At 69.3% G+C, this 115,343-nt stretch carries 101 protein-coding genes, 2 tRNA genes and 1 pseudogene (2 of these 104 running past the window's edge); 39 read left to right on the forward strand and 65 right to left on the reverse strand.

Going from position 1 to position 115,343, the window contains the following annotated elements:
- The 7 genes from cysT to ACQ5DX_RS13915 all read right to left on the reverse strand — a co-directional run.
- On the reverse strand, positions 1 to 369 hold the 5' portion of the coding sequence (gene cysT, locus ACQ5DX_RS13885) for a sulfate ABC transporter permease subunit CysT (protein WP_430333173.1). Its footprint begins 519 nt before the window's first position; the window shows 369 of its 888 coding nt (coding positions 1–369); the start codon lies at positions 367 to 369; the stop codon falls past the left edge of the window.
- Complete coding sequence (locus tag ACQ5DX_RS13890; protein ID WP_430333174.1) at positions 369 to 1,400, reverse strand: sulfate ABC transporter substrate-binding protein; 1,032 nt, start codon at positions 1,398 to 1,400, stop codon at positions 369 to 371. The genes cysT and ACQ5DX_RS13890 overlap by 1 nt, the downstream gene beginning before the upstream one ends.
- A gap of 198 nt (positions 1,401 to 1,598) precedes the next feature.
- Positions 1,599 to 1,688: an Ms4533A family Cys-rich leader peptide gene (locus ACQ5DX_RS13895; RefSeq protein WP_430333175.1), complete on the reverse strand. Its 90-nt coding sequence runs from the start codon at positions 1,686 to 1,688 to the stop codon at positions 1,599 to 1,601.
- 154 nt (positions 1,689 to 1,842) lie between these two features.
- Entirely contained in the window at positions 1,843 to 2,067 is a 225-nt protein-coding gene (locus ACQ5DX_RS13900; RefSeq protein ID WP_430333176.1) for a hypothetical protein, read from the reverse strand.
- 93 nt (positions 2,068 to 2,160) lie between these two features.
- On the reverse strand, positions 2,161 to 3,192 hold the full coding sequence (locus ACQ5DX_RS13905; protein ID WP_430333177.1) for a sulfate ABC transporter substrate-binding protein: 1,032 nt from the start codon (positions 3,190 to 3,192) through the stop codon (positions 2,161 to 2,163).
- 247 nt (positions 3,193 to 3,439) lie between these two features.
- Positions 3,440 to 3,529 carry an Ms4533A family Cys-rich leader peptide gene (locus tag ACQ5DX_RS13910; protein WP_430333178.1) on the reverse strand — a complete coding sequence of 30 codons (90 nt, stop codon included), beginning with the start codon at positions 3,527 to 3,529 and terminating at the stop codon, positions 3,440 to 3,442.
- A 141-nt stretch (positions 3,530 to 3,670) separates the two neighbouring features.
- Positions 3,671 to 4,825: an RNA-guided endonuclease InsQ/TnpB family protein gene (locus tag ACQ5DX_RS13915; protein WP_430333179.1), complete on the reverse strand. Its 1,155-nt coding sequence runs from the start codon at positions 4,823 to 4,825 to the stop codon at positions 3,671 to 3,673.
- Positions 4,826 to 4,914: 89 nt separating this feature from the next.
- On the opposite strand from ACQ5DX_RS13915, the gene ACQ5DX_RS13920 reads away from it, so the two are divergent.
- Together ACQ5DX_RS13920 and ACQ5DX_RS13925 are read left to right on the forward strand one after the other, a co-directional pair.
- Positions 4,915 to 6,885, forward strand: a complete 1,971-nt coding sequence (locus ACQ5DX_RS13920) for a glycoside hydrolase family 15 protein (protein WP_430335657.1) — start codon at positions 4,915 to 4,917, stop codon at positions 6,883 to 6,885.
- Positions 6,886 to 6,936: 51 nt separating this feature from the next.
- Entirely contained in the window at positions 6,937 to 7,311 is a 375-nt protein-coding gene (locus ACQ5DX_RS13925; RefSeq protein WP_430333180.1) for a VOC family protein, read from the forward strand.
- Position 7,312: 1 nt separating this feature from the next.
- Here the strand turns inward: ACQ5DX_RS13925 and ACQ5DX_RS13930 are convergent.
- Positions 7,313 to 8,253: pseudogene (locus ACQ5DX_RS13930) on the reverse strand (NAD(P)H-dependent flavin oxidoreductase).
- Positions 8,254 to 8,264: 11 nt separating this feature from the next.
- On the reverse strand, positions 8,265 to 10,241 hold the full coding sequence (gene lepA / locus ACQ5DX_RS13935; protein WP_430335658.1) for a translation elongation factor 4: 1,977 nt from the start codon (positions 10,239 to 10,241) through the stop codon (positions 8,265 to 8,267).
- A gap of 784 nt (positions 10,242 to 11,025) precedes the next feature.
- Between lepA and ACQ5DX_RS13940 the strand changes: the two genes are divergently transcribed.
- Entirely contained in the window at positions 11,026 to 11,583 is a 558-nt protein-coding gene (locus ACQ5DX_RS13940; protein ID WP_430333181.1) for a type II toxin-antitoxin system PemK/MazF family toxin, read from the forward strand.
- A gap of 74 nt (positions 11,584 to 11,657) precedes the next feature.
- Here the strand turns inward: ACQ5DX_RS13940 and ACQ5DX_RS13945 are convergent, their stop codons facing one another.
- Entirely contained in the window at positions 11,658 to 12,428 is a 771-nt protein-coding gene (locus ACQ5DX_RS13945; RefSeq protein ID WP_430333182.1) for an aquaporin, read from the reverse strand.
- A gap of 334 nt (positions 12,429 to 12,762) precedes the next feature.
- Between ACQ5DX_RS13945 and rpsT the strand changes: the two genes are divergently transcribed.
- Positions 12,763 to 13,023 (forward strand): 30S ribosomal protein S20, encoded by a 261-nt coding sequence (gene rpsT / locus ACQ5DX_RS13950; protein WP_430333183.1) that lies wholly within the window; start codon positions 12,763 to 12,765, stop codon positions 13,021 to 13,023.
- Between the two features lie 158 nt (positions 13,024 to 13,181).
- Here the strand turns inward: rpsT and holA are convergent, their stop codons facing one another.
- From holA to ACQ5DX_RS14005, 11 genes are all read right to left on the reverse strand, one after another.
- A complete protein-coding gene (gene holA, locus ACQ5DX_RS13955; RefSeq protein WP_430333184.1) occupies positions 13,182 to 14,159 on the reverse strand; it encodes a DNA polymerase III subunit delta in 978 nt (325 codons plus the stop codon).
- Positions 14,156 to 16,537: a ComEC/Rec2 family competence protein gene (locus ACQ5DX_RS13960; protein WP_430333185.1), complete on the reverse strand. Its 2,382-nt coding sequence runs from the start codon at positions 16,535 to 16,537 to the stop codon at positions 14,156 to 14,158. Before ACQ5DX_RS13960 ends, holA begins: the two co-directional genes overlap by 4 nt.
- Before the next feature lie 16 nt (positions 16,538 to 16,553).
- Positions 16,554 to 17,438: a helix-hairpin-helix domain-containing protein gene (locus tag ACQ5DX_RS13965; RefSeq protein WP_430333186.1), complete on the reverse strand. Its 885-nt coding sequence runs from the start codon at positions 17,436 to 17,438 to the stop codon at positions 16,554 to 16,556.
- Positions 17,439 to 17,507: 69 nt separating this feature from the next.
- Complete coding sequence (locus ACQ5DX_RS13970; protein WP_430333187.1) at positions 17,508 to 18,365, reverse strand: DegV family protein; 858 nt, start codon at positions 18,363 to 18,365, stop codon at positions 17,508 to 17,510.
- Between the two features lie 4 nt (positions 18,366 to 18,369).
- The gene (gene octT / locus ACQ5DX_RS13975; RefSeq protein WP_430333188.1) at positions 18,370 to 19,230 is read right to left on the reverse strand and encodes a diglucosylglycerate octanoyltransferase; all 861 of its coding nucleotides are present in this window, start codon (positions 19,228 to 19,230) and stop codon (positions 18,370 to 18,372) included.
- Positions 19,220 to 19,801 (reverse strand): histidine phosphatase family protein, encoded by a 582-nt coding sequence (locus tag ACQ5DX_RS13980; RefSeq protein ID WP_430335659.1) that lies wholly within the window; start codon positions 19,799 to 19,801, stop codon positions 19,220 to 19,222. The genes octT and ACQ5DX_RS13980 overlap by 11 nt, the downstream gene beginning before the upstream one ends.
- Before the next feature lie 80 nt (positions 19,802 to 19,881).
- Positions 19,882 to 20,301, reverse strand: a complete 420-nt coding sequence (rsfS, locus tag ACQ5DX_RS13985; RefSeq protein WP_430333189.1) for a ribosome silencing factor — start codon at positions 20,299 to 20,301, stop codon at positions 19,882 to 19,884.
- On the reverse strand, positions 20,302 to 21,042 hold the full coding sequence (gene nadD / locus ACQ5DX_RS13990) for a nicotinate-nucleotide adenylyltransferase (protein WP_430333190.1): 741 nt from the start codon (positions 21,040 to 21,042) through the stop codon (positions 20,302 to 20,304). It abuts the gene before it with no gap.
- A gap of 36 nt (positions 21,043 to 21,078) precedes the next feature.
- Positions 21,079 to 22,527, reverse strand: a complete 1,449-nt coding sequence (locus ACQ5DX_RS13995) for a vWA domain-containing protein (protein ID WP_430333191.1) — start codon at positions 22,525 to 22,527, stop codon at positions 21,079 to 21,081.
- 13 nt (positions 22,528 to 22,540) lie between these two features.
- Positions 22,541 to 23,452 carry an AAA family ATPase gene (locus ACQ5DX_RS14000; protein WP_430333192.1) on the reverse strand — a complete coding sequence of 304 codons (912 nt, stop codon included), beginning with the start codon at positions 23,450 to 23,452 and terminating at the stop codon, positions 22,541 to 22,543.
- 20 nt (positions 23,453 to 23,472) lie between these two features.
- Positions 23,473 to 24,756: a glutamate-5-semialdehyde dehydrogenase gene (locus ACQ5DX_RS14005; RefSeq protein ID WP_430333193.1), complete on the reverse strand. Its 1,284-nt coding sequence runs from the start codon at positions 24,754 to 24,756 to the stop codon at positions 23,473 to 23,475.
- Positions 24,757 to 24,827: 71 nt separating this feature from the next.
- Here ACQ5DX_RS14005 and ACQ5DX_RS14010 point away from each other — a divergent pair, with 71 nt between their 5' ends.
- The 8 genes from ACQ5DX_RS14010 to ACQ5DX_RS14045 all read left to right on the forward strand — a co-directional run bounded on the left by ACQ5DX_RS14010 (position 24,828) and on the right by ACQ5DX_RS14045 (position 33,858).
- Positions 24,828 to 26,213, forward strand: coding sequence for an amino acid permease (locus tag ACQ5DX_RS14010; RefSeq protein ID WP_430333194.1), 1,386 nt, complete (start codon positions 24,828 to 24,830; stop codon positions 26,211 to 26,213).
- A 246-nt stretch (positions 26,214 to 26,459) separates the two neighbouring features.
- Positions 26,460 to 27,896, forward strand: coding sequence for an MFS transporter (locus tag ACQ5DX_RS14015; RefSeq protein ID WP_430333195.1), 1,437 nt, complete (start codon positions 26,460 to 26,462; stop codon positions 27,894 to 27,896).
- Positions 27,897 to 27,935: 39 nt separating this feature from the next.
- Positions 27,936 to 28,808 carry a ribokinase gene (locus tag ACQ5DX_RS14020; protein WP_430333196.1) on the forward strand — a complete coding sequence of 291 codons (873 nt, stop codon included), beginning with the start codon at positions 27,936 to 27,938 and terminating at the stop codon, positions 28,806 to 28,808.
- A gap of 49 nt (positions 28,809 to 28,857) precedes the next feature.
- Positions 28,858 to 29,316, forward strand: coding sequence for a GNAT family N-acetyltransferase (locus ACQ5DX_RS14025; RefSeq protein WP_430333197.1), 459 nt, complete (start codon positions 28,858 to 28,860; stop codon positions 29,314 to 29,316).
- A 51-nt stretch (positions 29,317 to 29,367) separates the two neighbouring features.
- Positions 29,368 to 31,464 (forward strand): RecQ family ATP-dependent DNA helicase, encoded by a 2,097-nt coding sequence (locus tag ACQ5DX_RS14030; RefSeq protein WP_430333198.1) that lies wholly within the window; start codon positions 29,368 to 29,370, stop codon positions 31,462 to 31,464.
- Positions 31,465 to 31,597: 133 nt separating this feature from the next.
- A complete protein-coding gene (gene ectA, locus ACQ5DX_RS14035) occupies positions 31,598 to 32,125 on the forward strand; it encodes a diaminobutyrate acetyltransferase (protein ID WP_430333199.1) in 528 nt (175 codons plus the stop codon).
- A gap of 13 nt (positions 32,126 to 32,138) precedes the next feature.
- Complete coding sequence (gene ectB, locus ACQ5DX_RS14040) at positions 32,139 to 33,398, forward strand: diaminobutyrate--2-oxoglutarate transaminase (RefSeq protein ID WP_430333200.1); 1,260 nt, start codon at positions 32,139 to 32,141, stop codon at positions 33,396 to 33,398.
- Between the two features lie 43 nt (positions 33,399 to 33,441).
- Positions 33,442 to 33,858: an ectoine synthase gene (locus ACQ5DX_RS14045; protein ID WP_430333201.1), complete on the forward strand. Its 417-nt coding sequence runs from the start codon at positions 33,442 to 33,444 to the stop codon at positions 33,856 to 33,858.
- 58 nt (positions 33,859 to 33,916) lie between these two features.
- Here the strand turns inward: ACQ5DX_RS14045 and ACQ5DX_RS14050 are convergent, their stop codons facing one another.
- Both ACQ5DX_RS14050 and ACQ5DX_RS14055 read right to left on the reverse strand, forming a co-directional pair.
- Positions 33,917 to 35,827: a YhgE/Pip family protein gene (locus tag ACQ5DX_RS14050; protein ID WP_430333202.1), complete on the reverse strand. Its 1,911-nt coding sequence runs from the start codon at positions 35,825 to 35,827 to the stop codon at positions 33,917 to 33,919.
- 158 nt (positions 35,828 to 35,985) lie between these two features.
- Positions 35,986 to 36,459, reverse strand: coding sequence for a VOC family protein (locus ACQ5DX_RS14055; protein ID WP_430333203.1), 474 nt, complete (start codon positions 36,457 to 36,459; stop codon positions 35,986 to 35,988).
- A gap of 70 nt (positions 36,460 to 36,529) precedes the next feature.
- On the opposite strand from ACQ5DX_RS14055, the gene ACQ5DX_RS14060 reads away from it, so the two are divergent.
- Positions 36,530 to 37,348 carry an NAD-dependent protein deacetylase gene (locus tag ACQ5DX_RS14060; protein WP_430333204.1) on the forward strand — a complete coding sequence of 273 codons (819 nt, stop codon included), beginning with the start codon at positions 36,530 to 36,532 and terminating at the stop codon, positions 37,346 to 37,348.
- A 15-nt stretch (positions 37,349 to 37,363) separates the two neighbouring features.
- Here the strand turns inward: ACQ5DX_RS14060 and ACQ5DX_RS14065 are convergent, their stop codons facing one another.
- Positions 37,364 to 38,605, reverse strand: a complete 1,242-nt coding sequence (locus ACQ5DX_RS14065; RefSeq protein ID WP_430333205.1) for an NAD(P)/FAD-dependent oxidoreductase — start codon at positions 38,603 to 38,605, stop codon at positions 37,364 to 37,366.
- Between the two features lie 124 nt (positions 38,606 to 38,729).
- Positions 38,730 to 40,346 (reverse strand): PucR family transcriptional regulator, encoded by a 1,617-nt coding sequence (locus ACQ5DX_RS14070; RefSeq protein WP_430333206.1) that lies wholly within the window; start codon positions 40,344 to 40,346, stop codon positions 38,730 to 38,732.
- A 142-nt stretch (positions 40,347 to 40,488) separates the two neighbouring features.
- Between ACQ5DX_RS14070 and ACQ5DX_RS14075 the strand changes: the two genes are divergently transcribed.
- From ACQ5DX_RS14075 to ACQ5DX_RS14085, 3 genes are all read left to right on the forward strand, one after another.
- Positions 40,489 to 40,887 (forward strand): RidA family protein, encoded by a 399-nt coding sequence (locus ACQ5DX_RS14075; protein ID WP_430333207.1) that lies wholly within the window; start codon positions 40,489 to 40,491, stop codon positions 40,885 to 40,887.
- A gap of 159 nt (positions 40,888 to 41,046) precedes the next feature.
- Positions 41,047 to 42,420 carry an MFS transporter gene (locus tag ACQ5DX_RS14080; RefSeq protein WP_430333208.1) on the forward strand — a complete coding sequence of 458 codons (1,374 nt, stop codon included), beginning with the start codon at positions 41,047 to 41,049 and terminating at the stop codon, positions 42,418 to 42,420.
- A 59-nt stretch (positions 42,421 to 42,479) separates the two neighbouring features.
- Complete coding sequence (locus ACQ5DX_RS14085) at positions 42,480 to 43,955, forward strand: amidohydrolase family protein (protein WP_430333209.1); 1,476 nt, start codon at positions 42,480 to 42,482, stop codon at positions 43,953 to 43,955.
- A 47-nt stretch (positions 43,956 to 44,002) separates the two neighbouring features.
- Here ACQ5DX_RS14085 and proB read toward each other — a convergent pair whose 3' ends face one another.
- The 12 genes from proB to ACQ5DX_RS14145 form a co-directional block, all read right to left on the reverse strand.
- Positions 44,003 to 45,103 (reverse strand): glutamate 5-kinase, encoded by a 1,101-nt coding sequence (gene proB, locus ACQ5DX_RS14090; RefSeq protein WP_430333210.1) that lies wholly within the window; start codon positions 45,101 to 45,103, stop codon positions 44,003 to 44,005.
- The gene (gene obgE, locus ACQ5DX_RS14095; RefSeq protein WP_430333211.1) at positions 45,100 to 46,560 is read right to left on the reverse strand and encodes a GTPase ObgE; all 1,461 of its coding nucleotides are present in this window, start codon (positions 46,558 to 46,560) and stop codon (positions 45,100 to 45,102) included. Before obgE ends, proB begins: the two co-directional genes overlap by 4 nt.
- 203 nt (positions 46,561 to 46,763) lie before the next feature.
- Positions 46,764 to 47,027, reverse strand: coding sequence for a 50S ribosomal protein L27 (rpmA, locus tag ACQ5DX_RS14100; RefSeq protein WP_013416501.1), 264 nt, complete (start codon positions 47,025 to 47,027; stop codon positions 46,764 to 46,766).
- A gap of 34 nt (positions 47,028 to 47,061) precedes the next feature.
- A complete protein-coding gene (gene rplU / locus ACQ5DX_RS14105) occupies positions 47,062 to 47,373 on the reverse strand; it encodes a 50S ribosomal protein L21 (protein ID WP_005512259.1) in 312 nt (103 codons plus the stop codon).
- A 263-nt stretch (positions 47,374 to 47,636) separates the two neighbouring features.
- On the reverse strand, positions 47,637 to 50,825 hold the full coding sequence (locus tag ACQ5DX_RS14110; RefSeq protein WP_430333213.1) for a translation initiation factor IF-2 N-terminal domain-containing protein: 3,189 nt from the start codon (positions 50,823 to 50,825) through the stop codon (positions 47,637 to 47,639).
- Between the two features lie 454 nt (positions 50,826 to 51,279).
- The gene (ndk, locus tag ACQ5DX_RS14115; RefSeq protein ID WP_430333214.1) at positions 51,280 to 51,699 is read right to left on the reverse strand and encodes a nucleoside-diphosphate kinase; all 420 of its coding nucleotides are present in this window, start codon (positions 51,697 to 51,699) and stop codon (positions 51,280 to 51,282) included.
- 17 nt (positions 51,700 to 51,716) lie between these two features.
- On the reverse strand, positions 51,717 to 52,049 hold the full coding sequence (locus ACQ5DX_RS14120; RefSeq protein WP_430335660.1) for a DUF4233 domain-containing protein: 333 nt from the start codon (positions 52,047 to 52,049) through the stop codon (positions 51,717 to 51,719).
- Between the two features lie 83 nt (positions 52,050 to 52,132).
- Positions 52,133 to 53,563, reverse strand: a complete 1,431-nt coding sequence (gene folC / locus ACQ5DX_RS14125; RefSeq protein ID WP_430333215.1) for a bifunctional tetrahydrofolate synthase/dihydrofolate synthase — start codon at positions 53,561 to 53,563, stop codon at positions 52,133 to 52,135.
- Entirely contained in the window at positions 53,560 to 56,220 is a 2,661-nt protein-coding gene (locus ACQ5DX_RS14130) for a valine--tRNA ligase (protein ID WP_430333216.1), read from the reverse strand. Before ACQ5DX_RS14130 ends, folC begins: the two co-directional genes overlap by 4 nt.
- 153 nt (positions 56,221 to 56,373) lie before the next feature.
- Positions 56,374 to 58,413 (reverse strand): alpha/beta fold hydrolase, encoded by a 2,040-nt coding sequence (locus ACQ5DX_RS14135; protein WP_430333217.1) that lies wholly within the window; start codon positions 58,411 to 58,413, stop codon positions 56,374 to 56,376.
- A gap of 63 nt (positions 58,414 to 58,476) precedes the next feature.
- On the reverse strand, positions 58,477 to 59,085 hold the full coding sequence (locus tag ACQ5DX_RS14140; RefSeq protein WP_430333218.1) for a GNAT family N-acetyltransferase: 609 nt from the start codon (positions 59,083 to 59,085) through the stop codon (positions 58,477 to 58,479).
- A 21-nt stretch (positions 59,086 to 59,106) separates the two neighbouring features.
- Positions 59,107 to 60,129, reverse strand: coding sequence for an iron-siderophore ABC transporter substrate-binding protein (locus tag ACQ5DX_RS14145; RefSeq protein WP_430333219.1), 1,023 nt, complete (start codon positions 60,127 to 60,129; stop codon positions 59,107 to 59,109).
- 120 nt (positions 60,130 to 60,249) lie between these two features.
- Here ACQ5DX_RS14145 and ACQ5DX_RS14150 point away from each other — a divergent pair, with 120 nt between their 5' ends.
- Together ACQ5DX_RS14150 and fdhD are read left to right on the forward strand one after the other, a co-directional pair.
- Positions 60,250 to 62,562, forward strand: coding sequence for an FdhF/YdeP family oxidoreductase (locus ACQ5DX_RS14150; RefSeq protein ID WP_430333220.1), 2,313 nt, complete (start codon positions 60,250 to 60,252; stop codon positions 62,560 to 62,562).
- Positions 62,562 to 63,386 carry a formate dehydrogenase accessory sulfurtransferase FdhD gene (fdhD, locus tag ACQ5DX_RS14155; protein WP_430333221.1) on the forward strand — a complete coding sequence of 275 codons (825 nt, stop codon included), beginning with the start codon at positions 62,562 to 62,564 and terminating at the stop codon, positions 63,384 to 63,386. The genes ACQ5DX_RS14150 and fdhD overlap by 1 nt, the downstream gene beginning before the upstream one ends.
- A 54-nt stretch (positions 63,387 to 63,440) precedes the next feature.
- On the opposite strand, the gene ACQ5DX_RS14160 is transcribed toward fdhD, so the two are convergent.
- Entirely contained in the window at positions 63,441 to 64,634 is a 1,194-nt protein-coding gene (locus ACQ5DX_RS14160; protein ID WP_430335661.1) for an alpha/beta hydrolase family protein, read from the reverse strand.
- An 80-nt stretch (positions 64,635 to 64,714) separates the two neighbouring features.
- On the opposite strand from ACQ5DX_RS14160, the gene ACQ5DX_RS14165 reads away from it, so the two are divergent.
- From ACQ5DX_RS14165 to dmpG, 5 genes are all read left to right on the forward strand, one after another.
- Entirely contained in the window at positions 64,715 to 65,353 is a 639-nt protein-coding gene (locus ACQ5DX_RS14165) for a TetR family transcriptional regulator (protein WP_430333222.1), read from the forward strand.
- Positions 65,354 to 65,357: 4 nt separating this feature from the next.
- Positions 65,358 to 66,140, forward strand: a complete 783-nt coding sequence (locus tag ACQ5DX_RS14170; protein ID WP_430333223.1) for an IclR family transcriptional regulator — start codon at positions 65,358 to 65,360, stop codon at positions 66,138 to 66,140.
- A gap of 100 nt (positions 66,141 to 66,240) precedes the next feature.
- Positions 66,241 to 67,056: a 2-keto-4-pentenoate hydratase gene (locus tag ACQ5DX_RS14175; RefSeq protein WP_430333224.1), complete on the forward strand. Its 816-nt coding sequence runs from the start codon at positions 66,241 to 66,243 to the stop codon at positions 67,054 to 67,056.
- Positions 67,053 to 68,045 (forward strand): acetaldehyde dehydrogenase (acetylating), encoded by a 993-nt coding sequence (locus ACQ5DX_RS14180; protein WP_430333225.1) that lies wholly within the window; start codon positions 67,053 to 67,055, stop codon positions 68,043 to 68,045. Before ACQ5DX_RS14175 ends, ACQ5DX_RS14180 begins: the two co-directional genes overlap by 4 nt.
- A gap of 2 nt (positions 68,046 to 68,047) precedes the next feature.
- Positions 68,048 to 69,076: a 4-hydroxy-2-oxovalerate aldolase gene (gene dmpG, locus ACQ5DX_RS14185; RefSeq protein WP_430333226.1), complete on the forward strand. Its 1,029-nt coding sequence runs from the start codon at positions 68,048 to 68,050 to the stop codon at positions 69,074 to 69,076.
- Positions 69,077 to 69,261: 185 nt separating this feature from the next.
- On the opposite strand, the gene clpX is transcribed toward dmpG, so the two are convergent.
- From clpX to ACQ5DX_RS14210, 5 genes are all read right to left on the reverse strand, one after another.
- Positions 69,262 to 70,539, reverse strand: coding sequence for an ATP-dependent Clp protease ATP-binding subunit ClpX (clpX, locus tag ACQ5DX_RS14190; RefSeq protein ID WP_127914189.1), 1,278 nt, complete (start codon positions 70,537 to 70,539; stop codon positions 69,262 to 69,264).
- A 290-nt stretch (positions 70,540 to 70,829) separates the two neighbouring features.
- Positions 70,830 to 71,492: an ATP-dependent Clp protease proteolytic subunit gene (locus ACQ5DX_RS14195; protein WP_127914190.1), complete on the reverse strand. Its 663-nt coding sequence runs from the start codon at positions 71,490 to 71,492 to the stop codon at positions 70,830 to 70,832.
- Between the two features lie 48 nt (positions 71,493 to 71,540).
- Positions 71,541 to 72,149 (reverse strand): ATP-dependent Clp protease proteolytic subunit, encoded by a 609-nt coding sequence (locus ACQ5DX_RS14200; protein ID WP_430333227.1) that lies wholly within the window; start codon positions 72,147 to 72,149, stop codon positions 71,541 to 71,543.
- Between the two features lie 139 nt (positions 72,150 to 72,288).
- Positions 72,289 to 73,650: a trigger factor gene (gene tig / locus ACQ5DX_RS14205; protein WP_430333228.1), complete on the reverse strand. Its 1,362-nt coding sequence runs from the start codon at positions 73,648 to 73,650 to the stop codon at positions 72,289 to 72,291.
- A 90-nt stretch (positions 73,651 to 73,740) separates the two neighbouring features.
- A tRNA-Pro gene (locus tag ACQ5DX_RS14210) sits at positions 73,741 to 73,817 on the reverse strand.
- Between the two features lie 139 nt (positions 73,818 to 73,956).
- On the opposite strand from ACQ5DX_RS14210, the gene ACQ5DX_RS14215 reads away from it, so the two are divergent.
- Both ACQ5DX_RS14215 and ACQ5DX_RS14220 read left to right on the forward strand, forming a co-directional pair.
- Positions 73,957 to 74,027, forward strand: a tRNA-Gly gene (locus tag ACQ5DX_RS14215).
- A gap of 356 nt (positions 74,028 to 74,383) precedes the next feature.
- Complete coding sequence (locus ACQ5DX_RS14220) at positions 74,384 to 75,517, forward strand: nitronate monooxygenase (protein ID WP_430333229.1); 1,134 nt, start codon at positions 74,384 to 74,386, stop codon at positions 75,515 to 75,517.
- 18 nt (positions 75,518 to 75,535) lie between these two features.
- Here the strand turns inward: ACQ5DX_RS14220 and dinB are convergent, their stop codons facing one another.
- Positions 75,536 to 76,804: a DNA polymerase IV gene (dinB, locus tag ACQ5DX_RS14225; protein WP_430333230.1), complete on the reverse strand. Its 1,269-nt coding sequence runs from the start codon at positions 76,802 to 76,804 to the stop codon at positions 75,536 to 75,538.
- Positions 76,805 to 76,907: 103 nt separating this feature from the next.
- On the opposite strand from dinB, the gene ACQ5DX_RS14230 reads away from it, so the two are divergent.
- Positions 76,908 to 77,795, forward strand: a complete 888-nt coding sequence (locus ACQ5DX_RS14230) for a DUF1542 domain-containing protein (RefSeq protein WP_430333231.1) — start codon at positions 76,908 to 76,910, stop codon at positions 77,793 to 77,795.
- Here the strand turns inward: ACQ5DX_RS14230 and ACQ5DX_RS14235 are convergent.
- The 3 genes from ACQ5DX_RS14235 to ACQ5DX_RS14245 all read right to left on the reverse strand — a co-directional run bounded on the left by ACQ5DX_RS14235 (position 77,792) and on the right by ACQ5DX_RS14245 (position 79,797).
- Positions 77,792 to 78,589: an Fpg/Nei family DNA glycosylase gene (locus ACQ5DX_RS14235; RefSeq protein ID WP_430333232.1), complete on the reverse strand. Its 798-nt coding sequence runs from the start codon at positions 78,587 to 78,589 to the stop codon at positions 77,792 to 77,794. The genes ACQ5DX_RS14230 and ACQ5DX_RS14235 overlap by 4 nt on opposite strands.
- Positions 78,590 to 78,599: 10 nt before the next feature.
- Positions 78,600 to 79,082, reverse strand: a complete 483-nt coding sequence (locus tag ACQ5DX_RS14240; RefSeq protein ID WP_430333233.1) for a ribose-5-phosphate isomerase — start codon at positions 79,080 to 79,082, stop codon at positions 78,600 to 78,602.
- Positions 79,083 to 79,161: 79 nt separating this feature from the next.
- Complete coding sequence (locus ACQ5DX_RS14245) at positions 79,162 to 79,797, reverse strand: DsbA family protein (protein WP_430333234.1); 636 nt, start codon at positions 79,795 to 79,797, stop codon at positions 79,162 to 79,164.
- Between the two features lie 188 nt (positions 79,798 to 79,985).
- On the opposite strand from ACQ5DX_RS14245, the gene ACQ5DX_RS14250 reads away from it, so the two are divergent.
- Together ACQ5DX_RS14250 and pepN are read left to right on the forward strand one after the other, a co-directional pair.
- The gene (locus ACQ5DX_RS14250) at positions 79,986 to 81,227 is read left to right on the forward strand and encodes an NAD(P)/FAD-dependent oxidoreductase (RefSeq protein ID WP_430333235.1); all 1,242 of its coding nucleotides are present in this window, start codon (positions 79,986 to 79,988) and stop codon (positions 81,225 to 81,227) included.
- A gap of 130 nt (positions 81,228 to 81,357) precedes the next feature.
- On the forward strand, positions 81,358 to 83,943 hold the full coding sequence (gene pepN, locus ACQ5DX_RS14255) for an aminopeptidase N (protein WP_430333236.1): 2,586 nt from the start codon (positions 81,358 to 81,360) through the stop codon (positions 83,941 to 83,943).
- Positions 83,944 to 84,012: 69 nt separating this feature from the next.
- Here pepN and ACQ5DX_RS14260 read toward each other — a convergent pair whose 3' ends face one another.
- The 3 genes from ACQ5DX_RS14260 to ACQ5DX_RS14270 are packed head-to-tail and all read right to left on the reverse strand — an operon-like array spanning position 84,013 to position 85,442.
- On the reverse strand, positions 84,013 to 84,489 hold the full coding sequence (locus ACQ5DX_RS14260; RefSeq protein ID WP_430333237.1) for a DUF5130 domain-containing protein: 477 nt from the start codon (positions 84,487 to 84,489) through the stop codon (positions 84,013 to 84,015).
- Positions 84,476 to 84,727: an aa3-type cytochrome oxidase subunit CtaJ gene (gene ctaJ / locus ACQ5DX_RS14265; RefSeq protein WP_430333238.1), complete on the reverse strand. Its 252-nt coding sequence runs from the start codon at positions 84,725 to 84,727 to the stop codon at positions 84,476 to 84,478. Before ctaJ ends, ACQ5DX_RS14260 begins: the two co-directional genes overlap by 14 nt.
- 49 nt (positions 84,728 to 84,776) lie before the next feature.
- Complete coding sequence (locus tag ACQ5DX_RS14270; RefSeq protein WP_430333239.1) at positions 84,777 to 85,442, reverse strand: HNH endonuclease; 666 nt, start codon at positions 85,440 to 85,442, stop codon at positions 84,777 to 84,779.
- Between the two features lie 159 nt (positions 85,443 to 85,601).
- Here ACQ5DX_RS14270 and ACQ5DX_RS14275 point away from each other — a divergent pair, with 159 nt between their 5' ends.
- The 8 genes from ACQ5DX_RS14275 (at position 85,602) to ACQ5DX_RS14310 (ending at position 93,732) form a co-directional block, all read left to right on the forward strand.
- Positions 85,602 to 86,009, forward strand: coding sequence for a globin (locus tag ACQ5DX_RS14275; RefSeq protein ID WP_430333240.1), 408 nt, complete (start codon positions 85,602 to 85,604; stop codon positions 86,007 to 86,009).
- A 54-nt stretch (positions 86,010 to 86,063) separates the two neighbouring features.
- Positions 86,064 to 87,668: a glycoside hydrolase family 13 protein gene (locus tag ACQ5DX_RS14280; RefSeq protein ID WP_430335662.1), complete on the forward strand. Its 1,605-nt coding sequence runs from the start codon at positions 86,064 to 86,066 to the stop codon at positions 87,666 to 87,668.
- 132 nt (positions 87,669 to 87,800) lie between these two features.
- Positions 87,801 to 89,492, forward strand: coding sequence for an FAD-binding protein (locus ACQ5DX_RS14285; RefSeq protein ID WP_430333241.1), 1,692 nt, complete (start codon positions 87,801 to 87,803; stop codon positions 89,490 to 89,492).
- A gap of 28 nt (positions 89,493 to 89,520) precedes the next feature.
- Positions 89,521 to 90,294, forward strand: coding sequence for a glucose 1-dehydrogenase (locus ACQ5DX_RS14290; RefSeq protein WP_430333242.1), 774 nt, complete (start codon positions 89,521 to 89,523; stop codon positions 90,292 to 90,294).
- Positions 90,295 to 90,300: 6 nt separating this feature from the next.
- On the forward strand, positions 90,301 to 91,437 hold the full coding sequence (locus tag ACQ5DX_RS14295; RefSeq protein WP_430333243.1) for an esterase-like activity of phytase family protein: 1,137 nt from the start codon (positions 90,301 to 90,303) through the stop codon (positions 91,435 to 91,437).
- A gap of 72 nt (positions 91,438 to 91,509) precedes the next feature.
- The gene (locus ACQ5DX_RS14300; protein ID WP_430335663.1) at positions 91,510 to 92,730 is read left to right on the forward strand and encodes a cytochrome P450; all 1,221 of its coding nucleotides are present in this window, start codon (positions 91,510 to 91,512) and stop codon (positions 92,728 to 92,730) included.
- A gap of 2 nt (positions 92,731 to 92,732) precedes the next feature.
- On the forward strand, positions 92,733 to 93,317 hold the full coding sequence (locus tag ACQ5DX_RS14305; RefSeq protein WP_430333244.1) for a TetR/AcrR family transcriptional regulator: 585 nt from the start codon (positions 92,733 to 92,735) through the stop codon (positions 93,315 to 93,317).
- Between the two features lie 79 nt (positions 93,318 to 93,396).
- On the forward strand, positions 93,397 to 93,732 hold the full coding sequence (locus ACQ5DX_RS14310; RefSeq protein ID WP_430333245.1) for an FAS1-like dehydratase domain-containing protein: 336 nt from the start codon (positions 93,397 to 93,399) through the stop codon (positions 93,730 to 93,732).
- 63 nt (positions 93,733 to 93,795) lie between these two features.
- On the opposite strand, the gene ACQ5DX_RS14315 is transcribed toward ACQ5DX_RS14310, so the two are convergent.
- The 5 genes from ACQ5DX_RS14315 to ettA all read right to left on the reverse strand — a co-directional run bounded on the left by ACQ5DX_RS14315 (position 93,796) and on the right by ettA (position 102,054).
- On the reverse strand, positions 93,796 to 94,482 hold the full coding sequence (locus tag ACQ5DX_RS14315; protein ID WP_430333246.1) for a hypothetical protein: 687 nt from the start codon (positions 94,480 to 94,482) through the stop codon (positions 93,796 to 93,798).
- Positions 94,475 to 94,906 carry an acyl-CoA thioesterase gene (locus ACQ5DX_RS14320; protein WP_430335664.1) on the reverse strand — a complete coding sequence of 144 codons (432 nt, stop codon included), beginning with the start codon at positions 94,904 to 94,906 and terminating at the stop codon, positions 94,475 to 94,477. Before ACQ5DX_RS14320 ends, ACQ5DX_RS14315 begins: the two co-directional genes overlap by 8 nt.
- A 44-nt stretch (positions 94,907 to 94,950) precedes the next feature.
- Positions 94,951 to 99,822: an NAD-glutamate dehydrogenase gene (locus ACQ5DX_RS14325; protein ID WP_430333247.1), complete on the reverse strand. Its 4,872-nt coding sequence runs from the start codon at positions 99,820 to 99,822 to the stop codon at positions 94,951 to 94,953.
- 107 nt (positions 99,823 to 99,929) lie between these two features.
- A complete protein-coding gene (locus ACQ5DX_RS14330) occupies positions 99,930 to 100,361 on the reverse strand; it encodes an acyl-CoA thioesterase (RefSeq protein WP_430333248.1) in 432 nt (143 codons plus the stop codon).
- Between the two features lie 13 nt (positions 100,362 to 100,374).
- Positions 100,375 to 102,054: an energy-dependent translational throttle protein EttA gene (gene ettA, locus ACQ5DX_RS14335; protein WP_430333249.1), complete on the reverse strand. Its 1,680-nt coding sequence runs from the start codon at positions 102,052 to 102,054 to the stop codon at positions 100,375 to 100,377.
- Positions 102,055 to 102,182: 128 nt separating this feature from the next.
- Here ettA and ACQ5DX_RS14340 point away from each other — a divergent pair, with 128 nt between their 5' ends.
- From ACQ5DX_RS14340 to ACQ5DX_RS14350, 3 genes are all read left to right on the forward strand, one after another.
- On the forward strand, positions 102,183 to 102,734 hold the full coding sequence (locus tag ACQ5DX_RS14340) for a TetR/AcrR family transcriptional regulator (RefSeq protein ID WP_430333250.1): 552 nt from the start codon (positions 102,183 to 102,185) through the stop codon (positions 102,732 to 102,734).
- A 189-nt stretch (positions 102,735 to 102,923) separates the two neighbouring features.
- Positions 102,924 to 104,519, forward strand: coding sequence for a GMC oxidoreductase (locus tag ACQ5DX_RS14345; RefSeq protein ID WP_430333251.1), 1,596 nt, complete (start codon positions 102,924 to 102,926; stop codon positions 104,517 to 104,519).
- Positions 104,520 to 104,568: 49 nt separating this feature from the next.
- Positions 104,569 to 105,894: a lipase family protein gene (locus ACQ5DX_RS14350; protein WP_430333252.1), complete on the forward strand. Its 1,326-nt coding sequence runs from the start codon at positions 104,569 to 104,571 to the stop codon at positions 105,892 to 105,894.
- A 4-nt stretch (positions 105,895 to 105,898) separates the two neighbouring features.
- Here ACQ5DX_RS14350 and ACQ5DX_RS14355 read toward each other — a convergent pair whose 3' ends face one another.
- The 10 genes from ACQ5DX_RS14355 to ACQ5DX_RS14400 all read right to left on the reverse strand — a co-directional run.
- On the reverse strand, positions 105,899 to 107,032 hold the full coding sequence (locus ACQ5DX_RS14355; RefSeq protein ID WP_430333253.1) for an alpha/beta hydrolase family protein: 1,134 nt from the start codon (positions 107,030 to 107,032) through the stop codon (positions 105,899 to 105,901).
- An 88-nt stretch (positions 107,033 to 107,120) separates the two neighbouring features.
- On the reverse strand, positions 107,121 to 107,606 hold the full coding sequence (gene ssb / locus ACQ5DX_RS14360) for a single-stranded DNA-binding protein (RefSeq protein WP_430333254.1): 486 nt from the start codon (positions 107,604 to 107,606) through the stop codon (positions 107,121 to 107,123).
- A 222-nt stretch (positions 107,607 to 107,828) separates the two neighbouring features.
- Positions 107,829 to 108,182 (reverse strand): hypothetical protein, encoded by a 354-nt coding sequence (locus tag ACQ5DX_RS14365; protein WP_430333255.1) that lies wholly within the window; start codon positions 108,180 to 108,182, stop codon positions 107,829 to 107,831.
- Between the two features lie 17 nt (positions 108,183 to 108,199).
- A complete protein-coding gene (locus ACQ5DX_RS14370; protein ID WP_430333256.1) occupies positions 108,200 to 110,230 on the reverse strand; it encodes a cytochrome c oxidase assembly protein in 2,031 nt (676 codons plus the stop codon).
- Between the two features lie 17 nt (positions 110,231 to 110,247).
- On the reverse strand, positions 110,248 to 111,516 hold the full coding sequence (locus ACQ5DX_RS14375) for a vWA domain-containing protein (RefSeq protein WP_430333257.1): 1,269 nt from the start codon (positions 111,514 to 111,516) through the stop codon (positions 110,248 to 110,250).
- Positions 111,513 to 112,181 (reverse strand): SRPBCC family protein, encoded by a 669-nt coding sequence (locus ACQ5DX_RS14380; protein WP_430333258.1) that lies wholly within the window; start codon positions 112,179 to 112,181, stop codon positions 111,513 to 111,515. Before ACQ5DX_RS14380 ends, ACQ5DX_RS14375 begins: the two co-directional genes overlap by 4 nt.
- A 10-nt stretch (positions 112,182 to 112,191) precedes the next feature.
- Positions 112,192 to 113,079, reverse strand: a complete 888-nt coding sequence (locus ACQ5DX_RS14385) for an AAA family ATPase (RefSeq protein ID WP_430335665.1) — start codon at positions 113,077 to 113,079, stop codon at positions 112,192 to 112,194.
- An 11-nt stretch (positions 113,080 to 113,090) separates the two neighbouring features.
- Positions 113,091 to 113,681 carry a nucleotidyltransferase family protein gene (locus ACQ5DX_RS14390; RefSeq protein WP_430333259.1) on the reverse strand — a complete coding sequence of 197 codons (591 nt, stop codon included), beginning with the start codon at positions 113,679 to 113,681 and terminating at the stop codon, positions 113,091 to 113,093.
- On the reverse strand, positions 113,672 to 114,565 hold the full coding sequence (locus ACQ5DX_RS14395; protein ID WP_430333260.1) for an XdhC family protein: 894 nt from the start codon (positions 114,563 to 114,565) through the stop codon (positions 113,672 to 113,674). Before ACQ5DX_RS14395 ends, ACQ5DX_RS14390 begins: the two co-directional genes overlap by 10 nt.
- Positions 114,566 to 114,577: 12 nt before the next feature.
- Positions 114,578 to 115,343, reverse strand: the 3' end of a protein-coding gene (locus ACQ5DX_RS14400) for an aerobic carbon-monoxide dehydrogenase large subunit (protein WP_430333261.1). It continues 1,658 nt past the right edge of the window; only the last 766 of its 2,424 coding nucleotides appear in the window; its start codon lies beyond the right edge, outside the window; its stop codon occupies positions 114,578 to 114,580.

Raw genomic sequence — 115,343 nt, forward strand, 5'->3', positions numbered from 1 at the left:
GAACGCGTTGATGATTCGCTTGCCGGGGAACTCGTCGCGCACCAGCACCCAGGCGATCAGCGTGCCCATCACGACGTTGACGAGCGCGACGATCACCGAGACCACCACTGTCACCCGCAGCGCGGCGAGCGCGCCGGGTGCGATGATCGCGTCCCAAAATCCGGCCCACCCGTCCTCGAACGACGTGACGGTGAGCGCCGCCAGCGGCAGCAGCACGATGACGCTGAGCCACAACGCGGCGATCCCGATTCCCAACGGGCCGACCGCCCCGGTGACGGCGAGTTTGCGTCGGAAGCGCCCCTGCGGTCGTGGTGGCGGTGGTGCAGTCTGCGTCGACGGTTCCGTCGGCTGTGTCGTCACTGTCGTCATCACTTCGTCGCGTTCTCGTAGATGGCGGCGATCCGGCCCGAGTCCTGCTCGAACAGATCCTGGTCGACGGTGTCCCAGCCACCGAGATCGGCGACGGTCCACAGCTTCTGCGGCTCCGGGAACCCGGCCGCGTACTCGGTCATGACGGCGGCGTCGACGGGCCGGAACCCGGCCTCAGCCCACTGTCGTTGTGCCTGCGGGGTGTACAGGTAGTCGCGGAACGTGATCGCGGTGGACGCGTTCCGGCCGGTGGAGACCACTGCGACCGGGTTTTCCACCTTGAACGTCACCGGCGGGGTGACATGCTCCACCGGATCGCCCTTGCGTTCGGTGAACAACGCCTCGTTCTCGTAGCTGAGCAGCACGTCGCCGGTGCCCTGCAGGAACATCTCGGTGGCCTCACGACCCGACTTCGGCTGCACCTTCACGTGCTCGCCCACCAGCTTCTGCAGGTAGTCGAGACCGGCCTGCGGGTTCTTCCCGCCGTCGCTGGCGGCGGCGTAGGGCGCCAACAGGTTCCACTTGGCCGAGCCGGAACTGAACGGGTTCGGGGTCACGACCTCGATCCCGGGACGCAGCAGGTCGTTCCAGTCCCGGATGTTCTCGGGATTGCCCTTGCGGACGACGAGGGTGACCACCGACCCGAACGGGACTCCGCCGTAATCGTTCTCGTTCCAGCTCTTGTCGACCAGTCCCGCCTCGACGAGGCGGGTGATCTCGGGCTCGACCGAAAAGCTCACCAGATCGGCCTGCGCGCCGTCCTTCACCTTCCGCGACTGGTCACCGGAGGCGCCGTACGACGGATTGAACCGCACGCCCCTGCCGCCGTCGGTCTCGGCGAACGCCGCGGTGACCTTGTCATAGCCGGGCTTCGGGACGCCGTACGCGAACAGGTTGATCGTCCCGCCGCTGCCGTCGGCCCCCACGTCGGCACCGCCCATGACGTCACTCGACCCACCGCTACACCCGGTGAGAGCGACGGTTCCGGCCGCGACGAACGCGGCCAGGAACGAACGGGACCGATGGTTCATAGGGATTTACCTTCCTACAGTGCCGGCAAATGCAGAAGAGCTCGCGCGAGATCGACCCGACCGTACGGTCGGGTAGCCAGAGGCCCTGAGATGGGGAGGTGTTCGCAGCGCACGCACCGCTGAGCGGAGGGTCTACAGAAAGGCGACGCGTTCGGACCGAACGCACGTGTCACCGCAGAGCGAACACCGGGGCCGGAATCAACAACAGTCGATGTCGGCGACTGCGAGTCGGCCCACAGCGATCAACGCCAATTCATGGCGGACCTGGTGAGCGACTACTTCAGACACGCGGCCGACTTTAGCAGAGCCATCGACAGCGCCCGAACTGAGCGGTCTGCGGCGTGCGACTCAGGTGGTGTGCCGGGTCAGCGGGTGAAGTACCAGGCGATGACGACCAGGATGATCAGCGCGATCAGCGCCAAGGTCACGCGTGAGCGTGGCATCAAGAACCCTCCACCGTAGTGTGCGCGTCCGCGCCGCCATCGGAACCGACCGATTCGGCACGACCGACCGCGGCGAACACCGCGGACAGCACGCGGTCGAGCAACCAGGCGATACCGAAGCAGGCTGGGATCATCACCGCGAGCACCAGGACGACCTGGGGGATGAACGGCAGGCCGGCGACCCACAGTTCAGCGCCGTCCCACCAGCTCGCGAATTGATCCACCCGACCACCCTAGCCGCTGCGCACGCGGCGACCGAACACGGTGCAACTGCCACCTCGTTCGGTCGCCGACACCGCACGTCGGCGGTTGCGGTCCTACTTCGTCGCGTTCTCGTAGATGACGGCGATGCTGCCGGTCCCCTGCTTGAACAGTTCCGCATCGACGGTGGACCAGCCACCGAGGTCGGCGATGGTCCACAACTTCTGCGGCTCCGGGAAGTCCGCCGCGAACTCCTTCGCGACGGCCGGATCGACGGGGCGGAAGCCAGCCTCCGCCCACAGCCTCTGCGCCTCGGGGGTATACAGGTAGTCGCGGAACGCGGTCGCCTGGGCAATGTTCCGGCTGTTCGAGATGACCGCGGCAGGGTTCTCGATCTTGAACGTCACGGGCGGGGTGACGTGCTCCACCGGGTCCCCGTTCCGCTCGGTGAACAGCGCTTCGTTCTCGTAGCTGAGAAGCACGTCGCCGGTGCCCTGCAGGAACGTCTCGGTGGCCTCACGACCCGACTTCGGCTGCACCTTCACGTGCTCGCCCACCAGCTTGTCGAGGTAGTCGAGACCGGCCTGCGGATTCTTGCCGCCGTCACTCTTGGCGGCATACGGCGCCAACAGGTTCCACTTCGCCGACCCGGAGCTGAACGGGTTCGGGGTCACGACCTCGATGCCGGGACGAAGCAGGTCGTCCCAGTCCCGGATGTTCTCGGGATTGCCCTTGCGGACGACGATCGTCACGACAGAGCCGAACGGAATTCCCTTGTACGCGTCGCTGTTCCAGTCCTTGTCGACCAGTCCCGCGTCGACCAGACGGGTGATGTCGGGCTCGACCGAGAAATTGACGAAGTCGGCCTGCGCGCCGTCCTTCACCTTCCGCGACTGGTCACCGGAGGCACCGTACGACGGATTGAACCGCACACCCTTGCCCTCCTCGGTCTCGGCGAAGGCCGCGGTGACCTTGTCGTAGCCGGGCTTGGGGACCGCGTACGCGAACAGGTTGATCGTGCCGCCGCTGCCGTCGGCGACGGTCTCGCCACCGCCGACGACATCACTCGAGCCGCCACTGCACGCGGTCAGAGCGACGGCTCCGATCGCGACGAGGGCGGTCAGGAACGAACGGGAACGATGCCTCATGGGGATTGCCTTCCTACCAGGCTGACGGGTGGAGTCGATGACGTATGCGAAAGCGGCCCGGCGCATGCCGGGCTACCGAACGCATGGAAAAGCGTGGGAACGCACGATGCGGACACATGTCCTGGAGTATGACGGCGTTCGAACGATCCGTACACACGGGACACAACCCGTGGTGAGCGGAGATGCGCGACGAATCAGTCTGCGGCGCAGACCAGTACCTGCGCGAGGGCGAACGCCTGGACTCGCGTCAGCAACAGTGAATGTCCGCGACTGCCAGATCACCGACGGCAATCAACGCCAACTGGTGGCGGACGCGGTGGGCGATGGCAGCAGACACGCCGCAGAGAGTAACAGACGTTCGTCCGGGTGCCGAGCGATGGGAATCGCGCCGCGCCGGCGAACGGTGGACGCGGACGGACGGACGGGTCGATGATGAGGTGTTAAAGCTTCCCCTTCCTGAAGGCAGGAGATTCCAAGCTCAGACCGCAACCGGACCATCCACCCGGAGGAGGTGATCCGATTGTCCGACGTCGTCGACACCTGTGTGGCCGCGTTCTGCCACAGCCAGGATCACCCCGGCAGCGTTCCGATCCCGCCCCGCGGAATACCGGCAGGCCGTACATCGGAAAGTTCGTTCCCCGAGTCCGAGTCGCTGCTTGGCTCTCGCGAAACAACCCGAACACGTCATCGTCGTATAGGCGGGCCGCACCAACACCACCCTCCGGCCGGCCCGCACACCACGCTCGATCAACTCCCGTTTCGCCGCACCGATCGCAGCATCCGCGGCCTTACGCGCCATCGTCGACTTGGCGAGGAACTTCGGCGTGAAGTCCTCGATCGCAATCAACTCATGGGTCTCGACGACCTTCTTCGCCCACACCCGGCTGTCATGCTGGGTTTGGCGGGCCGCCTTCTTATGCAGCCTGGCCGCCTTCCTTTTCGCACGCTGGTAGCCCTTGGATTGGGGTCCGCGTTTGCCGGTGTGGCGGCTGGCCATCTTTCGCTGCGCTTTGGCGAGTTCCGCGGCGCACCGTTTGCGGTGCCCGAGATACCGCAGATCGAACTCACTGTCCGTCATCGTGGCGGTGGTAGCCACACCCCAATCGACACCGATCCCGGCGGTAGCCTCCGGAGCGGCGGGTACGTCGCGGCGAACCACGAACGAGGCGTACCAGTGCCCGAGCGAATCCCTGGTGATGCGGACACTGGTCGGCTCGGACGGCAGCTCCCGCGACCACACCACCGGCATGCTGACGCCCTTCGGGAGTACCAGTCGGCCGTCGCGGACCTTGAACCCCCGGCGCGTGTACTCCAACGACAACAACGACTTCTTGCGGGACTTGAACGCCGGCCGACCACGACCCTTCACCGCGAACGACTGTTCCAACGCCTGCGCATACGTCCGCAACATCTGCTGCTGCGCCACCTGAGAACCGTCGCGCAGCCACGGATTGCGGGACCGCGCCGCCGTCAACAGCTTCGACAACTTCCCGAACGTCGGCCGCCCGCCCGACTTCTGCTGGTGGACAGCCTCGTTCCACAGGAACCGGCACCGATGCCACTCCTCGCTCAGCGCACGCTCCGCCTGCGCACCCGGGCGCAACCGGAACGTGTACCGCACGACCTCCCCCATACACGGCAACCTAGCCAACACCACCGACAGTAAGGAGAATGGCGCTTCCTCTCCCCCGTGAACGAGGGAGCTTCGGCGCCCAAAATCTGATGACGACTCAGGCCGACCAGCCCGTCACGACTCCGACGGCGGACTCCGACGAGGTGGCACCGAAGCGTCGCAGCGCCTTCCCCCCGATCGACGACTACGCATTCCTCTCGGATTGCGAGACGAACTGCCTGGTCGCACGCAACGGCGCCGTCGAGTGGATGTGCCTCCCGCGCCCCGACTCCCCCAGCGTGTTCGGCGCGATACTCGACCGCAGCGCCGGGCACTTCCGGATCGGACCGTACGGCCAGAACGTACCGTCGGCGCGGCGCTACCTACCGGGTGGGCTGATCCTGGAGACCACGTGGCAGACCCAGACCGGCTGGCTGATCGTGCGCGACGCCCTCGTGATGGGCCCGTGGCACGCCAACGAACAGCGCTCCCCCACGCGCCGTCGCACACCGTCGGACTGGGACGCCGAACACATCCTGTTGCGGACCGTGAAGTGTGTGAGCGGCACCGTCGAGTTGGAGATGAGCTGCGAGCCCGCGTTCGACTACCACCGCGCCCCGGCTTACTGGGAGTACACCGGCAAGGTCTACGAGGAGGCCAGCGCAACCAGCCGCGCCGGCGGCGACGGCGAGTATCCGACGCTCCGATTGACGTCGAACCTGCGTCTCGGGCTCGAGGGCCGCGAGGCTCGCGCCCGCACTCGCATGGTGGAGGGCGACGACGCGTTCGTGGCACTGTCGTGGTCGGAGTTGACGGCCCCGCAGACGTTCGCCGAAGCCGCCGACAAGATGTGGCAGACCACCGAGTGCTGGCGGCAATGGGTGACGATCGGGCGATTCCCCGACCACCCGTGGCGGAGCCACCTGCAGAGCAGTGCGCTGACCCTCAAGGGTCTGACCTACGCACCGACCGGAGCCCTGCTCGCCGCACCCACCACGTCGCTGCCGGAAACCCCCGGCGGCGAACGTAACTGGGACTATCGGTACGCGTGGGTGCGGGATTCGACGTTCGCGCTCTGGGGGCTCTACACCCTCGGGCTCGATCGTGAGGCCAACGACTTCTTCTCCTTCATCTTCGACTCCGCACAGTCGGACAACGGCGACCCGGCCCCATTGCAGGTGATGTACGGCGTCGGCGGCGAGCACACCCTCGTCGAAGAGGAGCTCAGCCACCTCAAGGGGTACGACGGGGCCCTGCCCGTGCGGATCGGCAACGGCGCCTACAACCAGAACCAGCACGACATCTGGGGCACCCTGCTCGACTCGGTGTACCTGCATGTCCGGTCGCGCGACCAGGTCCCCGAGACGCTGTGGCCGCTGCTCCAACGGCAGATCGAGGAGGTCGTCGAGCATTGGCGCGAGCCCGACCGTGGGATCTGGGAGGTGCGCGGCGAGCCGCAGCACTTCACGTCGTCGAAGATCATGTGCTGGGTGGCACTCGACCGCGGCGCCAAGCTCGCCACACTGCACGGCGAGAAGGCCTATGCGACGCAGTGGAGCGAGATCGCCGACGACGTCAAGGCCGACGTCCTCGAGCACGGCGTCGACGAGCGCGGGGTGTTGACGCAGCGCTACGGGCACCCGTCCCTCGATGCCTCGCTGCTGTTGGCGCCGCTGCTGCGGTTCCTGCCCGCCGACGATCCCCGCGTCCGGGCCACGGTCCTGGCGATCGCCGACGAGCTCACCGAGGACGGCCTGGTGCTCCGCTACCGGGTCGAGTCCACCGACGACGGCCTGTCCGGCAAGGAGGGCACGTTCACGATCTGCTCGTTCTGGCTGGTGTCGGCGCTCGTCGAGATCGGCGAGGTGAAGCGGGCCAAGGACTTGTGCGAGCGGCTCCTCGCGTTCGCGAGCCCTCTCAAGCTCTACGGCGAGGAGATCGACCCCAAGACGGGCCGACACCTGGGCAACTTCCCGCAGGCGTTCACCCACCTGGCGCTCATCAACGCCGTCGTGCACGTCATCCGCGCCGAGGAGTCCGGCCACACCGGGACCTTCCAGCCCGCGCACGGACCGTCCTGACATCAGTCGTCGAACTGCACGACTGTCGGTGACCTGTGTCACCATCGGCGCATGCTTGATCATCTGGGAGTCCAATGCGCCGACACCGCAGCGAGCGCGGCGTTCTACGACAAGGTGCTCGAACCGCTCGGCGCGGTTCGAATCAAGGAGTACGGCCCGGTCATCGGGTACGGCGTGCCGCCGGAGCCCGACTTCTGGATCAGCCCGCTGGTCCCCGCCGATGCCGGCTTCCGCGAGAACCACATCGCGTTCCGAACCGACACCCGGGCCGCGGTGGACGCGTTCTTCGCCGCCGCTGTCGAGGCCGGGGCCGAGGTGCTGCACGAACCGCGCGAGTGGCCGGAGTACCACCCCGGCTACTACGGCGCGTTCGTCCGCGACCCCGACGGAAACAACGTCGAGGCGGTCTGTCACCGACCCGAGTAGCTCACGGGGTGGTGAAGGCGCGGCGCAGCAGTTCCTCGGCGTCCGCCGCGATCGACCGCACCACGTCACCGGCCGGGCGCATCTCGGTCACCAGTCCCGCGGCCTCGCCCGCGTACACGACCCCCTGGTCACTGTCTGCGGGATTGTAAGCGGCAGCGAGGGTTTGATTGTCGGCGCCCTTGCCGTCCCACTGCGCGGTGTAGTCGTTTGCCAGCGCCCGGCCGCCCCAGCGCGTCGGCCACGGCTGGTCGCGCGCCTGGTCGAAGATCGACGTATAGACAGTGTCGGCGCTGCCGGCCTCGATCAGTTTCCGCTGCGCGTACTCCGGGCCGATCGTCTCGGGGCTGGCGAGCAGCGCGGTGCCGATCATCGCGCCCTCGGCGCCGGCGGCGATCACCGCGGCCAACCCGCGACCCGTTCCGATCCCGCCGGCGGCGAGCACCGGCAGCGTCGTCGCGTCGAGCACCTCCTGCAGCAGCGGCAACGTGCCGATGCGTCCGGTGTGACCGCCCGCCTCACCGCCCTGCGCGATGACGAAGTCGACGCCCGCCCGCTCGACCACCCGCAGGTCGTCGATCGTGTTCACCTGTGAGACGGCCAGCGCACCGGCCGCGTGGACCCGCGCGACTACGGGGCCGGATCGCCGAACGACAGCGACACCACGCGCGGCTTCTCGGCCAACGCCGCGTCCAGCAGGGTGTCGTCGACGTCGAGGGACCACGTCATCAGCCCGATGCCGAGCAGACCGAGGCCGATCTCCCGCGCGATCGCGGACTCCTCCGCGATCCAGTCCGGAGTGGCGTACCGGGCGGCGCCGAGCAGACCGAGGCCGCCGGCCCGGGTCACCTCACCGGCCAGTCGACCGCCGGCGCGTCCGCCCATAGGGGCACCGAAGATCGGCACCTCCAACCCGAGCTCACGGGTCAACCAGGTGCCGATCATCGAGTGTCCTCCTACTTGCCCTTGGGCTTGTCCGCCACCGACTCGTTCGACAGCGCCGCCACGAAGGCCTCCTGCGGGACCTCGACGCGACCGATGGTCTTCATCCGCTTCTTGCCCTCCTTCTGCTTCTCGAGCAGCTTGCGCTTACGGCTGATGTCGCCGCCGTAGCACTTGGCGAGCACGTCCTTGCGGATCGCGCGAATGTTCTCGCGCGCAATGATCTTCGAGCCGATCGCGGCCTGGATCGGCACCTCGAACTGCTGACGCGGGATCAGCTCGCGCAGCTTGGTGGTCATCTTGTTGCCGTAGGCGAACGCGGCGTCCTTGTGCACGATCGCACTGAACGCGTCGACGGTCTCGCCCTGCAGCAGGATGTCCACCTTCACCAGCGCGGACTGCTGCTCACCCGACTCCTCGTAGTCGAGGCTGGCGTAGCCCTTGGTCCGCGACTTGAGAGCGTCGAAGAAGTCGAACATGATCTCGCCCATCGGCAGCGTGTAGCGCAGCTCGACGCGGGTCTCCGAGAGATAGTCCATGCCCCCGAGCTCACCGCGTCGGGACTGACACAGCTCCATGATCGCGCCGGTGTACTCACTCGGCGCGATGACGGTGCACTTGGCCATCGGCTCGTACACCTCGCGCACCTTGCCCTCCGGCCAGTACGACGGGTTGGTCACCTCGTGCTCGGAGCCGTCCTCCATCACCACTCGGTACACCACGTTCGGTGCGGTGGAGATGAGGTCGAGGCCGAACTCGCGCTCGAGTCGGTCCCGGGTGATCTCCATGTGCAGCAGGCCGAGGAAGCCACAGCGGAAGCCGAAACCGAGGGCCACCGAGGTTTCCGGCTCGTAGGCCAGCGCCGCGTCGTTGAGCCGCAGCTTGTCCAGCGCGTCGCGCAGCACCGGGTAGTCGGAGCCGTCCATCGGGTACAGGCCGGAGTAGACCATCGGCTTGGGGTCGCGGTAACCGGTCAACGGCTCGGACGCGCCGTTGCGGAAGGTGGTGACCGTGTCGCCGACCCGCGACTGCCGCACGTCCTTGACACCGGTGATCAGATAGCCGACCTCGCCGACGCCGAGGCCGGTGGTGGGCTTGGGCTCGGGCGAGATGATGCCCACCTCGAGCAGTTCGTGCGTGGTTCCCGTCGACATCATCGTGATCTTCTCGCGGGGACGGATCTTGCCGTCCACCACACGCACGTAGGTGACGACGCCGCGGTACGCGTCGTACACGGAGTCGAAGATCATCGCGCGCGCCGGACCGTCCGCGTCGCCCACCGGGGCGGGCACCTGCTTGACGACCTCGTCGAGCAGCTCCTTCACACCGACACCGGTCTTGCCGGAGACCTTCAGCACGTCCTCGGGTTCGCAACCGACGATGTGCGCGATCTCGGCGGCGTATCGCTCGGGGTCGGCGGCGGGCAGGTCGATCTTGTTGAGCACCGGGATGATGGTGAGGTCCTTCTCCATCGCCAGGTACAGGTTGGCCAGGGTCTGCGCCTCGATGCCCTGGGCGGCGTCGACGAGCAGCACCGCGCCCTCACAGGCCTCGAGCGCGCGAGAGACCTCGTACGTGAAGTCGACATGGCCGGGCGTGTCGATCAGGTGCAGCACGATCTGTTCGGTCGTACCGTCCTCGTTCTCGACCGTCCACGGCAGACGCACGTTCTGCGCCTTGATGGTGATGCCGCGCTCTCGCTCGATGTCCATGCGGTCGAGGTACTGCGCGCGCATCGCGCGCTCCTCGACGACACCGGTGAGCTGCAGCATCCGGTCGGCGAGCGTCGACTTGCCGTGGTCGATGTGCGCGATGATGCAGAAGTTCCGGATCTTCGACGGATCCGTGAACGTCTTCTCCGCAAAGTTGCTGCTCAAGCCCAATTCCCTCGTCTCACTCGCGCACCGACATCGGCCCGGTCCGGCATCCACCGCGTCCCGTGCCCACCCATCATCCCCTGGCCACAGGTGCGCGTACACATCCAGGGTCATGGCGGTCGACTCGAGAACACGGTACCGAGCCACGATCGGACGGCCGCCTCCTCGAGAATCGGTGGCGAGGCGAAGGAACTTGCGCATCGAGCAGCGGCCCTGTTCACCACCTAGCATGTCCTGCCGTGAGACGAACGGTCACCGCAGCGATCCTCGTAGTGCTCTGTTGGATTGCCGGCGCCGTCGTCGTCCGGCTCGGCCTCGATGCCGTGGACCGCACACCCTACTCGCAGACGTCGGAGACCCTGTATCTCGTGGTCGCGGGCGTTGCCCTCCTGATCGCGATCGGGGGAAGCGCCGCAGTGATCGGTCGCTTCCTGAGAACGAGGAGAAGCGACCCGCGGCGCCACCACAGAAGCACTGGGCGCACCGAAGACGGTGCGTGAGCCGACCAGACCACCGTTCACGCACTGGACGCCCACCCGTCGGCCGAATCGTCGAGCACCCGACACAGCTCGCACAACGAGTGCGGGCGATACGACGGCCCTCGCCCCGGCGCGCGATCGAATCCGCGGATGCGACTCCCCCGCGGACAGTCAGCGAATACGTGGAAGACCCTCCGGTCCAGCTGAGTTGTCGAGAAGTACGGCAACGCCTTCATCATGAAACATTTCGGTCCATCCTCCCCGATGTTCGAAAACCTCCACGACGAATCGGTCGAACCGAATCCGTCACCGGTTCATCGCCACAACCTTCCGTCCGAGTTACATCGGTGCACTTTCGAACATGCCCGGCACCGCGACGTGCACCTGACCGGGACCGAGACGCAACTAAGCTCGGCCCCATGGCGAGCACGTGGGGCAGCATCGGCAGGAAGCTCGGCGACTACGCCGTCCGGCAGGGCCCGAAACTGCTTCGGCAGCTTCAGAACACCGGGCCGGTCAAACGCGCGACCGAGGCGATCGCCGGGGCGCCGAACCCCTCGGTCACACCGGGGCGTCCGGTATCACGCAACTCCGCGCCCACCGCGCACCGTGCGCGTCGGATCGAATACGCCCCGAGCCTCGACGGCCGGGCCGACCCGGGCGAGATCGTGTGGACGTGGGTCGCCTACGAGGAGGACCCGACCCAGGGGAAGGACCGCCCCGTCCTCGTCGTCGGCCGCGACGGGGACACGCTCCTCGGGCTGATGTTGTCGTCGAACAGCGGCCGGGACGACGACCGCAACTGGCTCCCGCTGGGCGCCGGATCGTGGGACGCCGAGAACCGGCCCAGCTGGGTACGGCTGGACCGGGTGCTCGACGTTCCCGAGGCCGGCATCCGACGCGAGGGCGCCATCCTCGACCGTGACCGCTTCGACGTCGTCGCCACGCGCCTGCGCTCCGATTACAGCTGGACCTGATCGAACCGAAAAACCGAAACACGAGAGAGGCCCGGCACACCGTCGGCGGCGTGCCGGGCCCCTCACTGTCCGTGTCAGTCGTTGAGGCGGTTGAACCGTCCGAAGATGGCGCGGTAGATGACCGCACCCAGCGCGCCACCGATCAGCGGGAACACGATGAACAGCCACACCTGCGCCATCGCCCCGTCCTGGAACGGCGCGACCGCGAAGCTGCGGGCCGGGTTGACCGACGTGTTGTCGATCGGGATCGAGATCAAGTGGATCACCGCAAGCGTGAATCCGATCGAGACACCTGCGAGCGGAACGTCCGAAAGCTGGTCGGTGGACGCCAGCACCACGAAGACGAGCAGCGCCGTCAGAAGGATCTCCACCGTCATCGCGGCACCGATGCCGTAGCCCGGCAGCACGAGCTGGCCCAGCGGACCGGTCTCGGCCGAGGGGCTGTGCACACCCCAACCGTTGGCAGCGAGGCCGTCCGCGGCACGGTTGTAGGTGGGCAGGCTCTGGGCGATCGTGTAGACCGCCAACGCGGCCGCGAGACCGCCGACCACCTGAGCGGCCATGTAGATGCCCGCCTTCGCACCGCTGATGCGGCCGAGGATGAGGTGACCGAGCGTCACCGCCGGGTTCACGTGGCAGCCCGAGATCGGGCCGATCGAGTAGACCAGGAACATCAGCGTCAGACCGAACGCGAGCGCGATCCCGAGCTGACCGACCTTGGCCCCGGCGAATACCGCCGTTCCGATCGCAGAGAAGACCAGGACGAAAGTGCCGATACCTTCCGCCAAGTACTTCTTGAGATCCGAAATCTCTTCCTTTTCCGCAATTTCCTGTGCTGTTGACATACACCCACCTCTCGAACCCGCAGTTGATAGAGCTGTCGATCGGGACCTTACGTACAAGTTGGTCTGCTTTGCGTGATCTGGCGTGCGCAGGAGCGTGTCCGAGTCCGAATCGGTATGCCGGAGCACCGGATCCGTCGACCCGATTCGGGCGGCGCCCGAACGCCTCGAGTCCCGTTCTCGGCCGCTTCCACCGCAGGTGCGGGCACCTCTTCCCCGGCAGCGCACACCCACCGGTTTGAGTTCGCGGAGTGGGTGCTGGTAGTGTCGTCGGTCGGTACATACGTGTGCCCAGAGCTTTTCGACAGAAACCCGCAAAGACGACAGGATTTTACGCGTGGCCAACATCAAGTCCCAGGTGAAGCGGATCCGCACCAACGAGCGCAACCGACTCCGCAACCAGTCGGTCAAGTCCTCGCTGCGTACGGCGATCCGTTCCTTCCGCGAGGCCGCGGCAGCCGGTGACAAGGACAAGGCCGGCGAGCTCCTCGTCGCCACCAGCCGCAAGCTCGACAAGGCAGCCGGCAAGGGCGTCATCCACGCCAACCAGGCCGCCAACAAGAAGTCGGCGCTCGCGAAGGTCGCCAACTCTCTCTGACAAGTTTCTGACGGTTCCACCGTCGCAAGCTCTGTAGAACTAGCCCCCCGATCATCGATCGGGGGGCTAGTTCTTGTTCTGGGCGCCATGTTCCGGTCGAACGGACACACCGTCGCCGACCGGGTACGGCCCGTGCGAGGGAGAGATGCGTCGTGCGGTCAGCGACCGCTGTGCAAGGACGCGACGCGCTGCACAGCCCACTCGACGGCGTAATCGGCGTCGGCGGCCTGGCCCTTCACATCGGCGTTGAGCTTGGCGACCACCTGGAGCGCCTCGCCGATCGACGCGGGATCCCAGCCTCGCGCCTGGCCCTGAGCCTTCTTGATCTTCCACGGCGGCATGCCAAGCTCGGACGCCATCCGGAACGGATCGCCACGTCCCGCCGAGCCGACCCGCGCGATCGTGTGCACGGCGTCGGCGAGCGCATCGGCGAGCAGGACGTGCGCCACTCCGCGGTGCATCGCCCACCGCAACGCCTCCATCGCGCCGCGCCGGTCGCCGGTCACCGCCTTGTCCGCGACGTCGAACCCCGACACCTCAGCCTTGCCCGAGTAGTAGCGCTGGACGGCTCCGGCGTCGATCTTCCCGCCGGTGTCGGCGACCAACTGCGAACAGGCCGCGGCGAGCTCGCGCAGGTCGGAGCCGACGGCCTCGACGACGAGTTCGATCACCTCCGGCGACACCCGGACGCCGGCGGTGCGGAACTCGCCGCGCACGAAGTCCACGCGTTCGCCCGCCTTCAGCTTGGCGCACTGGTGGACGGTGGCACCGGACTTCTGCAGCACCCCCGCCATCGCCTTCGCGCGACCGGCGCCGGAGTGCAGCACGACCAGCACCACGCCCTCGGGCAGGTCCGCGGCGGCGTCCTGGACCAGCGCGACCGCGTCCTTACCTGCTTCCGCAGCGGCCTCGAGCACCACGACGCGGTCCTCCGCGAACAGCGACGGGCTGAGCAGTTCGGCCAACTCCGGGGCGCTCGCGTCACCGGCACGCAGGCGCGACACCGGGATGTCGTCCCCGGCCGGGCCCGCCGCCGCGCGCACCGCGCCGATCACCGACGCGACCGCACGCTCGACCAACAACTCCTCGTCGCCGAGAACGAGCTGGAGCGGATCGGGGCGGGTAGAGGTGCTCACCGGACGATGGTCCCATGGGAACGCCCCACCACCGCAAGTGCCCCGGACCCGGATCGCACCACCGCGACGTCGCCGTCCACATCGGTGCGCATCGTCACCGCCCCCGATGCGGTGAGCCGGTCGACGATGCCGGGATTAGGGTGCCCGAACGGGTTGCCGGCGCCGACGCTGATCACGGCCAGGCGGGGGCGCACCGCGGCAATGAATTCCGGTGCCGTCGTGCGTGATCCGTGGTGCGGCAGCTTGAGCACGTCGGCACGCAGCGACACCCCGGACCGCAGCAGCGCACGCTGGCCCGCTGCCTCCACGTCACCGGTCAGCAGGACGGTGCCGGCCGGCGTGGACGCCCTGACGACCAGCGAGGTGTCGTTGGCGGCGTCGTCCGCAGCCTCCTCGGTGCGCGGCGTCGGCACCAACGGACCGAGCACCTGCAGGCGCAGTTGGCCCAGCACCAGATCGCGTCCCGGCTCGAGGCGCACCAGCGAGACGCCGGCGCGCGCCGCGGCCCCCGACACGAAGCGGAACCCGCCGCCGGGCAGATTCGACGGACCGATCGCGATCGCGCCCACGGCGCGCCCGTCGAGCACACCGTCGAGTCCCCCGTAGTGATCCGCATGGAGGTGGGTGACGATCACCAGCGCGATCTCGTCGATGCCGAGGCGTCGCAGGCATCGGTCCATCGGGCCCGGATCCGGACCGGCGTCGACGACCACCGCGCGACCGTCGCCCGTCGACAGCACCAGTCCGTCGCCCTGCCCGACATCGCAGGCGACGAACGCCCAACCGTCGGCAGGCCAGCCCGGCGAGTACACCCGCGTCGGCACCCACACCGCGGCGACGCCGACCGTGAGCGCCAACAGGATTCGGCGCGACCACGGGTGGCGCGCGACCAACGCTGCGACGGCCAGCACGACAGCGACCACCACCGCCCCTGTCAGCCCACCCGCCACGGCGATCGTTCCGCCGGGGACCGCGGCCGCCCTGTCGGCGACCTGGAGCAGCCACCACAGCGGCGGGCTCGCGATTCGTACGAGGAGCACGGCTGCGGGCACCCACGCCACGGCCACGATCGCGGCCACGGCGCCGACCACGGTGATCGGAGCCACGACGGGCGCGACGAGGATGTTCGCGACGATCGACACGACGCTGACCGTGCCCGACATCGCCGCCACGACCGGCGCCGTGACCGCGAAGGCCGCGACCGCGACCGCACACATCTCGGCGAGCCACCGCGGCCAACCTCGTTTCCGCAGCCAGTCCACCAGGACGGGCGCGACGATCACCAACCCGGCCGTCGCGACCACCGACAGCGCGAATCCGAAGTCGACTGCGAGCGAGGGGAACAACGCGAGCAACACGATGACGGAGGCGGCGAGGGCGGGGATCGCCTGCTTGCCGCGCCCGGTCACCAACGCCAGCAACGCGACGCAGCCCATCGCGGCGGCACGGAGCACGCTCGGCGAAGGGCGCGCGATGACGACGAACGCGGCGAGGGCCACACCCGCCAGTACCGCCCCGGCGCGCGGGCCGATCCCGATCCCTCGCACCACCAGCAGTACGGCACCCAGCACGATGCTGACGTTCGCGCCGGACACGGCGGTGAGGTGCGAGAGCCCGGCCGCGGTGAACGCGTCCTTCGTCTGCTGCGGCAGCGCGGACGTGTCGCCGACGACCAGGCCGGGCAGCAGGCCGGCCTGGTCGGACGGCAGGGCGGCCGTGGCCGCGGCCGCGAGCCGGGCCCGGACGCCTCCGGCCCAGCGTTCGATCGTCGACGGCGGGTCCACGCTCACCGGTGGGCCCGTCGCTCGCACCACGGCGACCGTGAGGTCGCTGCGCTCGGGCACGGCGAGACGTCCGCGCAGCGTCACCCGCTGTCCGGGCAGCAGGTCCTCCCACTGCGGCGCCTCGGCGAACACCAGCACCGCGCCGCCCACGCGCGTCGTGGCCCGCCCGTCGGCCACGGACTGCAGCGACCCCCGGATCATCAGCTGACGACTCCCGCCGAACCCTTTACTGCGCAACGGCTTCGGATCGTCGGCGAGGACGACGGTGAGGGTGGCGGAAGCGCCGGTGGCAGCCTTGTGGACGAGCGGGTGGACCGCCACCGCGTGGGCGCGCACAGCGATAGCGGCGGCGAAGCCCGCACCGAGCAGTGCCGCGGCCACGACCACCACGCCGACGTCGATCAGCACTGGCCGTGTGGCACGACCACGCCGCCACACCAGCAGGGCCGCCGCGAGCGTGCCCACCCCGGCCAGCGCGATCGCGACGACCATCGCCGGCCGCCACCCGGCGAGCAGCCCGACGAGGGTCACCGCCCAGCACGCCGCCGCCGACGGCACCAGCCGCAGATCGAGCGGACGCTCCCGGTCCGTCATGGGTATGCCCGACGCGTCACAGCGTCACGAGGTCGCGGAGTTTCGCGAGCCGGGCCGGTCCGATGCCGTCCACCTCGCCCAACTGCTCGACGTCGGTGAACTTGCCGTTGGCCGCCCGCCACGCCACGATGGCCGTCGCCGTCACCGGCCCGACGCCGGGCAGCGCATCCAGATCCGACTCGGAGGCCGTGTTGAGGTTGACCTTCCCGGCGGCCTTCGCCGCCCCACCGCCCGGGGCACCCGGCGTCGTGGCCCCGGGCCCGATGCGCGCGCTGCCGACGGTGGTGGGCCCGCCGTCCGGCGGTGCGACGCCGACGAGGATCTGGTCGCCGTCGTCGACCTTCTCGGCCATGTTGAGCCCCAGCACGTCTGCGCCGGGACGTGGACCTCCCGCCGCCGCGAGCGCGTCGGCGATCCGGGAGCCCGGCGGCAGGCGCACCAGTCCGGCCTGGTTGACGAGGCCGACGACGCTGACCACCAGTTGGGTGTCGGGCGGCGCCGACGTCGGCTGCGGTCCCGGGCCTCCCGACGGCTCCGGTGCGACGGCGTCGGCAGCGCGGACCTCCACGACCGGCAGCGGCGGCACCGCTCGAGCCGTCGGGCGATCCCGCCACACGGACACCGCGGCGACGGCCGCCGCGACCACGCCGACGACGACGAGAGCGATCGCGCCGCGCCGTCCCAGGGTCAGTCGCGTGCCGCGCCACCGCGGCGACTCTCGCACGTCGTCGAACTCGTCCGGTGAATCATCCTGTGCGGAAAGCCATCCCGGTGCCCACGTCGGGGCGTCGGCGTCATCGACGTCCGTCGTGTCGCGATCGTCCGGGCGCATCGACGCCGGCATGGTGGACGCCGCCGCCAGCCGACTGCGTACCCTCGCGCGATCCTGATCGGTACCCATGCCGCCGACCGTAGAGTCCGACGACGCCGTCAGGTCCCCCGGAAGCGCGCCGGGAAAGAAGTCTGTGGATCAGTCGGAGGCTGTGGATGAATCCTCGGCGTCGGCCCCACCGGGGCACACCACGACACCGACCGCACCCGGTCCGACGTGCACGCCGAGCACATTGCCGATCCCGGTCACCACCATTTCGGTGACCGTCGGGATCCGTTCCTTCAGTTGCGCCGCAACCTCTTCCGCACGTTCCGGCGTGTCCGCGTGATGCACCGCGACGGCGGCCGGTTGCGAGCCGGCCTGCTCGACGGCGGCGTCGACGAGCTTGGCGAGCGCCCTCGTGGACGTGCGGGTCTTCTCCCGCAGCACCAGCTTGCCGTCGACCAGGTGCAGTACCGGCTTCATCGCCAGCGCGGTGCCGAGCAGGGCGGCGGCCGTGCCGATCCGTCCCCCGCGTCGCAGATGGTCCAGGCGGTCGACGACGACGAGTGTGCGCCCGCGCGCGGCCACCTCGACGGCGCGCTGGTACACCGCCTCGAGGCTGCGTCCGGCGCGCGCGACCCGGGCCGCGGCCAGCGCCGGGTACCCGAGCCCCATGCCGGTGGACGCCGAGTCGACGACACGGACCTTCTCCCCCAGCGCCTGCGCCGCCTGTCGGGCGGCTTCCCACGTCCCCGACAACTGCCGGGAGATGTGCACGGCGACCACGCCGTCTCCGCCGCTGTCGGCCAGCGCCGCTGCGTAGGCGTCGCCGAGTTCACCCGGCGACGCCCCCGACGTCGTCACCCCGGACAGGCCGCGCGGGATCTCGTCGACACTGTCGCGATAGTCGTCACCGTCGTGGAGCAGGTGGAGCGGGACTACGCGGATGCCGAGCCTGTCGACCAGTTCGGGTGACAGGCAGGCCGAGGAGTCGGTGACGACGACGACAGACACGTCCCTACCCTATTTCGATCTCGGCGGGCGCTGCAGCACGACGAACGTTCTTGATCGCGTCGATCATCGCCGCCGCGACCTCCTCGTGGGCGTCCCAGCCCCAGTGGATGCCGTCCGGGTTGGCACGGTCAGAGAAGACGTTCTCGCGCACCGCGGCGGCGAGATCGACCATCGGGACGCCCTTCGCGGCCGACCACGCCTCGAGCGCCTTCACCGCCGGGGCCCGACCGGTGTGCACCTGCGCGTACGCGTCGCAGCGGTGCACCGACGGGTAGGTGCCGATCACCGGCAGGTCCGGCCGGATCGCGGCGAGCGCGTCCCGGCAGCTCTCCAGGTATTCGACCGACAGCTTCGGTGGCAGCGCCACCGGACGCCCGAGCTTCGACAACCGCGGCTGCAGCCACTGGTAACCGGAGCGGGCGACGCGCCGCAGCGCCGGCGGGCGGATGTAGCGAAGCTGCTCACGCAGCGCCGTCGGCAGCGGCGACGGCAGCGAGTCCATGCCGCCGATCGCGAACACCACGGCACCGGCCTGCGGCACCGCCGCCCACACGCGCGGGTCCTGCGTGATGGCCCACCACGCGTCCCGGCTGGTCCAGCCGATGCGCGCGACGAGTTCGACGCGCCACCCCAGTTCCTTCGCGACCAGGCTCGGCCAGATCCGCGGATGGTCCGCGGGTAGGCCGCCCTTGGGCCCGTAGTACGCCAACGAATCCGCGATCACCAGCAGGACGGGCTGCTGTGCCTCGGCGGGCGGCACGACGGCCGAGCTGTCTGACGACGTCGTGACGGCCGAGCCGTCAGAGGGCGTCGTGACGGCCGAGCCGTCAGAGGGCGTCGTGACGGCCGAGCCGTCAGAGGACATCACTGGCCACGCTCGACGACGCGTTCCACACATCCAATCGCCATACCGGTTCTGGTCCCTCCCCATGTCCGCTGAGCTGCACCCAGCTGGTGTTTCCGAGTCCTCCGAGCACCGGCCACCGATCCACCGGCAGGTCGAGCAGCCGCGCGGTGAGCGCGGCGATGAGGCCGCCGTGTGCGACGAGCACCAGCGGGTCCGATCCCCAGTTCTCGTGCCGCGCGAGCATGTCCTGCACGACCGGCAGGCTGCGCGCGGCGACGTCGATCCGGCTCTCCCCGGCCGGCGGCGCCCACGCGGCGTCGGTGCGCCAGCGGACCCGGGCGCCGGGCGAGATCTCGTCGACGTCGCCGTGGGTGAGCCCCTGCCAGTCCCCCAGGTGCGTCTCGCGGAGCCGGCTGTCCGTCTCGACCGGCAGACCGATGTGGTCACCGAGCGCGAGCGCAGTGTCGTGGGCGCGACGCAGGTCGGACGAGACGATCGCGAACGGGCGCTTGTCGGCGAGGGCCTGCGCCACCGACTTGGCCTGCGCGCGACCCAGCTCGGACAGATCGGTGTCGAGCTGGCCCTGCATCCGATCGGTCGCGTTGTACTCGGTCTGACCGTGGCGCAGCAGGATCAGTCGCCGGACCGCGGGCAGCCCCGCGGCCGCTGTCACAGCTCCGGCTCCCCCGCGTCGTCGACCGAATCGGTGTGGATCGGCAGCTGCCGCGGCTCGATGCCCTCCACCGGGATCTCCGGGCAGTCCTTCCACAGCCGGTCGAGCGCGTAGAAGTTGCGCTCGTCGGTGTGCTGGACGTGGACGACGATGTCGACGTAGTCGAGCAGCGCCCAGCGTCCCTCACGGGTGCCCTCGCGGCGCACCGGCTTGTGCCCGGCCTCGCGCAGCTTGTCCTCGATGTTCTCGACGATCGCGTTGACCTGACGCTCGTTGGGGGCAGACGCGATGACGAAGCAGTCCGTGATCACGAGCTGCTCCGAGACGTCCAGCACCACCACGTCGGAGGCCAACTTCTCGTCGGCCGCCAATGCGGCGATGCGTGCCATGGCGATGGCCTCGTTCGTTGCGCTCACTCAGTGTTCTCCCGGTTCTGCTGTTATCGAAGATTGTGATGGTTGTGCCGGCGCCTGTCGCGCCGGCACGGGCTCGGACATCGTCACCGCGCCGTCGAGCCGCTCCGACCCGTGCGGCCGGTACAGGTTGCGCTTGCTGATGTACTGCACCACGCCGTCCGGCACGAGGTACCAGACCGGCCGGTGTTCGGCGGCCCGCAGGCGGCACTCGGTCGACGAGATCGCCAGCGCGGGGATCTCGATCAACGTCACCGCGTCGAGCGGCAGGCGGTCGAGGTGGGACGAGAGGTGCTCGGTGTGCAGCTCGTACCCAGGGCGGGAGACGCCGACGAACTTCGCGAGCGCGAACAGCTCCTCCCAGTCCTGCCACGACAGGATGCTCTCGAGCGCGTCCGCGCCCGTGATGAAGTACAGCTCCGCGTCGGGGTGCTGTGACCGCAGGTCGCGCAGCGTGTCCACCGTGTAGGTGACCTTGCCGCGGTCGATGTCGACGCGGCTCACCGAGAACCGTGGGTTCGACGCGGTCGCGATCACCGTCATCAGATAGCGATCCTCGGCCGGACTGACCTCACGGTCGTCCTTCTGCCACGGCTGACCCGTGGGGACGAAGATCACCTCGTCGAGGCCGAACCGATCCGCGACCTCACTGGCCGCAACGAGGTGGCCGTGGTGGATCGGATCGAAGGTGCCACCCATCACGCCCAGGCGGCGTCGCGGGGTGATCGCTGTCGGCTGCTGCACGAGAGTCCAGCTTACGGGCTGCCGCGATCCACCCGGTCACACAGGCAGCAAACCGGACACTACGGCCGCGAGTTGCTGGGCGGATCGGCACTCGTGCATGTCGATGACCTCGTTGTAGACCAGCGCGGCCGAATCGCCGGTTCCCCACTGCCCTCGCGGCTCGGGGTTGAGCCAGTGCGCGTGCTTGGCCACCGAGACCAGATGCTCGAGCGCCGCCAGCCCGGGGTCGCGGTAGTTGTTGCGCCCGTCGCCCAGCACCAGTAGCGAACTGCGGCTGGTGATGCTGTGCGCGTACCGTTCCGCGAACACCCCCAGCGCGTGCCCGTAGTCCGAGTGCCCGTCGTAGGTGATCAGCTCGGCCTCCCGGATCATCCGCGACATCGCCACGCCGAGATCCGATCCGGTCTCGAAGAACCGGGTCACCTCGTCGGTGGTGTCGATGAACGCGAACACCCGCACCCGCGAGAACTGCTCCCGCAGCGCGTGCACCAGCAGCAGCGTGAAGTGGGAGAACCCGGCCACCGAACCGGAGACGTCGCACAGCAGCACCAGCTCGGGGCGCGCCGGCCGCGGCTTGCGCTGCACCAGATCGATCGGCACCCCGCCGGTGGACATGGACTTGCGCAGCGTCCGGCGCAGATCGATCGCGCCCGCGCGGGCGCGGCTGCGGCGCACCGCCAGCCGGCTCGCGAGCAGTCGGGCCAGCGGGGTGACGCTGCGTCGCAGCGCGACGAGTTCGGAGTCGGACGCCCGCAGGAAGTCGACCTCCTCGGCGAGCTTGGGCACCCCGTAGCTCGCGACGCGTTCCTTGCCGACCTGTTCCGCCGACCGGCGCCGCGTCTCGGACTCGACCATCTTCCGGAAGTCCGCGATCCGCTGCACCGCGGCGCGCTTGGCAACCTCGGACGTGTAGTCGCCGCCCGGCTTGTCCTCGCGTGGCTGATTCCCGAGCAGGCCGGAGAGGATCTTGTCGAGCAGCTTGTCCGGCGCCACGTTGCGCAGCGCCTGGTAGGCGGAGAACGACGGCCCGTTGGCCGAGTCGTACCGGCCGATCTCGTCGACCATCAGCGCGACGATCGCCTCGAGCTGTTCGAGCGCCTCCGGCGAGTCGTCGGCGAGCAGTTCGGCAAGCAGCTCCTGCAGCGCCTCGAAGTCGATCTCACCGTCCGGGGTGCGCGGCAGCGAGGGGTCGGCGTCGGCGTCCGCGCTCCGGACCCCGATGCCCGCCGGGAACCACAGGTCGAAGAGCGCATCGAACGTGGCGCGGTGGGTGGGACGACGCAGCAACGCGCAGGCCAGCCCCTCGCGCAGCGCCTCCCGGTCGAGCAGGTCGAGGACGGACATCACCTGTCCGGCGTCGACGGTCTCGGACGGGCCGACCGAGATGCCGCGCCGACGCAGCGCCTCGACGAAGTCGACGAGGTGGCCGGGGATGCCGTGCGGCGCGGGCGGTCCACCACGGCGCCCAGCAGGCGAGGTGACCATCGGCTGGGTCCTCTCAGTTGAGGCGCAGCTCGGCGGCGGCGCGCTGCTGATCGGCCCGATGCTTGAGCACCACCCCCATTGTGGCGCGGACCGCGTCGTCGTCGAGCGTGTCGAGTCCCAGCGCGAGGAGCGTGCGTCCCCAGTCGATGGTCTCCGACACCGACGGCACCTTCTTCAGCTGCATGGCGCGCAGCACGTTCACGGTGCGGACGAGCTGTTCGGCGATCGCCTGGGGCAGATCCGGCACCCGGCTCGCGAGGATCCGACGCTCGAGTTCGGCGTCCGGGAAGTCGAGGTGCAGGAACAGACAGCGCCGCTTGAGCGCCTCGGACAGCTCCCGGGTCGCGTTCGAGGTGAGCACCGCGAACGGCTTGCGGGTGGCGGTGATGGTGCCCAGCTCCGGGATCGTCACCGCGAAGTCGCTGAGCACCTCGAGCAGCAGGCCCTCGATCTCGACGTCGGCCTTGTCGACCTCGTCGATCAGCAGCACCGTCGGATCCTCGCGGCGGATCGCGGTGAGCAGCGGACGCGAGAGCAGGAACTCCTCGGAGAACACGTCCTGCTTGGTCGCGTCCCAGCTGTGGTCGCTGCCGTCACCGTTCCCCGTCGCGCCGCTCGCCCCGGTCTGGATGCGCAGGATCTGCTTCGCGTGGTTCCACTCGTAGAGCGCGCGGGACTCGTCGACGCCCTCGTAGCACTGCAGCCGCACCAGTTCGGCATCCGCCGTCTGCGCGACGGCGCGCGCCAACTCGGTCTTGCCGACACCGGCCGGACCCTCGATGAGCAGCGGCTTACCGAGCCGGTCGGCGAGGAACACCGCGGTCGCGGTCGCCTTGTCGGCGAGGTATCCGGTCTCGGCGAGACGCTCGACGACGTCGTCGACGCTCGCGAACAGCGGCGGTGCGATCGGCAGTGCCCGGTCCACGCTCGCTCCTTTCGGGCCGTCTAGGCCGGTCGGGTATGGCCGTCTCCCCAGACAGTCCACTTGGTCGACGTGAGCTCGCCCAGTCCCATCGGGCCGCGGGCGTGCAGCTTCTGTGTGGAGATCCCGATCTCCGCACCGAACCCGAACTGCTCACCGTCGGTGAAGGCAGTCGAGGCGTTGACCATAACCGCGGCCGCGTCGACCCGCGCGGTGAACTCGCGCGCAGCGGACAGATCGGACGTCACGATCGCCTCGGTGTGCCCGGTGCCGTACTGGTCGATGTGCGCGACGGCCTCGTCCAGTCCGTCGACCACCTTCAGGGCGATGTCGAGGGTCAGGTACTCCTCCGACCAGTCCTCCTCGGTGGCCGGGACCAGGCCCGGCAGGTCGCCGTGGACGGTGACGCTGTGCATCTGCAGCGCCTGCACGAACTTCGGGACCGCGGTCTCGGCGATCGCCGCGTCGATCAGCAGCGTCTCGGCGGTGTTGCACACGCTGGGGCGGCGGGTCTTGGCGTTGAGGACGATCTTCTCGGCCATCTCGAGGTCGGCGGCGGCGTGCACGTAGACGTGGCAGTTGCCGACACCGGTCTCGATCGTCGGCACCGTCGCGTCGCGGACGACCGCGTTGATCAGGCCGGCGCCGCCGCGCGGGATGACGACGTCGACCAGGCCGCGGGCCTGGATCAGGTGGGTGACGCTGGAGCGGTCCGCGCTCGGGAGCAGCTGGACCGCGTCCTCGGGCAGCCCCTGCGCGGCGAGCGCGGTGCGGAGCACCTTCACCAGCGCGGCGTTGGACCGGGCGGCCGACGACGATCCGCGCAGCAGCGCCGCGTTGCCGGACTTGAGGGCCAGGCCGAAGGCGTCGACCGTGACGTTGGGGCGCGCCTCGTAGACCATGCCGACCACGCCGAGCGGGACGCGGACCTGGCGGATCTCGAGGCCGTTCGGCAGCGTCGAGCCGCGGATGATCTCCCCGACCGGGTCGGCGAGTCCGGCGACCTGGCGCAGCCCGGATGCGATGCCCTCGACCCGCGCGGCCGTCAGGCGCAGGCGGTCGAGCAGGGACTCCTCGGTGCCGGTCGCGCGAGCCGCCTCGATGTCCTCGGCGTTTGCGGCCAGGATCGCGTCGGTGGCGGCCAGCACCGCGTCCGCGGCGGCGTGCAGGGCCGCGTCCTTCTGCGCGGTGGTCAGCAGCGCCAGCACACGCGACGCGACGCGTGCGCGACGGGCGGCATCGTGGACCTCCTGACGGATGTCTCCGGAGTCGCTGGCGGCCGGTGTGGTGTGCGTCGCGGCAGTCATGCCTACAGATTAGCGATCGGTCGAGGCGCATAATCGTTCTGCCCACGCGCCGTCTGCGTAAGGAAAAGTCAGTGTCGCAACGCGAGACGATCCCCCAAGCCCCCTCGGAGGGGTACAGCCGCGGACTCAATGCCCGCACCGTGCAGATGATCGCGCTCGGTGGCGCGATCGGGACCGGTCTGTTCTACGGAGCCGGCGGGGCCATCGAGGACGCCGGACCGTCGCTGATCCTGGCCTATCTGGCGGCCGGCCTGGCGATCTTCGTCATCATGCGGGCCCTCGGCGAACTGCTCACCTACCGGCCGATCTCGGGCAGCTTCGCCGAGTACGCCGAGGAGTTCCTGGGCAGGTTCTTCGGCTTCGCCACCGGTTGGGCGTACTGGGCGGTGTGGGCGGCCACGTGCATGGCGGAGATCACGGTGGCGGGCAAGTACATCGAGTACTGGTGGCCGAGCGTCCCGGCCTGGCTGACCGCGCTCGTCGTCCTGCTGGTTCTCTTCGCCGCGAACCTCATCTCGGTGAAACTCTTCGGCGAGGCGGAGTTCTGGTTCTCCACGATCAAGATCACCGCGATTCTCGGCATGATCCTGATCGGCATCGGCGTGCTCACCCTCGGCTTCGGCCACGCGACCAATCCCACCGTGACGAACCTGTGGGCCGATGGCGGCGTGTTCCCGAACGGCTTCGGCAGCGCGCTCATGAGCCTGCAGGTGGTGATGTTCGCGTACGTGGGCGTCGAGCTGGTCGGTGTCACCGCCGGTGAAGCGAAGGATCCCAAGCAGACGCTCCGCAAGGCGATCAACACCCTGCCGTTCCGGATCGGGCTGTTCTACATCGGCTCGCTCATCGTGATCATGTCGGTCGTGAGCTGGCAGGACTTCCATGCCGGCAAGAGCCCCTTCGTCGAGGTGCTCGAGCAGATCGGCATCCCCGCCGCGGCCGGCATCATGAACTTCGTCCTCCTCACCGCGGCGCTGTCGTCGTGCAACTCCGGCATCTATTCGACGGGCCGGATGCTGCGCAGCCTGTCGCAGCGCCGCCAGGCCCCCGAGGTGCTGGGCAGGCTGAGCAGCCGGCACGTGCCGTACGCCGGCATCACGATGTCGGCCGCGGCGATGGTGATCGGCGTGATCGTCAACGTGTTGTCCCCAGACCGCGCGTTCGTCTACATCACCTCGGTGTCCACGATCGGGATCATCTTCGTGTGGGGCGTCATCCTGCTCTGCCACCTCCGCTACCGGCGGTTCGTCAACCGCGGCGCACTGCCGGCGTCCGACTACCGACTGCCCGGCGCGCCGTACACCAACTGGATCGCGCTCGGGTTCCTGGCGTTCGTCGTCGTGCTGCTCTTCCTCACCGACGCGGGCCGCATCGCCCTCGCGGTCGGCGCGGTGTTCGGCGTCATGGTCGGCTTCGGGTACTACGCCCTCCTGGGGCGTGCGTCGTCGCGCTACTGACGTTCGTTGCCCGGCGCCGCCGTCGGAGCTTTGTTACGTTGGCGAAGCTATCGCTGGTTGCCCGGGACCGTCCTCGATCGGATGTCCCGAGCGCGCCGTGAGCCAGAGCCGTTCGGCGGGGGTCGGACAGAGCCACAGGGCCGCGCGCGGTGTTCCCGCCAGCATGCCCTGACGGACGGGCGACGAGAAGATGCGTGCATCCGGTACGCGCCCCGTCCGCGGGCACCGCGCTGGAGAGCGCCCGACATGACGACAACAGATCCCTCGTCGACCACCACGACCGATCCGGTCCTGACGTCCTCCGAGGTCACCGTGACCGACGACGCCGCCGTGAAGCGGGCAGTGAAGGCCACGATGCTCGGAAATGCCATGGAATGGTTCGACTTCGGTGTGTACGCCTACCTGGCCACCACGATCGGGAAGGTCTTCTTCCCCGACGCGAGCGGCACCGCGCAGCTGCTCTCGACCTTCGCGATCTTCGCCGCCGCCTTCGTCGTCCGGCCGCTCGGCGGGCTGTTCTTCGGCCCACTCGGTGATCGGATCGGCCGTAAGAAGGTCCTGGCGACGACGATGATCATGATGGCCGGCAGCACCTTCGCGATCGGCCTGATCCCCAGCTACGGTTCCATCGGCATCGTCGCGCCGATCCTGCTCGTGATCTTCCGTCTGCTGCAAGGCTTCTCGACCGGTGGCGAGTACGGCGGCGCGAGCACGTTCGTCGCCGAGTACGCGCCCGACAAGCGTCGCGGCTTCCTGTCGAGCTTCCTCGAGTTCGGCACCCTCGCCGGGTACGTGGCCGCGGCCGGACTCGTCACCGTCATCACCGCCACGGTCAGCGACGACGCGCTCGTCGACTGGGCGTGGCGCATTCCGTTCCTCATCGCCGGCCCACTCGGCCTGATCGGCCTCTACCTGCGGGTCCGCCTCGAGGAGACGCCCGCCTTCCGGCAGCTCACGGCCGACGACGATCCGGTCGAGTCCACCGAGTCGGTCACCGGGCGCCTGCGCGAGACGCTGGTGACCAACTGGCGTCCGCTGATGCTGTGCATCCTGCTGGTCGCGACGTACAACATCGCGCACTACGGCCTGCTGAGCTATATGCCGACCTACCTGTCGACGACCCTCGGCTACGACGAGAGCCACGGCCTGCTGCTGATGATCGTCGTGATGCTCCTCATGATGGTCGGCATCACGTTCGTCGGACGACTCTCCGACCGCGTCGGCCGGAAGCCGTTGCTGCTCAGCGGATTCGTCGGATTCTTCCTGCTGTCGCTGCCGGCCTACCTGCTGATCGGCATCGGCGCCTACGTCACGATCTTCCTGGGCCTGGCGATTCTCGGAAGCCTGCTGTTGCTGTTCGTGGGTGTGTTCCCGTCGGTGTTGCCGGCGCTGTTCCCCACCGGCGTCCGCTACGGCGGTCTCGCGGTCGGCTACAACATCGCGGTGTCGGTGTTCGGCGGGACGACACCGCTCGTCCTCACGGCCTTGCAGGACGCCACCGGCAGCAACCTCGTCGCCCCGATGTACATGATGGTCGCCGCGGTCGTCGGCGGGATCACGGTGCTGTTCATCCCGGAGACCGCGCGCAAACCTCTCGCCGGCAGCCCACCGTCCGTGTCGACCCGCGCGGAGGCCGTGGCCGTGCTGCGACGGCCGAACGTCACACCCGTTCAGTCGGACTGACCCACTGCGACATTCGGCCACAGCGACTAGCCTCGGCACATGGCGGAGAACAAGGTTGTCGTCGTCGGCAGCATCAACATGGATCTGGTGGCCTCCTCCCCGCGCCTGCCCGCCCCGGGCGAGACGATCCTCGGGACGTCGTTCACCACGACGCCGGGAGGCAAGGGCGCCAATCAGGCGATCGCCGCCGCGAAGGCCGGCGCCGACGTCGCGTTCGTCGGCGCGGTGGGCGACGACACGTTCGCGTTGGACCTGCGGCAGGCCCTCGTCGAGGCGGAGGTGGATGCCGAGGGCCTGCGAGAAGTGAGCGGAGCCAGCGGTATCGCCGTGATCACGGTCGACGGGGACGGGCAGAACTCGATCGTCGTGGTCGCGGGCGCCAACGACCGCGTGACGGCCCTCACCGACGACGAACTGCGGGCGGTCGCCGACGCCGACGTCCTGCTGTGTCAGTTGGAGATTCCCCTCGACACCGTCACCGCCGCGGCCCACCACGCGGCCCGGTCCGACACGACCGTCGTCCTCAATCCGTCACCGGCACAGACGCTTCCGCCCGAGCTGCTCGAGTCGGTCGACGTCCTGATCGTCAACGAGACCGAGGAAGGGCAACTCGGCGCGGACGCCCTCGCGGCGGTGCCGCACGTCGTCACGACGCTCGGTGCGGCGGGCGCGCGCTACCGCGGACCGGACGGCGACCGCCTCACCGTCGACTCCCCCATCGTGGACGCGGTCGACACCACCGGCGCGGGCGACGCCTTCGCGGGGGCGCTGGCGTCCGCGTGGAGCCGCGGCCCCCGGGATGCGCTGACCTTCGCGTGCGCGGCCGGCGCCCTCACCGCGACCCGGCCCGGTGCCAGTGCGGCATCGCCCACCCGTCGCGAGATCGACGCCCTGCTGGCCGCGAACCACTGAGGCCGAAAAGCGGTTGGCTCCCGCCGGCACCGCCCGTACCGTCCACGATATGAGCTCATCGAACAGTCCGGTCCTGCGCCCGTGCCGCGGCGCGGCCGAGTGGCCTGCGCTCGTCCGCATCTGGCGCAGCGCGGTCGAGGCGACCCACCACTTCCTGTCCCCCAAGGACGTCGAATTCTACGAGTCCCGGATGCTCAGCGACTACCTCCCGGCCGTCGACCTGACCGTCGCGGAGATCGACGGCACACCGGCAGGATTCTCGGGGCTCGCGGGCAACTCCCTCGAGATGCTGTTCGTCACCGACGCACACCGTGGTCGCGGCGTCGGGTCCGCGCTGCTGCGGCGCGCGGTCGCCGACCACCCCGATCTGCACCTGGACGTCAACGAGCAGAACCCGCAGGCCGTCGGGTTCTACGAGCACCACGGCTTCGTCACGTCGAGCCGATCGGCGACGGACGCCGACGGACGACCGTTCCCGATCCTGCACATGGCCCGTTCGACCCCCTGAGCCGAACCACCGCCGCGCGACCTGTCGGCCACCTCGGGCACGATGGACCCCATGACGACCGCGACCACAGCAGATCTCCGTGACGAGGCCGAACGGTTGCTCCGGGAACTCGCGGGGCCGGACGCCCGGCTGCGCGAGGACCAGTGGACCGCGATCGAGGCGCTGGTCGTCGGCCGCCGCCGCGCGCTCGTCGTGCAGCGCACCGGCTGGGGCAAGTCGGCGGTGTACTTCATCGCCGCGAAGCTGCTGCGGGCGCACGGGCACGGGCCCACCGTGATCGTGTCGCCGCTGCTGGCGTTGATGCGCAACCAGGTGGCCTCGGCCGAGCGTGCGGGCGTCCGAGCAGCGACCATCAACTCGGGCAACGTCACCGAGTGGGACGAGATCCACGCGCGCGTCGCCGCCCGTGAACTCGACGTGCTGCTGGTGAGCCCGGAACGACTCAACAACCCCGACTTCCGCGACCAGGTGCTGCCGTCGCTCGCGGCGGACGCCGGCCTCGTCGTGGTCGACGAGGCGCACTGCGTGTCCGACTGGGGGCACGACTTCCGTCCCGACTACCGCCGGATCCGTACCCTCGTCGAGGACCTCGGCGACGGCATCCCGGTCCTCGCGACGACCGCGACCGCCAACGACCGTGTCGTGTCGGACGTCGCGACCCAGCTCGGCGTCGGCGGCGCCGAGACGCTGGTGCTGCGCGGCACCCTCGAACGGGACTCACTGAGCATGTCCGTCGTCCGGATCGCCGAGGCCACGCAACGCGCGGCATGGCTGGCCGAGCACCTCGACGAGCTCCCCGGCTCCGGCATCATCTACACGCTCACCGTGTCAGCTGCACGGGACCTGGCGAGCCTCCTGGCCGACCGCGGACACGGTGTGGCGGCCTACACCGGTCAGACCGACGCCGCCGAACGCGAGGTACTCGAGAGCGACCTGCTGCACAACCGCGTCAAGGCGCTGGTCGCGACGTCCGCTCTGGGCATGGGCTTCGACAAGCCGGACCTCGGCTTCGTCGTCCATCTCGGCGCCCCGTCGTCACCGATCTGCTACTACCAGCAGGTGGGCCGCGCCGGCCGAGCGACCGACAGCGCCGAGGTGGTCCTGCTGCCCGGGTACGAGGACCAGCAGATCTGGAGTTACTTCGCGTCGGTGTCGTTCCCGCGGGAGCATATCGTCCGCAAGGTGATCGACGTCCTCGACACCGAACGCCCCCAGTCGACGATGGCGCTCGAACCGCTGGTCGAACTGAACCGGACCCGTCTCGAGCTGGTCCTGAAGGTTCTCGACGTCGACGGCGCGGTGCGGCGCGTGCGGGGCGGCTGGGTGGCAACCGGACAGCCGTGGAGCTACGACGCGGACCGGTACGGCCGGCTCGACGCCGCCCGCCAGGCCGAGCAGCAGGCGATGCTCGAGTACGAGCGCACCGACGAGTGCCGGATGACCTTCCTGCGCCGCCAGCTCGACGACCCCGGCCTCGACGGCGACAGCCGCTGCGGCCGCTGCGACAACTGCGCCGGGCCCAAGTACAGCGCGGAGGTTGCCGCCGACACCGTCGCCGACACCCGCCGACGGCTCGAGCGCCCCGGCATCGACCTGCCGCCGCGCAAGCAGTGGCCGACGGGAATGGCGAAGCTGGGAATCAGCCTGTCCGGCAAGATCACCGACGGACCGGAGGCCGGCCGCGTGCTGGGACGACTGTCGGACCTGGGCTGGGGACAGCGGCTGCGCACCCTGCTCGACGGCCCCGACGCCCCCGTTCCGGACGCCGTCGTCGACGCCTGCATCAAGGTGCTCGCGGCATGGGACTGGGCGGAGCGACCGGGCGCGGTGATGTGCGTCGACTCCCCCGACCGTCCGATCCTGATGCGTTCGCTCACCACACGCCTCGCGCAGGTGGGGCGACTGTCGGACTTGGGCGTCCTGCACGAGCGCCCGGGCCACCCGCCGGTGTCCGCCGCGAACTCGGCATACCGCGTGGCGGGCCTGGCCGACGCGTGGGAGACGCCGGATCTGTCCGGGCTCGACCGCCCGGTGCTGCTGCTGGACGCGGTCACCGACAGCGGATGGACGCTGACGATGGCGGCCCGCGCCCTGCTTCGGGCAGGGGCACCCTCCGTCCTGCCATTCGCTCTCGCCACCCCCAAGTGATACACGATGTGACCAGCATCACATTCACCGTCTCACCTGCAACGCTGCCGGGTCTCGTCTGTCCGGTTCACAGCGATCCGTGAAATCGGGCGACACGGTTGTTACGTTCGAGTCACGAAGAACGGCAACAACAATGACGCCAACAGAAACTAGAGCTACCCCGACCACCGTGCCGGACGCGGTGGAGTTACGTAAGCCCCAGATCTCAGACGGAGTCCGGCTCTGGGAGATCGCCAAGGATTCACAGGTGCTCGACCTCAATTCGAGCTACTCATACCTGCTGTGGTGCAGAGATTTTCAGGACACGTCGATCGTCGCCACGACCGCCGGCCGAGTCGCCGGATTCGTGACCGGATACGTCCGCCCGGAGGCCCCGAACACGTTGTTCGTGTGGCAGGTCGCGGTCGACGCCGACCAGCGAGGCCAGGGACTGGCCGGGAGAATGCTCAACACCCTCCTCGACCGCCTTGCACTACAAGGTGTTTGGAACCTCGAGACCACGATCAGCCCGGACAACACCGCTTCCATCGCCCTGTTCACTTCGGTGGCGGGTCGCCGAGGATGCACCATCACTCAGCGAACCCTGTTCGCTCCGAACGACTTTCCCGACGGGCATGCGGCCGAGGACCTCTACACGATCTCGCCGCTGCACGCTTCCTGAGGAAGGACCACGCATGACCACTGTCGAGACCAGCATCTTCGAATCCCTCGAATCCGGGGTTCGCAGCTACTGCCGGAACTGGCCGACTGTCTTCGAAACGGCGTCGGGCGCCTGGATGCGGGACGAGTCCGGACGCGAATACCTGGACTTCTTCGCCGGCGCCGGCGCACTCAACTACGGGCACAACAATCCGGTGATGAAGACCGCCCTCGTCGACTACCTCGTCGGCGACGGGATCACCCACGGCCTGGACATGTCCACCGTCGCCAAACGCGATTTCCTGAAGACCTTCCAGCGCACGATTCTCGAGCCCCGCGGGCTCGACTACAAAGTGCAATTCCCCGGACCCACCGGCACCAACGCCGTCGAATCCGCACTCAAGTTGGCCCGCAAGGTCACCGGCCGCGAATCGATCATCAACTTCACCAACGCATTTCACGGAATGACGCTGGGTTCGCTGTCGGTCACCGGCAACTCGCTCAAGCGCGCCGGGGCCGGGGTGCCGCTCGTGCACGCCACCCCCATGCCGTTCGACAACTACTTCGGTGGCGCGACCGACGACTTCCACTGGTTCGAGCGGGTGCTCGAGGACTCCGGTAGCGGACTCAACCGCCCCGCGGCCGTGATCGTGGAGACCGTGCAGGGCGAGGGCGGGGTCAACGTGGCCCGGCCGGAATGGCTGCGCGCGCTGTCCGAACTGTGCACCCGCCACGACATCCTGCTGATCGTCGACGACGTCCAGATGGGCTGCGGCCGTACCGGACCGTTCTTCTCGTTCGAGGTCGCCGGCATCACCCCCGACATCGTGACCCTGTCGAAGTCGATCGGCGGCTACGGCCTGCCGATGGCGCTGACGCTGTTCAAGCCGGAACTCGATCTCTGGTCGCCGGGCGAGCACAACGGCACCTTCCGCGGCAACAACCCGGCCTTCGTCACCGCCACGGCGGCGCTCGACCACTACTGGTCCGACGACAGCCTGCACCGGTCCACACTCGCGAAGGGTGAGCGGATCAGCCAGATCTTCGCCAATCTCGCCGACACGTTCGACGGCATCAGCACCCGCGGCCGCGGCATGGTGCAGGGCCTGGTGTTCGACGAACCGGGCAACGCCGTCAAGGTGTGCGGACTGGCGTTCGACGAGGGCCTGCTCGCGGAGACGGCGGGCCCGTCCGACGAGGTGGTCAAACTGCTTCCGCCCCTGACGATCACCGACGCCGAACTGGACCACGGCCTGAGCATCCTGGCCGAGGCCACGGCCAAGGTCCTCGCCTGACCATCGCACCCCCGAACCTGCTTCAGCCACGAGAGGAACGGCCATGATCGTTCGCACCACCGACGAGATCACCGATACCGACCGCGACATCACCAGCGAGGACGGCAACTGGCGCAGCAAGCGCATCGTCCTGGCCGGCGACGGCGTCGGATTCTCGTTCCACGAGACCACCATCCGTGCCGGATCGGTCAACGAGTTCCACTACGCCAACCACGTCGAGGCAGTGTGGCTGGTCGAGGGTGACGGCATTCTCACCGACCTCGACAACGGCGAGGTGCACCAACTGCGACCGGGGACGATGTACCTGCTCGACGGGCACGAACGGCACCGCGTCGAACCGGTCACCCAGATGCGCATGCTGTGTGTGTTCAATCCCCCGGTGACCGGCCGCGAGGTCCATGACGAGAACGGGGTGTACCCGCTGATCGCCCTCGGCGACGAGGAGCGTGCCGCCTCCTAGGACTGCCGGAAGGCCGGGGCCCGGTGATCGACCGGGCCCCGGCCTTTTGTGGGCGCGATCAGCCGACGGGCTGCATCACGACGGTCGGCTGGTCGTCCAGCGGCGGCGGGACGTCGGCGGCAGGTTCGAGCCGGCGGCGCCAGAAGATGGTGAAGGCGACCGAAACGACCACCAGCCCGGCCAGCGCCGCGACGGCCGTCCAGAAGCTCGGTCCGTAGTAGCCGACGAGGACCATCCGCATCGCGTCGCGGGCCCACGTCAACGGCATGAGGTCGTGGATCCACCGCAGCGGCGCCGGCATCTGCTCGATCGGGTACACGGCGCCGAACGCGAAGATCTGGATCATCAACGCGCCCAACGCGATGAAGGTTCCGTTGACCGGGCCGAAGACGACCGTGAAGAGGCGACCGAGGGCCACCGCCGCGGCGCCGACGAGGATCATGACGGCGGTCATGGCCAGGGCGCTCGGCGGATCGACGTCGGCCACGAGAAGCGACACCGCAGCGGCCACCAGCGCGGCGACCAGTGTCACCAGCGCGGGAATCCGGTAGCGGCGCAGGCCCTCACGAATGACACTCTGATGAATGCGACGGGGTCGGCCACGACGCGGACGAACGACGAACCACGTCAGGATGCCGCACAGGAACAGCAGCACCGACATGACCGCCGGGACGGCACCGGGACCGAAGCCGGCGGCCGGGTAGTCGTACTTCTCGTCGGCGGTGACCGGCGAGGACAGCAGGCCCGCGGTCTTGACCCGCTGGTTCTCGTCGAACTGCGGAACCTGCGCGGCACCCTCGGTCAGCCCGGTCGCGAGTTCGGTACTGCCCGAATCGAGCTGGACCATGCCGGTCGAGAGTTCGCCGAGTCCGTCACGGAGCTGGACGCCACCGGCATCGAGCTGGCCGAGACCGGAGGACAGCTCGTTCGCACCCGAGCTCAGCTGATGCGCACCGGTGGACAGCTGCCCCAGGCCCGTGTTCAGTTCGGCTGCACCCGCGGTCGCGGCCAGCAGCCCGCCCCGGTAGTCGCTGGTCGGGTCGGTGAGCTGGCGGGCGAGCTCACGGGCTCCGTCGCGCAGCTGGACCAACTGGGCCGCGATGTCGCCCTGCTCACCGAGAACGCTCAGCACCGGACCGGTCACCATGTCGACGACCTCGCTGATCTGCCGGGCACCGTCGCCGAGCTGGTCCGTGCCGCCGACGAGCTGGTTCAGACCGTTGCTCAGCTCGCCGGAGCCGGCCGCGGCTTCGTCCGCCCCGGCGGCCAGCTCACCGGCGCCCGCGGCCAGCTCCTTGCCGCCCCGGTTCGCGTCGCCCAGCCCGGACGAGAGTTCCCGGCTGCCCGCGTAGAGCTGGTCGGTGCCGGTCTTGGCTTCCTTCGTGCCGTCCGAGAGCTGCTGAGCACCGGCGGCGGCCTCACCGAAGCCCTTGCCGAGGTCACCGAGCCCGATGAGGACCTGGTCGACGGACTGCTCGCCGATGGACTCCGAGACCGCCGAACGCACCTGCGCGACAACACTCTCCCCGACCGGCGTCGCGACCAGGCTGTTGTAGTCGTTGTAGACGACGTCGAGCTGGGCCCGGCGCCCGTCACCGCTCGCGGCGCTGGCGACGTCGGCACTGAACGTCTCCGGAATCACCACCGAGAAGTAGTACGTACCGTCGTCGACTCCCCTTCTGGCCTCGTCGGCGGTGACCACCTTCCAGTTCACGTCGCCGCCGTCGACGAGCGCCGCGACCACGTCGTCACCGGCCACGAGTCGCTGGCCGTCGAGGTCCGCGCCGGCGTCGGAGTTCACGATCGCCACGGGAAGCCGGTTCACCGTGTCGCCCGGGTTCCAGAGCGCCCACATGTAGAAGGCGGCAATCGCGAGCGGTGCGATGACGACGACGGCGAGGATCGTTCGAACGACGTGAGCCCGGCGCTCGGAAGCGCCGGGCTCAACGGAAGCGGAAGTAGGCACCATGAAGAGCTCTCTCGTCGGGAACCGGAGCGCAGATGGCCGGTGGAAAACCACCGCCAGCGGATGGACGTGCGTCCAATTCGGTCACGATAGAGTACTGCACGCGCGCGAGGTGGGCGTTTCCGCCGAAATCGCCTCGCCCGCCCCGCTGGTGCCGAACGTCAGGAAACCGGATCGGGATAGAACAGCTCACGTGCCCGACGCGCCACCTCTGCGGGCGGGACGTCCTCGATCTTGGTACAGATCGCCCACCGGTGACCGAACGGATCGAGGAACACCCCGTGCCGGTCCCCGGAGAAGGTGTCCGCCACCGGCGTGATCAGGTTCGCCCCCGCCCGCACCGCGGTGTCGACGAACGCGTCGGTGTCCTCGACGTAGACGACGAGCGAGGAGTGCACCCAGCCGGGCTCCGGTGCCTTCAGCCCGAAGTCGGGCATCTCGGTCGACAACTGCAGCATCGAGTCGCCGATCCGGATCTCGGCGTGCATCAGGGCGCCGTCCGGCGCGTCCATCCGGTCGACGATCACCGCGCCGAGACCGCGGACGTAGAAGTCCAGGGCCGCGGCGCCGTCCGGGACCGCCAAGTAGGGCGTGAGGGTTCGGTAGCCGTCGGGAATCGGGTTCACTGTGGTCATGCCGACCAGTCTCGGCCGTCACACGGCACCGCGGATTGAACGGATCGGACACGCGCCTACCCTGGAACGGGTGATCGACCGGATACGCGAACTGCTCGGCGGCCGGCGCGTGTGCGTGCTGACCGGTGCCGGAATCTCGACCGACTCGGGCATCCCCGACTATCGCGGCCCCGACTCCCCGCCCCGCAATCCGATGACCTACCAGCAGTTCGTCGGCGACGCCGCGTTCCGCCGACACTATTGGGCCCGCAACCACCTCGGCTGGCGGTACATGGACGCCGCCCGGCCCAATGCCGGGCACCGCGCCCTGTCCAGGCTCGAACGCGCGGGCGTCGTGCACGGAGTGATCACCCAGAACGTGGACCTGCTGCACACCAAGGCCGGCAGCCGCCGCGTCATCGACCTGCACGGCAGCTACGCCCAGGTGCGCTGCCTCGACTGCGGACACCGGATCTCGCGGATGACGCTCGCCGAGCGCCTCGACGCCGCGAACCCCGGATTCGCGGACTCCGTCGCCGCGGCCACGGGCGTCGAGATCGCGCCGGATGCCGACGCCGTCGTCGAGAGCACCGAGCACTTCCACATGGTCGACTGCGACCGCTGCGGCGGCATGCTCAAACCGGACATCGTCTACTTCGGCGAGAGCGTCCCGAAGCCGCGGGTCGCCGCAGCGTTCGAGATGGTCACCGGCTGCGACGCACTGCTGGTCGTCGGCTCGTCGCTCACCGTCATGTCCGGCCTCCGGTTCGTCCGCCGCGCCGCGCGCGACGGGATGCCGATCGTCATCGTCAATCGCGGCGCCACCCGCGGCGACGAGTTGGCCACCGTCAAGGCCGAACTGGGCAGCTCCGAGGTCCTCGAGGAACTCGTCGCCGCACTGCCCGGCTGAGATCTGCGCCGTGCGCTATCGGACCGGGGAGAACACCGCCAACTCGGGGCGAGTGACACCGGTCGCGATGCTCTCGGCGAGCAGCTGTCCGGTCACCGGCCCCTGCAGGACTCCCCACATGCCGTGTCCCCCGGCGACGAAGACGCCGGGTGACCGGGTCGCGCCGATCAACGGCAGATTGTCGTGGCTCATCGGCCGTGACCCCACCCAGGCGTCCTGGACGCTCCAATCCCGGACCCGCAGAAACGGATTCGCAGCACGGATCATGGCGTCGATGCGGGCCGGGTTCATGGGCGCGTCCGGGTGCCGGAACTCCATCGTCCCGGCCACCCGCAGTCTGCCCTGGTACGGCGTGCATGCGATCCGGGTCGCAGGCAGGTAGAGCGGCGCTGTCGCGGGCTGATCCGTTTCGACGGAGAACGAGTAGCCGCGCCCGGCCTGCACACGCACCCGCACGCCCAGCGGCTTGGCGAAGCGGGTGATCCACGCTCCCGTCGCCAACACCACCGCGTCCGCGCGCACCGGCGCGGTCGAGTAGGTGTCGACGAAGACCGGACCGGATCCGTGTCGCACGTCGCGGACGGTGACGCCGTCGAGGATCTCACCGCCGCGCGCCCGAATCGAGGCGGCAAGCGAGGTGAGGAAGGGTTCCGGCTCGATGAACCGCTGGTCACGCAACTCCCACACCGAGGTGACGGCATCCGTGAACTGAGCAGGCCGACGGTCCGACTCGACACGGACCGCATCGACCGCAACCCCCGCCGCCGCGACCGCGCGGATCTCGGTCAGCAGGTGGGTGCTCTGCTCGTCACGTTCGAATCCGACGAACATCGAGGAGGTGGTCTGCGCCCCTTCCACGCCGCCTGCGCTGAGGTCGTCGTAGGCCGACAGCGCTCGAGTGTTCAAGAACCCCAGGTCCGCCAGACCGCGCCTCCAGGCCCTGGTGGTGCAGCGGGCCGCGAATCGGGCCAGGAATCCGGCGGTCCGCATGTCCGGAACGAGGGGAACGCTCAGTGCCGCATCCGGCCGTCCGAGACTACTGAGCCCATAGCGGAGGGCGCCCGGCTCGGCCAGGGGCGCCGCCAGGCCGGGTGTGAGCAATCCAGCGTTCCCCCACGACGATCCGCCGGCCACCCCGGCCCGATCGACCACCGTCACTCGTACCCCGTGCTCCTGCAGGAACCAGGCCGTGGACAACCCGACCATGCCGGCACCGACGACGACGACGTGCTCTGGGGTTCCGTTGATCGATCGCATTCCAAGCCTGCTTTCCTACACGATGACGGTGTGCAGGGGTAAGTCTCGGCCGAAGACCCCCTCACCTGCTTGTCGGTTGGAGAGAAACCAGGACCGGAATCGTTGTGCGAACCGACAACTGCACCTAATCGGCGGCGGGCCCGCTCGACTTGGCCAGTCGCAGGTGCACCATCAGCCGGAATCGCACGTCGGGGTCATCGAGATCGAGTCCCAGGAGCGAGCGCACCCGCCGTAGCCGATAGCGGAACGTGTTGGGATGCACATGCTGTGCCGCAGCCGCAGTCCCGACGTCACCGAAAGCATCGAGCCAGGCCTCGAGCGTGTCGACGAAAGATGGGCCATGCTCGGCGAGTTCGCCGATCGGCCCGAGCGGGTCGAGCCCCTCCGCGGCAGCGTCCGCGGCGACAGCCGACAGCACCACATCGACGTACACGTCGCTGTAGGTGGCGACTGCTTCTGCTACCCGGCCGGTCTGCAACACCCCTAGCGCCCGCGCCGCGTCGTGCCGCGAACGAGTGATATCGATCGGACGGGACACGATGCGGCCCACACCGATCACCGCATCGGTGCCGATGCCGATCCGGTCCAGGAAGCCGGCGGCGACCGCGCGTGCATACCGCTCCGGGTCCGGCTCGGACGGGCGTGATGCGAGCACGGCGTAGCCGATACCGTTGACCAGGGCGACGGCCGAGCTCCCATGCATCGCACCGAGATGCACGGCCAGCGCGTCCGTCAGGCGTTCGAGTCGCGCGGCGCGACCGGCGCTGCGGACGTCGCGTGTGCTGCGCAGGCCCAACGCCAGCACCAGCGCCGGCCCGGCACCGAGCCCCAACCGGGCGAGCGCGTCACGCACCCCGGCCCCACCCTCGAGTACGGTGGCGACGAGGTCCGCACGGACGCGCCGCTCCTCGTCGGACCCCGCACGCTGCCGAAGCATGTGCAGAGCAACCAATTTCGACGATTCCCGGAACGCGCGTTCCCGATCGGGCGACAGCGGCTCGGCAACCACCGCCCACATCGACCCGAGGTACTCGTCGCCGGCCCGGACAGCCACCGCGACCCGCGCCAGCTGTTGTTCCGGTGTCATCCGCTCCACCCACACGGGGTCGTCGCTGCGCCGCAACCGATCGAACACACCGCGCTCCTCGAGCATCCTCAGATACGACTCGGGCACCTGTCGATCCAGTACGGTGGCCACGCGCGCGGGGTCGGACTCGTCCTGCTTCCCGGAGAACGCCAGCACCCGGGAACTACGGTCCTCGATCGTGATCGGCGCGTCGAGTAGCGCGCTCACCGCGTTGGCGAACGCAAACAGGTCCCCGGCCGGCGCACCCGCGAGGGTGTAGGTCGTCCCGCCCACCGACCCTGGTTCGAGCACCGATCGCAGCAACGCCACCAGCTGCACCCAGGAGATGCCCGGCGCAAGAGCCAGCACCGCGATACCAGAGGACCGCACGGCGTCCGCCACCCGCGGATCGTCGCGCCAGGGGCCCCGAACGATCACCGCAGCGACGCCGGACTGGGCGAGGTGTTCCAGGACAGGTACGAGTTCCGAAGCATCCCGCACTCCCACCACGAGGACGAGTCCCCGCAGTGGGATCTCGGTACCGCCGTCGGGGTCGTGGATGGCCAGCCCGCCCAGTGCCTCGTCGAGGTCCGGCTCGCCGGCGACGACCTCGAGCAGGGTTCCGAGGTCGTCCAGAACACTCCGTAGTCCGGTGCGTGCGGCAGGCGAGGTCACCCCGCGAGTGTGCCAGACCGGCCTTGTCGGAACGCGCAGGGTCAGGGCCGAGAGTTTGTCCCTTCGAACGAAATCTCGGCCGAGATCTGCTGCCACGCTTACGCAGTCCACCCACACCCTCACCCAGGAAGGATACTCAGTGATGACCGATTCGACTCAGCCGCGCAGGACGTTCGTCACGGTGCCGGAACTGATGCCGGTCGAGGCGCTCAGCCATGTCGCCGACACCGGCACCACCGTGTACCTCTCCGGCGTTCTCGGCATCAACGCCGGGAGCACGGAGGCCCACCCCGCGATCGCAGAACAGACCACTGCGGCAATCGCCAACCTGGCGCTGGCCCTGGACGCGGTCGACCTCGCACTGACGGACGTCGTACAGGTCCGGGTCTACCTCGCCGATCTCGCCGACATGGTCGCAATGAACGACGCCTATATCGCGGCCTTCGCCGCCCCGCGTCCCGCGCGCACCACCATCGGCGCGGCGCTCGCGCTCGGCGCGAAGATCGAGATCGACGCCGTCGCGGTGCGACGTGGTCAGTGACCGAGACAGCGTCGTCCGGTCGCACCAATACTCGACGCAAACTTGGTCGGATCCGACCAGAGCGGATCAGGGAGTGACCCGCACAATCAGTACATCCAACTGTGTGACACATCACATGCGCTGTCGCGCAGTCGATCTCCGCCCCATCGAAGGAGTGCCATGGCCGACCCCACCCAAGCCGATGCAGTACTGCGATCGGCAATCAGGAAGTCGAGCGCGCGTCTGGTGCCGCTACTCTGCCTGCTCTACGCCCTGAACTATCTCGACCGCGTCAACGTCGGGTTCGCCGCGGCGGGCATGAAGTCCGACATCGGATTGTCCACCGCCGCGTTCGGGCTCGGCGCCGGCCTGTTCTTCGTCGGCTACTGCATTTTCGAGGTGCCCAGCAACATGATCATGCACCGAGTCGGCGCTCGACTCTGGATTGCGCGGATCATGGTCAGCTGGGGCCTGCTGGCATCGGCGATGTCCGCTGTCCAAGGCGAAACCAGCTTCTACGTACTGCGGGTACTTCTGGGCATCTCGGAGGCCGGCCTGCTACCCGGGATCATCCTGTATCTGACGTACTGGTTCCCCGCCGAGGTCCGCGGCCGGACCACTGCGAAATTCCTTCTTGCCCTGCCGATCTCCATCGCCGTGGGCGCACCGTTGTCCTCGTGGATCATCAGCGTCGGTGACGGCTTGTTCGGACTCGCGGGATGGCAGGTGATGTTCATCGTGCAGGGGATGCCCGCCCTGCTGATCGGCTTCGCCGTCCTCTTCTGGCTTCCGAACCGACCCACCGACGCACGGTGGCTCACCCCGGACGAGCGAGCAGCACTGACGGCGGCGATTCAGGCCGAGGACGCCGCGGCAACGACGCGCGGGACAAGTTCGATTCGCGCCGCCCTACGCGATCCCCGGATCTATCTGATGGGAATCATCGGGTTCACCGCCACCTTCGGCATCTACGCGTTCAGCTTCTTCATGCCACAAGTGATCGCCGACTTCGAGGCAAGTTTCGGGACGCCGCTCACCGCCACGAACATCAGCATCCTCACCGCCATCCCGTTCGCCTGCGCCGCGGTGGCGATGCGAGTGGTCAGCCAGAGTTCCGATCGGAGGTCCGAGCGCATCAACCACGCGACCATCGCTGTCATCGTCGCTGCGATCGCGACCGTCGCCGCCCTCTACGCACCGACTCCCTACCTCACGATCGCGGCGTTGACCATCCTGGTGTCGGCCGCGTTGGCCTCCGTCCCGGTGTTCTGGCAGATACCGAAGTACTTTCTCTCCGGCGCCGCCGCGGCCGGCGGAATCGGCATCATCGGCGCGATCTCGAACTCCGCGGGATTCTTCGCACCGACGGTGACCGGCTGGCTGCGGCAGAACAGTGGGAGCTTCGACTCGAGCATGATCGTGATGGCCGGCCTCATGTTCGCCGGCGGACTGCTCCTCCTCCTGCTGCGCAGGATGCTGACCACTCCCTCGGCCGAGACGGTGGCTGCACTGCAGGGTGAGGCAGCCGACCGACACGCCGCCCGGGCAGACTGAGCCGAGCCGCGCACCCTGCCGACGACCTCCGTGCGGATGCACGAGAAAGCAGACACCCCATGCACATCCACGATCTTGTACTGACCGGGGGGCGCGTCGTGGACCCGGAAACCGGTCTCGACGCAGTACGCAACCTCGCGATCACCGGCGGGACCATCTCGGCGCTGTCTCCGTCACCCGTGCACGGGCGCACCACAATCGACGTCAGCGGGCGGGTGGTCTGCCCGGGGTTCATCGACCTGCACAGTCACGGCCAGGCAATCGCAGAGCAACGACTGCAGGCCATGGACGGAGTGACGACTGCACTCGAGCTGGAGGCCGGGGTGGTCCCGGTGGCCACCGCGTATGCGCGGGCAGCCGCAGAGGGCCGGCCCGTCAACTACGGCTACGCGACGTCGTGGGCGCACGCACGAATGATCGAGTTGTCCGGCGCGAGGGCCGATGGGGACATCCACACGATGCTCGAGCACGCAGGCGATGCCCGTTGGCAGCAGGCGGATTCCGGCGATCGCCTCAGCAAGGTCCTGGACCGCCTCTACGCCGATATCGAGGCGGGTGCGCTGGGCATCGGAGTGGTCCTGGGATATGCCCCGAACACGGATCCCAGGGAGTACCTCGCCGTCGCGGACCTGGCGGCACGCGCGGGGGTGTCAACCTTCACCCACGCGCGGGCACTGATCGACGCCGACCCCACCACGCTCGTCGACGGTGCGACCGAAATCGTCCAGGCTGCAGCGGAAACCGGCGCGCACATGCACTACTGCCACGTCAACAGCACCTCGAACCAACACATCGACCGGGTCCTGTCGCTCGTCGAAAAGTGCAGGAACGGTGGCGCCACAGTCACCACCGAGGCGTACCCGTACGGATCGGGTTCCACAGCAGTCGGCGCCGCCTTCCTCGCTCCGGAACTGCTGTACCGCATGAAGCTCACGCCCCAGTCACTGACGTATGTATCTACGGGAGAACGGATCCCCGACGCGGACCACCTTCGACACCTGCGGTCCGTCGACCCCGGTGGGCTCGTCGTCGTCGAGTTCCTCGACGACGACGACAGCCACGACCGGCAGTACCTCGAACGCGCGTTGACGTTTCCCGACACCGCCATCGCAAGTGACGCCATGCCGCTGACCTGGCCGGGTCGAGAGAACGCCGACCCGATGACGTGGCCACTGCCGTCGGAGACGTCCGGGCACCCGCGCGGTGCCGGCACCTACGCCCGCACCTTCCGTACCCTCGTCCGCGAACGCGGACTGCTCGATCTCGACGAGGCTGTCCGTCGCTGCTCGCTCGTCCCTGCGCAGATCCTCGAGGCGTCCGTGCCCGCGATGCACCGCAAGGGACGGTTGAGCCCCGGCAACGACGCCGACATCGTCGTCTTCGATCCCGACACGATCACCGACCGAGCGACCTACATCGCCGGGACGCGGCCGTCGTCCGGGATCGACCACGTCCTGGTGGCCGGCACGCCGGTGGTTCGCGACGGCCACCTCGTCACCGACGCTCTGCCTGGCCGCCCGGTTCGCCGCGGCTGACCAGGCGCTCCCGCCCGGTGAACTGAACCGTCATCGGGCGGGAGCGATCAGAGTGGCACCAGATCGTCCGCGTGGACGACGGGGCGCTGCATGTCCGCCGGGAGCTCGGTGGTCGAGTGTCCCAGCATGTCCTCGATCTCCGTCGAGTCGTATGCGACCACGCCGCGGGCCACCGGACGCTCGTCCGGGCCCACCAGCGAGATCACGTCACCGCCGTAGAAGCGGCCCGCCACCGCGGTGATGCCGGCCGGCAGCAGCGACCTCCGGCGCTCCACGACCGCCCGCACCGCGCCCGCGTCGAGGTGGATCGCGCCCTGCGTGTCCGCGGCATGCCGGACCCAGAACTTGCGGGCCGACATCCGGTGCGGCCGCGCCGCGAACACGGTGCCGACGTCGGCCGTCGTGAGCGCCGTCGCGGCGTCCGACGCCGCCGTCAGCAGCACCGGAACACCCGAGTCGGCCGCCAGCCGTGCCGCCGATAGCTTGGACGCCATCCCGCCGGTGCCGAGCGCTCCCCCGGACCCTGCCACCACACCGTCGAGATCCTCGGGGCTGTTCACCTCGGGAATCAGTGTGGCGCCGCCCTTTCGGGGGTCACCGTCGTACAGTCCGTCGACATCCGAGAGCAGGACCAGGGCGTCCGCACCGACGAGATGCGCGACGAGCGCCGCGAGCCGGTCGTTATCGCCGAACCGCAGCTCGGTCGTTGCGACAGTGTCGTTTTCGTTGACGATCGCCACCGCGTGCAGTGCGCGCAACCGGTCCAGGGTGCGCTGCGCGTTGCGGTGCTGCGTGCGCCGCGCGATGTCGTCCGCGGTGAGCAACACCTGGCCGACGGTGCGGCCGTATCGCGCGAACGACGTACCCCACGCGTGCGCCAACGCCAGCTGACCGACACTCGCGGCTGCCTGCTTCGTCGCGAGATCCCTTGGCCGATGGGTCAATCCGAGCGGAGCCAGCCCCGCCCCGACAGCGCCCGACGACACCACGACGACGTCCGACCCGGCTCGCATCCGCGCCTCCAGCGCATCCGCGAGCAGGTTCAACCGTCCGACGTCCAGTCCACCGATGAGACTCGTCAGTGCCGAGGATCCGATCTTGACGACGATGCTGCGCGCGGACGCGATGGCCGCTCTGGTCTCGCTCACTTGTCTTCGGGATCCTCGCTCTCGAGTCCCCGGCGGACCCGGCGCGCGTGCTTGCGCTCGGCCGCGCCGATGCGCTCGTCCTGGTCGAGACGGGCATCGGTGCCACGACCGGTGCGGACGATGTCGACGCCGGCCGCGGTCTGCGGCTCCCACTCGAATCCGACGTCGCCGATCGTCACGAAGGCGCCGGGTTCGGCGCCCTGCTTGACCAGCGCGTCCTCGACGCCGAGACGGGCCAGGCGGTCCGCGAGATAGCCGACGGCCTCGTCGTTGTCGAACGCCGTCTGCCGGACCCAGCGCTCGGGCTGGACGCCGCGCACGATGAAGCCACCCGGGTTGTCTGGATCGGCGATGACGTCGAACCCGGTCTCCTTGGCCGCGATCGGACGGATCACCTGACGCTTCGGCTCCGCCGGCGGATGCGCCTCGCGGTATTCGGCGACCATCTTGGCGAGCGCGAAAGTCAAGGGCCGCAGACCGTCCCGGCTGACGGCCGAGATCGTGAACACCGGCCAGCCGCGCGCCTCGAAGTCCGGCGTGACCATCTCGGCGAGTTCGGCCGCCTCGGGGACGTCTGCCTTGTTCAGGATCACGATGCGGGGACGGTCGGCGAGATCGCCGAGGCTCGCGTCTCCCTTGAGCGCGGGCTGGTAGGCCGCAAGTTCCGCCTCGAGGGCGTCGACGTCGGAGATCGGGTCGCGTCCCGGCTCGAGCGTCGCGCAGTCCACGACGTGCGCGAGGACCGCACAGCGCTCCAGGTGGCGCAGGAAGTCCAAGCCCAGGCCGCGTCCCTCACTGGCGCCGGGGATCAGGCCCGGCACGTCGGCGACGGTGAATGTCGTGTCACCACTCGACACGACGCCCAGGTTGGGCTGCAGGGTCGTGAAGGGGTAGTCGCCGATCTTGGGCTTCGCGGCCGACAGCACCGACACGAGCGACGACTTACCGGCGGACGGGAACCCGACGAGGCCCACATCGGCGACCGACTTGAGCTCGAGGATCAGGTCGCCCGCCTCGCCCTCCTCGCCGAGCAGTGCGAAGCCGGGAGCCTTGCGCGCCTTGGACGCCAGCGAGGCGTTGCCGAGACCGCCCCGACCGCCGCGTGCCGCGACGAACTGGGTCCCGACGCCGATCAGGTCGGCGAGAACCTCGCCGTCCTTGTCGACGACGACGGTGCCGTCCGGCACCTTGAGGACCAGATCCGAGCCGTTGGCGCCTTCGCGGTTGCCGCCCATACCCTGCGTGCCGTTGGTCGCCCTGGCGCGCGGATGGAAGTGGAAGTCGAGGAGGGTGTGGACGTTGCGGTCCACCTCTAGCACGACATCTCCGCCGCGACCACCGTTGCCACCGTCCGGGCCGCCGAGCGGCTTGAACTTCTCGCGGTGGACGGAGGCGCAACCATTGCCGCCCTTACCGGCGCTGACGTGCAGCACCACGCGGTCAATGAATCGGGACATGACTGCCGGATCCTTCCTCAGTCAATACTTCTGGGCTACTTCTGGATTCACAGTGTGACGCCGTAGACGCACTGTGGTGAAAACAACAGTAGGGGCGGGCAGGGTTATGAGACCCTGGCCCGCCCCTACTGGGAAATCGGAACGGAATCGAACTCGTCAGTGCATCGAAACGATGGGAGCCCGAACCGTAAGTGGCAGCAGACCTAGGCCTCTGCCGCGACCGGAACGATGTTCACGGTCTTGCGCCCGCGCTTGGTGCCGAACTCGACGGCGCCAGCAGCGAGAGCGAACAGGGTGTCGTCACCGCCACGGCCGACGTTGACGCCGGGGTGGAAGTGGGTTCCGCGCTGACGCACGAGGATCTCGCCGGCGCTGACGGACTGGCCGCCGAAGCGCTTCACGCCGAGTCGCTGTGCGTTTGAATCGCGACCGTTACGGGAGCTGGATGCACCCTTCTTATGTGCCATGTCGAATCCCTCCAGGAATCGGTGAAAGTTCGAGTTACTTGATGCCGGTGACCTTGAGGACCGTCAGCTTCTGACGGTGACCCTGGCGCTTGTGGTAGCCGGTCTTGTTCTTGAACTTGTGGATCCGGATCTTCGGGCCCTTGGTGTGCTCGACGACCTCACCGGTCACGGAGATCTTCGCCAGCTTGTCGGCGTCGGTGGTCAGCTCGGACCCATCGACCACGAGGACCGGGGCAAGCGAGACAGCGGTGCCGGGCTCACCCTCGATCTTCTCGACCTTGACGAGGTCACCAACAGCGACCTTGTACTGCTTTCCGCCGGTCTTGACGATCGCGTACGTTGCCATCGGACGGCTACCCCTTGCTACTTCGAACGTTCTCGCGCCGCTGCCGTGAGGCTTTCAGTGCTGCGCGACTGGTCTGGTGTGGCGGCTACCCCTTACGCGCCCGTAAGGCCCGAATAGGGCGCAGCAGAGCGGTATCGCCGGGTAGCGACCGGTCAAGATTACGGGATGGCAACCGCCAGGGTCAAACTGGCGCGTCACCCGATCCCGCCGTGGTGTTTCGTCGCCCCGCGCCACGCACGGGGCGACGAACGACCACGGATCCGTCAGGCCTCGGCGTCGACCGGAGGGCCTGCAGGCCGTGCTGCCGCACGGCGCCGACGCGGCCGACGTGCGACCTCCACCTCGCCGTCCCCGGCCGCGTCCGACGCAGCAGGGGGCTCGGAAGCGGCGGTGGCAGCGGCCTCAGGTTCGGCTGCGGGCTGCTGCGCCGGCTCCGATGTCGGGATCACGAAAACCGTGCCCGCATCGGGCGTCTCACCGGCCGGTGCTGCCGCCGCGCGGGACACCCGTCGGCTCCGCCGCCGGGCCCGCGGTGCCTCGGGCTCCGGCTCGGGCTTCTCGGCCTCGACAGCTGTCACCTCGACCGTCTCGGGTTCGGACGCCTGTGCCTCGACCTTCTCGGCCTCGACCTTCTCCTCGGCCTGCGGCTTCTCGGCTTCGACCTTCACCGACTCCGTCGGCGCCGAGTCCGCCTCGGACTCGTCCGGGTGGTGCGAAGCCATCGCGAGCGCCACCGGGTGCGCCCGCTTGACGGTCGCGTCGGCGGCCACCTCTTCCTGCGACGGGTGGGCGTGCTGGCCGTTCGCCGCCGGCTCCTGCGCGGCCGCGGCCGCGCGATCACGTCCGCGCTTCTTGCGTCCGCCCGACTCCTTGGCCTGACCACGACCGTCGTCGCCGGACTTCACCTCGACGGGCTCCGTGTGGACCAGGATGCCCCGGCCGTGGCAGTGCTCACACGTGGTGGAGAACGCCTCGACGAGGCCCGTGCCCAACTTCTTGCGGGTCATCTGGACCAGGCCCAGCGACGTGACCTCGGACACCTGATGGCGCGTGCGGTCGCGGCCGAGCGCCTCGGTCAGGCGCCGCAGCACCAGATCGCGGTTGGACTCGAGAACCATGTCGATGAAGTCGACGACGATCATGCCGCCGATGTCGCGCAGGCGCATCTGCCGCACGATCTCTTCGGCCGCCTCGAGGTTGTTCCGCGTGACGGTCTCCTCGAGGTTGCCGCCTGAGCCGGTGAACTTGCCGGTGTTGACGTCGATGACGGTCATCGCCTCGGTGCGGTCGATCACCAGCGTGCCGCCCGACGGCAGCCACACCTTGCGATCGAGCGCCTTCGCCAACTGCTCGTCGATGCGGTGCGTCTCGAACACGTCCGGCGTGCCCGGCTCCGGATCGTGCCGCTCCACCCGCGGCAGCAGGTCGGGCGCCACGTTCTTGATGTACGACTCGACCGTGTTCCAGGCCTTCTCGCCCTCGATGACGAGCTTCGAGAAGTCCTCGTTGAACAGGTCGCGCACGACCTTGACCAGCAGATCGGGCTCTTCGTACAGCGCCTGCGGGCTGCCGGACTTGCCGTCCTGCGCCTTCTGGGCCTGCTCCTGGATCGTCGCCCACTGCGTCTGCAGTCGGGTGACGTCCCGCGACAGCTCCTCCTCGCTGACGCCCTCGGACGCCGTCCGGATGATCACACCGGCGTCGGCCGGGACGATCTCGCGGAGGATCTCCTTGAGGCGCTTGCGCTCGGTGTCGGGCAGCTTGCGGCTGATGCCGGTGGACGTGCCGCCGGGCACGTACACGAGGAAACGTCCTGCCATGCTGATCTGCGTGGTCAGGCGGGCACCCTTGTGACCCACCGGATCCTTGCTGACCTGGACCAGCACCTGGTCACCCGGCTTGAGCGCCTGTTCGATCTTGCGTTCCCGGCCGCCGAGACCGGCCGCCTCCCAGTTGACCTCGCCGGCGTACAGCACGCCGTTGCGTCCGCGTCCGATGTCGATGAACGCCGCCTCCATGCTGGGCAGCACGTTCTGCACTCGGCCCAGGTAGACGTTGCCGACCATCGACGCCGACGACGAACCGGTCACGAAGTGTTCGACCAGGACGCCGTCCTCGAGGACCGCGACCTGAGTCGACGCCGCCGGGTTCCCGCCGCCGACCTTCTCGCGCACGACCATCACCCGGTCGACCGCTTCGCGGCGGGCCAGGAACTCCGACTCGCTCAGGATCGGCGGGCGGCGACGGCCCGCATCGCGGCCGTCGCGGCGGCGCTGGCGCTTGGCCTCGAGCCGCGTGGAGCCACTGATGCCCTGCACCTCGTCCTTGGCGCGGGCCTTGTTCCGCGGCTCGCGCTCGTGGACGACGGTGTTCGGCGGATCGTCCTCCGCCGTGATGTCGCCCTCGGCACCGCCCTTGCGGCGGCGGCGGCGGCGACGACGACGGCTGGTGCCGTCGCCGGCTTCCTCGTCCTCACCGGCCTCGGCGCCCTCGCTCGTCTCGGCGGTCTCGGCCGATTCGGCATGCTCCTCCGCGGCCGGCTGCGACGGCTCGGCGGCGGCTTCGCCCTCGCCGGCGGCCTTCTCCTCGGTCTCGTCCGACTCGGTGCCCTCGCCGGCCTGCTCACCGCGGCCACGGCCACGGCCACGGCGACCGCGGCGGCGGCGACGCTGCTGCTCGCCGCTCTCGGTCTCGGTCTCGGTGGTCTCAGCCGACTCGGTCGGCGCGGCCGTCTCGGCGGTCTCGGCCGGTTCGGTGGTCGCTTCCGCCGTCGACTCGGTCGACTCGGCCTGCTCCTCGCTCACCTCGGGAGCGGCGGCGGCCCGCCGACTACGACGGCGACGCGGAGCGGGCTCCTCGGCCACGGCCTCGGGCTGGAGGAACAGCGGTGCCTGCACGGACGCCGGCGCTGCCGACGTCTCCGGCTTGTTCTCGGCGCCCAGCTCGGCGTCGGTGAACAGTGCGGCCGAGGCTGCGGCCGTCTCGTCGGCGGAAGGCGTCGACTCGGGCTGAGCCTCCTCAGCCTCGACAACGGCCTTCGCCTTGGGCGCGGCCTTCTTGCGGGCACGCTTGCGGGGTGCGGGCTTCTCGGACTTCTCAGTCTTCTCCGCCGGCTCCTCGGCGGGGGCCTGCTCGACGACCGGTTCGGTCGTCGCGGCCTCAGCGGCCGGGGCCTCGGGTTCCGGGGCCTCGGGTTCCGGGCTCGGCTCGGCTGCACCGGACATCGTCGAGTGGATGCGCTCGGCGATGTCGCGCTGGAGGCTGGACTGCGCGCTGCGTAGCTCGGTGCCCAGCGCAGCAGCCTCGGCGAGGACCTGCTTGCTGGTGACGCCGAGCAGCTTCGCCAGCGCGTGGACGCGAATCTTCTCGGGAAGTACCGGGGTGGTACTCGGCTCGACCGACGCTTCCGCGATCGGTTCCTGAACACTTTCGGGCGGCGCTTGTTCGGCCACGTATTCTCCTCGAGCCCCCGGGCGCGTCCATCCGTCTGGAACCTCGGATGTGACGCGGCCGCGCGGGGGCGATGGTTGTGTACTCGCACCGGGGTACGAGATTGTCTGGTCTCGCTCCACGTGTTTCGCAGTGTCCGTTATCACTGCGAAATCGCGCGGTGCCTGGCAGGATGGCGGCGATCCACGGCGCGGGCGCCTGACCGTTCACGGTGTGAGCGCCTGATCATCCAGCGTGCCGCACGTTGCAAGGATTACCTGCGCCGGTGCTGCAGCGATGACGGGCTTCGCCCCGTGGTGTCATCCGATCGGACGCGCGTGGAGCAAAATTGCGGTCCGACCGATTCAAGTATCCCACATCCGCGGGCTGTGTCCCCTCATCGGCGCACCGGTAGGTGACGAAACAAAAGGACGCTCCCCGGGCACGAGGCCCGGGAAGCGTCCGGAGTCGAGGGGTTCAGGCCCGAGCGAGCTGGGGAAACCAGAGCGCGATCTCACGCTCGGCGGATTCGACGGAGTCGGAACCGTGCACGAGATTCTGGCCGCCGTCGAGCGCCAGGTCGGCACGAATGGTGCCGGGGACGGCCTTCTCGACCGGGTCGGTGCCGCCGGCGATCTGACGGAACGCGGCGATGGCGCGCGGGCCTTCGAGGACCGCGGCCACGAGCGGACCCGACGTGATGAACTCGAGCAGCCCCGGGTAGAACGGCTTGCCTTCGTGCTCGGCGTAGTGCGTCGCGGCGACGTCGTTCGCCGCCGTCCGCAGCTCCATCGCCGCGATGGACAGACCCTTACGTTCGATGCGGGAGAGGATCTCGCCGACGTAGCCGCGGGCCACGCCGTCGGGCTTGATCAGTACCAGGGTGCGCTCAGTCACGGAAACAGCCTAGACGGTCAGTCTCGTTGCCCAGGCAGCAGACCCCGCTCGATCCGACGAGCGATGTCCTTGCGGAGGTAGACGATGTAGAGCCACACCGCCCCGAAGAGCAGACCGATGACGCCGAGCGCCGTGTCCACGAAGAAACCGAGGATCGTGAGCACCTGCAGCGTCAGGTTGAACTTCATCGCCCACGGACGCCCCTGCATGCCGGCACCGAGGATCATCAGCAGCGCCAGGACACAGATGTAGGTACCGGAGAACCACGTCAGTCCCGACGTGTTGACGACGGCCACCACCGGCAGCGCGAGCAACACGACGATCGCCTCGAGGACGAGGGTTCCCGCCATCACACCGCGGAATCCCTTCCACGGATCGTTCGCCGGCGGGCGGAACTCGGACTCGGGGTTCTCGGGGGTTTCCGGGGTCTCGCTCACGCGGGGTCCTTTCCGAACAGGGATCGGGCGACGCCCGCGGTCACGACCGAACCGGTGACCACGACGCCCGCTCCCGATACTGCCTCGCCGGGTTCGGCGACTTCCTCCGCCAACCCGATCGCTGTCTCGAGTGCGTCGGCCAGGGTGGGGGCGACCACGACCCGCTCGTCGCCGAAGCGGGCCACCGCACGATTCGCCAGGTCCTCGACGTCCATCGCCCGCGGCGATCCGTTGTGGGTGACGACGATCTCGTCGAAGACGGGTTCGAGCGCAGTGAGGATGCCGTCGACATCTTTGTCCCCCATGACGCTGACGACACCGACGAGCTTGCGGAAGTCGAACTCCGCGGACAGCGCGGCGGCGAGCGCCTGCGCCCCGTGCGGGTTGTGCGCGGCGTCGAGGAAGACGGTCGGCGCGTTGCGGACCCGCTCGAGGCGTCCGGGGTTGACGACCGACGCGAAGCCTGCGCGGATCGCGTCGGCGTCGAGCTGACGATCGGGGCCGGCTCCGAAGAAGGCCTCGACCGCCGCGAGCGCCAGGGAGGCGTTGCGCGCCTGATGCTCACCGTGCAGCGGCAGGAAGATGTCCTCGTACACGCCACCGAGACCCTGCAGTTCGAGCTGCTGGCCACCGATCGCGATCTGCCGGCGCAGGACCCTGAACTCGGATCCCTCCCGGGCCACCGCGGCGTCGACCTCGACTGCCCGCCGCAACAGCACGTCCATCACCTCGGGCGCCTGCTCGGCGAGGATCGCGACGGTGTCGACCGGCGCGACGCCCTCGACTCCGCTCTCGCGCCCCTTCTTGATGATCCCGGCCTTCTCCCCCGCGATCGACGCGAGGTCGGGGCCGAGATAGTCGACGTGATCGAGGCCGATCGGGGTGATGACCGACACCTGCGCGTCGATGACGTTGGTGGCGTCCCACTTGCCGCCGAGACCGGTCTCGACGATCGCAACGTCGACCGGCGCCTCGGCGAAGGCGGCATACGCCATCGCCGTGGTGACCTCGAACTTGCTCATCGCGGGGCCGCCGGCGGCCTCGGACTGCCGGTCGATCATCAGGATGTACGGCTCGAGCTCACGGTAGGTGTCGACGTAGGTGCGCACCGAGATCGGGGATCCGTCGATGCTGATGCGCTCGGTCGCCAACTGCAGGTGCGGACTCGTGGTCCGGCCGGTTCGGCGGTGCAGGTGGGTCATCAGCGCGTCGATCATCCGCGTCACCGACGTCTTGCCGTTGGTGCCGGCGACGTGGATGGCCGGATAGCTGTGCTGCGGCGAGCCGAGCAGATCCATCAGCGCGGAGATCCGGGTCAGCGACGGCTCGATCTTGGTCTCGGGCCACCGCTGGTCCAGCTCCGCCTCGACGAGTGCGAGTTCGGCGAGATCGACCGGGTCGGGTGCGCCCGGACGTTCGGTACTCACGCTCCGCCCAGCTCCTTCAGACGTGCCGACATACGAGCGATCTCCTCCTGCGCCACCTGCTGGCGGGCGCGGATCTTGTCGACGACCGCGTCGGGGGCCTTCGACAGGAACGCCTCGTTGGACAGCTTGGCGGTGGTGCCCGCCAGTTCCTTCTCGGCGACCGCGAGGTCCTTCTCGAGGCGCTTCTTCTCGGCGCCTAGGTCGACCGTGCCCGACGTGTCGAGCTCGACGGTGACGGTGGCCTTGCTCAGGCGCACCTCGACGGACGCGGTGGCCGCGAACGTCTCGGTCGGCTCGGTGAGCTTCGCGAGCGACGACACCGACGCCAGCTGGCTCTCGATGTCGGCGTCGGCGGCACCGGACAGGCGTGCGGCCACCTTCTGCGACGGCTTGAGCCCCTGGTCGCTGCGGAAGCGGCGGACCTCGGTGATGAGCTTCTGCATGTCCTCGACTCGCTGGGCCGCGACGGGATCCGCAGCGACATCGGTGGCACGCGGCCACTCGGCGACCACGACGGAGTCACCACCGGTGAGCACCTTCCACAGCGTCTCGGTGACGAACGGGATGACCGGGTGCAGCATCCGCAGCAGGGTGTCGAGGACGTTGCCCAGGACGGCCTTCGTGCCGTCGGCGTTTGCCGAGCCGTCCGCCAGCTGCACCTTGGCGAGCTCGAGGTACCAGTCGCAGACCTCGTCCCACGCGAAGTGGTACAGCGCCTCGCAGGCCTTGGAGAACTCGAACCGTTCGAACGCCTCGTCGACCTCGGTGCGGACCTGCTCGAGGCGGTCGAGGATCCAGCGGTCGGCGTCGGTGAGCTGGTCGCGGGCCGGCAGGTCGGCGACGACGGCACCGTTCATCAGCGCGAACTTGGTGGCGTTGAACAGCTTGTTCGCGAAGTTGCGGGACGACTGCGCGTGGTCCTCGCCGACCGCGAGGTCGCTGCCGGGGTTGGCGCCGCGGGCGAGCGTGAAGCGCAGCGCGTCGGCGCCGAAACGGTCCACCCAGTCGAGCGGGTCGATGCCGTTGCCGCGGGACTTCGACATCTTCTTGCCGTACTGGTCACGCACCAGGCCGTGCAGGAACAGGTCCGTGAACGGAACCTTGCCGCCACCCACGGCGTCGTCGCCGGCGACGGAGGTGCCGAACATCATCATCCGGGCGACCCAGAAGAACAGGATGTCGTAGCCGGTGACGAGAACGCTTGTCGGATAGAACTTCTCGAGCTCGGGGGTCTTGTCCGGCCAACCCATCGTGGAGAACGGCCACAGGGCCGACGAGAACCACGTGTCGAGCACGTCGGGGTCCTGCTCCCAGCCCGCGGGAGCGGTCTCGTCGGGGCCGAAGCACTGGACCTCACCGTTGGGGCCGTACCAGATCGGGATGCGGTGCCCCCACCACAGCTGACGCGAGATGCACCAGTCGTGCATGTTGTCGACCCAGCCGAACCAGCGCGGCTCCTGGCTCGCCGGGTGAATCACGGTGTCGCCGTTGCGAACCGCGTCCCCGGCGGCCTTGGCGAGGGAGTCCACCTTGACCCACCACTGCATCGACAGCCGCGGCTCGATGGTCTCGCCCGAGCGCTCGGAGTGGCCGACGCTGTGCAGGTACGGGCGCTTCTCCGCGACGACGCGACCCTGCTCGGCCAGCGCCTCGCGCACCTTGACGCGGGCCTCGAAGCGGTCCATGCCGTCGAACTGCGTTCCGGTGTCGGCGATCTTGCCGGTCTTGTCCATGATCGTGGGCATCGGCAGGTTGTGCCGCACGCCCATCTCGAAGTCGTTGGGGTCGTGCGCGGGCGTGATCTTCACGGCGCCGGTGCCGAACTCGGGGTCGACGTACTCGTCGGCGATGATCGGGATCTGCCGTCCCGTGAACGGGTGCTCGAGCGTGGTGCCGACCAGGTGCTTGTAGCGCTCGTCGTCGGGGTGGACGGCGACGGCGGTGTCACCGAGCATCGTCTCGACACGCGTGGTCGCGACGATCACGTGCGGCTCGTCGTCGTTCAGCGAGCCGTAGCGCAGCGAGACGAGTTCGCCCTCGACCTCCTCGAACTTGACCTCGATGTCGGAGATCGCGGTCTGCAGCACCGGCGACCAGTTGACCAGCCGCTCGGCGCGGTAGATCAGTCCCTCGTCGTAGAGGCGCTTGAAGATCGTCTGGACGGCGCGGGACAGGCCCTCGTCCATCGTGAAGCGGTCGCGGCTCCAGTCGACGCCGTCGCCGATGCGGCGCATCTGGCCCTGGATCATGCCGCCGGACTCGCGCTTCCAGTCCCAGACCTTCTCGATGAACGCCTCGCGGCCGAAGTCTTCCTTCTTCTTGCCGTCGGCGGCGAGCTGCTTCTCGACGATCGTCTGGGTCGCGATGCCGGCGTGGTCCATGCCGGGCAGCCACAGCACCTCGTAGCCCTGCATGCGCTTGCGGCGGGTGAGCGCGTCCATCAGGGTGTGATCGAGCGCGTGACCCATGTGCAGCGAGCCGGTGACGTTCGGTGGCGGCAGCACGATCGAGTAGCCGGGCTTGTCGCTGGTCGGATCGGCGGTGAAGTAACCGGCGTCTACCCAGCCCTGGTACAAGTCGGCCTCTACCGCGCTGGGGTCCCAGCTCTTGGGGAGGGCGTCTGCGGGGTTCTGGGGAGTCTCTGGCGCACTGGTCACCCCCCAATCGTAATCAGTGGCGACGAATCGCCCCGACCCGGCTCGGGACCCCCGTTTCCCCTGCCCCTCCCCCTCGCGTTTTGTGCACTTGTCGTGTGTTCTCGGGCACCGAGATCGCGACAAGTGCGCAAAACGGGGAAAGGAAGGTGGGCGTCAGCCGAGGGTGTCGGGCAGCGGGACGTCCTGCTCGAGCACGTGCTCGGCGAGGAAGGACTCGACGACCTGGTACCAGACCTTGGCGTGCTGCGGGCTGAGCACCCAGTGGTTCTCGTCGGGGAAGTACAGGAAGCGGTGGTCGGACTTGCCCTCGGCGTCGGCGGGCAGCCCCGACTCCGACAGCAGTTCGTACCACAGGCGCAGGCCCTCCCCGATCGGCACGCGATAGTCCTTGTCGCCGTGGATGACCAGCATCGGCGTGACGATGTCGGCGACGTACAGGTGCGGTGAGTTCTCGAACGCCATCTCGGGCGTCATCTCCCGCTGCCAGTACCAGGCCGCGTCGGTGGTCGGCGCGAACTGGTCGAGCGCCCACAGGCTCGCGTGCGTGACGATCGCCTTGAACCGGTCGGTGTGGCCGGCGATCCAGTTGGCCATGTACCCGCCGAACGAGCCGCCCATCGCGGCGGTGCGCTTCGCGTCGATCTCGGGCAGCGCGACGGCCGCGTCGGTGATCGCCATCAGGTCGGTGTAGGGCGCCTTGCCCCACTGCCCCCAGCCACGCTGGACGAAGTCTTGGCCGTATCCGGTCGACAGCGCCGGATCGGGCAACAGCACCGCGTAGCCCTTCGCGACGAGCAGCCACGGGTTCCACCGCCACGACCACGTGTTCCACGAATTGAGTGGGCCGCCGTGGACCCACAGCACCAGTGGCGCCGGCGTCTCGACGGACGCCTGCTCCGGCAATGCCAGCCACGCGCGCAGCGGCATGCCGTCCGCGGCCTGGCCGACGACCTCGGTGAGCCGGCCCGGCAACTCCGGCCGGTCGGACGGAGCGCGCAGTTCGGCGACGGTGCCCGCGTCGTCGCCGGTGAGCGCGATCCGGACCGGACGCGGCGGCTGCGCGTACGACGCCCGCAGCGCGTACACCGCCGAACCGTCGGGTGCGACACGCAGGTCGGTGTAGGCGGCGTCGTCGGTGGTGAGTGCGACGGGCCCGTCGCCGCGGAGCACGAAGATCGGGGCGCGGCCGTGGTCGTCGGCCGTGAGCAGCAGTCCGTCCCCGTCGGGCAGCCACGCGACGGCGGTGGGCCAGCGGTCCCACCCGGTCGCGAGGTCGTCGACCCGTCCGGTGTCGAAGATGTAGCGGTGCAGGGTGATTCGCGGGGCGTGCTCGGGATCGCCGTGCGCCTCGCGCAAATAGGCGACGCTCGTACCGTCCGGCGCGATCGCGGGGTGCGACAGGTCCGCGGCATCGTCGTCGACGAGCACGGTCTGCTCCCCCGTCGCCGTGTCGATCCGCACGAGCGCGGTCCGCCGCGTGCCGAGGACGCCGGGCACCGTCCAGGTGCTCACGACGAACGATCCGTCGTCGGCGAGTGCGTAGTCGGCGTCGCGCAGCGCCACGCCCGGCGCCAGGGTCAGGTCGTCGAGTGTCGCCTCGTCCGCGCTGTCGCTGGCGCCGGCCAGCAGGTGCGGGACGTCGGGGCCGAGGTCGTGGTCCCAGTGCCGCACCGGGTAGCCGGTGTGCAGGATCGCGCGAACCTTCTTGTCCTTGCGCTCGCCGCGGATCCGCTCGTCGTCCTCGGCGGTGCCGGACGCCCCGAGTACCCCGGAGCTCACGACGAACCGCGCGGCCGCCCGCGCGGCCCGCACCCCCGAGATGCCCCCGCCCCGCACGGCCGCCCGGGACGCCTCCCCACCGCCGGCAGGCAGCCGCCACAGCGAGTTCGGGGCGTCGTCCGACTCGTCGGGCGTGGGCCGGGACGCGGTGAACAGCAGGTCGCCGGAGGCGGTGAACGCGGCACCGGACTCGCCCTTCGAGCCCCACGTCAGCCGACGCGCGGGCCGCTCACCGGCCGGGTCCAGCTCCCACACCGCCGACACGTACTTGGTGCCGGCGTCGTCGAGCATCGACTGCGTAACGACGAGTCGCGACCCGTCCGGCGACAGCTCGAGCCCGGACAGCCGCGGCAGTGCCAGGTAGTCGTCGAGATCGTGGAACGGCGTGGCGGGGGTCTGCTGGCTCGAGGTCACCCCTGATTGGTACCACGCAGCGCCCGGCCATGACCGGTGTCACACCGGCGTCCGGGAGTCCGGTCAGCGCGGCGTGCGCCACATCTTCCACAACGTCGGGCCGCCGTTCGGAATCACGATCTCACCGGTGACCTCGAACCCGAACCGCTCGTAGTAGGGGATGTTCGCTTCCTTGCTCGATTCGAGGTACGCGGGCGCGCCCTCGGCGTCACACCGGGACAGCCGCGAGTTCATCAGCGCCTTCCCGTAGCCGCCGCCGCGCCCCGCGGACGACGTCCCGATCGTCGCCAGGTACCAGTGCGGTTCGGTCGGATGTGCGGACTCGAGCGCCTGCGACACCTCCGCGCCCACGCGCAGGTACCGGCCCAGCGCGAACGCGACCGACGGCAGGCTCAACCAAGAGTTCAGCCTCGACTGCTTCCACCGCCCCGGCGGATCCCACAACGCCCCGCCGACCGCGACGCCGGCATCCGACTGCGCCAGTTCCGCTCCCCCGCCCGCGAGGTGGTGATAGCGGATCTCGGAGGTGAACATCCGGGTCAGACCCGCGGGCCGCCTGGCGGCGTCCGGCAGGATCCAGCACATCACCGGATCGTCGTCGAACGCCTCCGCGAGCGCCTGCGAGAGAGCAGGAATATCCGATCGGGTCACTGGCCGCACGACGACTCCCATGACCGCGAGCGTACCGATCGATCAGGACAACAACGGCGCGATGCGCGGCGGGATCTGCTGCAGCGCGTACGGCAGGCTCAGCACCGTGCTCCAGGTCATAGCCTCGGCGGCCTCGTCCTCGAGGATGATGGCGCGACCGTCCTTGACGACGTCGAGCGTCTGGTAGACCGGGGTCTTGTCGAGCTCGGCCCGCAGCTTGTCGCCGAATCCGCCGCCCGCGTACCAGACCAGCAGATCGACGTCGGCGAGCGAGAGCTGCTCGGTGCTGATCTCCGCAAAGTTGGTCTTCCGGAGCTGGTCCGCGACAGGAGGATTCACGAATCCGAGATCGGTGAAGAACCGCACCTTCGGATCGTCCGGGCCGTACACACCGAACTGGCCGGGACCCTTGAGCGCGCCCACCAGCACCGTCTTGCCCGCGAACATCGGGTTGGCCGCGGCGGTGTCCGCGAACTGCTTCTCGAGGTCCGACACCAGTCCCGAAGCGCGGTCCTGCTCGCCGAGCGCCGCACCGAGGATCGTCGTCTGGTCCTGCCAGCGCACGCCGTAGTCGGCCACGCCGGCCGGCTGCGCGACGGTCGGCGCGAGCGCCGCGAGCTTGTCGTACTGCGCCTGGGTCAGGCCCGAGTAGGTGCCGACGACCAGGTCCGGTCCGGCGGTGGCGACCTTCTCGACGTCGATTCCGGTGCTCGCGCTGCCGATGATCACCGGCTTCGCGTCACCGAGCAGACCCTGCGCCCACGGCCACACCGCGTACGGGTATTCGCCGTACCAGTCGAACACGCCGACCGGAACCGCGCCGAGCGCGAGCAGGGCGTCCTGGTCGTTGTAGCCGACGCTCACCACCCGCTGCGGATCGGCGGGCACCGTGGTCCCTCCGTACTTGTGCGCGAGGGTCGCACCGTCGGCGCCGTCGGCGCCGGCCGAGCCGCCGTCACCCGAGCCGCTGCTACACGCGGCGGCGAACGCGAGCAGCGCACCGGCGCTACCGATCAGGAACCCTCGGCGGGAGAATTCACCGGCTCGCGAGTGGAGATCACCCATCGTCAGGACCCTTCGTGTCGTGGTGGTGAGGCATCGGGGAAGGTAAGGCTAGCCGACCTTACCCGGACTTCGGGTGCGTCGGACCGTGCATACCCGACGCGACCGGGCCAGTATGGGTTCATGACGCGTCATGGTCCCCGCGACGACATCGACGAGAACGGCCTCGTCGTCAGCCACGCCAAGGACTACGCGGCCGGCGTGCCCGCCGTGCTCGTGTCGATGGAGCGTGCGATAGAGCAGATGGGCATCGCCCGCACCGCGCGCACGCTCACGCGCCTGAACCAGCGGCACGGCTTCGACTGCCCGGGCTGCGCCTGGCCCGAGACGCCCGGCCACCGCAAGCCCGCCGAGTTCTGCGAGAACGGCGCCAAGGCGGTCGCCGAGGAGGCGACGCTGCGGACCGTGACACCCGAGTTCTTCGCCGCGCACCCGATTTCGGAACTGGCCGGACGCACCGACTTCTGGCTCGGCCAGCAGGGCCGGCTCACGCACCCGATGGTGGTGCACCCCGGCAGCGACCACTACGAGCCGATCGCGTGGGACGACGCGTACCGACTGATCGCCGATCATCTCCACGGCCTCGACAGCCCCGACGAGGCCGTGTTCTACACGTCGGGACGCACCAGCAACGAGGCGGCGTTCCTGTACCAGTTGATGATCCGCAGCTTCGGCACCAACAACATGCCGGACTGCTCCAACATGTGCCACGAGTCGTCGGGCAGTGCGCTCACCGAGGCCATCGGCATCGGCAAGGGGTCGGTGTCGGTCCCCGACCTCGAGCAGGCCGACCTGATCCTGATCGCCGGACAGAATCCGGGCACGAACCACCCGCGCATGCTCTCGACACTCGAGAAGGCCAAGGCGAACGGGGCGCGGATCATCGCGATCAACCCGCTCCCCGAGGCGGGACTGCGCCGGTTCAAGGACCCGCAGAAGGTGGGCGGGGTGCTGGGCCACGGCGTCGAGATCGCCGACGAGTTCCTGCAGATCCGGCTGGGCGGCGACATGGCACTGTTCCAGGGGCTGGGCCGGTTGCTGCTCGAGGCCGAGGACCGCGCCCCGGGCACGGTCGTCGACCGCGGCTTCGTCGACGCCCACTGCGCCGGATTCGCCGAGTACGCGGCGCACGTCCGCACGGTCGACCTCGACACGGTCGTCGAGGCCACCGGCCTGACGCTGCGACAGCTCGAGGACACCGCCCGCGCGCTGATCGCGTCGGAGCGGACGGTCGCGTGCTGGGCGATGGGGCTGACGCAGCAGGCGCACGCCGTGGCGACCATCCAGGAGATCGTGAACGTGCTGCTGATGCGCGGCATGATGGGCAAGCCCGGCGCCGGCGTGTGCCCGGTCCGCGGCCACTCCAACGTCCAGGGGGACCGGACGATGGGCATCTGGGAGAAGATGCCGGAAGAGTTCCTCGCCGCCCTCGACGCCGAGTTCTCCATCGAGAGCCCCCGCCGCCACGGCTGGGACACCGTGGACGCGATCCGCGCGATGCGCGACGGCCGCGCGCGGGTGTTCGTGGCGATGGGCGGCAACTTCGTCTCCGCGACCCCCGACACCGCCACCACGGAACAGGCCCTGCGCAACTGCGAACTGACGGTGCAGGTCTCGACCAAGCTCAACCGCAGCCACGTCGTGCACGGCGGCACCGCGCTCATCCTGCCGACCCTGGGCCGCACCGACCTCGACGTCCAAGCCACCGGGAAACAGCTTGTGTCGGTGGAGGATTCGATGTCCATGGTGCACCTGTCGAGGGGCCGGTTGACACCGGTGAGCGAGCACCTGCGCAGCGAGGTCGCGATCGTCTGCCAGCTCGCGCGCGAACTGCTCGGCAGCGTCCACCCCGTGCCGTGGGCGAAGTTCGAGGGCGACTACGACCTGATCCGGGACTCGATCTCGCGCGTCGTGCCGGGCTGCGAGGACTACAACACCCGCGTCCGGCGACCCGACGGGTTCCAACTGCCGCACCCGCCGCGCGATGCCCGGGAGTTCCGCACCCACACCGGAAAGGCCAACTTCGCGGTCAACCCGCTCGAGTGGGTGCCCACCCCGCCCGGACGGGTGATCCTGCAGACGCTGCGCAGCCACGACCAGTACAACACCACCATCTACGGTCTCGACGACCGGTACCGCGGCGTCAAGAACGGGCGCAAGGTGGTGTTCGTCAACGCCGCCGACATCACCGACCTGGGGCTGTCCGACGGCCAACTCGTCGACGTGGTGTCCGAGTGGGGCGCCGCGGACGGCAGCATCGAGGAGCGCCGGGTGCACGACTTCCGTGTGGTCGCGTACAACACGCCCCGCGGGAACGCGGCCGCGTACTACCCGGAGACCAATCCCCTCGTGCCGCTCGACCACGTGGCCGCCACGTCGAACACGCCGGTGTCGAAGGCGATCGTCGTGCGCCTCGAACCCGCCGGGGGCCACTGATGGGCCGCGTCACCGCCCGCCGGCCGGTGCTGCGGATCACCCCGGACGGAACCCGTCGCCGCCCCGACACTTTGGCCGTGGAGGAACCGCTCGAGATCCGGCTGCGCGGACGCTCGCTCACCGTCACGATGCGCACGCCCGGCAACGACATCGACCTGGTCCACGGCTTCCTGCTGACCGAGGGGATCATCCACGACCCGGACGACGTCGAGGTCGTCCGCTACTGCGACGGCGTCGACAGCGACGGCGCGAACACCTACAACGTCCTCGACGTCCAGCTCGCCGCGGGGGTTCCCGATCCGGGCAACCGCGGTCGGCGCGAGTTCCTGACGACCTCGGCGTGCGGCGTGTGCGGGAAGGCGTCCCTCGACGAGGTCGCGGTCCGCAGCCGCTTCACGCTGTCCGACAACGCCCTCGAGGTCACCGCCGCGACGCTGTCGTCGATGCCGCCGACGCTGCGCCGCGGCCAGCGGGTGTTCGACGCCACCGGCGGCCTGCACGCGGCCGGACTGTTCACCGCCGACGGCGCGCTGCTCGCGCTGCGCGAGGACGTCGGACGGCACAACGCTGTCGACAAGGTCCTCGGATGGGCACTCACCCAGCGCCGGATCCCGCTGTCCGACGCGGTCCTCGTCGTCAGCGGGCGGGCGTCGTTCGAACTGGCGCAGAAGGCCACGATGGCGGGGATCCCGGTCCTCGGGGCGGTGTCGGCACCGTCGTCGCTCGCGGTCGACCTGGCCCGCGATCGCGGCATGACGCTGGTCGGGTTCCTGCGCGGCGAGACCATGAACGTCTACTCCGGGGAGCACCGCATCAAAGCCTGACGGCTCGGCGCAGGCCGGGGCGACGACGGTGCCGTCCGAACTCCTCGGGCCGTTCTAGCAGAGACCCGACGGCGTCTCCCCCGCCTGCAACGCGCGGAAGAACTGCTCGGCGTCGTCGAACGACTGCGGCACCGCGGAGCGGTGGTCGGCGCCCTCGTACGTCTTGTACCCGACCTCGGACCCGTTGCCGCACAGCGACTGCACCAGCGCCTTGCTGCCGGGCTCGGCGATGAGCGCGTCGGCGGTGCCCTGAAGCACCAGGGTCGGCACCGTGAGCGTCAACTGCCCGGGCGACTGCTTCTTCAGGTAGGTCACGAGCTTGCCGATGTCGGCGCCGGGCGCGAACGCCTTGTCGACGGGCACGGATCCGATGACGTCGCGGATCTGGGCGACGCACCCGTTGCGGGCCGCGGTGAGCAGCGGCTTCGACTCCGGGGTGACGTACGAGTCGGCGTCGATCGACGGATCGGCGGCCTCCGCTCCCAGCAGGATCAGTGGCAGGAAGGCCAGCGCCGGAGCCACCTCGGGCGTTCCGGCCGCAAGGTACTGCGGGGTGGCGCTGGTGTCGTTGCCCGGGGCGATCGCGACCGCACCGCGCAGGTCCAGTTCGGGCGCGCGCTCGGCACCGTGGGCCGCCGCGAACAGCGTCGCGTGCCCGCCCTGGCTGTGGCCCATCGCGTACCAGTGATTGCTGATCGAGTCGTCCAGTGCCCGGCTCGCGCGCACGATGTCGACCACCGCGTTCGCCTCCGTCCCGCCATCCATGTACGGGTGGCCGCCCGGCGTCCCCATGCCGACGTAGTCGGTCTGTACGACGACGTAGCCGTCGGCGACGTAGCGGTCCAGCGTGAGATCGACACCACCGAGGTAGTCGTGGGCTGGTCCGTCGGCGGTGTCGTTCGACGGCGCGCAGATGTCGGAGACACCGGTGGTGCCATGCGCCCAGCTGATCACCGGCCATCCGCCTTCCGGTGCGGTCGCCCGCGGGATCGAGACAGTGCCCGAAACGACGACCGGCCCACCCTGCGCATTCTGCGACACGTAGGTGACGAGTTCGCTCCGGCCGGCGCTGGGCAGCACCGGCGCGCCGCGCAATTCCTGACTCGACAGCAGTTGGCCGGGCTCGAGCCCGACGGCCCGGTCCGTCTCCGACTCCCCATTGCTGCAGCCCGCGGCCACCAACGCGACCGCCGTGGCCGCGACGGCGGTGAAGACACCCGCACGCCGGGCACCGCCGTTGTTCGTCAGCGAGAACACTCTGAACACCTCCGAAATTAAGATACATGTCTCAGGTCGGAGAACATAGCGCATTCAGTACCCTTGCCGACATGAACGCCCCGAACGGTCGCGAAACGATCCTCCACGTTGCCGAACGCCTCATCGCCGAGCGCGGACTGCACGGGGTATCGGCCCGGGAGATCGTGAGAACCGCTGGGCAGCGCAATAATTCGGCCATCACCTACCATTTCGGATCCTGGGACGGCCTGCTCGAGGCGGTGTGGCTGGCCCACATCGGCAACATCAACACGCTGCGCACCGAGATGCTGGACGCGATCGCCGTCGACACCCCGGACCGACTCGCCGCACTCGTCGGCGCCTACATCCACCCCTTCGTCGCAGAGGTCGCAGCCCACCAACCGTCCTACTGGGCGCGGTTCAACGAGCAGTGGCTGACCGGCGTGCACATGGACTTCGTCACCCGGCCGACGTCGCTGGTGCCCGACGATCCGAAGTACCCGAGGGTCGGCGGCATGACCCTGCTCAAGGAACTGCTCGCGAACATCGGGGCCCAACTCACCCACATCGACGAGAGCCTGCGCGCCCGCCGCGTCGCCCTCATGGCCCGGTTCGTGGTGGCCGGGATGGCGTCGTGGGAACGCGAGGCCACGACCGGCACCACCCTCGATCTCGGGTCGTTCGAGGACGAACTGACCACCCTCTCGATCGCGCTGCTGCGCGCCCCGTGATCCCATGACCGACTCGTCGCAATCCGATCGGCAGATCCCGAACACCGTGCTGGGCAAGGTCGTCACGGTCCTCGACGCCTTCACCGCCGACGACCACTGGGTCGGTTTCACCGAACTCGTCCACCGCACCGGCCTGAACAAGACGACGCTGCATCGACTGCTCGCCGAACTGGTCGCGACCCGGCTGATCGATCGCTCCGCCGCCGGCTACCGCCTGGGCCGGCACCTGTTCGAGCTGGGGATGCGCGCGTCGGTGGAGCGGGGTCTGATCGAGGTCGCCACCCCGTTCCTCGAGGACCTCCGCGAGCGCACCCGCGAAACCGTCCATCTCGGCGTCCTCGAGGGCGACGAGGTGGTGTACGTCGCCAAGATCGGCGGCCACCGACAGGCCGAGTCGCCGTCCCGCATCGGTGGACGAATGCCGTTGTACTGCACGGCGATCGGCAAGGCCATGCTCGCGCATTCCCCGAACGAGCTGAAGGCCCGCACGCTCGCCGGCCCCCTGCCGCGCCGGACGCCCCGCACCATCACGACACCGGGCCTGCTCGCCCGGCAACTGGACTCCGTCGTCGAGTCGGGCGTGTCGTTCGAGTACGAGGAGTCCGCCGTCGGCATCGTCTGTGTCGCCGCCGCGATCCTCGACGCCGACGACCGACCGATCGCCGGGGTCAGCGTGACCGGGCCCGCCACCCGCTTCCGCCCCGAGGCCCACACCAACCAGGTCCGGGCCGCGGCCGCGGGTATCGCGGCAACTCTCGCTCGGCGGGACAACTTGCGGCAGGACTAGGCGCCAACAGGTAGGTTTCGCTCAGCGAAACTGAATGCTCGCGTTGGACGGCGACCGTCCAGCACAGTCCTTACAAGCACAACCCACGACAAGGACATCCATGCCTGACACCGAAACCACGATCTCCGAAGAGGCGATCACCCAGGCCGCGACGCGTCTGGCGACCGCCGCCAAGACCGGCGTCGCGTGCGCGCCGATCAACGACCTCATCGGCCCCTCCGACATCGGCGTCGCCTACCGCGTTCAGCAGAAGCTGATCGACTGGCAGATCGCAGACGGCGCCGTCGTCGTCGGCCGCAAGATCGGCGCGACCTCGCTGGCCGTGCAGACCCAGCTCGGCGTCGACCAGCCCGACTTCGGTGTCCTGTTCGACAACATGGACGTCTCCGACCTGGCCGAGGTGCCGACCGAGCGGATGCTCCAGCCCAAGGCCGAGGCCGAGGTGGCGTTCCGGCTCGGCGCCGACCTCGCCGAGGGTGATCTCGACCTCGACCAGATCCGCGCGGCCGTCACCGGCGCCGTCGCGGCACTGGAGCTGGTCGACAGCCGCATCGCGGACTGGAAGATCCTCATCACCGACACCGTCGCCGACAACGCCTCGTCGGGCCTGTACGTGCTCGGCGACAACTGGGTGACGCTCGACGAGTTCGAGCCCAAGGACGTCGTGATGAAGATGTACGCCGACGACGAGCTCGTCTCGGAGGGCAACGGCGAAGCCTGCCTGGGCGATCCGCTGATCGCGCTGCAGTGGCTCGCCCGCACCGCCCGCGAATACGGCGAGCCGCTCCGTGCCGGCCAGGTCGTGCTCTCCGGGGCCCTGGGCCCCATGGTTCCCGCCGCGCCGGGGGTGACCATCCGCGCCGAGCTGTCCACCCTCGGCACCGTGACCGCAGTTTTCTCCCGGAAGGAATCGTGACAATCGTGACGAACAACGCTGATTCGAAGAAGATTCGGGTCGCCATCATCGGGCCGGGCAACATCGGCACCGACCTGATGATCAAGGTCCTGAACAAGTCCGACGTGCTCGAGATGGGTGCCATGGTCGGCATCGATCCCACGTCCGACGGCCTCGCCCGCGCGGAGCGCATGGGCGTGCCCACCACGTCGGAGGGCGTCGACGGCCTCATCGCGCTGGACGGCTTCGACCAGATCGACATCGTCCTCGATGCGACCTCCGCCAAGGCGCACGTCGCCAACTGCGAGAAGCTCGCGCCGTTCGGCAAGAAGATCATCGACCTCACCCCGGCCGCGATCGGCCCGTTCGTGGTGCCGCCGGTGAACCTCGAGGAGCACCTCGACGAGGATCTCGACAACCTCAACATGGTCACCTGCGGTGGCCAGGCCACCATCCCGATGGTCGCCGCCATCTCCGCGGTCACCCCAGTCCCCTACGCCGAGATCGTGGCGTCGATCTCCTCGAAGTCGGCCGGCCCCGGCACCCGCGCCAACATCGACGAGTTCACCGAAACCACGTCGAACGCCATCCAGCAGGTCGGCGGCGCCGGCCGCGGCAAAGCGATCATCATCCTGAACCCGGCCGAGCCGCCCATGCTCATGCGTGACACGGTCCTCGCGCTGATCGGCGACGCCGACCACGAGGCGGTGCGCGCGTCGATCAAGGAGATGGCCGGCCGCGTCGCCGAGTACGTGCCCGGCTACCGCCTCAAGCAGGAGGTGCAGTTCACGCCGATCGCCGCGGACGAGCCGGTCCACACCCTGCTGCCCGAGGGCGCGGGCCCCGTCACCACCAAGGTCACCGTGTTCCTCGAGGTCGAGGGTGCGGCCGACTACCTGCCTGCGTACGCCGGCAATCTCGACATCATGACCTCGGCCGCCCAGCGCACCGCCGAGTCCATCGCGCGCCGCCTGCTCGCCGCGCGCACCAACACCCCCGCGGAGGTCTGAGCGTGTCCACCAAGATCTACATTCAGGACGTCACCCTGCGCGACGGCATGCACGCCGTCCGGCACCGGATGTCCCCGGAGAACGTGGCCCGCATCGTGACCGCGCTCGACGAGGCCGGCGTCGACGCCATCGAGGTCTCCCACGGTGACGGCATCGCCGGTGGTTCGCTCAACTACGGCCCCGGTTCGAACACCGACTGGGAGTGGATCGAGGCCGCGGCCGGTGCCGTGAAGAACGCCAAGCTCACGACGCTGCTGCTGCCGGGTATCGGCACCATCGAGGAACTCGAGCACGCCCACAAGCTGGGTGTGCAGTCGATCCGCATCGCCACGCACTGCACCGAGGCCGACGTCTCGGCCCAGCACATCGCGAAGGCCCGCGAACTCGGCATGGACGTGTCCGGCTTCCTCATGATGAGCCACATGGCCCAGCCGGAGCAGCTCGCCCAGCAGGCCAAGCTCATGGAGTCGTACGGCGCGCACTGCGTGTACGTCACCGATTCCGGCGGCCGCCTGACCATGGACGACGTCCGCGCCCGCATCAAGGCGTACCGCGACGTGCTCGACGCCGACACCCAGATCGGTATCCACGCCCACGAGAACCTGTCGCTGTCGGTGGCCAACAGTGTCGTCGCCGTCGAGAACGGCGTCTACCGCGTCGACGCCTCCCTCGCAGGCCAGGGCGCCGGCGCCGGCAACTGCCCGATCGAGGCGTTCATCGGTGTCGCCGACCTGTACGGCTGGGAGCACGGCTGCGACGTGTTCAAGCTGATGGATGCGGCCGACGACATCGTCCGCCCGCTGCAGGATCGCCCGGTCCGCGTCGACCGCGAGACCCTGACCCTCGGCTACGCCGGCGTGTACTCGAGCTTCCTGCGTCACGCCGAGAAGGCCGCCGCAGACTACGGTCTCGATGCCCGCACCATCCTGCTCGAGGTCGGCAAGCGCGGCCTCGTCGGCGGTCAGGAAGACATGATCGTCGATATCGCGCTCGATCTGCTGAGCAAGGAGACGGCTACCGCCTCCGCATGATCTGCCGGCAATGGCCGGGTCGTCCTTCGGGCGACCCGGCCATTGCCGTTCGTGGGGTCGGGTCTGGGGGCGTCGGTCGGCGCGGTGCCGTCGTGGCCCCACCACCGACGGCGCCCGGAAACGACACTGCCGCCCGATCTCCCTGAGGAGGTCGGGCGGCAGTGCGTCGGTCTGCAGGTGCCGAACTAGGCGGACTTGTCGCGCCGTTCGCGTTCGGGCTTGCGCGGGACGATCGTCGGCAGCACGTTGTCGTTGACGGTCTCCGCGGTGACGACCACCTTCGCGACATCGTCGCGGCTCGGGATGTCGTACATCACCGGCAGCAGGACTTCCTCCATGATGGCGCGCAGTCCACGTGCGCCGGTGCCGCGGTGGATGGCCTGGTCGGCAATCGCCTCGAGCGCGTCGACCGAGAACTCCAACTCGACGCCGTCCATCTCGAACAGCCGCGTGTACTGCTTGACCAGCGCGTTCTTGGGCTCCGACAGGATCTTGACCAGCGAGTCCTTGTCGAGGTTCGTCACCGACGCGACAACCGGGAGGCGACCGATGAACTCGGGGATCAGACCGAACTTGATCAGATCCTCGGGCATCACCTCGGCGAAATGGTCCTGCGTGTCGATCTCGGCCTTGGAGCGAACCTCGGCGCCGAAACCGATGCCGCGCTTGCCGACTCGATCCGAGACGATCTTCTCGAGACCCGCGAACGCACCGGCCACGATGAACAACACGTTGGTCGTGTCGATCTGGATGAACTCCTGGTGCGGGTGCTTGCGGCCGCCCTGCGGGGGAACACTGGCCTGCGTGCCTTCGAGGATCTTCAGCAGCGCCTGCTGCACGCCCTCACCGGACACGTCTCGGGTGATCGAGGGGTTCTCGCTCTTGCGGGCGATCTTGTCGACCTCGTCGATGTAGATGATGCCCGTCTCGGCGCGCTTGACGTCGTAGTCGGCCGCCTGGATCAGCTTCAGCAGGATGTTCTCGACATCCTCGCCGACGTAGCCCGCCTCGGTCAGCGCGGTGGCATCCGCGATCGCGAACGGCACGTTGAGCATCTTCGCGAGCGTCTGCGCGAGATACGTCTTGCCGCAACCGGTCGGGCCGAGCATCAGGATGTTCGATTTCGCCAGCTCCACCGTCTCACCGCGGGCGTCGCGCCCCCGGTCGCCGGCCTGGATTCGCTTGTAGTGGTTGTAGACCGCCACCGCGAGCGTCCGCTTGGCTGCATCCTGTCCGATGACGTAGTTCTCGAGGAACTCCCGGATCTCCGCGGGCTTGGGCAGCTCGTCGAGCTTGACCTCACTCGACTCCGCGAGCTCTTCCTCGATGATCTCGTTGCACAGATCGATGCATTCGTCGCAGATGTAGACCCCCGGTCCCGCGATGAGCTTCTTGACCTGCTTCTGGCTCTTACCGCAGAACGAGCACTTGAGCAGATCGCCGCCGTCACCGATGCGTGCCATCTCGTAAGGTCCCTACTTCCTTGTCTACGTGCGAGCGTCCCGCCCGACTCACGCGAACCGCGCGACGGCGGTTCCGCTTCCTCGGTTCAGGATCGAGGGCTCATGGTGTGACCGTACCCGCAGATCGGGAACGAGGTCGACCGAAAGCCTGTGATTCCCGCACGGCGAACACGATTCCGACCATGAATCACATCCGCGTCATGGACGCGGAATGTCCAAGCTTGACGGGTGCGCGCCCCGGCCCACCGCAACCCGACAGCACGGCGTGTCGGTGGGCCGGGCGCCCCACATCACTTCTGGGCAGACAGCTTCCGGTACTCGAGCACGTTGTCGATGATGCCGTACTCCTTGGCCTCCTCGGCCGTGAGGATCTTGTCGCGATCGGTGTCCTTGCGGATCACGTCGGGATCCTTGCCGGTGTGCTTCGACAGCGTGGTCTCCATCAGACGACGCATCCGCTCGATCTCCGCGGCCTGGATCTCGAGGTCCGAGACCTGGCCCTGGATGCCGCCGGTGGCCGGCTGATGGATCAGTACGCGTGCGTTCGGCAGCGCCAGTCGCTTACCCGGGGTACCCGCCGCGAGCAGCACCGCGGCAGCCGAGGCCGCCTGGCCGAGGCACACGGTGGTGATGTCCGCGCGGACGTACTGCATCGTGTCGTAGATCGCCATCAGCGACGTGAACGAGCCACCGGGCGAGTTGATGTACATCGTGATGTCGCGGTCCGGATCGAGCGACTCGAGCACCAGCAGCTGGGCCATGATGTCGTTCGCCGACGCGTCGTCGACCTGCGTGCCGAGGAAGATGATGCGCTCCTCGAACAGCTTGTTGTACGGGTTGGACTCCTTGACGCCGTAGCTGGAGTGCTCGATGAACGACGGCAGGATGTAACGGGACTGCGCCCCGGCCGGTGCCTGGCCGCCGAGCGCACGGGGATCGAACATGTTGGTCATCAGTTCTCCAAGGATGGTCTGAGCAGAAGGGCGAGGGTGGGCGGCGGCCTAGTTGCCGGCGCCACCGGCCTGCCGCGCGCGGGAGACGACGTGGTCGACGAAGCCGTACTGGAGGGCCTCCTGCGCGGTGAACCAGCGATCGCGGTCCGAGTCGGCGGTGATCTGCTCGACCGTCTGCCCGGTGTGCTCGGCGATGAGCTCGGCCATCTCACGCTTGGTGTGCGCGAACTGCTCCGCCATGATCGCGATGTCGGACGCGGTGCCACCGATACCCGCAGACGGCTGGTGCATCATGATCCGCGCGTGCGGCAGGGCGTAGCGCTTGCCCTTCGTGCCGGCCGAGAGCAGGAACTGTCCCATCGAGGCGGCCAGGCCCATGCCGAAGGTCGCGACGTCGCACTCGGCGAACTGCATGGTGTCGTAGATCGCCATGCCCGCCGTGACGGAACCGCCGGGCGAGTTGATGTACAGGTTGATGTCCCGCGTCGGGTCTTCTGCCGACAGCAGCAGGATCTGGGCGCACAGCTTGTTCGCGATGTCGTCGTCCACCTGCGTACCGAGGAAGATGATGCGCTCGCGAAGCAGGCGTTCGTACACCGAGTCGCTGAGATTCAGACCGGACGTGGCTGAAGTCATGGCGGGATTCTGGTAAGTCACGGTACCTGCCTTCTCGATAAGTCGTTGGTTCCTGACACAGACACTAACGAAGTAGGGCGGCACCGGAGTCCCGGTGCCGCCCTACTTCGCTGAAAGCGGAAAAGTCTTTCCGCCGATGGCGTGGATACGCCTCGGGGATCTACTCCTGCTCAGCCGCCTCGTCGCCCTCGGCCGCGTCCTCGGCAGTGCCGAACATCTCGGCGGTGTCGATCGACTCGCCGTTGGTGTCGGTGACGCTCGCGGCGTCGACGACACCCGCGAGGGCCTTGCCGCGACGCACGTCCGCGAAGACGGCGCCGAGCTGGTTCGCCTGCTGGATCTGCTGGATGAACTGCTCCGGAGCCATGCCGTAGCGCTGCGCCTGGAACAGGATGCGCTCGGTGAGCTCGTCCTGGCCGACGGTGGTGCCGGCGGCGTCGGCGATGGCGTCGAGCAGCAGCTGGGTCTTCACCGAACGCTCGGCGGCCTCCTTGGCGTCCGCGTCGAACTGCTCACGCGTGGTGCCCTGAGCCTCGAGGAGCTCGTTCAGCTTCGCCTCGTCGTGGTCCAGACCGTGGATCGCGTCGTGCAGCGCGGCGTCGACCTCAGCCTTGACGACGGCCTCGGGCAGCGGGACCTCGACGGTCTCGAGCAGCGACTCGAGCACCTTGTCGCGGATCTGACCGGCCTGCTCGACCTTGCGGACGCGACCGACGCGCTCACGCAGGTCGGCCTCGAGCTCGGCGAGGGTGTCGAACTCGCTCGCCATCTGGGCGAACTCGTCGTCGGCCTCGGGCAGCTCGCGCTCCTTGACCGTGTTGACGGCGACCGTGATGACCGCGTCCTGGCCCGCGAACTCGCCGGCGACCAGCTTGGAGGTGAAGTCCTTCGACTCACCGGCCTTGACGCCGACGACGGCCTCGTCCAGGCCCTCGATCAGCTGACCCGAGCCCACCTCGTGGGACAGACCCGACGCGGTGGCCTCCGGGACGGCCTCGCCGTCGACGGTGGCCGACAGGTCGATCGACACGAAGTCGCCGTCCTGGACCTCACGCTCGACGCCCTTGAGGGTGCCGAAGCGCTGACGCAGCGACAGCAGCTGCTCGGCAACGGCCTCCTCGGTGACCTCGATCGGGTCGACCTCGACGGCGATCGTGCCGAAGTCGGGGAGGGCGATCTCCGGGCGGACGTCGACCTCGGCGGTGAAGACGAGCTCCTGGCCGTCCTCCAGCTTGGTGATGTCGATCTCCGGCTGACCGATGACCTTCACATCGTTGGCCGAGACAGCCTCGGAGTAGCGGCCCGGCAGAGCGTCGTTGACGACCTGCTCCAGCACGGCGCCACGACCGACGCGGGCCTCGAGCAGCTTGGCCGGAGCCTTGCCCGGGCGGAAGCCGGGGAGACGGATCTGCTGCGCGAGCGCCTTGTAGGCCTTGTCGAAATCAGGCTTGAGCTCCTCGAAGGGCACCTCAACGTTGATACGGACTCGCGTCGGGCTGAGCTGCTCGACGGTGCTCTTCACGGATCTGGCTCCTTCGTTGCTGGTGGTGCTCTTAGTTCGATATGTCGTTCATGCGCGAACGGGCCGCTTTCACGGCCCCCGTCGCGCGATTGGTCGGGGTGACAGGATTTGAACCTGCGACCCTCCGCTCCCAAAGCGGATGCGCTACCAAGCTGCGCCACACCCCGTCCGAAACAGGACCTCGCGAACCTCGCGAGGACCCGGAGCAGAATCCTACGGCCCCCCGATTATGAAATCCAAAGCGAGGTCGGTACAGTCTCATCTCGCACACGGCATCGCTGGCGATCCCACAAATGTCGTATGCACGGGGATGTAGCTCAATGGTAGAGCCTCAGTCTTCCAAACTGATTACGCGGGTTCGATTCCCGTCATCCCCTCTCACGAGGGAAACCCCGGTCCATCTGCGGCAACGCGGACGGACCGGGGTTTTGTCGTTTTCCGGCACTCTTCGACGCCCCACCACCGCCCGCGCACAATCCACACCGGGCCCGCTCCGGTTCCGCCGGATCCACCAGGGGACGCGGCCGAAATCGGCCCGATCGCCACCTTCGGGTCGCGACGACCGACATCGCCAGTGACATGTCTCACACTTCACCGGGCTCGCTCGCCCGGACAACTCGCCGCGCCGTCGAGTGAGGGCTACCTCAGCAAGCCCTTCCCAACCACAGCTGGAACCTGTTACAAGTTTGGTACGAATTTCACAGGATTCCACTGCCCCACGAAGGAGTGCCGGATGCACACCCCCCTCTGCGACGAACTCGGCATCGAGTTCCCGATCTTCGCGTTCACCCACTGCCGCGACGTCGTGGTCGCTGTCAGCAAGGCCGGCGGATTCGGCGTTCTCGGCGCCGTGGGGTTCACCCCCGAGGAGCTCGAGATCGAGCTCAAGTGGATCGACGAGCACATCGGCGATCGTCCGTACGGCGTCGACATCGTGATCCCCAACAAGTACGAGGGCATGGACTCGAACCTGTCCGCCGACGAGCTCACGAAGATGCTCCAGTCGATGGTGCCGCAGTCCACCCTCGACTTCGGTCGCAAGATCCTCACCGACCACGGCGTTCCCCTGCCCGATGACGGCAGTGACAACGCGTTGCAGCTTCTCGGCTGGACCGAGGCCACCGCCACCCCGCAGGTCGAGGTCGCGCTCCAGCACCCGAAGGTCACGCTCATCGCCAACGCGCTCGGCACCCCGCCGGCAGACATGATCAAGCACATCCACGACGCCGGCCGTAAGGTCGCTGCCCTGTGCGGCTCGCCCTACCAGGCCCGCAAGCACGCCGACGCCGGCGTCGACATCATCATCGCCCAGGGTGGCGAGGGCGGCGGGCACTGCGGCGAGGTCGGGTCGATCGTGCTGTGGCCGCAGGTCGTCAAGGAGGTCGCACCGGTGCCGGTGCTCGCCGCGGGCGGCATCGGCAGCGGTCAGCAGATCGCGGCGGCACTGGCGCTGGGCGCCCAGGGTGCCTGGTCGGGCTCGCAGTGGCTGATGGTCGAGGAGGCCGAGAACACCCCCGCCCAGCAGGCCGCCTACGTGAACGCGACCAGCCGCGACACGGTCCGCAGCCGCTCGTTCACCGGCAAGCCGTGCCGGATGCTCCGCAACGACTGGACCGAGGCGTGGGAGACGGAGGGCAACCCCGAGCCGCTGGGTATGCCGCTGCAGTACATGGTGTCGGGCATGGCCGTGGCCGCCACTCACAAGTACCCGGACGAGACCGTCGACGTGGCGTTCAACCCGGTGGGCCAGGTCGTCGGCCAGTTCACCAAGGTGGAGAAGACCTCGGCGGTCATCGAGCGGTGGGTGCAGGAGTACCTGGAGGCCACCGGCACCCTCGAGCAGCTGAACGCCGCCGCCGACGCCTGACAGACGCCTGACCCGCGGTTACTGATCGGGCAGGATCGGGACGCTCTCGCCGCGGTCGCGGCCGAGCAGCGCGGCGCGGGTGACCGCGACCGACCCGAACTTGGCCCGAACCGCGTCGAGCGCACCGTCGAGCCGGACACCGTCGGACTCCGTCACCGGAGACCCGGTGTCCGGCTCGAACGGTAATGCGAGCTGCTCGGCGCCATCCCGGTCGAGGTTGGTCAGCGCAATCCCCACCAGTGTGAGTCCGCGCTCGGCGATCAGCGGCCGCGACTGCTCGAGCAGCGCCCGCAGCGCGGCGCGGATAGTCTCGGTGCGCGCCGACGCCTCGCCCAGCGTCACCGAACGGGTGGCTCGCCCGAAGTCCGCGAACCGCATCCGCAGCACCACCGTGCGACACACCCATCCGGCCGCACGCAGGCGGCGCGCCACCCGGTCGACCAGCGCCGCAGCCAGGGTCTCGATCTCCTCGAACGTCCGCTGCCGGCGTCCGAGCGCGTGTTGCGCCCCGATGGACCGGCGTCGTCGCCCGGTCTGCACGCGCCTGGGGTCGCGGGCCCACGCGAGCGCGTGCAGGTGCCGCGCCGACGCGGGCCCCACCACGGTCGACAGCTCACGTTCGGGGAGTTCGGCCAACTGACCGACGGTCCGAATCCCGTAGTCGTGCAGCTTCCGGGAGGTGACGGCGCCGACGCCCCACAGCCGCTCCACCGGCAGCGGGTGCAGGAACGCCAGCTCACGGTCCGGCGGCACGAGCAGCAGCCCGTCGGGCTTCCCCACCGCGCTCGCCACCTTGGCCAGGAACTTCGTCCGCGCGATCCCGACCGTGATCGGCAGCCCCGCCCGTTCCCGCACGTCGCGACGCAGCTTCTCGGCGATACCGAGCGGGCTCCCGGCGATGCGGCGCAGGCCACCGACGTCGAGAAAGGCCTCGTCGATGGAGATGCCCTCGACGAGCGGCGTCGTCTGCCGGAAGACGTCGAAGACGGCACGACTCGCCTCCGCGTAGGCCGACATCCGGGGTGGGACGACGATGGCATGCGGGCAGCGGCGACGGGCCTCGGCCCCGCTGCTCGCGGTCCGCACCCCGAAAGCCTTGGCCTCGTAGCTCGCCGCCAGGACGACTCCCCCACCGACGATCACCGGGCGCCCTCGCAGGCTCGGATCGTCGCGCTGCTCGACCGAGGCGTAGAAGGCGTCGAGATCGGCGTGCAGGATCGTCGCCTCTGCACGGACGGGCGCCGGGGGCTCCGGACCTCGACCATCACTCGACTCGGACACGAACATATGTTCGCATCGACCACCGACACCGCTCTCGTGTCCGAGTCGTCAGACCGGTGATCCCGGTATCCTGAACGATGTCCGATTTGTCGCCTCCGGAAGGCACCCCGTGGAACTCCTCCTCATCGTCGTCGTACTCGGCGCCGTCGTCTTTCTGGTCATGAAGAGCCAGAACAAGAACAAGGGCCACTCGGCGAACCAACTCGAAGACGCCAAGGCGGATGCACGCCAGGCGATCGAGCGGCTGGGCGGCCAGGTCTACAACCTCGCCGGCAGCGACGACGCCTCCAAGCAGGCGTTGGCCGACGCGTCCGAGCGGTACACCGCCGCCGGTTCACAGATCGAGCAGGCCACCACACCGGTCCAGGCCCGCCTGGCCAAGCAGACCGCGCTCGAGGGCCTGTACTACATCCGCGCCGCACGCAGCGCGATGGGCATGGATCCCGGCCCGGAGATCCCCACGATCGATGGCCAGAAGTCCGCGGGCTCGGTCACCGAGGAACGCGAGATCGAGTTCGAGGGCCGTCAGGTGTCCGCGTCGCCGAATCCGTCGGCCCGCACGCCCAACTACTACCCCGGCGGCCGCGTCGCGGGGCGTCCGGTCCCGGCCGGCTGGTACTCGGAGCCGTGGTGGAAGCCCGCGCTCGTCGCTGGTGCGTGGGGCGTCGGCTCGATGTTCCTGTTCTCGGCCATGTTCTCGGGCATGTCCGGCGTCCCGTACGACGCGCAGGCCTTCGAGAACGGGTACGGCGACGGCTACCAGGACGGTCTCGAAGCCGGCCAGGACCAGGGCGACATGGGCGGCGACGCAGGTGGCGACATGGGCGGTGACACCGACTACGGCGCCATGGGCGACGGCGGTGGTGACTTCGGTGGCGGCGACTGGGGTGGCGGCGACTTCGGCGGCGGCGACTTCGGCGGCGGCGACTTCGGCGGCGGCGACTTCGGCGGCGGCGACTTCGGCGGCGGCGACTTCGGTGGAGGCTTCGACTTCTAGTCGACCTGACAACCGGGGCACCAGAACAGGTTGCGCCCCTTCATGACCGTGTGAGCGATCGGCGTGCCGCAGATGCGGCACGCCGATCCTGTTCTGCGGTAGGCGTAGGTGCGCGGCCGGTCCTTCGCGTACGACGGCTCGCCGTGATCGTCCTCGGGACGCACGACGTGCATCTTGCCGCGTCGCACCCCGACGTTCATGAGCTCGACCAGGTCTGCCCACATCGCGTCGAACTCGGCGCGGCTCACCCGCCTGCCCGGACGCTCGGGGTGGATACCGTGCCGGAACAGGATTTCCGCGCGGTAGACGTTGCCGACGCCGGCGAGCACGGCCTGGTCCATGAGCAGCGCGCCGATCGGCGTCTGGGACTTGGCGATCCGCGCCCACGCGCGGTCCGGGTCGGCGTCCTTACGGAGCGGGTCCGGGCCCAGCCGGGCCTCGATCACCGCGACCTGCGGCGGGTGCAGCACCTCGCATGCGGTGGGCCCGCGCAGGTCGGTGCCGTGATCGGCGCCCACCATGCGCATCCGCACCTGACCGACGGGCGGTTCGAGCGGCACCGCCGACTCGGTGAACTTCCCGTACAGCCCCAGGTGGACGTGCACCACGAGACCGTTGTCGTAGTGATGCCACAGGTGCTTGCCCCAGGCGTCCGAACGGACGAGGACGCGGCCGTCGATCAGGGCCGCGTCCTCGGCGAAACGTCCTTGCGGGCTCGACACCCGCACCGGTGATCCCGCGAACCGTCGCTGATGCAGACGCGCGAGACGGTGCAGGGTGTGTCCCTCGGGCAAGGTGGGTTACCTATGCCTCGGGGGTGCCGGGCACTGCCGGCGCGACACCCGTCGACTCGTACTCGGCGAGGATGTCGATGCGGCGCTGGTGGCGCTCCTCCTCCGACCACGGGGTCGACAGGAAGGCGTCCACGATCGCGAGGGTCTCCTCGAGGGTGTGCATGCGGCCGCCGATGCCGATCAGCTGGGCGTTGTTGTGCTGACGCGCGAGCTGCGCGGTCTCGACGCTCCACGCCAGCGCGCAGCGGGCGCCGGGCACCTTGTTCGCGGCGATCTGCTCGCCGTTGCCGCTGCCGCCGAGCACGAGGCCGAGGCTGCCCGGGTCGGCGACGACGCGGCGTGCCGCCTCGATGCAGAAGGCCGGGTAGTCGTCGAGGGCGTCGTATTCGTGCGCACCGCAGTCGATGGCCTCGTGGCCGTTGGCGGTGAGATGTTCGATGATCTGGTTCTTGCGTTCGAAGCCGGCGTGGTCGGCACCCAGGTATACGCGCATGACCCAATTCTGACAGGCGACCCCACCACGACGACTCTCGGGGACGCCGCGGTGAGGCCGCCGTTCGACGACGGAAATCTCAGTCGAATTCGGGGTCCTCGGTGCGGCTGCGCTTGAGCTCGAAGAAGTGCGGGTACGACGCGAGCGCCACGGCGCCGTCCCAGACCCGTCCGGCGTCCTCCCCGCGCGGGATGCGCGAGAGCACCGGGCCGAAGAATGCGGTGCCGTTGACGTGGATCGTCGGGGTGCCGACGTCGTCGCCGACCTTGTCCATGCCGGCGTGGTGGCTGCGGCGCAGTGCGGCGTCGAACTCGTCGGTCTCGGCGGCGGCCGCAAGTTCGGCCGGCAGGCCCAGTTCGGCGAGCGCCTTGACGATCACGTCGGTGAGGTCCTGGTTGCCCTCGTTGTGGATGCGGGTGCCCATCGCCGTGTAGAGCGGCAGCAGGATGTCGTCGCCCCGCTGCTGCGCCGCCGCGATCAGTACGCGCACCGGTCCCCACGCCTGGACCATCCGGTCGCGGTACTCCTCGGGCAGCTCGCGCCCCTCGTTCAGGACCGCGAGGCTCATGACGTGGAAGTTCGCGTCGATGTCGCGGACCTTGGTGACCTCCAGGATCCAGCGCGAGGTGATCCAGCACCACGGGCACAGCGGATCGAACCAGAAGTCGACGGTGTCCTTGGCCTTCTCGCCGCCGGTGGTGGTCTTCTCAGTCACGCAGGTCTCCCTCGTCTGGTGGCGCGACGCCACGTCACACCTCTGTTTCCAACACAACCACTACCCCGCGGGAATCCTTCCCGCACACCCCGGACCCCGGTTAGTGTCAGGAGAGGACAGCCACCAGCGAGAGTCGACGCGACGGTCGACGGCGACGGTCGTCGGCGACTCGGGGACGGAGCCTTCCCGTGACACTCCACGAGCCATCGAATCGCACATTCGTCATCGTCGGCGGCGGCCTCGCCGGCGCGAAGATCGCAGAATCGTTGAGGGACAAGGACTTCGACGGTTCCATCGTGCTCCTCTGCGAAGAGGACCACCTGCCGTACGAGCGGCCGCCGCTGTCGAAGCAACACGTGGCGGGCAAGAAGGAATTGCCCGATTTCACCGTGCAGCACGGTGACTGGTACCGCGACCACCACGTGGACGTGCGACTGGGGACCACCGCGAAGGCGATCGACCGCGACAACAAGCACGTGGTTCTGCCCGACGGTTCCACCGTCGCCTACGACAAACTCGCGCTCGCCACCGGGTCGCGCTCGCGCCGCCCGCCGATTCCCGGCTCGGACGCCGCAGGCGTGCACTACCTACGCACGATCGAAGAATCGGACGCGCTCATCGCCGCGATGACCCCCGGGTCGCGACTGGTGATCGTGGGCGCCGGCTGGATCGGTCTCGAGATCGCGTCGGGCGCGCGGAACCGGGACGTGTCGGTGACGATCGTCGAGCGAGCCGAGCTGCCGCTGCTCGGGGCACTCGGCAAAGAGATGGGCGCGGTGTTCGCCGACCTGCACCGCGAGCACGGCGTCGACTTCCGCTTCGCCGCCGGCGTCGAGGAGATCACCGTTTCCGACGGCCGCGCCGACGGCGTTCGGCTGGGCGACGGCACGGTACTGCCCGCCGACGCGGTGCTGGTCGCGGTGGGGGCGCAGCCGAACATCGAGATCGCCGAGGCCGCCGGGCTTTCCGTCGACGGTGGCGTGCTCGTGAACGGGAGCCTGACGACCAGCGACCCCGACATCGTGGCGGTCGGGGACATCGCCGCACAGCAGCATCCACTCCTGGCGGCCCGGGTCCGTGTCGAGCACTGGGCCAACGCGCTCAACCAGCCGGCGATCGCCGCCGCGACGATGCTCGGGCATCCCGAGGAGTACACGAATCTGCCGTACTTCTTCACCGACCAGTACGACCTCGGCATGGAGTACGTGGGCTGGGCGCCGAAGTATTCGAAGGTGGTCACCCGCGGCGACGTCGCCAAGCGCGAGTTCCTCGCGTTCTGGCTCGACGAGGAGAACCACGTCCTGGCCGGCATGAACGTGAACATCTGGGACGTCACCGACGACATCAAGGCCCTCGTCGCGTTCTCCGGCCCCGTGGAGCCGGCCCGGCTCGCGGACCCCGCCGTCCCGCTCCCCACCCTCCTCGCGTGACCCGCGCTTTGCGCACTTGTTGCGCCGAGGACCTCGAAATCCCCGCGACAAGTGCGCACATCGCGGGAGCGACGTGCGCCGTGATGGGATAGCAGTCAGTCGATTGTCCATCCATGACGAGGAGATCTCCGTGGCCCCACCGAATCTGACCCGTGAACAGGCCGCCGAGCGGTCGGCACTGGTGTCGGTCGACAACTACCGCATCGACCTCGACCTCACCGACGGCTCCGGGCGGCCGGGAGCGATGACCTTCCGGTCGCGCACCACCGTCACCTTCGGTGCCACCGCGGGGTCGTCGACGTTCATCGACATCATCGCCGCCACAGTGCATTCCGCGACGCTCAACGGCTCCCAGGTGGACGTCGCGGCGTACGACGAGGCCACAGGGATCCGGCTCGACGGTCTGGCCGAGTCGAACGAACTGATCGTGGACGCCGACTGCCTGTACACCAACACCGGCGAGGGCCTGCACCGGTTCGTCGACCCGACGGACAATGCCGTGTACCTGTACTCGCAATTCGAAACCGCCGACGCCAAGCGCATGTTCGCGTGCTTCGACCAGCCGGATCTCAAGGCCACCTTCGACATCGCGGTCACCGCGCCGGAGGACTGGAAGGTCGTCTCGAACGCCGAGACCGTGCAGACACTCGCGGCGACGCCGGGCCGTCACGTCTTCCGCACCACCCCGCGCATGAGCACCTACCTGGTGGCGCTGATCGCCGGCCCGTACGCACAGTGGTCGGACAGCTACAGCGACGAGCACGGCACGATCCCGCTGGGTATCTACTGCCGGTCGTCGCTCGCCGAGTACATGGACGCCGAGCGGCTGTTCACCGAGACCAAGCAGGGCTTCGGCTTCTACCACCGTAACTTCGGGATCCCCTACGCCTTCGGCAAGTACGACCAGTTGTTCGTGCCGGAGTTCAACGCGGGCGCGATGGAGAACGCGGGCGCGGTGACGTTCCTCGAGGACTACGTGTTCCGGTCCAAGGTGACCCGTTACTCGTACGAGCGGCGCGCCGAGACCATCCTGCACGAGATGGCGCACATGTGGTTCGGCGACCTCGTCACCATGCAGTGGTGGGACGACCTGTGGCTCAACGAGTCGTTCGCGACGTTCGCATCGGTGCTGTGCCAGACCGAGGCCACCGAGTACACCAACGCGTGGACCACGTTCGCGAACGTCGAGAAGTCGTGGGCGTACCGGCAGGATCAGCTGCCGTCGACGCATCCCATTGCCGCCGACATCCCCGATCTGGCCGCGGTGGAGGTCAACTTCGACGGCATCACGTACGCCAAGGGCGCCAGCGTGCTCAAGCAGCTTGTCGCGTACGTGGGGCTCGAGCCGTTCCTGTCCGGCCTGCGCGACTACTTCGCCGAGCACGCGTTCGCGAACGCCACGTTCGACGATCTGCTGCGGGCGCTCGAGAAGGCGTCCGGTCGCGACCTGTCGAGCTGGGGTGCCCAGTGGCTCAAGACCACCGGCCTGAACATCCTGCGCCCGGACTTCCAGATCGAGCCCGACGGCACGTTCTCCCGGTTCGCCGTGCTCCAGGAGGGCGCCGAGCCCGGCGCGGGCGAGACCCGCGTGCACCGGCTCGCGGTCGGCGTCTACGACGACGACCCGGCCACCGGCAAGCTCGTCCGCACCCACCGCGTCGAACTCGACGTCGAGGGCGCCGGCACCGACGTTCCCGAACTGGTGGGTGTGCCGCGGGGCAAGCTGGTCCTCGTCAACGACGACGACCTCACGTACTGCTCGCTGCGGCTCGACCGCGACTCGCTCGACACCCTCGTCGGACGTATCGGGGACATCGCCGAGCCGCTCCCCCGCACGCTCGCCTGGTCGGCGGCGTGGGAGATGACCCGGCAGGCGGAGATGCGCGCCCGCGACTTCGTCAGCCTGGTCCAACGCGGCATTGGTGCCGAAACCGAGGTGGGTGTCGTGCAGCGACTGCTACTGCAGGCCCAGACGGCGCTTTCCGCGTACGCCGAGCCCGGCTGGGTGGACGCGTTCGGCTGGCCCGCGTTCGCCGACCGCCTGCTCGAACTGGCCCGCGAGGCCGAGGGCGGCTCGGACCACCAGTTGGCGTTCGTCAACGCGTTGACCGGCTCGCAGCTGTCGGGCTGGCACACCGAGATCCTGCAGGAGTTGCTGGACACCACCGATCCGGCGACCGTCGGGCTGGCCGGGCTGGTCGTCGACACCGACCTGCGCTGGCGGCTCGTGCACGCGCTCGCGGCGGCCGGCGAGATCGACGCCGACGGCACCGAGACGCCGGTCATCGACGCGGAGGCCCATCGTGACCCCACCGCCGCGGGTGCCCGTCAGGCGGCGGCCGCTACCGCGTCCCGCCCGCAGGCCGCGGTCAAGGAGCAGGCCTGGACGACGGTGTTCGACGACGACACCGTCCCCAACATCACAGCCCGCTCGATCATCGGCGGCATCGTCGCGCCCGGGCAGTCGCAGCTGCTCGAGCCGTACGTCGCGCGCTACTTCGCCGAGATTCCGGCGGTGTGGGAGCGGCGGTCGAGCGAGGTCGCGCAGACCGTCGTCGTCGGGCTGTACCCGTCGTGGTCGATCAGCGAGGAGTCGGTCGCCGCGGCAGATCGGTTCCTGGCCGGCGAACATCCGCCCGCACTGCGCCGTCTCGTCGTCGAGGGCAAGGCCGGCATCGTCCGCTCGCTGAAGGCGCGCGCGTTCGACGCGACCTGACCCCCGAAACGCCGGTGACCCGGTGCCGTGTGGCACCGGGTCACCGGGGTGGAGCGATGAGTGCAGGGATTACTTGGGGGCGATCGCCGAGCTCATCACGCGCAGGGCCGACACGAGGCCGTCGATCAGATCGCCCTCGTTGAACGAGGCCACTGCGGCCGTCACACCGAGCTGCGCGACGCGGTCGGTGACGCGGTTCCCGATACGGCGGCCACCGCGGACCTCGATGGCACGCTGGTTCGGCGACACCGCGATGAGGACCGAACGCTCGGCGTCCGGGGTGCTCGGGAAGACCGCGTCCGCACCGGCGGCCGGGTTCTCGCCGAGGTCTCCCACGAACACGTTGAACCGCACCTTGGTCAGGCGGGTCGCGTCGGTGAGCGCGTCGTCGAGACGCACCAGCTCGTCCGTGGTGAACGGCGGCAGGTCGACGAGCTCACCCACACGGTGCACACCGGAGAGGCGACCGCTGGTGGTCACAACCGTGCCCACCGGCAGATCCGCCGGCGCGACCGCCGAGGACTGGATAACGTCACCACTTGCCACTTGCCGAACCTCCGATCAGATCTGCACCCGCTGCGGCATGCGCCGAGTGGTGGCCATGGGTGGTCACCTCGTCGGTGGCACTCCACACGACCGGGCCGTACGTCCACCGCTCACCGAGGCGGTACTCCGCCGGGAGCTGGTTGGGCGAACGCCTGACCGAGATGCACAGGAGGCCGAGGACCGCGATCACCAGGACGGGAATCCCTACGAATATCAGCACTGTCTCGAGAATGCTCACGACGCAAACCGTAGCCCAGTCCAGCAAAAATGGAAGCGCCGGGGCCGAATCAGGCCGCGCCCTCACCCAGATAGGGAAGCCACGTCGGGTGAACCTCGGTGATGGTCGCGAGGAGGCGCCAGTGCGGGCCCGACGGCGGGACGAGCGCCGTACGGAGCGTCCACCCCAGCTCGGTGAGTAGTTTGTCCGCTTTGCGGTGGTTGCAGGGTGCGCAGCAGGCGACGCAGTTCTCCCAGCTGTGCCCACCGCCGCGGCTGCGCGGAATGACGTGATCGATGGTCTCGGCCTTGTCGCCGCAGTACCCGCACCGGAACCGGTCGCGGTGCATCAGCGCCGCGCGGGTCATCGGGATGCGGGAGCGGTACGGCACCCGCACGTAGTTGCGGAGTCGGATGACGGACGGCACCTGAAGCGAGTAGCCCTCGGAGTGGATGACGGGCCCGAGCGGGTCCTCGTGGACCGCGTCGGCCTTGTCGCACACCATCAGCACCACCGCTCGGCGCGCGGGCAGGGCGGTGAGCGGTTCGAACGTGGCATTGAGCAGCAGGACCCGACGTTTGTTCCAGGTCGTCGGCGCGCCGCTCTGCGGCGACACGAGTCCGGACAGACCGGACTCGGGAATGACATGCAGCGGAAAAGCCCCCGACGTGCGGTTTTCACGCACATCAGCGGGCACGAGTTGTCGGTGCGATCGCACGTTCTTTCGGTGTGTCATGCCACCTCCGCGGAGACTGCCCCAAGTTGACCACGGATGATCGGGTTGCGCACACCCATTTCGGCGAAAAAATCGGCGCATATCGGGTGAACACCAGGCGGCATGCAGGCCCGGTGGAGAACGCACGGTTGTCGGACACACGGCACAATGGAGCGTGACATGACTGAGACGAACCACACGACGCAGCAGACCTTCTACGAGGCAGTGGGCGGAGCCGAGACGTTCCACAAGCTCACCGCGCGGTTCTACGAGGAAGTGGCCAAGGACGAGGTGGTCCGGCCGCTGTATCCCGAGGAGGACCTCGGCCCGGCCGAACGGCGCATGCGCATGTTCCTCGAGCAGTACTGGGGCGGGCCGCGCACGTACTCCGAGGAGCGCGGGCACCCGCGCCTGCGGATGCGGCACAACCCGTTCAAGATCGGGCCGATCGAGCGGGACGCCTGGCTGCGCTGCATGCACACGGCGATCGCGTCGATCGACGAGAAGACGCTCGACGAGCCGCACCGGCGCGCGCTGATCGACTACATGGAGATGGCGGCGGCGTCGATGGTCAACTCGCCCGTGTAGGACACGCCCGCATACGGCGGTCCGAAACCGCCCGATACGGCACTATGAGTGACTGTGACCAGCCGTAAGGATCAGCCCGCCGGCGCGTCATCCGACGCGCGTGCGTGGTGGTCGGACGCCGTCTTCTACCAGATCTACCCCCGGTCGTTCTCGGACTCGGGCGGCGACGGCGTGGGCGACCTCGGTGGAGTGATCGACCGTCTGGGCTATCTCGAACTGCTCGGGGTCGACGCGCTGTGGCTCAGTCCGGTCATGCGCTCCCCGATGGCCGACCACGGCTACGACGTCTCCGATCCGCGTGACATCGATCCGCTGTTCGGCGACCTCGCGACGATGGACACGCTGATCGCCGGGGCGCACGCCCACGGAATCCGGGTCACGATGGACCTCGTCCCGAATCACACCAGCGACGAGCACCCCTGGTTCCGGGAGGCTCTCGCGGCCGGGCCGGGCAGCGACGCCCGCGACCGCTACATCTTCCGCGACGGTCGCGGACCCGACGGCGCGCGGCCTCCCAACAACTGGCCGAGCGTCTTCGGCGGCCCGGCCTGGACTCGGGTCACCGAACCCGACGGCACCCCGGGCCAGTGGTACCTGCACATATTCGCACGCGAACAACCCGATCTGAACTGGGACAACCCCGAGGTGTTCGCGGACCTGGAGCAGACGCTGCGGTTCTGGCTGCATCGCGGCATCGACGGGTTCCGGATCGACGTCGCGCACGGGATGGCCAAGCCTGAGGGCCTGCCCGACCACGACTGGGACACCAACGCCCTGCTCCGCAACGACGACGACGATCCGCGCTTCAACAATCCCGAGGTGCACGAGATCCATCGCGGTATCCGCAAGATCATGAACGAGTACCCGCACGCGATGGCGGTCGGCGAGATCTGGGTGCGCGACAACGAGCGGTTCGGCGAGTACATCCGCCCCGACGAACTGCACCTGGGCTTCAACTTCCGCCTGGCAGAGACGGCGTTCGACGCCGACGCGGTCCGTGGGGCCATCGAGAACTCCCTCGACGCGGTCGCCCGGGTCGGCGGCACGCCGACGTGGACGTTGTCGAATCACGACGTCGAGCGGGAGGTGACCCGGTACGGCGGTGGCAGCCGCGGTGTGGCCCGCGCACGGGCGATGGCCCTGGCCGAACTCGCACTGCCCGGCGCGGCGTTCATCTACAACGGGGCCGAACTGGGCCTGCCCAACGCCGACCTGCCGGACGCGGTCCTCCAGGACCCGGTGTGGGAACGCTCGGGGCACACCGAACGCGGCCGCGACGGCTGCCGCGTGCCCCTGCCCTGGGAGGGCGCCCATCCGCCGTTCGGCTTCTCGACGACCCCCGACACGTGGTTGCCGATCCCCCCGGAGTGGGCGGCGTCGACCGTCGAAGCGCAACTCGAGGACGTCGACTCGACGTTGTCGCTGTACCGCTCGGCACTCGAACTGCGGTCGCGGTTGCCGGAGTGCTCGGGCGACGACATCGCCTGGTACGGAAGCCCTCCCGGGTGTTTCGCGTTCCGCCGACGGGGCGGACTGATCTGCGTGCTCAACGCCACCGACGGCCCGATCGAGCTTCCGGCGGGCAAGGTCGTCCTGACGAGCCTGCCCCGCACCGCCGACGGGCGCCTTCCGGCGGACTCGGCCGCCTGGCTGGTCTGATCGGGACGGCTCCCGCCCAGCGGGAGATTTCGTTTCGCACCCCTCTCCGCGCTCCCTAGGGTCGTGGTCGCGGCCGTGTCGCGACGCACAGCGTCCACGCCGCCTCCCCGACACACCCTCAGGAGATCCGCGATGCCCGCGACCGATTCCAACCAGACCGACCAGAGCGCCGAATCCCACTGGGATCACGAGGTGGATCTTCTCGTGGTCGGCAGCGGCGCGGGCGGCTTCACCGCCGCGCTCGCAGGCGCCGCCGAGGGTCTGGACACCCTGCTCATCGAGAAGGCCGGCGTCTACGGTGGCGCCACGGCCCTGTCCGGTGGCGGTGTGTGGGTGCCGAACAACCCGCTGTTGATCCGCGAGGGCCTGGGCGACTCGCGTGAGGACGTGCGCCGCTACCTCGACGCGGTGCTCGGCGACCGGGTCCCGTCGGCGAACCTCGACGCGTTCATCGACGAGGGCCCCAAGACGCTCGAGTTCCTCGAAACGTCCAGCCCGCACATGCGTTTCCAGTGGTGCACCGGCTACTCCGACTACCACCCCGAGCAGCCCGGTGGCCGCCCTGCCGGCCGCACGATCGAGCCGCTGCCGGTGGACCTCAAGAGGCTGGGCGCCGACGAGGACCTGCTGCGTCCGGCGGCGCTCGCCACCCCGCCCGGCCTGTTCATCACCTCGAAGGACTTCGTCCAACTGAACATGGTGATGCGCACGTGGAAGGCGAAGCTGACCGCGCTGAAGACCGGCTTCAACGCGGTCAAGTCGATCCTGCTGCGCCGCCACATGGACACCCTCGGCCGCGCGCTGATCGCCCGACTTCGCCTGGCGCTGAAGGACGCCGGAGTCCCGCTCTGGCTGAACACGCCGATGCAGTCGCTCGTCACCGACTCGTCGGGTGCCGTGATCGGCCTGGTCGCCGTCCGCGACGGCCGGCCCGTGCGGATCCGGGCCCGCCACGGCGTGCTGCTCGCGACCGGCGGCTTCGAGTTCAACGAGGACATGCGTAAGGCGAACCTGCCCGACGGCGGGCGCGACAACTTCAGCGCCGCGTCGCGCGACAACACCGGCGACGGCATCGTCGCGGGTCAGAATGTCGGCGCTGCAGTCGATCTCATGGACGACGCGTGGTGGATGCCGTCGTTCCAGCGCCCGGACGGCGTCGTCCAGGTGATGGTCGCCGAGCGGTCCGTGCCGCGGTCGATCATCGTGGACCAGCACGGCAAGCGATTCACGAACGAGGCGGCGCCGTACGTCACGTTCGTGCACGATCAGCTGGCCGGTGGCCACGAGCCCACGTGGTTCGTCTTCGACGAGCGCGCGAAGAAGCGTTACCCGATCGGCGGCATCATGCCGGGCCAGAAGTTCCCCAAGTCGTGGATCGACGGCGGGCTGATCGTCGTCGCCGACACCGTCGAGGAACTGGCCCGCAAGATCGGCGTCCCGGTGGCCGGGCTCACCGAAACCTTCTCCCGTTTCAACGGTTTCGCCCGAAATGGCCGGGACGAGGACTTCCACCGCGGTGAGAGCGCGTACGACAACTACTACGGCGATCCGAGCCTGCCGCACCCCACGCTCGACGTCATCGACACCGCGCCGTACTACGCGCTGCGGATGCGGGCCGGAGACCTGGGCACCAAGGGCGGTCTGGTGTACAACGAGAACGGTCAGGTCCTACGCGCGGACGGTTCGGTGATCGACGGCCTGTACGCGACCGGCAACACGTCGGCCTCGGTCATGGGTAACGACTACGCCGGCGCGGGCGCCACCATCGGACCCGCGATGGTCTTCGGTTACATCGGCGCCCGGCACGCCGCCCGCGGCAAGTGACATCGCGAATCGTCGAAAGGTGCGCGACATGAGTGAATCCGCAATTCTGTCCGACAAGGTCGTTCTCGTCACGGGTGGCGCCCGTGGCCTCGGCGCCGCGTTCGCCCGACGGATCGTCGACGGCGGCGGCAAGGTGGTGATCGCCGACGTCCTCGACGACGACGGCCGCGCCACCGCCGCCGACCTGGGCGACGCCGCCCGCTACGTCCGCCTCGACGTCACCGACGCCGACGCGTGGCGGGCCGCGGTCGAGTTCACGCTCGCCGAGTTCGGCACCCTGACGGGGTTGGTGAACAACGCCGGCGTCTCGACGGGCCAGTACATCGAGCACGAGCCGCTCGAGCACTTCCGCCAGGTCCTCGACATCAACCTGGTGGGCGTCTTCAACGGCCTCCAGGCGGTCATCGCGCCGATGCGCGCCGCCGGCGGCGGGTCGATCGTGAACATCTCGTCGGCGGCGGGACTGATGGGCCTCGCGCTCACGGCCGGCTACGGCGCGTCCAAGTGGGGCGTGCGCGGGCTGACGAAGATCGCCGCGGTGGAACTCGGCACCGACCGGATCCGCGTGAATTCCGTCCATCCCGGGATGACCTACACCCCGATGACGGCGAGCGTCGGCATCCAGCAGGGTGAGGGCAACTACCCCAACACTCCGATGGGCCGGGTCGGCGAGGCCGACGAGATCGCCGGCGCGGTCTCGTACCTGCTGTCGGACGCCGCGTCGTATGTCACGGGGGCCGAGATTGCCGTCGACGGCGGCTGGACCGCCGGACCGACCGTCAAATACGTGATGGGACAGTAGGATTCGATGACGATTCCGCAGCTCATCGCGGCGGGCGTGGTGGCGCTCGCGAGCGTGTCCGGCGTTCTGCCCGGCGCCGGTTCCCTCGGTACCGGGTCGCTCGACACCGGATCGCTCGCGGGGGCGACGCCCCCGGCCCACGTCGGCTATGTCGACAACCTGACCATCCCCGACGACCTGAGCTTCGGCGGATATCCGGTCGGGGGCCTGTCGGGGATCGACTTCGACCGTGCCAGTGGCGAATTCGTCGCGATCAGCGACAACCGCGGCGAGGCCGGCCCGGTCCGGCTGTACACACTGGGCCTGCCGCTGGTGGACGGGAAGCTGTCCACCGCCCGGTTCGACAGCATGGTGTCGCTGCTCGATACCGACGGTGCACCGTACGCCCGCCGCGCCGCGGATACGGAGTCGGTGCGCTGGCTCCCCCACCAGGCCCGATACGTCTACACGAGTGAGGGTGAGGCGAAGATCGGCCGTCCGGGATTCGTCCGGGAGGCCGGTATCGGTGGCGAGTTCGTCCGGGACGTCCCGCTGCCGGATCACTTCACGCCGCGCCTCGACGACAACGGAACACTCGTCTCGGGCATCCGGGACAACCTCGGGTTCGAGGGCATGACGCTGTCCGCGGACGGCCGCCGGGTGGTCGCGGTGTCGGAGAACGCCCTCGTGCAGGACGGTCCCGCCGCATCCACCGACGGGACGTCGCCGTCGCGCCTGCTGGTCCTCGACCGGGCCTCGGGTGCGGACCTGGGCGAGTTCGTCTACCCGGTCGACGCGGTGCCGCCGGGCGGGATGCCGGAGGCCACGGGGGTGGCCGAGATCCTCGCCGCCGACGACGGCGCGTTCCTCACGCTGGAACGGACCATGATCCCTGGCCGGGGCTTCACCGGGAAGATCTACTGGACCACCACCGCGGGCGCGGACGACGTGGCCGGTGTTCCGGCCCTGACGGGATCCGAGCGCCCGATGCGCAAGGAACTGCTGTTCGACTTCGGTTCCGTCACCGAGGATTCCGACTGCATCGAGGGCATCACGTGGGGCCCGCGCCTGCCCGATGGGTCGCGGTCGTTGGTCGTCGTGGCCGACAACAACTTCGGCCTGGCCGGACGCACCACGTTCCACCTGCTGTCGGTGTCGGACTGAGTTTGCACCTCCCGACCGGGGGGTATTGACAAAGTTCGCGATCTGTCTCACCGTTGAGGCATGACGACGACTATGTCCGGCAGTGTGGCCTACGTTCCCCGTTCCGGTGCATCGTGGCGGGATCCGTGGCCCATGTACGCAGCGCTGCGCGACCACGACCCCGTCCACAACGTCGTGCCCGAGGAGGCACCCGCGGACGACTACTGGGTGCTCACGCGGCACGCCGACGTGTACGCCGCGGCACGCGACGCGGAGACCTTCTCCTCCGCCGAGGGCCTCACGATGACCTACGGCGAACTCGACAAGATCGGCCTGCGCGACAATCCCCCGCTGGTCATGCTCGACCCGCCGGTGCACACGCAGTTCCGGCGGCTGGTCGCGCGCGGCTTCACCCCGCGCCAGGTGGAGGCCGTCGAACCCGAGGTGCGCAGCTTCGTCGTCGAGCGGCTCGAGCGGCTCCGCGCCGCCGGCGGCGGTGACATCGTCACCGAGCTGTTCAAGCCGCTGCCGAGCATGGTGGTCGCGCACTACCTGGGCGTCCCGCCCGAGGACCGCACCCAGTTCGACGGCTGGACCGACGCGATCGTCGCCGCCAGTTCCAGCGGCGACCCGCTCGAGGCCCAGACCGCGGTGGTCGAGCTCATGACCTACTTCGGCGGCCTGATCGAACGGCGCAAGGCCGAGGCGGCCGCCGGCAACGCGGGCGACGACACCATCTCGCACCTCGTGGCCGCCGGCATGGGCGCCGACGGCGACTTCGCCGGCCTGCTGTCGATCCTCGGTTTCGCGTTCACGATGGTCACCGGCGGTAACGACACCACCACCGGAATGCTCGGCGGCGCAGTGCAACTGCTCACCCAGCGCCGGGACCAGCGCCAGTTGCTGCTCGACGACCCGTCGCTGATTTCGGGCGCGGTCGAGGAAATGCTGCGCCTCACCTCGCCGGTCCAGGGTCTGGCGCGCACCACGACGCGCGACGTCACCATCGAGGACGTCACGATCCCGGCGGGCCGCAAGGTCCTGCTGGTGTACGGCTCGGCGAACCGCGACCCGCGCGTGTTCGGCGCCGATTCCGAAGAACTCGACGTGCTGCGCAACCCGCGACAGATCATGACGTTCAGCAACGGCAACCACCACTGCCTCGGCGCGGCCGCCGCCCGCATGCAGGCGCGGGTGGCCCTCGAGGAACTCCTGGCCCGGTGCCCCGACTTCGACGTCGACATCGACGGCGTCGAGTATGCGGCCGGCAACTACGTCCGCCGCCCCATGCACGTCCCGTTCCACGCCGGATGACCATGACCACCAACGCATCCGGTTCGTGGCTGAGCGACGAACGCGGCGAGGCGGCGGCCGAGAAGATCCTCGACGCCGCCGCCGCGCTGTTCGTCGACCGCGGCGTCGGGGCGACGGGCATGGCCGAGGTCGCGAAGGCGGCCGGGTGCTCGCGCGCGACGCTGTACCGCTACTTCGAGAACCGCCGCGCGCTGCATCGCGCGTTCGTGCATCGCGAGGCGCGCAGGCTCGGCGAGCACGTCAACCGCAGCGTGGCACCAATCGCCGACCCCCGGGAGAGGGTCACCGAGGCCGTCCTCATGGCGATCCACGAGGTTCGCACGACACCCACGCTGGCCGCGTGGTTCGGCCTCGGCGACGCGGGCCTGGCGTCGGAACTCGCGAGCACGTCGGAGGTGATCGAGGTGCTCGGCACCGCGTTCCTCGCCGACCTGTGGCATGTCGACGACAGCGAGATCGTCCGGCGTGCGCGGTGGCTGGTGCGCGCGATCGTCTCGTTGCTCACCGTCCCGGGCATCGACGCCGAGGACGAGCGCGCGATGGTCGAGCAGTTCCTGGCGCCGGCCGTGCTTCCCGCGGAGCTGTAACGGGTCGCGGTGCGTCTCCGGATACACGGAGTGCGGCGGACGTCGCGTTTCATGGGTACCGGATCACAGGGGAACGATCATGGGCAACCGGTCGGCTGACTTCGGATCGACGAAGAGGAACACCGACCTGCGCATCGTTCGCGACGTGCCGCCCACACCCGGACCGCTGGGGTGGTTCCGTCCCGGTCTCGTGCTCCGGAGCGACGACACCTACGTCGTCGGCCGGGAGAAGGTCCGCGAGTTCGCGCGCGTGATCCTGGCGACGGACCCGGCGCACCACGACGTCGAAGCCGCGCGCAGGGCCGGATACGCGAACATCGTCGCGCCGCCCACCTCGTGGTGTTCCTCGACACCGAGACCGACCTGCGTACCACCGAGGGCGATCCACGCTCGACCGTGCTGTCGACGATTCTGATCGCGGCGAACGAAGGATCGGCACGCACCGAACCCGAAGCGATCGGAGCGCGCTGACCCGCGCTTACGCCGTGTACAGCGGGAGTGCGCCCGCCCGGCGGGCGTAGACCGATCCGAACCGCGCGTCGAGCCGCAGCCACGTCGGCGTGGCGCGCACCCGCACGATCTCGTTCTCGTCGATGGCGTCGAGGTCCGTGTCCGCGCTGGCGGGACGACCGTCGGCGAGTGGGACGAAACCCATCCCGGTGAGGGCGAACACCGTGCGCATCGAAACCGTCACCTCGGTCCCACCGCCCTCCACCTCGAGCACCTTCTGCTCGAGCAGCGACGTCGGCGGGCCCTGCGCGCTGCCGTGCTCCTTCGCCAGCGCGGCGCCGCGCTGGGCCAATCCGAGCAGCACCCGGGCGGGCACGTCGTCGACGTGCACGAATCCGGACTCGGGCGGCAGCGCGCCGCGCCACGCGGAGTCCATCGCGAACCCGGGGTCGATCTCCGGGCCGCCGGCGCGATCGGCCAGCGCACGCGCCAGCACGTCACCGGCCGCCGTCGTGTCCCGCGGGCGCACGTCGCCGACGACCACCCGCATCGCGAGTGCATCGAATCCCGTTGGCGCCCATACCGACACCCGCCCATCGCCGCGACGCCGGAGGCGGATCACCGCCGACTCGTCCAGTCGGACCGCGCACCCCACGAACGTCGCGAGATCGGCCCGGTCCGCGGGGGCGGGCACTGTCAGAACCCGTTCAAGCACGCTTCCACAGCTCCAGGTAGCCGCGCTCGGGTGCGGTCAGCCGGCGCAGCCGCTGGGTGCCGATGTCGAACGCGGCGATCTGCGTCGACGCCACGATCGCCGGCGCCGTGGTGGGGGCCGCTCCCCCGGGACGCACCTCGTACGCGATCGTGAAGTCCACTGCGCGGATCTGCTCGACCCACATCAGGACGTCGAGCGGGCTGTCGCCGTGGCGCAACTGCCCGCGGTAGCGCACGCGCAGGTCGGCGATCACCGCGCCGTCACGCAGCGTCACCGTCGGCGCACCGTCCTCGAACAGCCACGGGATCCGAGCCTCTTCGAGCAGCGTCACCATCCGGGCATGGTTGATGTGCTGGAACGCGTCCATGTCGGACCAGCGGACCACCACCTTCGTGTGGAACCCCACCGGCTGCCCGTCCCGCATCCCGTCGAGGGCAGCCCCGTTCCGCACGGCTTCCTGAGACCCGCTCACCTTCCGACCTCCGATCTGGTGCCCACACCCCGCACCATGCTGCGTACCTGACGCGCCGCCACGGACAGCGTCGCGAGGTCCAGCGTTCCAGACTCGAAGATCTCGGCGAGCGCGGACCTCGCCCTGCCGAGTCGCGAGGCGTTCGTCGACTCCCAGTAGTCGATCTTCTCCTGCGGCGATTCCGTCGGCTCCCCGCCGGCCAGGACCTCGAGGGTGAGCGAGCGCAGCGACCCGTACAGGTCGTCCCGCAGCGCCAGCCGGGCCAGCGAGTGCCACCGGTCGCCGCGCTCGAGGTCGGAGACCGCAGTGAGCAGCCAATCGACGCCCAGGTGCGCGTCGAGCGCGAAGTACAGCTCGGCCACCTCCTCGCCGTCCCGCTCGCAGATGTCGGCGATGTCGATGATGTCGAGCAGGCAGAACAGGTCCAGCAGCCGGTACACCTCGAGCGCGAGTTCCTTCGGGGCGCCGTCCGCGATGGCCGACCGCGACCGCTTCGCCAGGTCGGTCACGTGATGGCCGCGCAGCCAGCCGGGGACCTTGGGGGCGAGCTTGCGGAACTCCGACGAGTACCGGCTGATCTCGGCGCCCACCGCGATCGGCTGCGGCCGGTTGGACAGGAACCAACGCGAGGCCCGGTCGAGGACCCGGCGCGACTGGAGCATCAGCACATCCGAGACCTCCGACGGCATGTCGGCGCTGCGGACTCGCTCCCACACGTCGTGCAGTTCGAAGATCGCGGTGACAGCGGCGTACGCCCGGATCGAATCGGTGCTCGTCGCCCCCGCGGCCTCGGTCAGCCGGTAGGCGTAGGTGATGCCGCCGTTGTCGATGGCCTCGTTGGCCAGCATCGTCGCGACGATCTCGCGGCGCAGCGGGTGCGTCCGGATCGACGACCGGAACCGGGCGCGCAGTTGCGCCGGGAAGTAGCCGGGCAGCCGGGCCGCGAAGAACTCGCTGTCGGGCAGTTCGGTCGCCAGCAGGTCCTGCTCGAAGGCGAGCTTGACGTGCGCCATGACGGTCGCGAGCTCCGGGGAGGTCAGACCGCCACCCGCCTGTGCGCGTTTGTTGAACTCGGCCTCGGTCGGCAGCGCCTCGAGCTTGCGGTCGAGGCCGTGCTGCGAGATGAGGGTCGCGATCAGCCGACGGTGCACCCCGAGCATCTGGGGCGCGCTGGCCCGCGACATGCCCAGCTGGTCGTTCTGGGAGATGTTGTCCGCCAACACCAGTCGCGCAACCTCGTCGGTCATCGAGGCGAGCAGCGGATCGCGCTCGGCCTGCGCCAACTCCCCGCTGCTCACGAGGGTGTCGAGCAGGATCTTGATGTTCACCTCGTGGTCCGAGCAGTCCACCCCGGCCGAGTTGTCGATCGCGTCGGTGTTGATCTTGCCGCCGTGCAGCGCGTACTCGATCCGCCCCAGTTGCGTGACGCCGAGGTTGCCACCCTCGCCGATGACCCGCGCCCGGACGTCGGCGCCGTGCACCCGCACCGCGTCGTTGCTCTTGTCCCCCACCGCGGCATCGGACTCGGACGCCGCCTTGACGTACGTGCCGATGCCGCCGTTCCACAGCAGGTCGACCGGCGCGGCGAGGATCGCCTTGACGAGGTCCGGCGGCGCCATCTCGGTCACGTCGCCCGGCAGTCCCAGCGCCGCGCGCACCTGAGGGCTGATCGGCACCGACTTCGCCGTCCGCGCGTAGACGCCGCCGCCCTCGCTGATCAGCGCCGCGTCGTAGTCGGCCCACGACGACCGGGGCAGCGCGAACATCCGGCGCCTCTCCTCGAACGACCGCGCCGCATCCGGGTCCGGGTCCAGGAAGACGTGCCGGTGGTCGAACGCCGCGACCAGTTGGATGTGCGCGCTGAGCAGCATCCCGTTGCCGAAGACGTCGCCGCTCATGTCTCCGATCCCGACGACCGTGAAATCGTCTGCTGCAACGTCGATCTCGAGCTCGCGGAAGTGGCGCTTCACGCTCTCCCACGCGCCGCGGGCGGTGATCCCCATCTCCTTGTGGTCGTATCCCGCGGACCCGCCGGACGCGAAAGCGTCGCCCAGCCAGAATCCGTATCCGGCGGCGACCCCGTTGGCGATGTCCGAGAACGTGGCGGTGCCCTTGTCGGCGGCCACGACGAGGTAGGTGTCGTCGCCGTCGCGGCGCACCACACGTTCGGGCGGCACCACCGCGCCGGAGACCCGGTCGACGTTGTCCGTCACGTCGAGCAGACCGGAGATGAAGGTGCGGTAACACGCGACGCCCTGATCGCGCACGGCCTGCCGATCGAACACCGGGTCGCCGGTCGGCGGCACCGGGGCCTTGACCACGAAGCCGCCCTTCGCGCCGACCGGGACGATCACCGCGTTCTTGACGGCCTGAGCCTTGGCGAGGCCGAGGATCTCGGTGCGGAAGTCGTCGCGACGATCCGACCACCGCAGCCCACCACGGGCGACCTTGCCGAACCGCAGGTGCACGCCCTCGACGTCGGGCGAGTACACGAACACCTCGAACTGCGGCCGCGGCTTGGGCAGCTCGGAGATCCGGCGGGGCTCGAACTTCAGCGACAGGAAGTTCCGCGGACCGCCGTCGCTGCCGAGCACGAAGTGGTTGGTGCGCAGCGTCGCCTGCACCAGGCCGAACAGGGCCCGCAGGATGCGGTCGACGTCGAGGCTGACCACCTCGCCGATCGCGGCCCGCAGCGCCCGTTCCAGCGCGCGCGACCGCTTGCGTCCGTCGTCCGAGGCCGTATCGGGGTCGAACATCGCCTCGAACAACTCGACCAGCAGACGTGCGATCTCCGGGTGGCCGAGCACCACGGTCTCGATGTGGACCTGGCTGTAGGCGAATCCGGCCTGGCGCAGGTACTTCACGTACGCCCGCAGCACCGACACCTCCCGCCAGTCCAAGCCCGCGCGGAGCACGAGTTCGTTGAAGCGGTCGGCCTCGGACCGCCCGTGCCAGATGGCGGTGAACGCCTCCGTGAACCGATCGCGCAACTGCTCGTCGGGCCCGCCCTCACCCACGTCCGCGGCGGCGTCACGCAGCAGCTCCGCGGGGACGGCGATCCCGAACTCGTACAGCCAGCACTGCAGTCCGTCCGGGCGCCGGACCGAATACGGCCGCTCGTCGAGCACCTCGACACCCAGACTGTGCAGCACCGGGAGGACGTGGGACAGCGAAATGCCCTTGCCCGCGAAGTAGAGCGCGAACTGCCACTTCCACGGCGGATCGGGCGGATCATGGTGGATCCGCAGGTCGATCGAATCGGCATCCAGGCCGGCAAACCGGCTGATGTCGACGAGCGCCTCGGCAGCGTCGAAGTCCTCCTTGTAGCCGTCGGGAAGCTCGGCGGCGTACTTCGCGACAACCGGGTCCACGTTGGCGTCGGCCGCCACCGCATCCTCGAAATGGTCGTCCCAGCTGCGGCTCGCCTCGGTCAGCAACCCCTGGATGCGGAGCCGGTTCGCTTCCGACGTGTCCACGCGGCCGTCACGCGCTCCGGGCGGCTTCCGGATCGTCACGTGCAGCATCGCGAGGTCCCCCTCGGTGACCCGGGCCGTGTACTCGAGCGACCCGCCGCCGAGCTCGTCGAGCAGGATCTGCTGCATCGCCAACCGCACCCGAGTCGTGTACCGGTCCCGTGGCAGGTACACCAGGCACGACACGAATCGTTCGAAGCTGTCCTCGCGCATGAACAATCGCACCTGTCGGCGCAATCCGATGTTGAGCACCGCGGTCATCGTCTCGAGGAGCGCGTCGGTGCCGATCGAGAACAACTCGGTGCGCGGGAAGGACTGCATCACCTCGAGCATCGCCTGGCCCGAGAACGAGTCGATGCCGAAACCGGCGCGCTCGATCGCGGTCCGCACCCGCCGCGCGAGCACCGGGATCTCGAGGACGTTCTCGTGCAGCGCCGTCACCGTGAACACGCCGAGGAACCGGTGCTCGCCGACGATCGCACCGTCGTCGGCGAGGATGCTCACGCCCACGAAATACGGATATACCGACCTGTGCACGGTCGCGGGAGCCGACCCCTGCGTCAGCACCAACAGCGGACGATCCGGAATATCCACTGCCAGTGGAATTCTGATGTGTTCGTCGGCGTGCGCATCCGACCGCAGCACACCCCGTCCGCTGTCCGGCACCCGCCGGGTGCGGTGATCGTCCCCGCATTCGTAACGGCGGTAGCCGAGCACCGTGTAGTGGCCGTCGGCGAGCCAGCGCAACAGATCCGCGCTGTCGCGTAACTCGTCGGCCGACCGTCCGGGCGGCGGATTGTCCGCTCGCACATCGAGTTCGGCGGCGAGAGTGCGCTGCAGCGCACGCATGGCATCGGTGTCCGCCACAACCCGCCCGACATCGGACAGCACATCGGCGATGGACGATTCGAGCGAATCGAGAACCGCGTCCTCGGTTGCGGGATGCAACTGCACATGCATCCACGACTCCGCGAGCGCGCCGTCGGGGAGGTCACGGATCGGGACGTCGGACAGGACCCGTTCCAGTGTGCCGTCGGGGCTCCTCCGCACGGCCAGGACCGGGTGGACCACCTCGCTGATGGAGGCCTCGAGTCGGCCCAGCAGCGCGGTCACGGATTCGACGAGCAGCGGCATGTCGTCGGTGACGATCTGCAGGGCGGCGCCGACGCCGGTGCCGTCGGCCGGACGGTGGACGCGCGTGACCGCGCTGCCCGGTGTGCGACGGTGAGCGAGCAGCAGGTGCTCACGCATGATCGCGTGGGCATGACGGTCCAGGACGCTGTCGGGTTCACCGGCGGAGGTGTGCCGGAAGTAGACCGCCGCCACGTCCGGCAGGCAGGCCCGCAAGTCGGCGGGCAGATCGAGAGACCGGTCGGGATCCACAGAATCCGTCATCGCGCCGCTCCGTCCCTGTTCGAGGTCACCGCGGTTGGCTCACTGGCGAGCCTAACCGCGGTGACGTCGAGTCGCGCGGAACTCCGATGCGTCCGGGTACCCCGGGACTACGCGGGAGCCGTTGCCGACAGGTAGCGCGTCAGAACGTCGCGCTCGGCCGTGGTGAGCGCGCGGGAGCTCTCGGCGCGGACGTCGAAGCCGACCATCACCGCGTCGCCGGTAGCGCAGACGTTGCCGGCGACGTCCTTGACCACGTGCCGCAGTGTGAACGACGACGTGCCCACGCGGACCACGGAGACGTCCACCCGCACCGGGCCGGACGCGTCCGTGATGGGGCGGAGGAACTCGGCGTCCATCTTGCGGACGACCACCGCCCGGGGTGCGGCGCCGACCGACGCCGCACCCTCGATCAGGAAGAGCGAACGCGCCTCCTGCATGTACTCCACGACACGGGCGTTGTTGACGTGACCGAGACGGTCGGAGTCGCCCCAACGGACCTGGATGTCGCAGCTGTAGACCTGGGACGAATCCTTGGACACAGTCAGCCGCGGGTCAGTCGCGGGTGAGCTTGCGGTGCGTGACCCGATGCGGACGTGCCGCGTCAGCGCCGAGTCGCGCGACCTTGTTCTCCTCGTATGCCTCGAAGTTGCCCTCGAACCAGTACCAGGCGGCCTCGTTGTCGCCGAAGGCGCCTTCCCAGGCCAGGATGTGCGTGCAGGTCCGGTCCAGGAACCAGCGGTCGTGGGAGATCACGACGGCGCAGCCGGGGAATTCCTGCAGCGCGTTCTCGAGCGAGCTCAGGGTCTCGACGTCGAGGTCGTTGGTCGGCTCGTCGAGGAGGATCAGGTTGCCGCCCTCCTTGAGGGTCAGCGCCAGGTTGAGGCGGTTGCGCTCACCACCGGAGAGCACACCCGACGGCTTCTGCTGGTCCGGGCCCTTGAAGCCGAACGCGCTGACGTACGCGCGGGACGGCATCTCGTTCTGGCCGACCTCGATGTAGTCGAGTCCGTCGGAGACGACCTCCCACACCGTCTTGGTCGGGTCGATGTTGGCGCGGTTCTGGTCGACATAGCTGAGCTTGACCGTCTCGCCCACCTTGACGGTGCCCGAATCCGGCTCCTCGAGCCCGACGATGGTCTTGAACAGCGTGGTCTTACCGACACCGTTGGGGCCGATCACGCCGACGATGCCGTTGCGCGGCAGCGTGAACGAGAGGTCCTTGATGAGCATGCGGCCGTCGAAGCCCTTGTCGAGGTGCTCGACCTCGACGACGACGTTGCCGAGGCGCGGCGGCGTCGGGATCTGGATCTCCTCGAAGTCCAGCTTGCGGTGCTTCTCGGCCTCCGCGACCATCTCGTCGTAGCGGTCGAGGCGCGCCTTGTTCTTGGACTGGCGGGCCTTGGCACCCGAGCGGACCCAGGCAAGCTCCTCCTTGAGGCGCTTCTGCAGCTTCTGGTCCTTCTTGCCCTGCACCTCGAGGCGGGCGGCCTTCTGCTCCAGGTAGGTGGAGTAGTTGCCCTCGTACGGGTACAGACGCCCGCGGTCGACCTCACAGATCCACTGCGCGACGTGATCGAGGAAGTAGCGGTCGTGGGTGACTGCCAGGATGGCGCCGGGGTAGGCGGCCAGGTGCTGCTCGAGCCACAGGACCGACTCGGCGTCGAGGTGGTTGGTGGGCTCGTCGAGCAGCAGCAGGTCCGGCTTGCTCAGCAGCAGCTTGCACAGCGCGACGCGGCGCTTCTCACCACCGGAGAGATGCGTGACCATCTCCTCCGGCGGCGGGCAGCGCAGCGCGTCCATCGCCTGCTCGAGCTGCGAGTCGATCTCCCACGCGTTGGCGTGGTCGAGCTTCTCCTGAAGGGTGCCCATCTCCTCCATCAGCTCGTCGGAGTAATCGGTGGCCATGAGCTCGGCGATCTCGTTGTAGCGCTTGAGCTGCACCATGGTGTCGCCGAGACCCTCCTCGACGTTCTCGCGAACCGTCTTGGTCTCGTCCAGGTGCGGCTCCTGCATCAGGATGCCGACCGATGCGCCGGGAGCCAGGAATGCCTCGCCGTTGCCCGGCTGATCCAGACCGGCCATGATCTTCAGGATGCTCGACTTACCGGCGCCGTTCGGGCCCACCACACCGATCTTGGCGCCCGGGTAGAAGCTCATGGTGACGTCGTCGAGGATGACCTTGTCACCATGCGCCTTGCGCACCTTTTTCATCGTGTAAATGAACTCAGCCACCCAAAGGCTCCAATCTGGACTGGAAAAGTGCAGCTCACCGGCTGCGAGAACGTACGACTCGCCAGCCAGCCTACCGCGCCCGTCCGTCGGCTCCCGCGCGTGCGCGACCGGTGCCCGATAATGACCCGGTGCGCTCGCGGAAGAAGATCTTGGACGCCACGCTCGGACTGATCGGCAGCGCCGGCTTCGAGAGCGTCAACATCGCCGCGGTCGCCGCCGCCGCCGGGGTCACCCGGCAGACCGTGTACTCCATCTTCGGCACCCGCGAGGACCTCGTCTCGCAGGCGATCGCCGGCCTCCTCGTCGACGTGCTCGGCGACATCCGCGCCCGGCTCGAGGCGGCCGACTCCCCCGTCGCGTACGTCGTGGAACTCGTCGTCGCCGGCCGGGCCGCGATTCGCGACGTCCCCGCGCTGGGCGCGCTGCTCCGCGCCGAACGCGGCAATCCGCTGTTCGACCCCGGCATGATCGCACGCGCCAAACCGATTGCGCACGAATTGCTCTCACCGATCGCCGAACGCGAGCCGGAGTTGCAGCCGCGCCTGGACGACATCGTCGAGATCGCGTTGCGCCTGGGCCTGTCGGTGGTGATCTTCGACGACGACGCCGTCCACACCGACGACGATCTGCGGCGTTTCCTCACCCGCTGGCTGCAACCGGCCATGACGCTCGAATCGTAGGAACCCGACCCGGGCCCACTTCCCCGACACCTTCTTGACACATGTAGCGACAGGTGTCTAGTTTTAGCTCGCTCCTGGGGTGCTGCGCAGCTCCCCGCCCGCCCGACCCGCCCCATGTTTCCGGTGTGGCCGGGCCGATCTGTCGCTCTTCTCGTCGAACGTGTCCTGTCCGAGATGTGGGGGAATGCTGTGTCCGAGTTGAAACGCCGGTCCTTTCTCGTCGGTGCCGCCGCTGCGGGCGTCGCGCTCGCCACCGCCGGGAACGCGCGGGCTGCCGTCGGGATCGCGGCCCGGGTCGACCGGGTTCCGGTGACCCGAGAGGAACACCGGGTGGTCGTGATCGGGTCCGGCTTCGGTGGCGGCGTGACCGCCCTGCGCCTGGCCGAGGCGGGCGTGCCGGTCCTCGTGCTCGAACGCGGAATCCGCTGGCCGACAGGGCCGAACGCGCAGACCTTCCCGAGCCCGACGGCCCCCGACAAGCGCGCTCTCTGGTATCGGTCCGCGCCGCAACTGTTCGGCCGGCCGGTCGTCGTCGAACCCTTCACCGGGCTGGTCGAGGCCGTTCCCGGCGACAACATGACGGCACTGTGCGCGGCGGGTGTGGGCGGCGGATCGCTCATCTACCAGGGAATGTCGTTGCAGCCGTCGGAGGCGGTGTTCAGCACCCACTTCCCCGCGGAGATCGACTGGGCGGAGATGGACCGGGTGCACTACCCGCGGGTCGCCCGGATGCTGGGCCTGGCCGTCGCGCCCGACGAACTGGTCGACAGCCCCACCTATCTGGCGCCACGCCTGTTCGCGGAGCATGTGGAACGCGCCGGGTTGCCGCTGTCGAAGATCCCGATGCCGATCGACTGGAACTACGCGCTCGACGAACTGCGCGGCCTGATGCGGCCGTCGTACACCAACGGCGACGGCGCCCTCGGCGTCAACAACGGCGGCAAGCACTCGGTCGACGTCACCTACATCGCTGACGCCGAGGCCACCGGCCACGTTACGGTGCAGACCCTACACGAGGTCACCGACGTCGAGCGGGCACCCGACGGCCGTTGGACGGTGTACGTGAATCGGATCGACACCGCCGGACGGGTGCTCGAGAACAAGATCCTCACCACGAACGCGCTGGTGATGGCAGCCGGCAGCCTGAACACCACCAAGCTGCTGGTGCGCGCGGCCGCGCAGGGCCGGATCCCCGACCTGCCCGACGGGCTCGGCGGCGGGTGGGGCACCAACGCCGACCGGATCTACGTCTGGACCAGTCCGGACAGCGACTTCGGCGCCACCCAGGGCGGCCCCGTCGTGTACGGCAGCCTGAACTGGGCCGACCCGTCCACCGCGCACACCGTCATCCAGGCGTCGATCCCGTCCCTCTCCGTCGACGTGCACAGCACCATGCTCGTCGGCTACGGCGTCAGCGAGGGACGCGGCAGCTTCGTATACGACCCGGCCGTGGGCGACGCCGTGCTGCGCTGGCCGCGGGAGGGCGACTGGGCCATCCAGAACGGCCACATCGGGCCGACGGTGCGGGCGATCGCCGGGCCGACGAGCATCCTCACCGACACCAACGCGATCGTCCCGTCGACCTGGCACCCGCTGGGCGGAGCGTGCATGGGCCCGGTGTGCGACGTCGACGGCCGCGTCCACGGCCAGCGCGGCCTGTACGTGCTCGACGGTGCGCTCATGCCCGGGAATACCGCCGCGTGCAACCCGTCGATGACCATCGCCGCGGTCGCCGAACGTGCACTCGGCCGCATCGTCGCGCAGGACGTGGGCACCGTCATCTGACGACTGCACTTCCGTCGCCGCTCGCCCACCCGACCCGAAAGAGCTGTCCATGAGCAACTCTCGCGCAGCCCGTCACCGCACCGGCCCGATCCGGGCGACCGTCGCCGCTCTCGCGTGTTGCGTCGCCGGCGCACTGGTCCTCGCGGCCGGCCCCGCGTCTGCCGCCCCGCAACCCGACTTCTACACCCCGCCGGCGCAACTACCGGCCGCCGCCGGCGCGGTCGTCCGCACGGAGCCGATGCCGCTGTTCGCCACGGTCCCGGCAGCCGACGGCAACTGGCCCACACAGGCGCGGTTGGTGATGTACACCTCCCGCCTGCAGGACGGCACACCGACCGCGGTGACCGGCACCTTCATCGACTCGGCACATCCGTGGCAGGGCAAGGGGCCACGCCCGACCGTGGTGATCGCCCCCGGAACGTCCGGGCAGGGCGACCAGTGCGCGATGTCGCGGGCGTTCTCGACAGGGATGGTCGCCGACACCGATCCGTTGTTCCTGTCGGCGAACCAGGAGGCGCCGTCGGCGGCGGTGTGGTCAGCGCTGGGCGCGCGGGTCTTCGTGACCGACTACATCGGACTCGGCACGCCGGGCATCCACACCTACGCCAACCGGGTGGAGCAGGCCCACGCCGTGCTGGACGCCGCCCGGGCCGCGATCGCACTCGGCGACGGCGGCCCCGCGACACCGCTTGCGCTGTGGGGGTATTCGCAGGGCGGCGGCGCCACCGCGGCCGCCGCGGAGTTGGCGCCGTCGTACGCCGCCGAGCTGAACATCAAGGGCACCTGGGCGGGTGGACCGACGGCGGACCTCGAGCAGGTCCTGGCCCAGATCGACGGCAACCTCATCGGCGGTGCCATCGGATTCGCGATCAACGGCTTCGTCGCGCGGCACCCCGAACTGGAGCAAACCCTCCACGAGCGACTCACCCCGGAGGGCGCGGCGGTACTCGACACGCTCGGCACCGAGTGCATCGTGAACGTCATTGCCCAGCAACCCTTCCTGCGGACCGCCACCTACACCGCCGATCACCGGTCGCTGCTCGACAACCTGCGCGACGTGCCCGAGGCGATGGCAATTCTGCGCGCCCAACGCATCGGCACACTTGCCCCCTCGAGACCCGTCCTGGTCACCAGCGGCCGCAACGACGACACCGTCCCCTACGGTCAGGCCCGGCAACTGGCCGTCGACTGGTGCGACCGCGGCGCGAACGTCACGTTCCGCACCAACGAGCTGCCACCGGTCGCGCCGGGCACCACGTTCGTCAACCACTTCGGCCCGGAACTGATCGACGGCTTCGGCACCGACAGCGCTGTGCGCTACCTGCTCGATCGGTTCGACGACGTCCCGCTTGCGCCGGGATGCAGCCTGACGTGACCGGTCACAGGCGGGCCGCGACGAAAGGCGTCGAGTCCGGCAGCGACGCGGCCATCGTCCCGTCGTGGTTGGTCGGGTACGTCATGTAGGTCGCATCGACGCCGGCGAGACGCATGTCGGCGATGAGCTTGAACGACAGCGGCGCCGGCACCACGGTGTCGAGCAGGCCCTGTGCGATGAACAGGGACCGGTCGTAGCCGGCGGTCGGCACCGCGAGGTAGTCGACGAGCGCTCCGTGGAGCGCGGGATCGCCGAGCGGGCGACTCAGCATCGCCCCCACCGAGACCCCCTGGACCGCCTCGGCCTGCTGCTCGTAACACAGCGTCTCCGCCGAGTCGACGGCCTGCCGTCCGATCGGGGTGAGGTAGCTGTTCACATCGACGTCGGGCATCGTCGCGCGCATCCCGGCGAGGATGTAGGTCGTGAACACCGTCAGACCGTCGAGCCCGAGGTCGGGAATCCACGGCCCACCGAACGGGAAGACGTTCTCGAGGTTGGACGGCGCACCGGTGGTGACCGCGCCCCGGAAGTCGAGTTCCGGCGCGTAGCGCGTGGCCTCGTGCGCGGTGAACAGCGCGGCGTGCCCGCCCTGCGACTGTCCGATCGTCATCCACCGCGACGACAGCTCCGGCGCCACCTCCCGACCGGCGCGCACCATGTCGATCACCGCGGTCGCCTCCGACGCCCCCTGCAGGTACGGGTGCACGCCGGGGGTACCGAGGCCGATGTAGTCCGACGCGACGATGGCGTACCCCTGCGACAGCCAGTGCCCTAGGTAGTTCGCGTCGCGCGTCGACCGCGGATTGCGGGACGGCGCGCACGCGTCGCCCAGTCCTACGGTGCCGTGCGCCCACGACACCACCGGCCACCCGCCCTCGGGCGGCGTGCCCTGCGGCACGAACACGACACCGGAACTCGACGCGGGACGCCCGACGGCGTCCCGCGTCTCGTAAGTGAGGCGGTACTCGCGCGCGGTCCCCGGCAGTCCGAGTTCGGGTGGCAGCGCCTCGACCGAGAGCACGTGGCCGGGCTGCTGCTCGGCGGGCACTCCGCCCGCCGAGGCGGTGACCGGCGTCAGCGCCGCCACCGTGAGTACCGACACCAACGCCATTCCCCGTCGCACGCTCTCGACGCCCATCGGTCCTCCTCGCGGTCACCGCACGTCGCGCTCCTGCGATCACCTTCGCAGACCACGACACCCCCGCACACGCGAACAGTGAGATCCGCTATCCGGCCAGCGCCGGCACCCGGAGCCCGGCCTCGACCGAGTCGATGTCGGTCTCTGACGGACCCGACGGCCGCCCCGGATCGTCGTCCGCGGCCGTCTCGTCCGACGGCGCGACCCGCAGCCGGCCCGAGCGGTCCAGCTTCGCCGAGCAGCGCGCGAGATCGGGACCGACCGCGCTGGCGCGCATCTCGAGGTCGGAGCGCGGGTCACCGTCGCGGGTGCGGTACTCGTTGGTGCGCAGCTCGCCGTACGCGATGATCGGGTCCCCCTTCATCAGGGACGCGCCCACGCCCTGCACCAGCCGACGCCAGCAGCTCACGGTCAGGTACAGCGTGCCGCCGTCGACCCACTCCCCGCTCTCGCGGTCGCGGCGGCGGGTGTTGCTCGCCATCCGGAAGCTCATCACCTCCTCACCGGACCCGGTCTCTCGCTTGACCGGATCGGTGATGACCGTGCCGACCACCGCGGTGTGTGTCTCGTACATCGACTTCCCCTTCGTCCCGAAACCGTCGCCCGCCGAAACGGCGAACGCACCGCCGGATGAGGCGGTGCGTTCGACGATGCCGTGGATTCGATGCGGCGCGTGGGGTCCGAGCACGATTGTGGATGAACGAAAGTCGCATCCACAGCCCGCGCCCGCCGGGACGGTCGGAGGCGGATTCCGTCGGCGGTGGGTGCTAGATGTGCCCGGCCATGCGGCTCTCACTCACGGTGACCACGGGGCCCACGAAAGAGCCTCACGCCAACCGGGCCGCCCGAACGCCCACGCCTGAAGCACCTCCGCCACAAGGTCTACCGCGAAGGCCTCGTGTTTCCGCGGGATCAATGCCTGGAAGTGTCGGTCCGCTGCTCCCTCGCGGTACTCCACCTCACAGCTCAGATCGTCGTTGAGATACACCTGCATGTAGTGCTGACCGGCGGGTTCGATATCGAGCCGCCTCACGACAACGAATCGGCACGTGGGACTCAGATCGGCCAGAAGGTCGTGCAGCTGTTCCGCGGACGGGTCGTCCCAGGTTGTCCCGTCCTCATCGACCGCCCGAAGCACTGGTGCTGCCATGCGGGGTGACCCTACTGCTACAGGCCGGCCTCCCGGTCGCGGCGCGCGAGTTCGGCGAACATCGCGTTGTGCGCGGCCAGATCGGCGTCGTCGTCCCGCTCGGCGGCCCGGTCGACGCGCTTCGCCGTCTTCTGGTCGCTGCGCGACCACTGCACCAGCAGCGCCAGCATGATGATCACGAGCGGCATCTCGCCGGTGGCCCACGCGATGGATCCACCCAGCTGCTGATCGCGCAGCAGGTCGCTGTTCCAGCCGAGGCCCAGTGACCGGTAGAACGTGGCACCCATGACCTCGCCCATGCTCATGAGCGCGATGCCGAAGAACGCGTGGAACGGCAGCGATCCGAACACCACGCCCAGCTTCGTGATGGGCTGCAGCTGCCGCGGCGACGGGTCGACTCCGATCACCACCCAGTAGAAGAGGTAGCCGCTGAGGATGAAGTGCAGGTTCATCAGCAGGTGTGCGGCGTGGCTGTCGACGGAGGCGCTGAAGATGCCGCCCAGGTACAGCGCGTAGAAGCCGCCGACGAACAGCACCGCCGCCACGAGCGGATGGGTGAGGAACCGCGAGATCGGGCTGTGCAGGAACGTCAGCAGCCATTCGCGCGGGCCGGGGACTCCGTCCTTGCCGGCGGGGTGCAGCGCCCGCAGCGCGAGGGTGAACGGCGCGCCGAGCACCAGCAACACCGGCGCGAGCATCGACAGTGCCATGTGGGCGCCCATGTGGACGCTGAACACGGCCGGGGCGTACCGGCCCACGCCCGAGGACGTCGCGATGAGCAGGACGATGCAGCCGGCGAACCAGGCGATGGAGCGCCCGACCGGCCATGCGTCGCCGCGCTTGTGCAGGGCGCGCAGGCCCGCGATGTACAGGACCGCGAGGACGATCGCGGCGGTGCCGAAGATCAGGTCGAACCGCCAGTCCAGGACGAGGCGGGCGAAGGTCGGCGGGCCGTCCAGGTTGTAGCCCAGCTCCACCTCGGGGATCGTCGGAATCGACGAAGGCGGCGGGGGCGGGGTCCGGCCCAGGCCGACCGCGATGCCGATCGTCGCCGCGAACACCAGCACCTCGACGCCGGCGAACCGGATGAGCGCGCCGCGGGACTGGGGGTCGGCGGCGAGCGCCGGGAGCGCCTTGCGGCGCTGGAAGAAGCCGAACACGCCGAGCACGACGAGGGCGACGACCTTCGCGACGATCAGGCGGCCGTAGGTGGTGCTGAACAGGTCGTCGAGCGGCATCCGGACGAGGGCGTTGATCACGCCGCTCAGTGCCATCGCGACGAAGCAGATCGTGGCGACGAACGAGAACCGCTTGGCCGCGACGTCGGTGTGGGCGCCACCTCGGCGCGCGTGTGCGAGGAGCGCGAACAGGCCACCGGCCCAGAAGGCGGCGCCGACCAGGTGCCAGATGAGGCTGTTGGTCGCGACGTCGTGGGAGCCGCCCGACGACGAGTGCCCGGTCAACGCGATCGGCATCATCGTGACGATGCCGAGCAGCAGCAGGAACGGCGTCCAGGACCAGCGCAGGGCCAGGCGGGTGACCACGGCGAGCGCGAGCGCCAGGCCTGCGGTCCACGCCCACGCGACGGCGTTCTCGACCTGCCCGATCGCGGCCCACAGGTTGTCCGGCTTGATCGCCACCGAGAACGGCTGACCGGACGTGTCCGACAGCGTCAGCGGCACCAGGAGCACCGCGCACAGCGCCCACACCAGCGCGGCATGCGACGCGGTGCGGACGGCGCGATAGCCGTCGACGTCGAGCACGCCGGTCTTCTGGGGCGGCACCATGAACGCCGCGAACAGCAGCGAGCCGACCGCGATGACGGCCGCGATCTCGCTGACGGCACGGATGGCGGGCAGTCCGTACGTCGTGAACGGGCCCGGGTCGGGAATGCCCATGAGCACCAGCGCCTGGGACGCCGACAGCGCCACGACCAGCGCGGCGACAAGGCCCGCGAGGACACCGCTGACTGCGTAGACGACGCCGGATCCGGCACGGGACGACGGAACGGGAGCGCGGTCGGACTGCTCTCGCAGGGGTGTTGCCATGCCCACCAGCGTAGGACCTACGACAACGTGTCGGACTCGGGCCTCACCCAGCCGGGCCCCTCCGGGGCCAGCGCGCCGCGGCCGACGACGGTCAGCATCTCGCCGAGCGTCGCGACCGAATGCGCCGACAGGAAATCGTCGCAGTACGGCAGGGCCGCCGCCATCGATCCGGCGACGGGCTCGAAACCCGGTGTGGCCGCGCGAGGATTGAGCCACACCAGCCGGTGGGCGCGCCGATGGATGCGGGCGACCGCGCGGGCCAGGTCGGCCGGCGGATCGCTGTCCCAGCCGTCGGACGCGATGATCACGACAGCTCCGCGCAGCACGGTGCCATGTGGCGAGGACAACAGCGCCGCCAGGCTGCCGGCGATGTGGGTGCCCCCGAATCGGTCCACGACGCGCTCGTTGGCGCGCGCCACCGCGACCTCGGCGCTGCGGTGCGCGAGCACCGACGTCAGGCGCGTCAGCCTGGTCGAGAAGGCGAACACCTCCGCGTCGTCACCGCCGCCGCGCACCACCGCGGCGCGCATCAGGTGGAGGTAGACGTCGGCGTATCCGCGCATCGAGCGGCTCACGTCGCACACCAGGACGATCCGCCGCCGACGCACCCGTGGCCGGCACCGGACCAGCCGGATCGGTTCGAGCCCGGTTCCGCGGGCCCGGCGCATCGTGGCGCGCAGGTCCACCCGACCGTGCCGGTGGCGTTCGTGCCGGCGGCTGCGCCGGGTGGGCCAGAGCGGCCGGGACTGCTCGAGCCACCGTCCCAGCAGCCGCAGGTCCGCGTCGCGGAATTCCCCGAACGACTGGTCCGTGATCGCCTCGAGCGGGCTCGGCAGCCGCAGGGTGATGCCGATCGTCTCGCTGCCGTCGTCGTCCGCGGGGCCGGCCGCGTCGACGTCCCGCGTCACCCACGGCGGGGCTGCCCGTTCGCCCGACTGTCCCGGCGCTGCGGCGTCGTCGGGCACCCGCCGGTCGACGCGCGCCCGCGGGGCCGCCGGCGCCGACGCGCGTGCCGCCGGATCGAGCGGGAGCACGGCCTCGTCGAACACGGACGCGAACACCGCATCGAATCGCTCGAGGTCGCCGCGGCGACCCACGAGGGTGACGCGTGCCGTCCAGTACAGCCGGCTGCGCCCGGTCGGGGCGAGCACCCGCAGCGCCTCGGTGAACCGGGCCGCGCCGCTGGCCGACACCGCGACGCCGGATGCGCGTGCCCGCGCGACGAGCGCGACGGCGAACGCCGCGAGGTCGACGCCGCGCAGCAGCGCCGGCGGCGGTACGGTCATCGACGCCGCGACCGCAGCACCACGAACACCACCACGGCGGCGACGATCGCCGCGAGCAACGGCGCCACCCGCCGCGCAACGGAACCACCCGCGAGCTCGATGAGGTCGATCGGCTCGGGTTCGGGACCGGCCTCCGCCGGCGGCGCGGGCGCCGGCACCGCGGCGAGCACCGCGGGTTCGGCGACTCCTTCAGTCGCCGCGACCGCCTCGACGGTCGCGGCGCCGCCCGCCAACCGGTCCTCGAGGGAGGCCGCGAACTGCCCCATGAGCTTGGTGGAGACCTGCTGGATCATGCCGCTGCCGAACTGGGCGAGCTTGCCGACCACCTTCATGTCGGTGTCGACCGTCACCCGGGTGGCACTGCCGGACTCCTGCAGGTGGGCCGTGATGGTCGCCGACGCGTTACCGCTGCCCCGCTTCTCGCGGCCGCGAGCGTCGATCACGGCGGTGCGTGACTGCTCGTCCTTCTCGACGAACGAGGCCCGGCCCGCGAACTCGCTCGTCACCGGCCCCACCTTGATCTTCACGGTGCCCAGGTAGTCGTCACCCTCGCGCCCGGTCATCTTCGCCCCGGGCAGCAGCGGCGCGATGCCCTCGAGGTCGGTGAGCACCGCCCACGCGCGGTCGATGGGCGCGTCGACCGTGAACTCGTCTGCAATCTTCATCGTCGTCCTCTCATCCGGTTGCCCCGCTCGCCAGGTAGTCGCCGACGGCCTCCGCCAGCGCGGTCCGGTCGTCGGGGGTCTTCGCGATGGCGCCGAGGCTCGCGAACGCGCCCGCCGGCGCCAGGTCGGCCGCGCCCAGCGCGGCCAGCGCCGACACCCAGTCGATGGCCTCCGCGATCCCGGGCGGTTTGTCGAGATCGAGCGACCGCGCCGACGCGACGAAACCGGTGACGCTCGCGATCAGCGCGGCCGTGGCACCGGGCACGGTCCGCCGCAGGATCGCGGCCGCGCGCTCGGGCGCCGGATAGTCGATCCAGTGGTACAGACAGCGCCGGCGCAACGCGTCGTGCAGGTCGCGGCTGCGGTTGGACGTCAGCACCACTATCGGCGCCCGCTCCGCGGCGAACGTGCCGACCTCGGGCACCGTCACCGACGACTCGCCCAGGAACTCGAGCAGCAGCGCCTCGAATTCGTCGTCGGCACGGTCGATCTCGTCGATCAGCAGCACCGGCGGCAGGGGGCCGCGGTGGCGCACGCACCTCAGGATCGGACGCTCCTGGAGGAACTGTTCGGTGAACAGGTCTGCCTCCTCCAGGCGTTCACCGCGGGCCTCCGACAGCCGCACGGCGAGCAGTTGCCGCTGGTAGTTCCAGTCGTACAGCGCCTCGTCCGCGCCCAGACCCTCGTAGCACTGCAACCGCACGAGGTCGGTGCCGAGTGCCGCCGCGAGTGCCTTCGCCGCCGTCGTCTTCCCCACCCCGGGCTCCCCCTCGAGGAGCAACGGCCGCCCCAACCGCAGCGCCAGGAACAGCGCGGTGGCGGTGCCGTCGTCGAGCAGGTAGTCCTGCGCGTCGAATCGTCGGATCAACTCGTCGACGTCGGCGAAGTACGCATCCACGGCCGGTCCACTCACGACACGTCCCGGTCCTGATCGAGCAGGGCCCGGTAGCCGTCCCACGTGTCGACGTCGAGCGGGACCCGCTCCTCGATCGGAACCGCGAACGCGTCGACATCGTCGCTGTCGAAGAGCTTCCACACCGCCTTGTCCCCCTGCAGCTGCGCGAGTTCGTCGAAGGCGTTGCGCCCCAACCACAGTGGATGCCCGAACCCGTCCTCGTAGCGGCACAGTCCGATGTTCTCCATCGCGCCGCGGGCAATCAGGTCGCGCACCGTCCACGGCCGCACGCCCGGCTGGTCACCCAACAGCAGCACGATTCCCGCCGACAGCGGGTCGACCAGCGGGAGCGCGGCCCGCACCGACGCGGAGCACCCGCTGCCCGCGTCCGGGCAGTGGACCACGGTGCACCCGCGCAGGTCGACGAGCGCCTCGATCGCCTCCGCCGACCCGGGCACCGTCACCAACAGTTGGTGGAAGCGGCACGCTCGCGCCACCGCGAGCGTCGCGTCGAGCAGGGTCGCTCCGCGATACGGCAGCAGCTGTTTGGGCCGCCCCAGCCGCCGCGACCCGCCCGCCGCCAGCACCAGTCCGGTCACGAACATCGCGCACGCTCCTTCTCGTAGGTGCGGCGGCACCCGGGCGCACAGAACCAGTAGTCCTCCCCGTCGATCTGCAGGTGCGGTGTGTCGTCGTCGACGGTGACCGTCATCCCGCACACGGGGTCGATCACCGTCAGCCGGTCGGTCTCCGATGCCGTTGCACCGGTGGATGTTCGGTCCCCCAGGTGCCCGAGGCGGATCTCGTGGACCAGTTCCGCGAGGATCGCCAGCGCGATTTCGCCGGGCGTCCGCGCGCCGATTGCCAGTCCGGCCGGGGTGTGCACGCGCCCCCGCTCGGCGGCGCCCAGTGCGAGTTCGTCGAGGATCGCCGCCCCGCGCTTCCGACTGGCGACGAGTCCGACGTACCCGGTGCCCGCATCCAGGGCCTCTCGGATCGCGCCCGGTTCGTCGCCGCCGAGGCTGGCGACGATCACGGCGGTCTCGCCCTCGCTCGGCACGGCACCGCGACGGACGTCGAGGTCGACCGCGGCGGCCAGGTCCGCGACCGCGTCGGCGACCGGGGTCCGACCGACGATCCGCACGATCGGTGCCGGCAGGCACGGCTGCAGGAAGATCTCCATCGCCCCGCCGGACAGGCAGGGGTTGACGACGACGCGGGCACCGGGCACGTCGGGGTACTCGGGTCCGTCCTCGGGCAGGATCCGCAGCAGCAGGCTCTCCCCCGCCTCGAGCGCATCGGTCGCCGCCTGCCGCACCGAGTTCTGGGCGCACTGGCCTCCCACGAAGCCTTCGATAGTGCCGTCCTCCAACACGATCGCGCCGTCGCCGGGCGACGACGACGTCGGCTGCTGGGCGCGGACCACCGTAGCGCGCACGTAGGCACGCCGCTCGCCGGTCAGCTGGGCGGCGCGCGCACCGAGGTCCATTCGCATCTCCTGTCAGATCGGCGGGGTTGCCCGACCCTGCATCGCCTCCCACACCCTCGACGGCGTCAGCGGCATGTCCGCATGACGCACCCCGAACGGTTTCAACGCGTCGACGACCGCGTTCACCACCGCCGGCGGCGAGCCGACCGTCGCGCTCTCCCCGATCCCCTTGGCCCCGATCGGATGATGCGGCGACGGGGTGACCGTGAACCCGGTCTCGAGGTGCGGCACCTCGAGCGCGGTGGGGATCAGGTAGTCCATGAGCGAGCCGCCGAGACAGTTGCCGTCCTCGTCGAACGCGACGATCTCCATGAGCGCCATGCCGATTCCGTCGGTGATCCCGCCGTGCACCTGGCCCTCGATGATCATCGGGTTGATCCGGGTGCCGCAGTCGTCGACCGCGAGGAAGCGGCGTACTTTCACCTCGCCGGTGCCCGGATCGACGTCGACCACGCAGAAGTACGCACCGTACGGGTACGTGAGATTCTCCGGGTTGTAACAGATCTGGGCCTCGAGGCCGCCTTCGAGCCCGTCCGGCAGGTCGCCGGCACCGTACGAGCGCATGGCGATGTCCTGGATCGTCACCGCCGCCGACGGGTCGCCCTTGACGTGGAATCGCCCCTTCTCCCATTCCAGGTCGGCGACAGACACCTCGAGCATGCCCGACGCGATGATCCGCGCCTTGTCGCGGACCTTGCGCGCCACCAGTGCGGCCGCGGCGCCCGACACCGGGGTGGAGCGGCTGCCATACGTGCCGAGGCCGAACGGGGTGTTGTCG

Source organism: Rhodococcus sp. ACT016 (assembly GCF_050477185.1).
GTDB lineage: Bacteria > Actinomycetota > Actinomycetes > Mycobacteriales > Mycobacteriaceae > Prescottella.

Coding starts and splice junctions, on each gene's coding strand:
- octT (WP_430333188.1), bottom strand. CDS start 19,230: ATGTCCTCTGACGGCTCGGCCGTCACGACGCCCTCTGACGGCTCGGCC.
- rpmA (WP_013416501.1), bottom strand. CDS start 47,027: ATGGCACATAAGAAGGGTGCATCCAGCTCCCGTAACGGTCGCGATTCA.
- fdhD (WP_430333221.1), top strand. CDS start 62,562: ATGGGCCGCGTCACCGCCCGCCGGCCGGTGCTGCGGATCACCCCGGAC.
- ACQ5DX_RS14080 (WP_430333208.1), top strand. CDS start 41,047: ATGGCCGACCCCACCCAAGCCGATGCAGTACTGCGATCGGCAATCAGG.
- ACQ5DX_RS14170 (WP_430333223.1), top strand. CDS start 65,358: ATGACCGACTCGTCGCAATCCGATCGGCAGATCCCGAACACCGTGCTG.
- ACQ5DX_RS13980 (WP_430335659.1), bottom strand. CDS start 19,801: ATGCAGGGCCAGCTCGACACCGATCTGTCCGAGCTGGGTCGCGCGCAG.
- ACQ5DX_RS14145 (WP_430333219.1), bottom strand. CDS start 60,129: ATGGGTGATCTCCACTCGCGAGCCGGTGAATTCTCCCGCCGAGGGTTC.
- ACQ5DX_RS14175 (WP_430333224.1), top strand. CDS start 66,241: ATGCCTGACACCGAAACCACGATCTCCGAAGAGGCGATCACCCAGGCC.
- ACQ5DX_RS14165 (WP_430333222.1), top strand. CDS start 64,715: ATGAACGCCCCGAACGGTCGCGAAACGATCCTCCACGTTGCCGAACGC.
- ACQ5DX_RS14375 (WP_430333257.1), bottom strand. CDS start 111,516: ATGACCGTACCGCCGCCGGCGCTGCTGCGCGGCGTCGACCTCGCGGCG.
- ACQ5DX_RS13920 (WP_430335657.1), top strand. CDS start 4,915: ATGACGACTCAGGCCGACCAGCCCGTCACGACTCCGACGGCGGACTCC.
- ACQ5DX_RS13940 (WP_430333181.1), top strand. CDS start 11,026: ATGGCGAGCACGTGGGGCAGCATCGGCAGGAAGCTCGGCGACTACGCC.
- ACQ5DX_RS13965 (WP_430333186.1), bottom strand. CDS start 17,438: ATGGGTACCGATCAGGATCGCGCGAGGGTACGCAGTCGGCTGGCGGCG.
- ACQ5DX_RS14005 (WP_430333193.1), bottom strand. CDS start 24,756: ATGACTGCCGCGACGCACACCACACCGGCCGCCAGCGACTCCGGAGAC.
- lepA (WP_430335658.1), bottom strand. CDS start 10,241: ATGACCCTGGATGTGTACGCGCACCTGTGGCCAGGGGATGATGGGTGG.
- ACQ5DX_RS14285 (WP_430333241.1), top strand. CDS start 87,801: ATGCCCGCGACCGATTCCAACCAGACCGACCAGAGCGCCGAATCCCAC.
- ACQ5DX_RS14045 (WP_430333201.1), top strand. CDS start 33,442: ATGATCGTTCGCACCACCGACGAGATCACCGATACCGACCGCGACATC.
- ACQ5DX_RS14395 (WP_430333260.1), bottom strand. CDS start 114,565: ATGGACCTCGGTGCGCGCGCCGCCCAGCTGACCGGCGAGCGGCGTGCC.
- ACQ5DX_RS13995 (WP_430333191.1), bottom strand. CDS start 22,527: ATGGTCACCTCGCCTGCTGGGCGCCGTGGTGGACCGCCCGCGCCGCAC.
- obgE (WP_430333211.1), bottom strand. CDS start 46,560: ATGTCCCGATTCATTGACCGCGTGGTGCTGCACGTCAGCGCCGGTAAG.
- ACQ5DX_RS14295 (WP_430333243.1), top strand. CDS start 90,301: ATGACGATTCCGCAGCTCATCGCGGCGGGCGTGGTGGCGCTCGCGAGC.
- ACQ5DX_RS14240 (WP_430333233.1), bottom strand. CDS start 79,082: ATGCGCGTATACCTGGGTGCCGACCACGCCGGCTTCGAACGCAAGAAC.
- ACQ5DX_RS14275 (WP_430333240.1), top strand. CDS start 85,602: ATGACTGAGACGAACCACACGACGCAGCAGACCTTCTACGAGGCAGTG.
- ACQ5DX_RS14220 (WP_430333229.1), top strand. CDS start 74,384: ATGCACACCCCCCTCTGCGACGAACTCGGCATCGAGTTCCCGATCTTC.
- rplU (WP_005512259.1), bottom strand. CDS start 47,373: ATGGCAACGTACGCGATCGTCAAGACCGGCGGAAAGCAGTACAAGGTC.
- ACQ5DX_RS14055 (WP_430333203.1), bottom strand. CDS start 36,459: ATGACCACAGTGAACCCGATTCCCGACGGCTACCGAACCCTCACGCCC.
- ectA (WP_430333199.1), top strand. CDS start 31,598: ATGACGCCAACAGAAACTAGAGCTACCCCGACCACCGTGCCGGACGCG.
- ssb (WP_430333254.1), bottom strand. CDS start 107,606: ATGTACGAGACACACACCGCGGTGGTCGGCACGGTCATCACCGATCCG.
- ACQ5DX_RS14020 (WP_430333196.1), top strand. CDS start 27,936: ATGGCGGAGAACAAGGTTGTCGTCGTCGGCAGCATCAACATGGATCTG.
- ACQ5DX_RS13925 (WP_430333180.1), top strand. CDS start 6,937: ATGCTTGATCATCTGGGAGTCCAATGCGCCGACACCGCAGCGAGCGCG.
- ACQ5DX_RS14390 (WP_430333259.1), bottom strand. CDS start 113,681: ATGTTCGTGACCGGACTGGTGCTGGCGGCGGGCGGGTCGCGGCGGCTG.
- ACQ5DX_RS14300 (WP_430335663.1), top strand. CDS start 91,510: ATGTCCGGCAGTGTGGCCTACGTTCCCCGTTCCGGTGCATCGTGGCGG.
- ACQ5DX_RS14120 (WP_430335660.1), bottom strand. CDS start 52,049: ATGGCGGGAACCCTCGTCCTCGAGGCGATCGTCGTGTTGCTCGCGCTG.
- ACQ5DX_RS14365 (WP_430333255.1), bottom strand. CDS start 108,182: ATGGCAGCACCAGTGCTTCGGGCGGTCGATGAGGACGGGACAACCTGG.
- ACQ5DX_RS13905 (WP_430333177.1), bottom strand. CDS start 3,192: ATGAGGCATCGTTCCCGTTCGTTCCTGACCGCCCTCGTCGCGATCGGA.
- ACQ5DX_RS13915 (WP_430333179.1), bottom strand. CDS start 4,825: ATGGGGGAGGTCGTGCGGTACACGTTCCGGTTGCGCCCGGGTGCGCAG.
- ACQ5DX_RS14370 (WP_430333256.1), bottom strand. CDS start 110,230: ATGGCAACACCCCTGCGAGAGCAGTCCGACCGCGCTCCCGTTCCGTCG.
- ACQ5DX_RS14320 (WP_430335664.1), bottom strand. CDS start 94,906: ATGCGGGACGGGCAGCCGGTGGGGTTCCACACGAAGGTGGTGGTCCGC.
- ACQ5DX_RS14195 (WP_127914190.1), bottom strand. CDS start 71,492: ATGACCAACATGTTCGATCCCCGTGCGCTCGGCGGCCAGGCACCGGCC.
- ACQ5DX_RS14030 (WP_430333198.1), top strand. CDS start 29,368: ATGACGACCGCGACCACAGCAGATCTCCGTGACGAGGCCGAACGGTTG.
- ACQ5DX_RS13945 (WP_430333182.1), bottom strand. CDS start 12,428: ATGTCAACAGCACAGGAAATTGCGGAAAAGGAAGAGATTTCGGATCTC.
- ACQ5DX_RS14075 (WP_430333207.1), top strand. CDS start 40,489: ATGACCGATTCGACTCAGCCGCGCAGGACGTTCGTCACGGTGCCGGAA.
- ACQ5DX_RS14065 (WP_430333205.1), bottom strand. CDS start 38,605: ATGCGATCGATCAACGGAACCCCAGAGCACGTCGTCGTCGTCGGTGCC.
- ACQ5DX_RS14025 (WP_430333197.1), top strand. CDS start 28,858: ATGAGCTCATCGAACAGTCCGGTCCTGCGCCCGTGCCGCGGCGCGGCC.
- ACQ5DX_RS14270 (WP_430333239.1), bottom strand. CDS start 85,442: ATGACACACCGAAAGAACGTGCGATCGCACCGACAACTCGTGCCCGCT.
- ectB (WP_430333200.1), top strand. CDS start 32,139: ATGACCACTGTCGAGACCAGCATCTTCGAATCCCTCGAATCCGGGGTT.
- ACQ5DX_RS14150 (WP_430333220.1), top strand. CDS start 60,250: ATGACGCGTCATGGTCCCCGCGACGACATCGACGAGAACGGCCTCGTC.
- clpX (WP_127914189.1), bottom strand. CDS start 70,539: ATGGCACGCATCGGTGACGGCGGCGATCTGCTCAAGTGCTCGTTCTGC.
- ACQ5DX_RS14050 (WP_430333202.1), bottom strand. CDS start 35,827: ATGGTGCCTACTTCCGCTTCCGTTGAGCCCGGCGCTTCCGAGCGCCGG.
- ACQ5DX_RS14085 (WP_430333209.1), top strand. CDS start 42,480: ATGCACATCCACGATCTTGTACTGACCGGGGGGCGCGTCGTGGACCCG.
- ACQ5DX_RS14015 (WP_430333195.1), top strand. CDS start 26,460: ATGACGACAACAGATCCCTCGTCGACCACCACGACCGATCCGGTCCTG.
- ACQ5DX_RS14305 (WP_430333244.1), top strand. CDS start 92,733: ATGACCACCAACGCATCCGGTTCGTGGCTGAGCGACGAACGCGGCGAG.
- ACQ5DX_RS14310 (WP_430333245.1), top strand. CDS start 93,397: ATGGGCAACCGGTCGGCTGACTTCGGATCGACGAAGAGGAACACCGAC.
- ACQ5DX_RS14355 (WP_430333253.1), bottom strand. CDS start 107,032: ATGGGCGTCGAGAGCGTGCGACGGGGAATGGCGTTGGTGTCGGTACTC.
- ACQ5DX_RS13960 (WP_430333185.1), bottom strand. CDS start 16,537: ATGACGGACCGGGAGCGTCCGCTCGATCTGCGGCTGGTGCCGTCGGCG.
- ACQ5DX_RS14325 (WP_430333247.1), bottom strand. CDS start 99,822: ATGACGGATTCTGTGGATCCCGACCGGTCTCTCGATCTGCCCGCCGAC.
- ACQ5DX_RS14140 (WP_430333218.1), bottom strand. CDS start 59,085: ATGGGAGTCGTCGTGCGGCCAGTGACCCGATCGGATATTCCTGCTCTC.
- ACQ5DX_RS14350 (WP_430333252.1), top strand. CDS start 104,569: ATGAGCAACTCTCGCGCAGCCCGTCACCGCACCGGCCCGATCCGGGCG.
- ACQ5DX_RS13890 (WP_430333174.1), bottom strand. CDS start 1,400: ATGAACCATCGGTCCCGTTCGTTCCTGGCCGCGTTCGTCGCGGCCGGA.
- ACQ5DX_RS14290 (WP_430333242.1), top strand. CDS start 89,521: ATGAGTGAATCCGCAATTCTGTCCGACAAGGTCGTTCTCGTCACGGGT.
- ACQ5DX_RS14380 (WP_430333258.1), bottom strand. CDS start 112,181: ATGAAGATTGCAGACGAGTTCACGGTCGACGCGCCCATCGACCGCGCG.
- dinB (WP_430333230.1), bottom strand. CDS start 76,804: ATGTTCGTGTCCGAGTCGAGTGATGGTCGAGGTCCGGAGCCCCCGGCG.